97 protein-coding genes and 2 tRNA genes (1 of these 99 running past the window's edge) are annotated in these 115,343 nt (G+C 68.1%); 44 read left to right on the top strand and 55 right to left on the bottom strand.

Annotation, left to right across the window (positions count from 1 at the left end):
- Positions 1–77: 77 nt before the first annotated feature.
- The 4 genes from H570_RS0107170 (at position 78) to H570_RS0107185 (ending at position 7,047) form a co-directional block, all read left to right on the top strand.
- On the top strand, positions 78–1,586 hold the full coding sequence (locus H570_RS0107170; protein ID WP_425411550.1) for a transglutaminase-like domain-containing protein: 1,509 nt from the start codon (positions 78–80) through the stop codon (positions 1,584–1,586).
- Between the two features lie 106 nt (positions 1,587–1,692).
- Positions 1,693–4,635, top strand: coding sequence for a TonB-dependent receptor (locus H570_RS0107175; RefSeq protein ID WP_245559559.1), 2,943 nt, complete (start codon positions 1,693–1,695; stop codon positions 4,633–4,635).
- Between the two features lie 94 nt (positions 4,636–4,729).
- The gene (locus H570_RS0107180) at positions 4,730–6,334 is read left to right on the top strand and encodes a serine hydrolase domain-containing protein (protein ID WP_051176209.1); all 1,605 of its coding nucleotides are present in this window, start codon (positions 4,730–4,732) and stop codon (positions 6,332–6,334) included.
- A complete protein-coding gene (locus H570_RS0107185) occupies positions 6,334–7,047 on the top strand; it encodes a M15 family metallopeptidase (protein ID WP_036135514.1) in 714 nt (237 codons plus the stop codon). The genes H570_RS0107180 and H570_RS0107185 overlap by 1 nt, the downstream gene beginning before the upstream one ends.
- A 413-nt stretch (positions 7,048–7,460) precedes the next feature.
- On the opposite strand, the gene H570_RS0107190 is transcribed toward H570_RS0107185, so the two are convergent.
- A tRNA-Ala gene (locus tag H570_RS0107190) sits at positions 7,461–7,536 on the bottom strand.
- A gap of 13 nt (positions 7,537–7,549) precedes the next feature.
- Entirely contained in the window at positions 7,550–8,677 is a 1,128-nt protein-coding gene (rnd, locus tag H570_RS16780; RefSeq protein WP_051176210.1) for a ribonuclease D, read from the bottom strand.
- Positions 8,678–8,814: 137 nt separating this feature from the next.
- Here rnd and H570_RS0107200 point away from each other — a divergent pair, with 137 nt between their 5' ends.
- Positions 8,815–10,665 (top strand): formylglycine-generating enzyme family protein, encoded by a 1,851-nt coding sequence (locus H570_RS0107200; protein ID WP_051176211.1) that lies wholly within the window; start codon positions 8,815–8,817, stop codon positions 10,663–10,665.
- A gap of 41 nt (positions 10,666–10,706) precedes the next feature.
- Positions 10,707–11,618, top strand: coding sequence for a M48 family metallopeptidase (locus H570_RS0107205; protein ID WP_027080144.1), 912 nt, complete (start codon positions 10,707–10,709; stop codon positions 11,616–11,618).
- Positions 11,619–11,717: 99 nt separating this feature from the next.
- On the opposite strand, the gene phbB (H570_RS0107210) is transcribed toward H570_RS0107205, so the two are convergent.
- The 6 genes from phbB (H570_RS0107210) to epmB all read right to left on the bottom strand — a co-directional run bounded on the left by phbB (H570_RS0107210) (position 11,718) and on the right by epmB (position 18,126).
- Entirely contained in the window at positions 11,718–12,458 is a 741-nt protein-coding gene (gene phbB / locus H570_RS0107210) for an acetoacetyl-CoA reductase (RefSeq protein WP_027080145.1), read from the bottom strand.
- A gap of 13 nt (positions 12,459–12,471) precedes the next feature.
- Entirely contained in the window at positions 12,472–12,963 is a 492-nt protein-coding gene (phaR, locus tag H570_RS0107215) for a polyhydroxyalkanoate synthesis repressor PhaR (protein WP_027080146.1), read from the bottom strand.
- Between the two features lie 190 nt (positions 12,964–13,153).
- The gene (gene phbB, locus H570_RS0107220) at positions 13,154–13,894 is read right to left on the bottom strand and encodes a beta-ketoacyl-ACP reductase (protein WP_027080147.1); all 741 of its coding nucleotides are present in this window, start codon (positions 13,892–13,894) and stop codon (positions 13,154–13,156) included.
- Between the two features lie 52 nt (positions 13,895–13,946).
- Complete coding sequence (gluQRS, locus tag H570_RS0107225) at positions 13,947–14,852, bottom strand: tRNA glutamyl-Q(34) synthetase GluQRS (protein ID WP_027080148.1); 906 nt, start codon at positions 14,850–14,852, stop codon at positions 13,947–13,949.
- Between the two features lie 106 nt (positions 14,853–14,958).
- On the bottom strand, positions 14,959–17,043 hold the full coding sequence (locus H570_RS0107230) for an EAL domain-containing response regulator (RefSeq protein ID WP_027080149.1): 2,085 nt from the start codon (positions 17,041–17,043) through the stop codon (positions 14,959–14,961).
- Between the two features lie 48 nt (positions 17,044–17,091).
- A complete protein-coding gene (gene epmB, locus H570_RS0107235; protein WP_027080150.1) occupies positions 17,092–18,126 on the bottom strand; it encodes an EF-P beta-lysylation protein EpmB in 1,035 nt (344 codons plus the stop codon).
- Positions 18,127–18,231: 105 nt separating this feature from the next.
- Here epmB and efp point away from each other — a divergent pair, with 105 nt between their 5' ends.
- The 6 genes from efp to folE2 all read left to right on the top strand — a co-directional run bounded on the left by efp (position 18,232) and on the right by folE2 (position 23,587).
- Entirely contained in the window at positions 18,232–18,798 is a 567-nt protein-coding gene (efp, locus tag H570_RS0107240) for an elongation factor P (protein WP_027080151.1), read from the top strand.
- 3 nt (positions 18,799–18,801) lie between these two features.
- Positions 18,802–20,139 (top strand): TRZ/ATZ family hydrolase, encoded by a 1,338-nt coding sequence (locus H570_RS0107245; protein ID WP_027080152.1) that lies wholly within the window; start codon positions 18,802–18,804, stop codon positions 20,137–20,139.
- A gap of 80 nt (positions 20,140–20,219) precedes the next feature.
- The gene (gene ubiG, locus H570_RS0107250; RefSeq protein WP_027080153.1) at positions 20,220–20,969 is read left to right on the top strand and encodes a bifunctional 2-polyprenyl-6-hydroxyphenol methylase/3-demethylubiquinol 3-O-methyltransferase UbiG; all 750 of its coding nucleotides are present in this window, start codon (positions 20,220–20,222) and stop codon (positions 20,967–20,969) included.
- A 93-nt stretch (positions 20,970–21,062) separates the two neighbouring features.
- A complete protein-coding gene (gph, locus tag H570_RS0107255) occupies positions 21,063–21,728 on the top strand; it encodes a phosphoglycolate phosphatase (protein ID WP_036135517.1) in 666 nt (221 codons plus the stop codon).
- Positions 21,716–22,480, top strand: coding sequence for an isoprenoid biosynthesis enzyme family protein (locus H570_RS0107260; protein WP_156899886.1), 765 nt, complete (start codon positions 21,716–21,718; stop codon positions 22,478–22,480). Before gph ends, H570_RS0107260 begins: the two co-directional genes overlap by 13 nt.
- 183 nt (positions 22,481–22,663) lie before the next feature.
- The gene (gene folE2, locus H570_RS0107265) at positions 22,664–23,587 is read left to right on the top strand and encodes a GTP cyclohydrolase FolE2 (RefSeq protein ID WP_245559560.1); all 924 of its coding nucleotides are present in this window, start codon (positions 22,664–22,666) and stop codon (positions 23,585–23,587) included.
- A 346-nt stretch (positions 23,588–23,933) separates the two neighbouring features.
- Here the strand turns inward: folE2 and H570_RS0107270 are convergent, their stop codons facing one another.
- From H570_RS0107270 to yidD, 3 genes are read right to left on the bottom strand one after another with little or no spacing between them, the layout of a single operon-like run.
- The gene (locus H570_RS0107270; protein ID WP_027080157.1) at positions 23,934–24,767 is read right to left on the bottom strand and encodes a M23 family metallopeptidase; all 834 of its coding nucleotides are present in this window, start codon (positions 24,765–24,767) and stop codon (positions 23,934–23,936) included.
- Positions 24,767–26,113, bottom strand: coding sequence for a dihydroorotase (locus H570_RS0107275; RefSeq protein WP_027080158.1), 1,347 nt, complete (start codon positions 26,111–26,113; stop codon positions 24,767–24,769). Before H570_RS0107275 ends, H570_RS0107270 begins: the two co-directional genes overlap by 1 nt.
- A 9-nt stretch (positions 26,114–26,122) precedes the next feature.
- Positions 26,123–26,350 carry a membrane protein insertion efficiency factor YidD gene (yidD, locus tag H570_RS0107280; protein WP_027080159.1) on the bottom strand — a complete coding sequence of 76 codons (228 nt, stop codon included), beginning with the start codon at positions 26,348–26,350 and terminating at the stop codon, positions 26,123–26,125.
- Positions 26,351–26,482: 132 nt separating this feature from the next.
- On the opposite strand from yidD, the gene dksA reads away from it, so the two are divergent.
- Positions 26,483–27,496 carry an RNA polymerase-binding protein DksA gene (gene dksA, locus H570_RS0107285; RefSeq protein ID WP_027080160.1) on the top strand — a complete coding sequence of 338 codons (1,014 nt, stop codon included), beginning with the start codon at positions 26,483–26,485 and terminating at the stop codon, positions 27,494–27,496.
- A gap of 210 nt (positions 27,497–27,706) precedes the next feature.
- Here the strand turns inward: dksA and H570_RS0107290 are convergent, their stop codons facing one another.
- The 3 genes from H570_RS0107290 to cysS form a co-directional block, all read right to left on the bottom strand.
- Positions 27,707–28,954 carry an MFS transporter gene (locus H570_RS0107290; RefSeq protein WP_027080161.1) on the bottom strand — a complete coding sequence of 416 codons (1,248 nt, stop codon included), beginning with the start codon at positions 28,952–28,954 and terminating at the stop codon, positions 27,707–27,709.
- 2 nt (positions 28,955–28,956) lie between these two features.
- A complete protein-coding gene (locus H570_RS0107295; RefSeq protein ID WP_027080162.1) occupies positions 28,957–29,394 on the bottom strand; it encodes a SufE family protein in 438 nt (145 codons plus the stop codon).
- A 255-nt stretch (positions 29,395–29,649) separates the two neighbouring features.
- Entirely contained in the window at positions 29,650–31,020 is a 1,371-nt protein-coding gene (gene cysS / locus H570_RS0107300; RefSeq protein WP_027080163.1) for a cysteine--tRNA ligase, read from the bottom strand.
- Between the two features lie 155 nt (positions 31,021–31,175).
- Between cysS and H570_RS0107305 the strand changes: the two genes are divergently transcribed.
- The 8 genes from H570_RS0107305 (at position 31,176) to argH (ending at position 40,079) form a co-directional block, all read left to right on the top strand.
- A complete protein-coding gene (locus H570_RS0107305; RefSeq protein WP_051176212.1) occupies positions 31,176–31,631 on the top strand; it encodes a hypothetical protein in 456 nt (151 codons plus the stop codon).
- A 262-nt stretch (positions 31,632–31,893) separates the two neighbouring features.
- A complete protein-coding gene (locus tag H570_RS0107315) occupies positions 31,894–32,940 on the top strand; it encodes an N-acetylornithine carbamoyltransferase (protein WP_027080165.1) in 1,047 nt (348 codons plus the stop codon).
- A 52-nt stretch (positions 32,941–32,992) separates the two neighbouring features.
- Complete coding sequence (locus H570_RS0107320) at positions 32,993–34,237, top strand: argininosuccinate synthase (RefSeq protein WP_027080166.1); 1,245 nt, start codon at positions 32,993–32,995, stop codon at positions 34,235–34,237.
- A gap of 174 nt (positions 34,238–34,411) precedes the next feature.
- Positions 34,412–35,515 carry an acetylornithine deacetylase gene (locus H570_RS0107325; RefSeq protein ID WP_027080167.1) on the top strand — a complete coding sequence of 368 codons (1,104 nt, stop codon included), beginning with the start codon at positions 34,412–34,414 and terminating at the stop codon, positions 35,513–35,515.
- 182 nt (positions 35,516–35,697) lie between these two features.
- The gene (locus tag H570_RS0107335) at positions 35,698–37,005 is read left to right on the top strand and encodes an acetylglutamate kinase (RefSeq protein WP_036135522.1); all 1,308 of its coding nucleotides are present in this window, start codon (positions 35,698–35,700) and stop codon (positions 37,003–37,005) included.
- Between the two features lie 3 nt (positions 37,006–37,008).
- The gene (locus H570_RS0107340) at positions 37,009–37,626 is read left to right on the top strand and encodes a GNAT family N-acetyltransferase (RefSeq protein ID WP_027080169.1); all 618 of its coding nucleotides are present in this window, start codon (positions 37,009–37,011) and stop codon (positions 37,624–37,626) included.
- A complete protein-coding gene (gene argC, locus H570_RS0107345) occupies positions 37,619–38,584 on the top strand; it encodes an N-acetyl-gamma-glutamyl-phosphate reductase (RefSeq protein ID WP_027080170.1) in 966 nt (321 codons plus the stop codon). The genes H570_RS0107340 and argC overlap by 8 nt, the downstream gene beginning before the upstream one ends.
- A 187-nt stretch (positions 38,585–38,771) precedes the next feature.
- Complete coding sequence (gene argH, locus H570_RS0107350) at positions 38,772–40,079, top strand: argininosuccinate lyase (RefSeq protein WP_027080171.1); 1,308 nt, start codon at positions 38,772–38,774, stop codon at positions 40,077–40,079.
- A gap of 597 nt (positions 40,080–40,676) precedes the next feature.
- Here the strand turns inward: argH and H570_RS0107360 are convergent.
- Together H570_RS0107360 and H570_RS0107365 are read right to left on the bottom strand one after the other, a co-directional pair.
- On the bottom strand, positions 40,677–41,939 hold the full coding sequence (locus tag H570_RS0107360; RefSeq protein WP_027080172.1) for an MFS transporter: 1,263 nt from the start codon (positions 41,937–41,939) through the stop codon (positions 40,677–40,679).
- A gap of 113 nt (positions 41,940–42,052) precedes the next feature.
- A tRNA-Pro gene (locus H570_RS0107365) sits at positions 42,053–42,129 on the bottom strand.
- A 158-nt stretch (positions 42,130–42,287) separates the two neighbouring features.
- Between H570_RS0107365 and hisS the strand changes: the two genes are divergently transcribed.
- From hisS to H570_RS0107380, 3 genes are all read left to right on the top strand, one after another.
- Complete coding sequence (gene hisS / locus H570_RS0107370; protein ID WP_027080173.1) at positions 42,288–43,664, top strand: histidine--tRNA ligase; 1,377 nt, start codon at positions 42,288–42,290, stop codon at positions 43,662–43,664.
- A gap of 176 nt (positions 43,665–43,840) precedes the next feature.
- Positions 43,841–45,739, top strand: coding sequence for an HAL/PAL/TAL family ammonia-lyase (locus H570_RS0107375; protein ID WP_027080174.1), 1,899 nt, complete (start codon positions 43,841–43,843; stop codon positions 45,737–45,739).
- On the top strand, positions 45,736–46,110 hold the full coding sequence (locus tag H570_RS0107380) for a hypothetical protein (protein ID WP_027080175.1): 375 nt from the start codon (positions 45,736–45,738) through the stop codon (positions 46,108–46,110). The genes H570_RS0107375 and H570_RS0107380 overlap by 4 nt, the downstream gene beginning before the upstream one ends.
- A 35-nt stretch (positions 46,111–46,145) precedes the next feature.
- Here the strand turns inward: H570_RS0107380 and H570_RS16785 are convergent, their stop codons facing one another.
- Both H570_RS16785 and H570_RS0107390 read right to left on the bottom strand, forming a co-directional pair.
- Positions 46,146–47,390: a hypothetical protein gene (locus H570_RS16785; RefSeq protein WP_156899887.1), complete on the bottom strand. Its 1,245-nt coding sequence runs from the start codon at positions 47,388–47,390 to the stop codon at positions 46,146–46,148.
- A 290-nt stretch (positions 47,391–47,680) separates the two neighbouring features.
- The gene (locus H570_RS0107390; RefSeq protein WP_169447745.1) at positions 47,681–49,504 is read right to left on the bottom strand and encodes a sensor domain-containing diguanylate cyclase; all 1,824 of its coding nucleotides are present in this window, start codon (positions 49,502–49,504) and stop codon (positions 47,681–47,683) included.
- 154 nt (positions 49,505–49,658) lie between these two features.
- Here H570_RS0107390 and H570_RS0107395 point away from each other — a divergent pair, with 154 nt between their 5' ends.
- Positions 49,659–51,245 (top strand): calcineurin-like phosphoesterase C-terminal domain-containing protein, encoded by a 1,587-nt coding sequence (locus H570_RS0107395; protein WP_027080177.1) that lies wholly within the window; start codon positions 49,659–49,661, stop codon positions 51,243–51,245.
- Between the two features lie 220 nt (positions 51,246–51,465).
- Here the strand turns inward: H570_RS0107395 and H570_RS16790 are convergent, their stop codons facing one another.
- From H570_RS16790 to H570_RS0107425, 6 genes are all read right to left on the bottom strand, one after another.
- Positions 51,466–52,404, bottom strand: coding sequence for a C13 family peptidase (locus H570_RS16790; protein WP_051176214.1), 939 nt, complete (start codon positions 52,402–52,404; stop codon positions 51,466–51,468).
- A complete protein-coding gene (mtnC, locus tag H570_RS0107405; RefSeq protein WP_027080178.1) occupies positions 52,401–53,102 on the bottom strand; it encodes an acireductone synthase in 702 nt (233 codons plus the stop codon). Before mtnC ends, H570_RS16790 begins: the two co-directional genes overlap by 4 nt.
- Positions 53,103–53,195: 93 nt before the next feature.
- On the bottom strand, positions 53,196–53,741 hold the full coding sequence (locus H570_RS0107410; protein WP_027080179.1) for a 1,2-dihydroxy-3-keto-5-methylthiopentene dioxygenase: 546 nt from the start codon (positions 53,739–53,741) through the stop codon (positions 53,196–53,198).
- A 203-nt stretch (positions 53,742–53,944) separates the two neighbouring features.
- Complete coding sequence (locus H570_RS0107415; protein WP_027080180.1) at positions 53,945–54,586, bottom strand: methylthioribulose 1-phosphate dehydratase; 642 nt, start codon at positions 54,584–54,586, stop codon at positions 53,945–53,947.
- Positions 54,587–54,643: 57 nt separating this feature from the next.
- Positions 54,644–55,939, bottom strand: a complete 1,296-nt coding sequence (locus tag H570_RS16795; RefSeq protein ID WP_051176215.1) for an amino acid permease — start codon at positions 55,937–55,939, stop codon at positions 54,644–54,646.
- Between the two features lie 116 nt (positions 55,940–56,055).
- Complete coding sequence (locus tag H570_RS0107425) at positions 56,056–57,624, bottom strand: amino acid permease (RefSeq protein WP_027080181.1); 1,569 nt, start codon at positions 57,622–57,624, stop codon at positions 56,056–56,058.
- Between the two features lie 137 nt (positions 57,625–57,761).
- Here H570_RS0107425 and H570_RS0107430 point away from each other — a divergent pair, with 137 nt between their 5' ends.
- Positions 57,762–58,364, top strand: coding sequence for an NUDIX hydrolase (locus H570_RS0107430; protein WP_051176216.1), 603 nt, complete (start codon positions 57,762–57,764; stop codon positions 58,362–58,364).
- A 212-nt stretch (positions 58,365–58,576) separates the two neighbouring features.
- On the opposite strand, the gene serA is transcribed toward H570_RS0107430, so the two are convergent.
- On the bottom strand, positions 58,577–59,812 hold the full coding sequence (gene serA, locus H570_RS0107435; RefSeq protein WP_027080183.1) for a phosphoglycerate dehydrogenase: 1,236 nt from the start codon (positions 59,810–59,812) through the stop codon (positions 58,577–58,579).
- Between the two features lie 122 nt (positions 59,813–59,934).
- Between serA and H570_RS0107440 the strand changes: the two genes are divergently transcribed.
- The gene (locus H570_RS0107440) at positions 59,935–61,323 is read left to right on the top strand and encodes an FAD-binding oxidoreductase (RefSeq protein ID WP_027080184.1); all 1,389 of its coding nucleotides are present in this window, start codon (positions 59,935–59,937) and stop codon (positions 61,321–61,323) included.
- Positions 61,324–61,456: 133 nt separating this feature from the next.
- Here the strand turns inward: H570_RS0107440 and yeiP are convergent, their stop codons facing one another.
- The 8 genes from yeiP to H570_RS0107480 all read right to left on the bottom strand — a co-directional run bounded on the left by yeiP (position 61,457) and on the right by H570_RS0107480 (position 70,344).
- Complete coding sequence (yeiP, locus tag H570_RS0107445) at positions 61,457–62,023, bottom strand: elongation factor P-like protein YeiP (RefSeq protein ID WP_027080185.1); 567 nt, start codon at positions 62,021–62,023, stop codon at positions 61,457–61,459.
- A gap of 118 nt (positions 62,024–62,141) precedes the next feature.
- On the bottom strand, positions 62,142–62,912 hold the full coding sequence (locus H570_RS0107450; RefSeq protein WP_027080186.1) for an SDR family NAD(P)-dependent oxidoreductase: 771 nt from the start codon (positions 62,910–62,912) through the stop codon (positions 62,142–62,144).
- A 137-nt stretch (positions 62,913–63,049) separates the two neighbouring features.
- Complete coding sequence (locus H570_RS0107455; RefSeq protein WP_027080187.1) at positions 63,050–63,538, bottom strand: GNAT family N-acetyltransferase; 489 nt, start codon at positions 63,536–63,538, stop codon at positions 63,050–63,052.
- Positions 63,531–66,113: a sensor domain-containing protein gene (locus tag H570_RS18170; RefSeq protein ID WP_051176217.1), complete on the bottom strand. Its 2,583-nt coding sequence runs from the start codon at positions 66,111–66,113 to the stop codon at positions 63,531–63,533. Before H570_RS18170 ends, H570_RS0107455 begins: the two co-directional genes overlap by 8 nt.
- Positions 66,110–67,003 (bottom strand): hydroxymethylglutaryl-CoA lyase, encoded by an 894-nt coding sequence (locus H570_RS0107465; protein ID WP_027080188.1) that lies wholly within the window; start codon positions 67,001–67,003, stop codon positions 66,110–66,112. Before H570_RS0107465 ends, H570_RS18170 begins: the two co-directional genes overlap by 4 nt.
- Positions 67,004–67,011: 8 nt before the next feature.
- A complete protein-coding gene (locus H570_RS0107470; RefSeq protein ID WP_027080189.1) occupies positions 67,012–69,036 on the bottom strand; it encodes an acetyl/propionyl/methylcrotonyl-CoA carboxylase subunit alpha in 2,025 nt (674 codons plus the stop codon).
- Between the two features lie 32 nt (positions 69,037–69,068).
- A complete protein-coding gene (locus H570_RS0107475) occupies positions 69,069–69,458 on the bottom strand; it encodes an endonuclease domain-containing protein (protein WP_036135525.1) in 390 nt (129 codons plus the stop codon).
- A gap of 97 nt (positions 69,459–69,555) precedes the next feature.
- Positions 69,556–70,344, bottom strand: a complete 789-nt coding sequence (locus tag H570_RS0107480; protein WP_027080191.1) for an enoyl-CoA hydratase-related protein — start codon at positions 70,342–70,344, stop codon at positions 69,556–69,558.
- A gap of 130 nt (positions 70,345–70,474) precedes the next feature.
- On the opposite strand from H570_RS0107480, the gene H570_RS0107485 reads away from it, so the two are divergent.
- Entirely contained in the window at positions 70,475–72,406 is a 1,932-nt protein-coding gene (locus H570_RS0107485) for a cytochrome c/FTR1 family iron permease (RefSeq protein WP_027080192.1), read from the top strand.
- A gap of 135 nt (positions 72,407–72,541) precedes the next feature.
- On the opposite strand, the gene H570_RS0107490 is transcribed toward H570_RS0107485, so the two are convergent.
- From H570_RS0107490 to H570_RS0107530, 9 genes are all read right to left on the bottom strand, one after another.
- On the bottom strand, positions 72,542–72,913 hold the full coding sequence (locus tag H570_RS0107490) for a hypothetical protein (RefSeq protein ID WP_027080193.1): 372 nt from the start codon (positions 72,911–72,913) through the stop codon (positions 72,542–72,544).
- Positions 72,910–73,461 carry a bactofilin family protein gene (locus H570_RS0107495; protein WP_027080194.1) on the bottom strand — a complete coding sequence of 184 codons (552 nt, stop codon included), beginning with the start codon at positions 73,459–73,461 and terminating at the stop codon, positions 72,910–72,912. Before H570_RS0107495 ends, H570_RS0107490 begins: the two co-directional genes overlap by 4 nt.
- Before the next feature lie 173 nt (positions 73,462–73,634).
- Complete coding sequence (locus H570_RS0107500; RefSeq protein WP_027080195.1) at positions 73,635–75,242, bottom strand: carboxyl transferase domain-containing protein; 1,608 nt, start codon at positions 75,240–75,242, stop codon at positions 73,635–73,637.
- A gap of 126 nt (positions 75,243–75,368) precedes the next feature.
- Entirely contained in the window at positions 75,369–75,761 is a 393-nt protein-coding gene (locus H570_RS0107505; protein ID WP_027080196.1) for a hypothetical protein, read from the bottom strand.
- Positions 75,762–75,896: 135 nt separating this feature from the next.
- Positions 75,897–76,238 (bottom strand): hypothetical protein, encoded by a 342-nt coding sequence (locus tag H570_RS0107510; protein ID WP_027080197.1) that lies wholly within the window; start codon positions 76,236–76,238, stop codon positions 75,897–75,899.
- Between the two features lie 125 nt (positions 76,239–76,363).
- The gene (locus H570_RS0107515; RefSeq protein WP_027080198.1) at positions 76,364–77,539 is read right to left on the bottom strand and encodes a thiolase family protein; all 1,176 of its coding nucleotides are present in this window, start codon (positions 77,537–77,539) and stop codon (positions 76,364–76,366) included.
- A gap of 244 nt (positions 77,540–77,783) precedes the next feature.
- Positions 77,784–78,941, bottom strand: coding sequence for an isovaleryl-CoA dehydrogenase (locus H570_RS0107520; protein ID WP_027080199.1), 1,158 nt, complete (start codon positions 78,939–78,941; stop codon positions 77,784–77,786).
- Between the two features lie 92 nt (positions 78,942–79,033).
- Positions 79,034–80,137: a Glu/Leu/Phe/Val dehydrogenase dimerization domain-containing protein gene (locus H570_RS0107525; protein WP_027080200.1), complete on the bottom strand. Its 1,104-nt coding sequence runs from the start codon at positions 80,135–80,137 to the stop codon at positions 79,034–79,036.
- Positions 80,138–80,557: 420 nt separating this feature from the next.
- Complete coding sequence (locus H570_RS0107530; protein ID WP_027080201.1) at positions 80,558–82,117, bottom strand: phospholipase D family protein; 1,560 nt, start codon at positions 82,115–82,117, stop codon at positions 80,558–80,560.
- Positions 82,118–82,370: 253 nt separating this feature from the next.
- On the opposite strand from H570_RS0107530, the gene H570_RS16805 reads away from it, so the two are divergent.
- From H570_RS16805 to H570_RS18880, 3 genes are all read left to right on the top strand, one after another.
- Complete coding sequence (locus tag H570_RS16805) at positions 82,371–84,476, top strand: C1 family peptidase (RefSeq protein ID WP_084499930.1); 2,106 nt, start codon at positions 82,371–82,373, stop codon at positions 84,474–84,476.
- A gap of 270 nt (positions 84,477–84,746) precedes the next feature.
- Positions 84,747–88,571, top strand: a complete 3,825-nt coding sequence (locus H570_RS0107540; protein WP_027080202.1) for a methylmalonyl-CoA mutase family protein — start codon at positions 84,747–84,749, stop codon at positions 88,569–88,571.
- A 44-nt stretch (positions 88,572–88,615) separates the two neighbouring features.
- A complete protein-coding gene (locus H570_RS18880) occupies positions 88,616–90,313 on the top strand; it encodes a P-loop NTPase fold protein (protein WP_169447746.1) in 1,698 nt (565 codons plus the stop codon).
- A gap of 57 nt (positions 90,314–90,370) precedes the next feature.
- Here the strand turns inward: H570_RS18880 and H570_RS0107550 are convergent, their stop codons facing one another.
- Both H570_RS0107550 and H570_RS18540 read right to left on the bottom strand, forming a co-directional pair.
- Positions 90,371–91,027, bottom strand: a complete 657-nt coding sequence (locus tag H570_RS0107550) for a transposase (protein ID WP_027080204.1) — start codon at positions 91,025–91,027, stop codon at positions 90,371–90,373.
- Positions 91,028–91,067: 40 nt separating this feature from the next.
- Positions 91,068–91,535 (bottom strand): transposase, encoded by a 468-nt coding sequence (locus H570_RS18540; RefSeq protein WP_245559561.1) that lies wholly within the window; start codon positions 91,533–91,535, stop codon positions 91,068–91,070.
- Between the two features lie 245 nt (positions 91,536–91,780).
- Here H570_RS18540 and H570_RS0107560 point away from each other — a divergent pair, with 245 nt between their 5' ends.
- Positions 91,781–92,482, top strand: coding sequence for a transposase (locus H570_RS0107560; protein ID WP_027080206.1), 702 nt, complete (start codon positions 91,781–91,783; stop codon positions 92,480–92,482).
- A 44-nt stretch (positions 92,483–92,526) separates the two neighbouring features.
- Here H570_RS0107560 and H570_RS0107565 read toward each other — a convergent pair whose 3' ends face one another.
- Positions 92,527–93,228: a VIT1/CCC1 transporter family protein gene (locus H570_RS0107565; RefSeq protein ID WP_027080207.1), complete on the bottom strand. Its 702-nt coding sequence runs from the start codon at positions 93,226–93,228 to the stop codon at positions 92,527–92,529.
- 282 nt (positions 93,229–93,510) lie between these two features.
- Positions 93,511–94,191 carry a transposase gene (locus H570_RS16810; protein ID WP_245559569.1) on the bottom strand — a complete coding sequence of 227 codons (681 nt, stop codon included), beginning with the start codon at positions 94,189–94,191 and terminating at the stop codon, positions 93,511–93,513.
- Between the two features lie 54 nt (positions 94,192–94,245).
- On the opposite strand from H570_RS16810, the gene H570_RS0107575 reads away from it, so the two are divergent.
- Positions 94,246–94,713 carry a MarR family winged helix-turn-helix transcriptional regulator gene (locus H570_RS0107575; RefSeq protein ID WP_027080208.1) on the top strand — a complete coding sequence of 156 codons (468 nt, stop codon included), beginning with the start codon at positions 94,246–94,248 and terminating at the stop codon, positions 94,711–94,713.
- Positions 94,714–94,754: 41 nt separating this feature from the next.
- Positions 94,755–95,150 carry a DUF1398 domain-containing protein gene (locus H570_RS0107580; protein WP_027080209.1) on the top strand — a complete coding sequence of 132 codons (396 nt, stop codon included), beginning with the start codon at positions 94,755–94,757 and terminating at the stop codon, positions 95,148–95,150.
- Between the two features lie 526 nt (positions 95,151–95,676).
- Here the strand turns inward: H570_RS0107580 and H570_RS0107585 are convergent.
- Positions 95,677–96,165: a MarR family winged helix-turn-helix transcriptional regulator gene (locus tag H570_RS0107585; RefSeq protein WP_027080210.1), complete on the bottom strand. Its 489-nt coding sequence runs from the start codon at positions 96,163–96,165 to the stop codon at positions 95,677–95,679.
- A 44-nt stretch (positions 96,166–96,209) separates the two neighbouring features.
- Between H570_RS0107585 and H570_RS0107590 the strand changes: the two genes are divergently transcribed.
- The 3 genes from H570_RS0107590 (at position 96,210) to H570_RS0107600 (ending at position 99,513) form a co-directional block, all read left to right on the top strand.
- Positions 96,210–97,703: an FAD-dependent oxidoreductase gene (locus H570_RS0107590; protein WP_027080211.1), complete on the top strand. Its 1,494-nt coding sequence runs from the start codon at positions 96,210–96,212 to the stop codon at positions 97,701–97,703.
- An 849-nt stretch (positions 97,704–98,552) separates the two neighbouring features.
- Positions 98,553–98,816, top strand: coding sequence for a membrane protein (locus tag H570_RS0107595; protein WP_027080212.1), 264 nt, complete (start codon positions 98,553–98,555; stop codon positions 98,814–98,816).
- A 43-nt stretch (positions 98,817–98,859) separates the two neighbouring features.
- Complete coding sequence (locus H570_RS0107600; protein WP_027080213.1) at positions 98,860–99,513, top strand: L,D-transpeptidase family protein; 654 nt, start codon at positions 98,860–98,862, stop codon at positions 99,511–99,513.
- Positions 99,514–99,796: 283 nt separating this feature from the next.
- Here H570_RS0107600 and H570_RS0107605 read toward each other — a convergent pair whose 3' ends face one another.
- From H570_RS0107605 to H570_RS0107620, 4 genes are all read right to left on the bottom strand, one after another.
- Positions 99,797–100,222: a hypothetical protein gene (locus tag H570_RS0107605; protein ID WP_027080214.1), complete on the bottom strand. Its 426-nt coding sequence runs from the start codon at positions 100,220–100,222 to the stop codon at positions 99,797–99,799.
- Between the two features lie 203 nt (positions 100,223–100,425).
- Positions 100,426–101,373 carry a tetratricopeptide repeat protein gene (locus H570_RS16815; protein WP_036135530.1) on the bottom strand — a complete coding sequence of 316 codons (948 nt, stop codon included), beginning with the start codon at positions 101,371–101,373 and terminating at the stop codon, positions 100,426–100,428.
- Between the two features lie 13 nt (positions 101,374–101,386).
- Positions 101,387–101,620, bottom strand: coding sequence for a hypothetical protein (locus tag H570_RS0107615; protein ID WP_027080215.1), 234 nt, complete (start codon positions 101,618–101,620; stop codon positions 101,387–101,389).
- Positions 101,617–102,660: a nuclease-related domain-containing protein gene (locus H570_RS0107620; protein WP_027080216.1), complete on the bottom strand. Its 1,044-nt coding sequence runs from the start codon at positions 102,658–102,660 to the stop codon at positions 101,617–101,619. The genes H570_RS0107615 and H570_RS0107620 overlap by 4 nt, the downstream gene beginning before the upstream one ends.
- 212 nt (positions 102,661–102,872) lie before the next feature.
- Here H570_RS0107620 and H570_RS0107625 point away from each other — a divergent pair, with 212 nt between their 5' ends.
- Complete coding sequence (locus H570_RS0107625; RefSeq protein WP_027080217.1) at positions 102,873–103,355, top strand: hypothetical protein; 483 nt, start codon at positions 102,873–102,875, stop codon at positions 103,353–103,355.
- A gap of 386 nt (positions 103,356–103,741) precedes the next feature.
- On the opposite strand, the gene H570_RS0107630 is transcribed toward H570_RS0107625, so the two are convergent.
- Positions 103,742–104,119, bottom strand: coding sequence for a VOC family protein (locus tag H570_RS0107630; RefSeq protein WP_027080218.1), 378 nt, complete (start codon positions 104,117–104,119; stop codon positions 103,742–103,744).
- A 642-nt stretch (positions 104,120–104,761) separates the two neighbouring features.
- Between H570_RS0107630 and H570_RS0107635 the strand changes: the two genes are divergently transcribed.
- Both H570_RS0107635 and H570_RS0107645 read left to right on the top strand, forming a co-directional pair.
- On the top strand, positions 104,762–105,910 hold the full coding sequence (locus tag H570_RS0107635) for a ScyD/ScyE family protein (RefSeq protein ID WP_027080219.1): 1,149 nt from the start codon (positions 104,762–104,764) through the stop codon (positions 105,908–105,910).
- A 346-nt stretch (positions 105,911–106,256) separates the two neighbouring features.
- Positions 106,257–108,023, top strand: coding sequence for a hypothetical protein (locus tag H570_RS0107645; protein WP_156899891.1), 1,767 nt, complete (start codon positions 106,257–106,259; stop codon positions 108,021–108,023).
- A gap of 257 nt (positions 108,024–108,280) precedes the next feature.
- Here the strand turns inward: H570_RS0107645 and H570_RS0107650 are convergent, their stop codons facing one another.
- Together H570_RS0107650 and H570_RS0107655 are read right to left on the bottom strand one after the other, a co-directional pair.
- Entirely contained in the window at positions 108,281–108,721 is a 441-nt protein-coding gene (locus tag H570_RS0107650) for a VOC family protein (RefSeq protein ID WP_027080221.1), read from the bottom strand.
- Between the two features lie 542 nt (positions 108,722–109,263).
- A complete protein-coding gene (locus H570_RS0107655; protein WP_156899892.1) occupies positions 109,264–110,127 on the bottom strand; it encodes a hypothetical protein in 864 nt (287 codons plus the stop codon).
- Positions 110,128–110,363: 236 nt separating this feature from the next.
- On the opposite strand from H570_RS0107655, the gene scpC reads away from it, so the two are divergent.
- The 3 genes from scpC to H570_RS0107670 all read left to right on the top strand — a co-directional run bounded on the left by scpC (position 110,364) and on the right by H570_RS0107670 (position 114,142).
- Positions 110,364–111,878 carry a succinyl-CoA:acetate CoA-transferase ScpC gene (scpC, locus tag H570_RS0107660; protein ID WP_027080223.1) on the top strand — a complete coding sequence of 505 codons (1,515 nt, stop codon included), beginning with the start codon at positions 110,364–110,366 and terminating at the stop codon, positions 111,876–111,878.
- 342 nt (positions 111,879–112,220) lie between these two features.
- Positions 112,221–113,573, top strand: coding sequence for a D-serine ammonia-lyase (gene dsdA, locus H570_RS0107665; RefSeq protein ID WP_027080224.1), 1,353 nt, complete (start codon positions 112,221–112,223; stop codon positions 113,571–113,573).
- 137 nt (positions 113,574–113,710) lie between these two features.
- Positions 113,711–114,142, top strand: a complete 432-nt coding sequence (locus tag H570_RS0107670) for a YciI family protein (RefSeq protein WP_027080225.1) — start codon at positions 113,711–113,713, stop codon at positions 114,140–114,142.
- Positions 114,143–114,247: 105 nt separating this feature from the next.
- Here H570_RS0107670 and H570_RS0107675 read toward each other — a convergent pair whose 3' ends face one another.
- Entirely contained in the window at positions 114,248–114,811 is a 564-nt protein-coding gene (locus tag H570_RS0107675) for a DUF6630 family protein (RefSeq protein ID WP_027080226.1), read from the bottom strand.
- Positions 114,812–114,963: 152 nt separating this feature from the next.
- Here H570_RS0107675 and H570_RS0107680 point away from each other — a divergent pair, with 152 nt between their 5' ends.
- Positions 114,964–115,343 carry the start of an MFS transporter gene (locus tag H570_RS0107680; RefSeq protein WP_245559562.1) on the top strand. The gene runs 913 nt beyond the window's last position, so 380 of the gene's 1,293 nt are visible here — the first part of the coding sequence; its start codon is at positions 114,964–114,966; its stop codon lies off the right edge, out of view.

Consider the following 115,343-nt stretch of genomic DNA (forward strand, 5'->3'; position numbering starts at 1 on the left):
GGGGCACATGCAGCGGGGCAGGGCACGGCGTGTATTTCACCTGGATCCATCCGGTTCGCACACCGTCGACCACGTTGGTGGCGGCAGGCCTGCGCTCGCGCCGCTGGCTGGCCGGCTGCCTGCTGTGCGCAGCGCTCGCCTGTGGCGTGACCGCCGCGCAGGCCGTACCTGCACCGCCTTCGGTGCAACAGGTGTCGGCGCTGGTGGATGCGGGTGACTTCAAGGCGGCCGAAGCCGGCATCGCCGAAGCGCTGGACCAGCCCGGCATGGCTGCGGTGCAGCAGCGGGCCTACGCTTTCCAGCGCGAGCGCATGCGCCGCATCCTGCTGGACTTCACCCTCGAGCAAGCCGATGTCGAGGCACGCGTGCGCAAGCAGATCCCCGACCTGACCGATGCCGAGTTCGCGAAGTGGAACGCGGCCGGATTGTTCGAACACCAGGTCATCGACGGCCGCACGCTCTACTTCAACCGTTCGCCGTCCAACCTGTTCCGGCTGAGCGAGGAGGCGCTGTCGCGCCGCGATCCCGGGCTGTCGCCGATCAGCGACGGCCCGATGGAATCGCTCAACGCGCACCAGCGCGCGATCCGCGACGCGGCGCTGGCGGGGCACCAGGCCAACGTGCTTCCGCTGCGGCTGCGCATGACCCAGAAGCTGTCGGTGGATGCCGATGCGGTGCCTGCCGGCGAAACCGTGCGCGCCTGGATTCCGTATCCGCAGTCGCTGCCGGGGCACCAGGAAGACATCGTGTTCGTGGCCAGCGTGCCGGCCGCGCACGAGATCGCACCGGAAACCGCGCCGCAGCGCACGGTGTACCTGGAAAAGCCGGCAAAGGCTGGCGCCCCGACCGAGTTCTCGGTGACCTACGAACTGACGATCTTCGGCCAGTACCACGCCATCGATCCCGGCAAGGTGGTCGCGACCACGATCACGCCGGAACTCGCGCCCCATGTGGCCGAACGCGCCCCGCACGTGGTCTTCACGGATGCGATGCGCGAGTTCTCGCGGCGCGTGGTGGGCGACGAGACCAATCCGTACCGCATCGTGCGGAAGCTGTTCGCCGCGGTCGACGAGATTCCGTGGGCCGGGGCGCGCGAGTATTCGACCATCAGCAACATCAGCGACTACGCCCTGCACGCCGGCCACGCCGACTGCGGCCAGCAGACGCTGCTGCTGATCACCCTGCTGCGGATGAACGGCATCCCGGCGCGCTGGCAGTCCGGCATGGTGTTCAGCGACGGCGACTACAGCAACATCCACGACTGGGGGCAGGTGTACCTCGCTCCCTACGGCTGGGTGCCGATGGACGTGACCACCGGCCGGCTTGCCGCCGACAAGGGCACCGGCAACGACCCGTCGATGGAATGGTTCTACCTCGGCGGCCTGGACAACTGGCGGATCGCCTTCAACCAGGACTGGGACCAGCCGTTCCAGCCGCCGAAGAAGCACTTCCGTTCCGACAACATCGACTCGCAGCGCGGCGAGGCCGAATGGGACGGCGGCAACCTGTATTTCAACCAGACCGGTTACGACTTCGAATGGCAGATCCTGCCGGCGAAGCAGGGACGCGCCACGCTAGACCACTGATTTCAACAATGCCATCCACAGCATCGACGGGGAGAGGGAAATGAGCAACGAGCGGAATCTGCGCAGACGCGCGCTTTGCATGGCGATGGGGATCTGCCTTGCATCCATGGCATCTGCGCCGGTGTTTGCGCAGAGCGTGACCGGCGCGGTGGCAGGCCGCGCGGAGGCGGGCCAACAGGTGACGATCACCAATCCGTCGACGGGGTTGACGCGTTCGGCGACGGTGGCCGGCGACGGCAGCTATCGCATCGCCCAGTTGCCGCCGGGCGACTACACCCTGACCACGGGGTCGGGTGAGGCGGTTCCGGTCAGCGTTTCCATTGGCGGCACCACGACCGTCAACCTGACCGGCGCCGGTGCGGTGGACCTGGCCACGGTGCAGGTGATCGGCTCCAGGGTCATCAATCGCGTGGACGTGCGTTCCACCGAGTCGGCGACCAACATCAGGCGCGAGGAGATCGCGCGGATGCCGGTCGACCAGAACCTTGCCTCGGTCGCGCTGCTGGCGCCGGGCGTGCAGGCTTCCGCGGCCAGCTTCGGTGGCCTGAACTTCGGCGGCTCCTCAGTGGCCGAGAACGTGATCTACATCAACGGCCTGAACGTCACCGATCCGTATCGCCGGCAGGGCTATTCTTCGGTGCCCTTCGGGTTCTACGAGGAATTCCAGGTCAAGACCGGTGGCTACTCGGCCGAGTTCGGCCGCAGCACCGGCGGCGTGATCAACGCCGTGACGCGCTCGGGCACCAACGATTTCAAGGCGGGCGTCGAGTTCACGATGGAGCCCAAGGCCTGGTCGATGTCCCCGAGGGACCAGTTCTACGACAACGGCGATATCGTCGAGCGCGATCGCAGCAGCCGTGATGGTGGATCGTTCTACAAGGCCAATGTCTGGGCATCGGGTGCCCTCATCCAGGATCGCCTGTTCTTCTTCGGCATGTACGAGCAGCGCGACAGCAATCCGCGGGACATCGACACGGTGGAGGCCTGGTACACCGAGAGCAACAACGACTTCTGGGGTGGCAAGCTCGACTGGCAGATCAATGACAACCACCTGTTGTCGCTGCTGGCCTTCTCCGACAAGGCCGAATCGGACACGCTCAAGTACGACTACGACTGGGATGCCGCCACGCGGGGTGCCGCGCAGGGAGGAAGCGTCGCCGGCTCCGGCGGCGACAACTGGTCGTTGACCTATACCGGCAACTTCACCCAGAACTTCGTCGCCAAGGCGATGTATGGCGTGAACAAGCGCAGTTCCGACAGTTTCAGCCAGTGGGACCCCTACTGCAGCATTCTGGATCGCGACACCACCTACACGACCATTTTCGGCCCGAAGACCATTCGGGAGGGGTGTGCCCCGAGCACCAGCGGCATCAGTTACCGGGACGACGAGCGGGAGGCCGCGCGCCTCGACTTCGAATGGACGCTGGGTGACCACCTGCTGCGTTTCGGCGCCGACCATGAGGTCATGGACTCCACGACTTCTGCACTTTTCCCGGGCGACGGCATGCGCTACAGGTTGATGGGCGTTGTTCCCGACCCGGATGATCCAGGTGCGCCACAGGTGCTCCCCAACGGTACGGTCATCCCCGCTGGCGTAACCGCATACCTCGACGGCCGCTACAAGGTCACCGGTGCCCCCGTCAGCACCAAGGCGCAGGCGATCTACATCGAGGACAACTGGAACGTCACCCCCGACCTGCTGCTGAACATCGGCGTGCGCGCGGACAAGTTCGAGAACACGCTCGCGTCGGGCGTCACCTTCGCCAAGGCCGATTTCAGCGACATGATCTCGCCGCGCGTGGGCTTCAGCTGGGACATCAAGGGCGACGGCACCACCAAGCTGTTCGGCAACGCCGGCCGCTACTACATCCCGCTGACCAACAAGCTCACCGACTATTTCGGCGGCGGCACCATCGACGAGCACACGTACTACGTGCTGGATGGCTGGGAAGAACGGATCGACCCGATCCTCGGCACGCCGTACCTGTACCCGATCATCGGCGACCAGCTCGGCCCGGTGAATACGGAAGGCAACGCCCCCGCACCCGATGACGTCCGTACAGCGGTCGCGCGCGACCTGAAGCAGGTGTTCCAGGACGAGTTCATCCTGGGCTTCCAGCAGGCGCTCAACCAGGCCTGGTCATGGGGCGTGAATGCGACCTACCGCAAGATGACGCGCGCAGTGGAAGACGTCAGCATCCGCCACGTGGAAGGATGCCCCTGGTATTCCGGTGACTGGCCGATCCTCAACCCCGGCGAGACGAACACCCTGTGGTGCCCCGACACCAATGACTGGGTGACGTTCGACAACTCCAAGGACGGTTACAAGGCGCTGGGCAGCGGCCTGATCATGGGCTACAAGAAGCCCAGGCGCACCTACAAGGCGGTCGAATTCCAGCTCGATCGCGCGTGGGACGACAAGTGGGCGCTGAACATCAGCTACCTGTGGTCGAAGTCGGACGGCAACATCGAAGGCCCGGTGAACTCGGATACCGGCTACAACGACACCAGCCTGGTGCAGTACTACGACCACCCTGCCGTGAACGAACGCTTCGGCCCGACGTTCAACGATTACCGCCACCAGATCAAGATCCGCGGCAGCTACAAGTTCAACGACATGTGGACCGTGGGCGGTACGCTCAGCACGCGGTCCGGCGGCCCGATCACCGCGTTCGGCGTGCGCTGGCCCGACGACAACCGCAGCGCCGGCGGGCCGAGCGAATACAGCGGCGGCGGATCGGGCTGGCTGTGCGAGTCCGGCTGCGACGACTGGACCACGCGGCAACTGGTCTACACCGCAAAGGGTGCGTTCGGTCGCATGCCGTGGGTCACCGACCTGGGCGCCAGCGTGATGTGGACGCTGCCTTCGGACAGGATCGACCTGAAGGCGCGCTTCTCGGTCTACAACCTGCTCAACAAGCAGACCGAGATCAACGTGCACTCCCGCTACGAAAGCCTGCCCGGCACACAGATGCCGCACTTCGGCGAAGCCAAGGCCTGGCAGTCGCCGCGCTACATGCAGCTGGTCGTGACCTGGAACTTCTTCTGATCTCCTCCCATGGGCGGCCCGCACGTCGGGCCGCCCTTCTTTTTGCCCGCGTCAGGCGGCAGGATGGCCGCGGCCGGGCGAGGGATGCCATGCCATGAAGCTTGCACGCCTGATTTTTCCCGCCCTGGCCTGCGGCCTGCTCTGCGTGCCGGCGATGGCACGCGCTGCGGAGCCGGTGCGGGCAAAGGTCGACACGCAGGCTGTCGACCGCGCGTTCGACGAGACCGTCGCCCGCTACCAGCTGCCGGGGCTGGCGGTCGGGATCGTCGAGGACGGCAAGGTCGTCTACGCGCGCACCACCGGCGAGCTGGCGGCAGGTGGCGGCGTGAAGATCGACGCCGACACGCTGTTCAAGATCGCCTCCAACAGCAAGGCGATGACCACCGGCCTGCTGGCGCGGCTGGTCGATGCCGGAAAGCTCGAGTGGGACGATCCGGTGACGAAGTACCTGCCGGACTTCCGCATGTACGACCCGTGGGTCACGCGCGAAATGCAGGTGCGCGACCTGCTGATCCACAACAGCGGCCTGGGCGCCGGTGCCGGCGACCTGATGCTGTGGCCCGGGCCCAATCATTTCAGCCGCGCGGACGTGATCCACGGCCTGCGCTACCTCAAGCCGGTCTACAGCTTCCGTTCGCGCTACGCCTACGACAACACGCTGTACATCGTGGCAGGCGAGGTGGCGGCCGCCGCCGGAGGGGCGCCGTACGAAACGCTGGTGCGGCGGGAACTGTTCGGCCCGCTGGGCATGACGCGCTGCCAGGTGGGCGAATGGAACCGCGATGCGGTGGGCAACGTCGCCCAGCCGCACGCGCGCCGCGACGGCCGCAACGTGGTTGCCGGTGAAGACGATGCGGTGGTTCCGAACGTGCCGATGATGGCTGCCGGAGGCATCCGCTGCAGCCTGCGCGACATGCTCGCCTGGGTGACGATGTGGCTGGAGCCGGAAACCTCGGGACTGGTCGACGGCAAGCCATGGCTGTCGCCGGCGCAGCGCGAGGCCGTGTGGTCGCCGCAGACGATCATGCCGCTGTCGCGGCGGATGCGTGACTGGGACGACAGCCACTACTCGGCGTACGGTTACGGCTGGCGCCTGGCCGACGTGGACGGGACCCAGAAGGTGTCGCATACCGGCACGCTTTCTGGCATGTATTCGGCGGTCACGCTGCTGCCACAGGCGCACGTCGGCTTCGTGATCCTGATCAACACCGACGCAGACGACGCGCGCACCGTGCTCAACCAGGTGCTGGTGAAACATTTCACCGCGCCCGCGCAGCGGCGCACGGTGGCCGAGTACGCCGACGAGCTGGATCGCGATGCGCGCACGGCGAAGGTGGAGCGGCCGCTGCCCGATACCTCGTCGCGGCAACCGGCCACGGCGGCCGCCCTGGGCGACCGGATCGGGGTGTACCGCGACCCGTGGTTCGGCGACGTGGCGATCTGCCCGGCCGGCGACGGTGTGCGATTCGCTTCGGACAAGTCGCCCTTGATGGTCGGCGACGTGATGCGGTCAGGCGACCGTCTGCTCGTGCAATGGCGGGGCAGCGGCGCGGATACCGAGCCATGGCTGGAGTTCGGGCCGGCGACGTCGACGCCGGTGACGCTGAAGATGTCGAAGATCGACCCGGACGCCGACTTCAGCAGCGATTTCGAAGATCTTTCTTTCGTGCGCGTCGGCGATTGCCGCGGAGGTGGCTGATGTCCGGGATTCGCGTCCTGCTGTGCCCGCTGCTGTTTGCCGTCGCCGGCTGCGCGACGACGCCGCCACCGACGGTGTCGCCTGCAACCGATGCCGAGTCCGCCGGCATGGTGGACATCCAGTCGCTGGTGCCGGACATCCGCCTCGACATCCGCTACGCCGGCCACCACAACTTCGTCGGCGTGCCCATCGATGGCTATGACGCGCCGCGCTGCTACCTGCTGCGCCCGGTGGCCGAGGCGCTGCAGCGCGTGGAGAAGAGCCTGCGCACGCGCCATCGGCGCCTGCAGGTCTTCGATTGCTATCGCCCGGTGCGGGCCGTGCAGCACTTCACGCGCTGGGTGCACGACGCGCAGGATCAACGCAACAAGGCGGAGTTCTATCCGACGCTGGACAAGCGCCAGCTGATGCCCGGGTACATCGCAGAGCATTCCGGCCACAGCCGCGGGGCGACCATCGACCTGACCGTGATGCAGTGCGACGCCAGCGGCAACGACTGCGTGCCGCTCGACATGGGCACCGGCTTCGACTACTTCGGCGAACTGGCGCATACCGACTCGCCGAACGCGACCGCCGCGCAGCGCCACAACCGCCACCTGCTGCGCGACGCGATGCAGGCGCAGGGCTTCGGCAACTACGCCGACGAGTGGTGGCACTACACGCTGCGCCCGGAACCCGACCCGCGGACGGCGTACGACTTCCCGCTGCGCTGAGCGGGCGCCGGTTGCGGGAGGCGATGCCCGGCTCGCCGCGACCTGTTCAAGCTTCTCGCATCCTGCTCCGGTGGGAGCGACGAGAGCAGCGAGCTTCCCGGGCCGCCCGCGGGCAAGCCTGGGAAGCTCGCGGCTTCCGCCGCTCCTGCGCCGCTCCCGTCGTGGCTTGCAGGGCGGGGAATCAACTCTGCGACTGTTCCGATGCCTGTTGTCGTGCCCACGGGATCGCTTGTTGCGACCGGGGCGGCATGTCCAGCATTGCCGCCGGAAATGATGCCATGCGTATCCATGCCGCCACCCATGGAAACGGGCGCATTCTTCCGGTTCTTTTCCGGCAGGCACAAAAAAGGCCGGAAGCCCTGGACTTCAGGGTTTGCCGGCCTTCGTTGTACGTCCAGGGACGTTTACGTGAGTGGTGGAGCGGAGGGGGATCGAACCCCTGACCTCCACGATGCGAACGTGGCGCTCTCCCAGCTGAGCTACCGCCCCACGAGGTTGCGGATTATACGGAGGTGTCCGCCGCTAGGCCAGAACCCCCTTCGCCTGGCGACAGGATCGGGCCAAGCGCCGGTTCGAGTTCGGCTCGGCGCCAGCCCGAGAGCGGGCCCGGCCAGCGATTGCCGCTCTCGGCGGCAGCGAGCAGCTGTTCGAGCCAGCGTCGCGAGGCCAGCACGCCATCGGGAAGCCCGAGGTCGGCGCTGCGCGACGCCGTGGCTTCCTGCAGCCGACGCAGCGCCTGCTTGTCGCGATCCTCGTTGCGCGGCTCCGGCGCCTGCGCCTCGTCGTCGAGCGGGGTCTGCAGGGCCTGCCAGATCGCGTCGGCCAGCTTGCGCGGCGCCTTGGGGTGGGCGTCGAGCTGGCGCTGCAGCTGAGCGAGGCTGCCAGCCGGTTCGCGAGCCAGCAGCACGGCCAGTTCGTTGTCCAGGATCCAGCTGCGCGGACGGTCGGCGCGGCGCGCGTGCGCTTCGCGCCAGCGCAGCAGCCGCAGCAGGCGATGGCGTGCGGCTTCGTCGAGGAACTGGGCGGCGCGCAGCGACAGGTGCGGCCAGCGATCGCCGTCGTCGCGCTCGGCGTTGGCCACCATGCGCGCGCAATCCTCCTGCAGCCAGGCTTCGCGCCCCAGCCCGAGCAGGCGCGCGTCGAGCGCGTCGTGCAGGGCGAACAGGTGGCGGACGTCATCGGCGGCGTACTCGAGTTGCGACGGCGACAGCGGCCTGCGCAGCCAGTCCGATCGGGTCTCGCCCTTGGCGAGCGCGACTCCCAGCGCGTCCTGCACCAGTCGCTGGTAACCCATGCCGGCGGCGATGCCGGCCAGCGCCGCCGCGGCCTGGGTATCGAACAGCGGCTGCGGCACCACGCCGCAGGCATGCCTGAACGCGACCAGGTCCTCGCTGGGGCTGTGCATCACCTTGAGCACAGCTGCGTCGGCAAGCAGCGGCCGCAGTGAGTCGGTGATGCCGGGGGCGAGCGTGTCGACCAGCAGGATGTCGTCGTCCAGCGCGATCTGCACCAGCGCCAACTGCGGCCAGTAGGTGCGTTCGCGGATGAATTCGGTATCCAGCCCGACGCGATGGGGGCGGCGCGCGATGCGGTGGTCCAGTTCCCTGGGGTCGGTGATCCAGTGCGGCACGGTATCTGGGTTCAAGGGTGATGCACGCAGCCTAACGGTCGCGAGCGGCCAGCGGCAAATGCGCGGCAAGCCGGGCGCCGCGCCCCGGCATGCCAGGAGCCGGGGTGATGGCGTAATCTGGCGGCCCATCCCGCCGGGTGCAGGGTTTGCGCGAAGTTTTCAGGATCGTGGTGGTGGCATTGCTGCTCGCGGGTTGCACGCGCAATCCGGGAGACGCGGCGCGTGACGATCCGGCCGAGCAGGCGGCGCAGGCGCGCGAAGGCATCGTCACCATCAGCGGCGACGATGCGATCTCCGAGTCACTGACCTGGCGCCCGCCGGAGGTCGACGTCCCGGCCGACGGCGTCGAGGATGCCCGCAAGCGCGCCGAGGCGGCGCTGGAGGCGGGGAACCTGGCAGAGGACGCGAATTCGGCGATCCCGTTGCTGCTGGTGCTGTCGAAGCAGGTGCCGGACGACAAGCGCGTGCGGGCCGACCTGCGGCGCGCGCTGCTGGCGGTGATTGCCCGGGGCGACGCCGCGCTGGCGCGTGCGGACGACGACATCGCGGCGCTGCGCGAGGCGCACGAGATGGCGGCCGTGGCGCGGGCCACGGACGGCGACGACGAGGCGGTTGTCGATTATCTCGAGAGGATCGACCAGGCCGACACGCTCTGGGAACTCAATCGCGACGGCGAACGCGCGCTGGCCGGCGGTCGCCTTGGCGAGGACGGCGCCGGAGCGTTGGCCCGGTTCCGCGAGGCACTGGCGCTGCGGCCCGGGCAGGCGCGGGCGATGCAGGGCCTGGCGGCGACGGAAAGCGCAATGATCCGCAACGCGGAGGTCGCGGCGGAGCAGGGCGACTTCGACGCGGCGAAGCGCTGGCTGGACGTGGCGGCAAAAGTCCGCCCGGACATGCCCACCGTGCCCGACGCGGTCGCCCGCATCGAGCGCATGCGCGGTGCCCGCATCGCGCGCCTGCGCGACCTGGGCATCGCCGCGCTGGCGCAGCCGGATGGCATTGCGACCGCGCGACGCCACCTTGCCGCGATCCTGCTGGTCGCCAGGCCCGGCGACCCGATGGCGGCGGAGTTGCGCGAGCGCATCGACCTGGCCGAGCACTACGGCCAGTTCCGCCCCGGCCAGCAGTTCACCGACGGCCTGAAGCACGGCGCGCGCGGGCCGCAGATGGTGGTGGTGCCGCACGGCGGCTACCGCATGGGCGCCGAGCCCGGCGACGTGCACGCCGAGGACAGCGAGAGTCCGCAGCACGCCATCCGCTTCGACCGCGGTTTTGCGATGTCGATCACCGAGGTCACGGTGGGCGACTATCGCCGCTTCATCAATGCCACCGGCCGCAAGACGCGCGCGCAACGGCGCGGCTATTCGATGGCATATGACGAACGCAGCGGCAATTTCGCGCGCGTCAGCGGCGTCGACTGGCGCAGTGATTACGCCGGCAACCCGGCCGACGAGGACCTGCCGGTGCTGCACGTCAGCGCCCAGGATGCCGAGGCATACGCGACCTGGTTGTCGGAGCAGAGCGGAAATCGCTACCGCCTGCCCAGCGAGGCCGAGTTCGAGTACGCGCTGCGCGCGGGCAGCCGATCGGTCTATCCGTGGGGCGACGGCGTACCGCCCCGGGATGCAGGCAACTTCACCGGTGAACGCGACCGCTCGCCCACCGGTCGGCACTGGAACAATGCCTTCAAGGGCTATGGCGACGGGTACTGGGGTCCGGCTCCGGCCGGGCGTTTCGCCGCCAATCCCTGGGGCGTGCGCGGGCTGGCAGGAAACGTGAGCGAGTGGGTTGCCGACTGCTGGCATGATGGCTATCGGCGGGCGCCGGTGGACGGCTCGGCCTGGCTCAACCCCGGTTGCCGGACACGCGTGGTCCGCGGCGGTTCCTGGGCCAGTGCGCCGGAACAGACACGCTCGTCGTGGCGGGCCCCGGCGGGGGTGGACAGCACCAACGGACGCATCGGCTTCCGCGTGGTGCGCGAGATCTAGATCGTCGGCAGCGACAGCGGCAACAGCAGGGAGAAAGGCAGATGCGTCAGAATCCATTTGGTGAAGGGCAGGCACGGGGCGGGCGGCGCGGGTTCGGTTTCAGCCCGCGGCTGCTGATCCTCGTGGCGTTCATCGCCTACGGTGCCTATTACTATTTCTCCAATCGTTCGACCGACCCGCTGACCGGCGAGACCGTGCTGATCGACAAGGGCATCTCGCCGCAGGACGAGAAGGCGCTGGGCCTGCAGGCCTACCAGGAAATCCTCGCGCAGGAGAGCCCCGTCGACCCGGACTCGCAGATCTCGCGGCAGGTGCGCGAGATCGCGCAGCGGCTGATCGTGAAGATCCCGGAGGTCGAGGATGCGCTGGCGGCCGAGCACGGCATGAAGGCCCAGCACATCGAGGATTCGTTCGACTGGGACGTGACCGTGCTGCAGTCCGACCAGGCCAATGCGTTCTGCCTGCCCGGCGGCAAGATGGCCGTTTACACCGGCCTGGTGCCGGTGGCGCAGAACGCCGACGCGATGGCGATCGTGATGGGCCACGAGATCACCCACGCCCTGCTGCGCCACGGCGCGCAGCGCATGACCGAGCAGAAGCTGGCGCAGCTCGGGCAGATGGCCGGGGCGATGAGCGGCATGGACCAGCAGCAGCTGCAGATGGCGATGGCGGTGTACGGGTACGGGCGCTCGTTGCCGTATGCGCGCAAGCAGGAGTCGCAGGCCGACGAGATGGGCCTGATGCTCGCCGCCGCGGCCTGCTACAACCCGGAAGAGGCGATCCCCCTGTGGGAGCGCATGGGCCAGGCCAGTGGCGGACAGGCGCCGCCAGAGTTTTCGTCGACGCACCCGAGTTCGGCCACCCGCATCCAGAACCTCAGGGCGCTGATGCCCAAGGCGCAGGAGTACCGCAAGCGGTTCTGCACCGGCGGAGGTGCCGTAGGCGCGCGGTAGGTTGGGGTTACATCCCCGACGGTTCTTGTATCAGCCACGGCGTATGCGTCCGGGACAACAGCCATCGGGGCGTAGCCCCGACCCGCGGTTGCCGCGCCTTCAGAACGACATGAACATCCCGCCGTTGACCGGGATGTTGGCGCCGGTGATGAAACCGGCGTCGTCGGCGGCCAGGAAGGCCACGGTGCGTGCGATTTCGTCCGGCTGGCCGAGCCGCCCGACCGGCACGTCGTCGATGATGCGCGCGCGGATTTCCTCCGGCATCGCCATCACCAGCGCGGTTTCGCAATAACCCGGCGACACCGAGTTGACGGTCACGCCCTTGCGCGCGACTTCGCGCGCCAGTGCCATGGTGAAGCCGTGCATCCCGGCCTTGGCCGCGGCGTAGTTGGTCTGCCCGAACTGGCCGGTCTGCCCGTTCACCGAACTGATGTTGACGATCCGGCCGAAGCCGCGCGCGGCCATGTCGTCGATGGCGTGGCGGCACAGGTTGAACACGCCGTCCAGGTTGACCCGCAGCACCGCGTCCCACTGCGCCCGCTGCATCTTGCGCAGGGTGGTGTCGCGGGTGATGCCGGCGGCGTTGACCAGGATGTCGAGCGAGCCGTGCGCGGCGACGATGCCTTCGACCAGCCGGCCGCAGGCGTCGAAATCGGAGACGTCGCCGGCGATGAAATGGATGTCGAGGCCGGCGGTTTCCCGGGCGAAGGCTTCGATGCGCTCCTCGCGGTCGCCCAGGTCGATGGCGACCACGGTGCGGCCCTGCGCCGCCAGTGATTTGCAGATCGCGGTGCCGAGACCGCCGATGCCGCCGGTGACGGCAGCGATGCGCTTGTTCAACTGGAGTCCCCCGCTACTTGCCGCGCTTGGCGTCCTTGTCCCGGGCCGCGCCGGGGGCGGTGCGGCCCATCCCGGCGACCAGGTTTTCCTGGAAGTCCTTCCACAATTCCATGTTGCGCTCGGTGAGCTGGTTCATCATCGACCACGGGGTCTGCCCGAGCACGCCGCCCATCTGCTGGCGGAACTGCGCCTGCTGCTCCATGAAGGTCTGCATCGAGCGGTCGAGGTAGGTGCCCATGAAGCCCTGCAGCGAATCGCCGTACAGGCGGATGATCTGGCTCAGCATCTGCGTCGACAGCATCGGCTGCCCGTTCTGTTCGTGCTCGGCGATGATCTGCAGCAGCACCTGCCGGGTGAGGTCTTCGCCGCTCTTGGCATCCCGGACTTCGAAGTCTTCGCCGTCGACGATCAGCTGACGGACGTCCTCGATGGTGATGTAGCTCGAAATATCGGTGTCGTAGAGGCGACGGTTCGGATATTTCTTGATGACGCGCGTCTTGGTCATGGAGCAACGGCTCTAAACAATGCGTTCCTGCAGCATGGCGCAGTGCAGCACGGGTTGCAAGGAGCCGGGATTCGGCGGGGATTCGGGCCTTGCGAGTGCGTCGCGGCCCGCGAAGGCCGGAACGGAGCAGCTGCCTGCCTTCAATGGCTGTCCGCTTTCCTGAACCCCCAATCCTCAATCCCGGCCTCCCTCACCACCCCATGTACTGGCCGCCGTTCGCCGACAGGTTCGCCCCGGTGATCCAGCTCGCCTCGTCGGGGATGAAGAAACTCACTGCGTAGGCGATCTCGTCCGGATTGCCCAAGCGGCCGGTCGGGATCTGCGCGATGATCTTGTTGCGGACATCCTCGGGCACGGCCATCACCATGTCGGTGCCGATGTAGCCCGGCGAGACGGTGTTGACGGTGATGCCGAAGCGCGCGTTTTCCTGCGCCAGCGAGATGGTGAAGCCGTGCATGCCGGCCTTGGCCGCGGCGTAGTTGGCCTGGCCGTACTGGCCCTTCTGGCCGTTGATCGAGCTGATCTGGATGATCCGGCCCCACTTGCGCTCGCGCATCCCCTCGATCACCGGCCGGGTGACGTTGAACACCGAGTTGAGGTTGGTGTTGATGACCTCCTGCCACTGCTGCGCGGTCATCTTGTGGAACGTGCCGTCGCGGGTGATGCCGGCGTTGTTGACCAGGATGTCGATCGGGCCGAGTTGGCGCTCCACCTCGCGCACCATTGCCTCGGCCTCCTCCGGCGTCGAGACATCACCCTTGGCCAGCGCCACCTCGAAACCGTCGGCCTGCATCCGCGCCTGCCACTCGCGCGCCCTTTCCTCGTTGCGGTAGTTGGTCGCGACCCGGAGGCCGTTGGCGGCCAGCCGCCTGCAGATCGCCGTGCCGATCCCGCCCGTCCCACCGGTCACCAAAGCCACGCGTGTGCCCATGTCGCCATCTCCTGATCCGGCATGGAGAGCCAGTTCCCCATTGCGGGTGATTCTATGCGGCGTCGATGGCGGCGGCGTTGTGCAATGCGGCGAGCGCCGTCGGCGGAGTGCGCGGGATGCGGTCGGACTCGAATGCGCGAACCGCGGCGTCGAGCGCCATGGGCAGGGAATCGCAAGCCGGCCATGCCTGCTGCTGGCCCAGCGCCAGCCATGCGGCGCGAAGCGCGGGCAGCGGATCGTTGCCGTCCACCGGCATCGCCGCCAGCGATTTCGACAGCTTGCGGCCGTCGGCATCGAGCACCAGCGGCAGGTGCGCATGGCGCGGTGTCGGCAAGCCGAGCCTGCGCTGCAGGAAGATCTGGCGCGGCGTGGAGTCGAGCAGGTCCGCGCCGCGCACCACTTCGGTGATGCCCTGCGCGGCGTCGTCGACGACCACGGCCAGCTGGTAGGCCCAGGGGCCATCCGCGCGCCGGAGCACGAAGTCGCCGACGTCGCGTGCAACATCCTGCGTCACCGCGCCCTGCACGCGATCGTCGAAGCCGATGCGGGTGCCGTCGGGCACGCGCAGCCGGATTGCCGGGTCCGCGCGCCGCGCGCCGGCGACGCAGGCGCGATGGACGCCGCCGCTGCCGGCCAGGTCGCTGCGGCTGCAGTGGCACTCGAAGGCGTCACCGCTGGCGAGCAGGCGGTCGAGCGCCTGCCGGTAGTGCGCATCGCGTTCGCCCTGGCGCAGCACGGGTTCGTCGGAGACCAGTCCGAAGCGCTCCAGCGTGCGCAGCTGTTCGCCGGATGCACCGCGGACCTCGCGAGGCGGGTCCAGGTCCTCGATTCGTACCAGCCACTTTCCGCCGGCCTGGCGTGCGATCAGCCAGCTGCCGAATGCGGCCAGCAGCGAGCCGAAATGCAGCGGCCCGGTGGGCGAGGGTGCGAAACGGCCGCGGTAGGAAGGAAGATGCATGGAACGGTGGGAGCGGCCCATGGCCGCGAGTTTTTCGTCGAATCATCCGCCGCAGCCCGAAAGCCCGCGGCCATGGACCGCTCCTACCCGGGCAGGAACCTGGCGGTCACTCGAAGTCGTAACTCATGTCCGGCCCGGCGCCGGCGAGGAACAGGCCTTCGACGTAATCCACGCCGGCCGAGAACAGGATCGACATGCTGGCCGCGTCGCTGACGAACTCGGCGATGGTGCCGATGCCCAGTTCGCGCGCCTTGCCGGCGATCTCGCGGATGCGTTCCTGGTTGGCGGCATTCTTCGGCAGGTCCTCGACGAAGCTGCGGTCGATCTTGATCAGGTTCGGCTTGAGGTGCGCGAGCAGCTGGAACGAGTCCAGGCCCGCGCCGAACTGTTCCAGCGCGATCCGGCAGTCGAGCTTGCCGATGGCCGCCGCGAACTCCTGCGCGGCCTTCAGGTGGGTGAACACCTTCGCCTCCGGCAGCTGCACCACCAGGTACTCGCCGGGCACGCCGTGCGCGGTCAGCTGTTCGCCGATGTAGCGCACCAGGCTGTCGTCGTCGAGCGAAGCCTGGCTGACCTTGACCAGCAGGGTGGTCGGTTTGCCGGCGCTGATGCGCTGGCCGATCGCAGCGATGGTGTGGCCGATGACATAGCGGTCGATCTCCCACAGCAGGCCGTGCTCCTCGGCGATCTGCAGGAAGCTCAGCGGCTTGACCAGTTCGCCGTCGCCGGCGTCCAGGCGCAGGAAGGTCTCGTAGACCGCGCCGGTATCGCCCTGCAGGCTGATCACCGGCTGGTAGTGCAGCACGAAGCCTTCCTGGTCGAGCGCGTCGCGCAGACGCGTGACCCAGGCCTGGACGTGTTCTTCCTCGGCGCGTTCGACCGCACTGGGATCGAAGATCTCGAAGCGGTTGCCGCCCACGCCGATCGACGACTGCACGCCCTGGTTGGCCTTCGCCAGCACCTGGGTGACGCTGGCGATCTTCTCGCCGATCTGCACGCCGCCGATGCTGGCTGTGATCACGCTGGAGCGGTTGCCGATCGGGAACACGTGCGAGGCGAACGCCTCGCGGATGCGCTCGGCCAGCGCGGTGGTCCGGGCGTAGTCGCTGCCGCGGATCAGCACCGCGAGGCTGTGTTCGGAGAAGCGCGCGGCCACGGCATCCTCGCCGATCGCGGTCTGCAGGCGCTCGGCCATGGCCGCCAGCATGGCGTCGGCGGCGTCCAGGCCGATCTCGTGCAGCAGGCGCTGGTGGTGGTCCGGCTCGAGCAGCAGCAGCCCGTGCTGGCCCTTGTCCTGTGCGGCATCGGCGACCGCGTCCTCCAGCAGGTGCAGGAAGGTGGGACGGTTGAGCAGGCCGGTCACCTGGTCGCGCTGGCGCAGTTCCTCGAGCTCCTGCGCCAGGCCCGGGTCGATCTCCTGCTCGTGGCGGCGGAAGATCACCTGCTGGCAGGCTTCGCCTTCGTAAAGCGCAGAGGCGAACTCCATCGAGGCGGGGAAACCGTTGCCATCCAGGTCGCGGGCCTCCAGCTCATAGCGCGGCGGTGGCGGCTCGCCCCTGGACAGGTCCTTGAGCAGCTGCTTGAAGTCCTCGACGTGCTGCGGCGCGACCAGGTCGAGCAGCGATATGCCTTCGAGATCTTCGAACGAGTCGTAGCCGAACATCTCCAGGTAGGCGCTGTTGGCGCGGATGTGCATGCCCTGGTGAACGTAGGCGATGGGGTCGCGCGAGGATTCGATGAGGGTGTCGCAGCGGCGCTCGGTTTCCCGCACGCGCGCCTCCAGCCGGCGCAGTGCGCGGCGGCCTTCGAGGTCGTCCCACTCGCTGCGCACCGTTGCCAGCAGCTGCTGCGGCTTTTCGCGCAGGGCGATGTTGCGGGCGCCGGCGCTCTGCGCCTCGTGGAAGCTGGCGTCGTCGATGCCGTTGCTCACCGCCACCACCGGGATGTCCTTGCCGCTGGCGGCAACCGCCTGCATCACGTTCGCGAACGGGATGTCCTTGCCCTGCTGCGCGGCCAGGACCAGGTCGATCTGCTGGGTGGCGAGCGTGGTGGCCAGTTCCTGGTCCGACGCCGGCCGCAGCGGCCGCACCGCGATCCCGGAGTTGCGCAGGGCGCTGACGATGGCCTCGGCGTCCTCGACGCTGTCGTCGACGATCATCAGGCGCAGGGCTTGGTCCGGGTTCTTCGACATGCGGGCGTTTATGCCACGGGGCGACCGGCCTAGTCTACGTCGACGCTGTCACAGTGCGCGCTTGGAGGCATCTCCCGCAACCTCGCGCACCAGCCTGGGCACGAGGTAGCCCGACAGCCGGGCGACGAGCGCGGCGTGCAGTTCCAGCGCACGGGCATCGGGCACCTCGAAGTGCGCGGCGCCGGCGACGCGGTCGAGCTGGTGCAGGTAGTAGGGCAGCACGCCGGCGGCGAAGCTGCGCTCGGACAGGTCCGCCAGCGCGTCGACCGAGTCGTTGACGCCGCGCAGCAGCACCGCCTGGTTGAGCACGCTGGCGCCGGTGCCGCGCAGCCGCGCCATGGCCGCGTCCACGCTGGCGTCGAACTCGAACGCGTGGTTGGCGTGCACCACCACCGCGACCGGCCACGGCAGCGAGCGCAGCCAGGCTTCGAACTCGTCATCGACGCGTTCGGGCAGCACCACCGGCAGGCGGGTATGGATGCGCAGGCGACGCAGCTGCGGCAGGTCGCGCAGCAGTTCGGCCAGTTCGGCCAGCTTCGGGGTTGCCAGCGACAGCGGGTCGCCGCCGGACAGGATCACCTCGTGGATCGAGGCATCCATGCGGATCGCCGCAACCGCCTCGCGCCAGCCGCCCGCGGCCGCGGTTTCCTCGGCGTAGGGGAAGTGGCGGCGGAAGCAGTAGCGGCAGTGCACCGCGCAACTGCCGGTGGCGACCAGCAGCGCGCGGCCCCGGTATTTGTGGATTACGCCGTGGCCGGCACGCGCCGCGGCGTCGCCCACCGCATCCAGCGTGAACCCGGGCACCGGCCGCATTTCCTCGTCCAGCGGCAGCACCTGGCGCAGCAGCGGGTCGTGCGGATCGCCGGGGCGCATGCGGGCGACGAAACCGCGTGGCACCCGCAGCGGGAACTGCGCCGCAGCGGCGTCGGACAGGCCCGGCACGCGGCCCTCGAGGCCGAGCAGGGCCAGCAGTTCGCGCGGGTCGCGCACCGCCTCGCGCCACAGGCGCTTCCAGCCGATGGCGTCGCGGGTGCCCGCGCCGGCCGGGGCGGGCTGCAGGGCAGGGGAGGCTGCAGGTATCATTCGGGGTCTGTTCCGGGGCTGTTCCAGCCGCGCCGGAGCCCAATCCCCACATTCTAGCCGCTGCCGCGGCTCGACCCGACCCGCCACGATTTCCCAGGAGTACCGATGGCCAGCTACGGCATGAACGACGTCAAGAACGGAATGAAGATCCTGATCAACAACGATCCCGCGATCATCACCGACACCGAGTACGTCAAGCCGGGCAAGGGCCAGGCGTTCACCCGCGTCAAGTACCGCCTGATCAAGTCCGGGCGGGTGCAGGAAGTCACCATGAAGAGCACCGACTCGGTCGATGCCGCCGACGTGGTCGACACCGACATGCAGTACCTGTACGCCGACGGCGAGTACTGGCACTTCATGAACCCGGAATCCTTCGAGCAGGTCCAGGCCGACAAGGCAGGCATGGGCGGCGCCGAAAAGTGGCTCAAGGGCGAGGAAGACTGCGTGGTGACGCTGTGGAACGGCACCCCGATCCAGGTCACCCCGCCCAATTTCGTCGAACTCAAGATCACCGAGACCGATCCGGGTGTGCGCGGCGACACCTCCGGCGGCGGCGGCAAGCCGGCCACGCTGGAGACCGGCGCCGTGGTCCGCGTGCCGCTGTTCGTGGGCCAGGACGAAGTGATCAAGGTCGACACGCGTTCGGGCGAGTACGTCTCGCGCGTGAAGTAAGCGATGTCCGAAGGCCAGCGCGAGACGTGTGACCTGCTGATCGAAGCAGGCTTCGTGGTTCCGGTCGAACCGCACGGCGTGGTGCTCGAGGACCATGCCGTGGCCGTCCGCGATGGCGCCATCGTCGCCGTGCTGCCGCGCGCCGAGGCACGGGCGCGGTTCGACGCCGCCGAAACCGTGTCGCGCCCGGACGGCGCGCTGGTCCCCGGCTTCGTCAACAGCCACGCCCACAACCCGATGACCCTGCTGCGCGGGGTCGCCGACGACCTGCCGCTCAAGGTCTGGCTGCAGCAGCACATCTGGCCGATCGAAGGCGCGGTGATCGGTCCTGACTTCGTCGCCGATGGCGTCACCCTGGCGATCGCCGAGATGCTCCGCGGCGGCACCACCTGCGTCAACGAGAACTATTTCTTTCCCGACGTGCAGGCCGCGGTCTACAAGCGCCACGGTTTCCGCGCGCGCGTGGGCCTGCCGGTGATCGACTTCCCCACCGCGTGGGCGAAGAACGACGACGAGTATTTCGACAAGGCCGGCGAAGTCCACGACCAGTGGCGTGACGACCCGCTGGTCGCCACCGCATTCGCGCCGCACGCGCCGTACACGGTCAACGACGCGAATTTCGAGCGCGTGCGCATGCTGTCCGACCAGCTCGACGTCCCGGTGCACCTGCACCTGCACGAGACCGCGCAGGAAGTGCAGCAGTCGCAGGACAAGCACGGCCAGCGCCCGATCGCGCGGCTGGACCGCCTCGGCCTGTTCAACGACCGCCTGATCGCGGTGCACATGACCCAGCTGACCGATGCCGAAGTGCACCTGTGCGTCGAGCGCGGCGTGAGCGTGGTGCACTGCCCGGAATCCAACCTCAAGCTGGCATCCGGGTTCTGTCCGGCCTGCGCGCTGGAACGCGCGGGCGTGAACCTGGCCATCGGCACCGATGGTTGCGCCAGCAACAACGACCTGGACATGGTCGGCGAGACGCGCACCGCGGCGATCCTGGCCAAGGCGGTGGCGGAAGACGCCGCGGCGTTCGACGCCTTCACCGCGCTGCGCGCGGCCACGCTGGGCGGCGCGAAGGCGATCGGCTTCGACCATCTGGTCGGCTCGATCGAGCCGGGCAAGCAGGCCGACCTGGCCTGCTTCGACCTGTCGGCGCTGGAAACGCAGCCGCTGCACCATGTCGTCTCGCAGCTGGTCTACGCGGCCGGTCGCCACCAGGTCAGCGACGTATGGATCGCGGGCCGGCACAAGCTGCGCGAACGCGAACTGCCGGGCATGGATGTCGACGCGATCGTCGCCAACGCAAGGCAGTGGCGCGCCCGCATCGCCGCGATCTCCCTGTAGGAGCGCCCCATGGGCGCGATGGCCTTCCCGGCAAGAGCCCTCACGTACAGCGGCGCTCCCGCCACCGCCACGAGGTACGCATGAACGCTTCGACCGCACCTGCTCGCGATCCGCAGGGGAGCAACTTCCGCCAGTCCGAGCTCGACAAGTTCGCCGCGCTCGCCAACCGTTGGTGGGACCCGAAAGGTCCGCAGAAGGCGCTGCATGCGCTGAATCCGGTGCGGCTTGCCTATGTCGCGGATCGTGTCGCGCTGCGCGGCGCGAAAGTGCTCGACGTCGGCTGTGGCGGCGGCCTGCTCAGCGAGGCGCTGGCGCGCGCGGGCGCGGACGTCACCGCGATCGACCTGGCCGCCGACCTGATCAAGGTCGCGAAGCTGCACGGACTCGAATCCGGGGTGAAGGTCGATTACCGCGTGCAGCCGGTGGAGACCCTGGCCGCGGAGCAGCCGGGTGCGTTCGACGCGGTGACCTGCATGGAAATGCTCGAGCACGTGCCCGATCCCGGCGCGATCCTTTCGGCCTGCGCGTCCTTGCTCAAGCCTGGCGGGCGCCTGTTCGTGTCCACGCTCAACCGCACCCCGGCAGCGTTCGCGCTGGCAATCGTCGGCGCCGAGTATGTCGCGCGCCTGCTGCCGAAGGGCACGCACCAGTATCGCGACTTCATCAAGCCGTCCGAACTTGGCGCATGGCTGCGCGAGTCGGGGCTGCAGCTGGAAGACGTCAGCGGGCTGGTGTACGAGCCGTGGCGCGACGCCGCGCGGATTTCGCGGCGCACCGAGGTGAACTACCTCGCTTGCGCGCTGAAACCGGGGGCTGGCGATGCCGGGTGACCCGGCCTGCATGCGCCTCCTTGCGGAGGGATGCGATGCGCTGGCTCCGTCGTTATCGCCGATTCACGGCGGCAGCAGGCGGTGGACAGCCCGATGACCGGATTCCCGCGGCTGGTGCTGTTCGACCTCGACGGCACGCTGCTCGACAGCGCGCCGGACATGCTGGCGGCGATCAACGTGCTGCGCGCAGCGCGCGGGGAAACCCCAGCAGCGCTGGCCGAACTGCGCCCGCACGTGTCGCGCGGCGCGCGCGCGATGCTTGCGGCCAGCTTTCCCCTGCTCGACGACGCTGCGCGCGAGGCGCTGGTGCAGCCTTTCCTCGACGCCTACGAGCGCGAGATCGGCCTGCACGGCAGGCCGTTCGATGGCATCGAGGCCATGCTTGCGGCGATCGAGGCCGATGGCGCGCGCTGGGGGATCGTCACCAACAAGCCCGAGTACCTCGCGCGGCAAGTGCTGCCTGCCTTCGACTGGGACGCGCGCAGCGCGATCCTGGTCGGCGGTGACACCCTGGCCGAGCGCAAGCCGCACCCGCTGCCGCTGCAGCATTCGGCGCGCGTGCTCGGGATCGAGCCGGCACGATGCGTCTATGTCGGCGACGACGAGCGCGACATCGTTGCCGCGCGCGCGGCGGGCATGCCGTCCGTCGTCGCGCTGTGGGGCTATCGTCGGGGCGATGACGATCCGGCGGCCTGGCAGGGCGACGTGATGGCCGAAACGCCGCACGACCTGCTCAACCCCGCGCAGTGGCCCCGGTAGGAGCGCCCCATGGGCGCGATGGCTTTGCCGCCAAAACGCTCGCGCCCATGGGGCGCTCCTACAATGACGCCGTGAAAGCCGCCGACGAATTCATTGCCAAGTGGCACGCGCGCTGGCCCGAGTGGGGCATCGGCGCGGTATTCCTGCCCGAGGCCGAGCGCGAGACCGCATTTGCGTGGTTTGCGCTTGTGCAGGAGCTGACCGACGCCGCCTGGGGCGGCGCCGACGCGACGCCCGGCCTGGCCAAGCTGGCGTGGTGGAACGAGGAGCTGCAAGGCTGGGCGAAAGGCGCGCGCCGGCATCCGCTGGGCGAGATCCTGCAGCCGCGGCCCGCGCCGTGGCGGGAGCTGGCTGCCAGCCTGCTGTCGCTGCAGGCCAGTCGGGAACTGCCGCCGGCGAGCGATCCGGTGACCGCGGGCCTGGCACCGTTCGCGCACGCCGTGGACGGTTGCGAGCAAGGCCTGTTCGGTGAAGCAGCCAATGTCTCGCCGGATGAGGACCGCGCCGTGGCGATCGGGTTCGACCTGCTTGCGCAACGCCAGCTGCTGCAGGGCGAAGCCGCCGATGCCCGCAACCTGCTGGTCGCCGCCCCCACGGCCGGCAACAACACGCGACCCAGGCGCGTGCAATCGGCACTGCTGCGCCAGCGCCTGCGGGCCATGGCGACAGGCGGGCAGGCACGCCCACCCGGAGCCTGGCGCAGCCTGTGGCGTGCCTGGCGCGCCGCGCGGGCCACGGCGCGGCCCCGGTAGGCGCGGCTTCAGCCGCGAGTTCCCGATTTCCTGGCAGCCATCCGGAAAGGCTTGCGCGCGAAGCCGCTCCTGCAAGCGCCATCCCAAGGGGCACACCGGCGCAAATCCGGGAAACGCAGCGTTGCGCGGGCATTCTGGCGATAGCCGGTAAACTGCGCGCCTGTCCTGCTCCCCCGAATCGCCGTGAATCCTCCCCGCTCCAATCCCCTGCCGGACGTCGCCGGCGACCTCGCCATCGCCGCGCGCCCGCTCGACTGGGTGGGCATGGAGCGCATCGCGCTGCCGCTGTCGATCCCCGGCGCGAACGGCGCGCCGCTGCAGGTGGCGGCGTCCGCCGACGTCTTCGTCGACCTGGTCGAACCCGACGCGCGCGGCATCCACATGTCGCGACTGTACCTGCGGCTGCAGGATGCACTGGTGGCCGAGGCGATCACGCCAGCCGGCCTGCGCCGGGTGCTGCAGGACTGCATCGATTCGCAGGGCGGGCTGTCGACGCGCGCGCGCATCGTGCTGCGCTACGAACAGCTGCTCAAGCGCCAGGCGCTGGCCAGCGACAACGCCGGCTGGAAGCGCTACCCGGTCGAGATCGACGCGACGCTCGCCAGTGGCCACCTCGCGCTGACGCTGGCGTTCGCGGTCGAATATTCCAGCACCTGCCCGGCCTCGGCTGCACTGTCGCGGCAGCTCAATGCCGAGCGCTTCGCGGACGATTTCGCGGCGGCAAGGCCGCTGTCCACGGGCGTGGTGCGCGACTGGCTGGCCTCCGAACGCGGCCTGGCTGCAACGCCGCATGCGCAACGCAGCCGCGCCGACGTGCGCGTGCAGCTCAAGCCATCGTTCGGCCAGCTGTCGATCGAAAGCCTGGTTGACGGGATCGAAGCTGCGCTCGGCACGCCCGTGCAGACCGCGGTCAAGCGCGAGGACGAACAGGCCTTCGCGCGGTTGAACGCCGATAACCTGATGTTCTGCGAAGACGCCGCGCGCCGCGTCGCGGCCGCGCTGTCGGCCGACGCGCGCATCGAACGTTTCGACGCCACCGTCTCGCACTTCGAGAGCCTGCACGCCCATGACGCGGTGGCACGGGTAAGCGGCGGCAGCGCGACGTAGCGCGGGTTTTGTTTGGTTGTTGGCGACAAGCTCGGAGCTGAATCGCCCCTGCAGAATCCAATGTGTCCGTAGGAGCGGCTTCAGCCGCGAGCTCTTGAGGGTTTGCTGCTGCGCTCTCCAGCACCAGCAGCGGATCCACGCGCACGTCGAACCGCGCCCCGTGATCCACGGGGGGCAGTGATGATGAACGCGCCGCAGCGCGCCGTGAAACGAACCGCCGTTGCCTACTGCGTGCGCTCCAGCACCAGCAGCGGATCCACGCGCACGTCGAACCGCGCCCCCGTGACCCACGGGTGGCAGTGATGATGAACGCGCCGCAGCGCGCCGCGAAACGAACCGCCGTCGCCTACTGCGTCCGCTCCAGCACCAGCAGCGGATCCACGCGAATGTCGAACCAGTTCATCCCCCAATGCAGATGCGGCCCCGTCGCCCGCCCGGTCGCGCCGACCGCCCCGACCACCTGCCCCTGCGCCACCCGGTCGCCGACCTTCACGTCGATCCGCGACAGGTGCAGGAAATTCGAACTCACCCCATGGCCGTGGTCGATCAGCAGGGTGCCGCCGGTGAGGTAGAGGTCCGGGTCGGCGAACGTCACCACGCCCGCGGCCGGTGCCTGCACCGGCGTCCCGGTCGGCACCGCGATGTCCATGCCCGAATGTCCCGCGCCGGGCTGGCCGTTGTAAACGCGGCCGCTGCCGAAGCGGCCGCTGATGCGTCCGCGCACCGGCCAGGTGAACGGCGCTGCGAAATCGGCGCGGTCGTCGTCGCGGGCGCGCGCTGCCGTCACCCGGGCCTGCTCGCGGCGGATGCGCTCGGCGATCGCCGGCGGCGGATTCACGGTCTTCGGCGGCACGCCGTCGACGCGCTCAAGCGGCCAGTCGCGCGCGTTCACCGCGATGCTTTCGGCTGTCCTCGTGCCATCTGCGCGAAGTACCTCCAGTCGCAGCGGCCCGGCTTCCTGCCGATCCACGCCGAAGACAACGGTGCCGTAGGACGTCGGCCGCAATTCGCGGCCCGCGTAGCGCACCACGCTGCCGGCCGGCACCTTGCCGAATACCAGCGCGCCTTGCGACACACTGGCGGGAAACACGATGCGGTCGCCGCCAGCGGCGCCCTGCGCGGATGCGCTGCCGGCCGCGCCAAGCGCAAGGACGCATGCCAGCGTTTGCAGCAAGCGCATCAACGATCGAACTCCATCCGCCGGCCCTGCGGCTCGCCGACGATGCGTTCGCCATCCCAGACCAGCTGGCCGTTGACCCAGGTGGCGGCGATCCGCGAGTGGAACGTAGTGCCTTCGAACGGAGACCAGGCGCACTTCGACAGCACGTCCTCGTTGCGCACCGTGAACGGCGTGTCGTCGATAAGCGCCAGGTCCGCCCAGTAGCCTTCGCGCAGGAAGCCGCGCTGCTTCACGTCGAACAGCTGCGCTGGCGCGTGCGCGAGCTTCTGCACCACTTGGGTGTTGCTCAGCCGGCCCTCGCGCACCAGCTCCAGCGCCGCGACCAGCGCGTACTGCACCAGTGGCAGGCCGCTGGGCGCGCGCACATAGGGATTGTGCTTTTCCTCCCAGGTGTGCGGCGCGTGGTCGGTTGCGAGCACGTCGATCACGTCGGAGGCCAGCGCGTTGATCAGCGCTTCGCGGTCGCTCGCGTCCTTGATCGCCGGGTTGCATTTGATGAGGTGCCCGAGGCGCGCGTAGTCGCCACGGTCGAAGCGCAGGAAGTGGATGCAGGTCTCGGCGGTAATGCGCTTGCGAACGCCGTTGCCGTCGATCAGCGGGCCGGGCGTGAACAGCGCCAGTTCGTCGGCGGTGGAGATGTGCAGCACGTGCAGGCGGGTACCGTGGGTGCGTGCCAGTTCCAGCGCCAGCCGCGTCGACTTGATGCAGGCCTCGCGCGAGCGGATGTCGGGATGGCAGGCGGCCGGGATGTCGTCGCCGTACTCGGCGCGGTACTTCGCCAGCATCGCGTCGATCATCGGCGTGTCTTCGCAGTGGGTGATGATCGGCACCGGCGTTTCGCGGAAGATGCCAGCCAGCGTTTCCGGATCGTCGACCAGCATGTTGCCCGTCGACGCGCCCATGAACACCTTCACTCCCGGGGTTGCGAGCGGATCGATGACGCGGATCGCCGCGAGGTTGTCGTTGCTAGCGCCCATGTAGAAACCGTAGTTGGCGCGGGCGCGGCCGGCTGCGCGCTGATACTTGTTTTCCAGCGCCTCGGCCGACAGCGTCGGCGGGCTGGTGTTGGGCATGTCCATGAAGCTGGTCACGCCGCCGGCGACCGCGGCGGTGGATTCGGTGGCCATGTCGGCCTTGTATTCCATGCCCGGTTCGCGGAAATGCACCTGATCGTCGATCATCCCCGGCAGCAGCCGTCGGCCGTTGGCGTCGACCACCGTTTCGCCGTCGCGCGCGGCCAGGCCGCTGCCGATGGCGTCGATGCGCCCGTGCGAAATGCGCAGGTCGGCGTCGAACTCGCGCCCCTCGTTGACCAGGCGGGCGTTGACGATCAGCGTGTCGGACATGAACGGTTCCTAGGGGTTGGGTGCGGGCGGGACCGGGTCGTGGCCGCCCGGATGCAGGGGATGGCAGCGGCCGATGCGTCGCAGCGCCAGCCAGCCGCCACGCAGGGCGCCGTGGCGTGCGATCGCCTGCATGGCGTATTCGGAGCAGGTCGGCACGAACCGGCAGCGCGGCCCGAGCAGCGGGCTCAGCCAGCGTTTGTAGGCGCGCAGGAGGGCGATGAGGAGACGATCGATCACGTCGGGTTTTGCAAGAACGCTCGGAAAAGGCCCGCGCGGTTGCCGCTGTAGTCAGGGCAGGGTATAACAGCGCGCTTTCCCATCCAAGGGAATCACATCCCCGGCAAGGGGATCAGGAAGGATTGCAACAACGTGGCTGTCAAGAAAACCGTGAAAAAGGCCGCCAAGGCCGCCAAGAAGCCCGCCGGGCCCGCCGCCAGGAAGCCCGCCGCGAAATCCGCCGCCAAGAAATCCAGCGTGAAGCCGGCCGCGAAGAAGGCCGTTGCCAGGAAACCCGCGCCGAAGAAGGCGCCGGTGAAGAAGGCCGCCCCGAAGGCCGCGCCGAAGAAGGTCGTAGCCAAGCCGGCGAAGAAGGCCGTGAAGGTTGCGAAGACGGCAAAGCCCGCGCCGGCCAAGGCCGTGAAGAAGTCGCCGTTGAAAAAGACGCCCGGGAAGAAGCCCGCCAAGCCGGTCGCCAAGGCCGCGCCGGTCGCGAAGAAGGTTGCCAAGGCCGCTCCGAAGAAGACGCCTGCGCCCAAGCCGGTTGCCGAAAAGAAGCGCACGCTGCCGGCCAAGCAGGCCGCGTCCGCCTCGAAGCAGCAGAAGCATGACACCGCGAGGCCCGCGGTCGTGCGTTCGCCGTTCGCGCCGCGCCCGGTGGGCAAGGTGGCGGTCGCGGTGATCTCGCGCACGCCGACGCCCGCACCAAAGACCAAATACAAGGTCGTGCCCTACAAGACCGACGGGACGACCGGCCGCCCGATCCTGCCGAAGGACTACCGGCCGAGCGCGGAAGAGGAGTACATGAGTCCGCTGCAGACCGAGTACTTCCGCCAGCGCCTGATCAGCTGGCGCGAGGACCTGGTCGAAGAGTCCAAGCAGACCATCGAGAACCTCAAGGACGAAGTGCGCGACGTCGGCGACGAGGCCGAGCGCGCCACCCGCGAAACCGAGAACTCGCTGGAACTGCGCACCCGCGACCGCTACCGCAAGCTGATCGGCAAGATCGAAAGCACGCTCAAGCGGCTGGATTCGGGCGAGTACGGCTACAGCGTCGATTCGGGCGAAGAGATCGGCCTGGACCGCCTCGAAGCCCGCCTCACCGCCGAACGCACCATCGACGAGCAGGAGCGCTGGGAGCATCTGCAGAAGCAGATCGGCGACTGATCGGGCACGCGTTCGATCCGCGAATCGTGTTTCCACGAAAACCCGGCTTCGGCCGGGTTTTTCGTGCGCGGCCATCAGGCGCCCGCCGCCGTCCTGCGTGGTGTGCAGCGGCCTGGGTGGCCGAGACGCTGGTGGCGCGCCGCAGCCGGCGCAGCGAATTGGATTGACCTCCCGGGAAACCTCGATTCCGGCCCAACCCGGGCCACCGTTTCACTGCAGTTCGCGCAAGTCCAGCCGCCGTAGCTTCGGCGCTTTCCAGCCGGTGATGCCGACCACGCCCAGGGTCACGCAGCCGCCCACCACCACGGCCGGCACCAGGCCCAGCAAGCGCGCCATCACGCCGTCGTAGAACGCGCCCAGTTCGTTCGACGAGCCGATGAAGATGCCGTTGATCGACGACACCCGGCCGCGCATCTCGTCGGGCGTGACCAGCTGCATGATCGTCGAGCGCATCACCACCGAGACGCCGTCGCACATGCCATAGGCGACCAGGATCGCCGCCGACAGCCAGAAGTGCCGCGACAGGCCGAATGCAATCGTGCACAGGCCGAAGCACGCCACCGCGATCATCAGCACCCCCCCGGCGTGCTTCTGCAGCGGATGCCGCGCGAGCCACAGCGCCACGCAGATCGAACCCAGCGCCGGCGCGGCGCGCAGGATGCCGAGCCCCTCAGGGCCGTAGTGCAGGATGTCCTTGATGAAGGCCGGCAGCATCGACACCGCGCCGCCGAGCAGCACGCAGAACATGTCCAGCGCCATCGCACCGAGCATGATCTGGTTGCCGAACACGAACTGCAGCCCTTCGCGGATGCTGGAGAACACCGGCGCACGTTGCAGCAGTTGCGGAGGCTCGGTGACGCGCAGGGTGCCGATCGCGATCGCCGCGACCACCACGATGCAACCGGCGGCACCGTAGGCGATGCTCTTGCCGGCCCAGCCAACCAGCACGCCGCCCAGTGCCGGCCCGATCACCATGCCGCTCTGGAATACCACGCTGCCCAGGCTCGCGCCTTTCACGAACTGTTGGCGCGGCAGCACCCGTGCAAACAGCGCGTTGTAGACCGGGCCGAGGAAGCTGCGCGCCACGCCGGTGAAAGCGATCGCCGCGTAGATCGGCCACACGTGGCTGGTCGGCAACCAGTCCTGCGTCACGGCGACCAGGGCCACCGCCGTGAGCAACAGCCCGCAGCAGGCGGCGACGCCGAGCTTGCGCCGCGGCAGGTGGTCGACCAGGTAGCCGGCAAACGGCGCCACGCAGAAGTACGGCAGCACCTCGGCCAGGCCGATCAGGCCGAGCGCGAACGGGCTGCGGGTGATTTCGTAGACGTGCCAGCCGACGGTGACCGCAACGACCTGGTAGGAGAGGATCGTGCAGATCCGGTATGCCATCAGCGCGCGGAACCCCGGGTTGCGCAGCGGCGAGGAGGGCGCCTCGTCGGCCGACGGCGACCCGGCGATGCTCACGCGGTGCGCTGGGCCGTGTCGTGGATGAAGGCGAGCAGCGAGGCCAGGCCGTTGCTGCGCGTTGGCGACAGATGTTTTGCCAAACCGATGTCGGCGATGTAGTCCGCCGGCGTGTCGATGATCTCGCGGGCGCTGCGGCCCGAGTAGACCCGCAGCGCAAGGTAGACCAGGCCCGAGACGATGGCCGAGTCGCTGATCGCGGCGAAGTCCAGCCGCTGCGCGTTACCGGACGGCACGATCCACACCATCGACTGGCAGCCGAGCAGGCGGTGTTCCTCGGTCTTCCATTCCTCCGGGAACGCCGGCAGCTTGCGGCCGAGGTCGATCAGGTACTGGTAGCGCTCGGACCAGTCGCCGAAGAAGCCGAACTCCTCCTTGATGGCCTGCTGGGCCTGGGTGGCGGAGGGTTCGAGCGGGAAGGGGGTATCGGTCACGTGCGGGTTGCCGAGGGGCGTCCAGGGGCGGGCCGCCTATTGTCGCAAAGGCTGCCCCCTGTGCCGAACTGCCGTAGGAGCGGCTTCAGCCGCGAGCTTTCGAACAGGAACACACTCTCTCGCAGGATCGGCGGAAGCCGCGAACGCTTTCCAGGAAGGCATCGCGGCTTCCACCGCTCCTGCAAACGAACAACTCGCAGCTTCCGACGTTGCTGCCAAGACAGAGCTCGCGGCTGAAGCCGCTCCTACGGGTGGCTAGCTGCCGCGCTTCCAGCGCACGCCCTGCGGCGTGTCCTCGAGCACGATGGCTTCGGCGGCCAGCTGGTCGCGGATGGCGTCGGCGCGGGCGAAGTCGCGGGCCTGCTTGGCCGCCGCCCGCTCGTCGATGAGCGCCTGGATGCGCGCATCGTCGTCGCCTGAGGCGCCGCGGCCGAACCAGTCGGCCGGCGCCTGTTGCAGCAGGCCAAGTGCCAGTCCCGCACCAAGCAGCTGCGACTTCAGCCGCCGGCGCTCGTCGTCGCTCGCGGCCTTGCGCGCAGCCGCGGCGATCGCGGCGATTTCCGCCAGCGCCTGCGGGGTGTTGAGGTCGTCGTCGAGCGCCGATTCGACCGCGTCGGGAATCATTGGCGGCGCATCGATATCGGCGAGGTCGCGCAGCGTGCCGTACAGCCTGTCCAGGGTCCGCACCGATTGTTCGATCAGTGCCGGCGACCAGTCCAGCGGCTGCCGGTAATGCGCCGAAAGCAGGGCGTAGCGCAGCGCTTCGGGCGGATGCGCGCGGACCAGGTCGTGGATCTTCTCGATGTTGCCCAGCGACTTGCTCATCTTCGCGCCGCCGAAGTTGAGCATGCCGTTGTGCAGCCAGAACCGCGCGAACGTGCGGCCGCCGTGCGCGCATTCGCTCTGCGCGATCTCGTTCTCGTGGTGAGGGAACTGCAGGTCGACGCCGCCGGCGTGGATGTCGATGGTTTCGCCCAGGTGCGCGGCGGCCATCGCCGAGCATTCGATGTGCCAGCCCGGGCGACCGCGGCCCCAGGGGGAATCCCAGCCCGGCAACTCGGGCGTGGACGGCTTCCACAGCACGAAGTCACCCGGATCGCGCTTGTAAGGCGCCACGTCGACGCGCGCGCCGGCCAGCATCTCCTCCGGGTCGCGGCGCGACAGCTTGCCGTAGCCGGGGAAGCTGGCGACCGAAAACAGCACGTGGCCCTCGGCGGCATACGCATTCCCGGAGGCGACGAGCGCTTCGATCATGGCGATGATCTGCGCGATGTGGCCGGTTGCCTCCGGCTCGACGTCCGGCGGCGCGACGCCGAGTGCCGCCATGTCCTCGCGGTAGGCGGCGGCGAAACGGTCGGTGATCGTCGCGATCGGCACGCCCTGTTCGGCGGCGGCGGCGTTGATCTTGTCGTCCACGTCGGTGATGTTGCGCGCGTATTTCAATGCACCGTGGCGCCGCCGCAGCAGGTCGGCCAGCACGCCGAAGACCACCGGCCCGCGCGCGTTGCCGATGTGCACGTAGTTGTAGACCGTCGGCCCGCAGACGTAGAGGGTGGGGCACGCCGGATCGAGCGGTGCGAATGCTTCGATGCGCCGGGTCAGGTTGTTGTGGAGGCGCAGGCTCATCGCGTTCGGTCACGGGGGCGACCCACGATTCTACCGGCCGGGCCCGGAGCACGACAGCCGCTATTCAGCCCTTTCCGTCGGGCTGCCCCTAAACTGAAGTCCGGTCCGGATGGTCCCTGCCTGTCGAGATGCTTCGAATCCGCATGCTTTCCCCAATGCTGGTGGCGATCCTGCTTGCGGCGTCGGCCGCCTTGCCGGTGCATGCGCAGCAGACGGTGATCCAGATCGAGAACGTGCGCACCGAGTATGCCCGCGTGCTGCGCGCCCAGCCGGTCTACCAGACCCTGCGCGCAACGGCGATGGTGGAGCAGTGCGAAGACGATGCGACGGTCGATGGCGCCGAGCCCAGGCGTGGCCTCGCGCGGGTGGTGGGTGCGGTCAAGGATGCCCTGACGCCCAATTCCGATGACAAGGACAAGCCGGCCGACCCGGAACCCCCGGCGAAAGGCTGCGAGCTGGTCCCGACCGAGCGCGAGTTCCGCCGGCCGATCGCCTACGACGTCGATTACGTCCACCACGGGGTGAAGTACCGCTCGCGCCTGCCCTACGACCCGGGCAACCGGCTGCGGGTGCGGGTGTCGATCACCCCGATCGTTTCCGGCAGCCGCTAGGATGCTTGCGGCCCGCGCCGTCGCATGCGAGCATTCCCGCCCGATGCAGACCCAGCACGCCAGCGCCGACATCCTGACCTCCGCCCGCATGGCGGCGGGCATGACCTCGCGCGCGCGCCGACCGGAAACCCGACTCGCTGGGTAGCCGGACCTGCCGCCATTTGCAGTTCCAGGAACAGACCCGGCCTTCGCGCTGGGTTTTTTCGTTTCCAGAGCGGCGAAAAGCAGGCCAACCCCCTCACCCCGACTCCAGACCCCGACCATGACCAGGCACTTCCTCAACACCCAGGACTGGACCCGCGCCGAACTCGACGCGGTCCTCGCGCAGGCAGCACGGTTCAAGCGCAGCCCCGCGGGCGACGCGCTCAAGGGGAAGTCCATCGCGCTGGTGTTCTTCAACCCTTCGCTGCGCACCCGCACCAGCTTCGAACTCGGCGCCTTCCAGCTCGGCGGGCACGCGGTGGTGCTGCAGCCGGGCAAGGACGCCTGGCCGATCGAGTTCGACCTGGGCACGGTCATGGACGGTGAAACCGAGGAGCACATTGCCGAAGTGGCGAAGGTGCTCAGCCGCTACGTCGACATGATCGGCGTGCGCGCATTCCCGAAGTTCGTCGACTGGTCGGTCGACCGCCAGGACCGCGTGCTGCAGGGCTTCGCGAAGTACGCCACGGTGCCGGTGGTCAACATGGAGACCATCACCCATCCATGCCAGGAACTGGCCCACGTGCTGGCCCTGCAGGAGCGCTTCGGCACCACCGACCTGCGCGGCAAAAAGTACGTCCTCACCTGGACCTACCATCCCAAGGCGCTCAATACCGCGGTCGCGAACTCCGCGCTGACCATCGCCACCCGCATGGGCATGGACGTGACCCTGCTGTGCCCCACGCCGGAGTACGTGCTCGACGAGCGCTACATGGGCTGGGCCGCGGCGAACGTGGCCGAAAGCGGCGGTTCGCTGCGGGTCAGCCACGACATCGACAGCGCTTACGCCGGTGCCGACGTCGTCTACGCCAAGAGCTGGGGCGCGCTGCCGTACTTCGGTGACTGGGCGCGCGAAAAGCCGATCCGCGACGAATACCGGCACTTCATCGTCGACGAGGCCAAGATGGCGAGGACCAACCACGGCGTCTTCAGCCACTGCCTGCCGCTGCGCCGCAACGTCAAGGCCACCGACGCGGTGATGGATTCGCCGGACTGCATTGCGATCGAGGAAGCGGAGAACCGCTTGCACGTGCAGAAGGCCGTCATGGTGGCGCTGGCGCGCCACCACGACGGCCGGGATTCGGGATTGGGGATCGGGGATTCGTAAAAGCCTCCGGCCCCTTCTTTCGCCTTCGAAACAACTTTCCATGGATATCCCCATGTCGCCGCAATCCGCTTCATCCAATCCCCAATCCCCGACCCCCAATCCCGGCTCCACCGACATCGTCCTCGCCTTCTCCGGCGGCCTCGACACGAGTTTCTGCGTGCCGTGGCTGCAGGAGCGCGGCTGGAAAGTGCATACCGTGTTCGCCGACACCGGCGGCGTCGATGCGGAGGAACGCCGCACGATCGAGGCGCGCGCCGCGGAACTGGGCGTGGCCAGCCACGTCACCATCGACGGCGGTCCGGCGATCTGGGACGGCTTCGTCAAGCCCTTCGTGTGGGCGGGTGAGGGCTACCAGGGACAGTATCCGCTGCTGGTGTCCGACCGTTACCTGATCGTCGACGCCGCGCTGGCGCGCGCGCACGACCTGGGTACGAATGCGATCGCGCACGGCTGCACCGGCATGGGCAACGACCAGGTGCGCTTCGACCTTGCGGTGAAGTCCAGCGGCGACTACCGGATCGTCGCGCCGATCCGCGAAATCCAGAAGGAACACACCCAGACCCGCGCCTACGAGCAGCAATACCTCGAGGAGCGCGGCTTCGGCGTGCGGGCGAAGCAGAAGGCCTACACGATCAACGAGAACCTGCTGGGCCTGACCATGTCCGGCGGCGAGATCGACCGCTGGGAGGCACCCGGCGACGGCGCACGCGGCTGGTGCGCGCCGCGCAATGCCTGGCCGGCGGAGCCGCTGCGCGCAACGCTGCAATTCGTCGGGGGCGAGGCGGTGGCGCTGGACGGCAACGAGATGCCGGGGCACAAGTTGCTGGCAAAGCTCAATACGCTGTTCGCGCAGTACGGCGTGGGGCGCGGGCTGTACACCGGCGACACCACCATCGGCCTGAAGGGGCGGATCGTGTTCGAAGCCCCGGGATTGACGGCGTTGCTGGTGGCGCATCGCGCGCTGGAGGAAACGGTGCTGAGCAAGCAGCAGAACCGCTTCAAGCCCGACGTGGCGCGCAAGTGGGTCGAACTGGTGTACGAGGGCTTCTTCCACGATCCGCTGAAGACCGACCTGGAGGCCTTCCTCGCCTCGTCGCAGCAGATGGTCAATGGCGAGGTGGTGCTGGAAACCCGCGGCGGCCGTGCCGATGCCGTCGCCGTGGCGTCGCCGCACATCCTCAACAGCAGCGGCGCGACCTATGCGCAGTCCGCGGACTGGGGCGTGGAGGAAGCCGAGGGTTTCATCAAGCTGTTCGGGATGAGCAGCACGCTGTGGGCGGGGGTCAATCGCGGGTGAAATCAGCTCCCTCCCCTGCGAAGGCAGGGGAGGGTTGGGGAGGGGTGCCCTTGGCAACGCCGCGAACCGTGGGCACCCACTCCAAACCTCCCCTGCCTTCGCAGGGAGAGGGACAAGACAAGAGCTCGCGGCTGAAGCCGCTCCTACCGGCAATCGGGAATCCAGACAGACGACATGCTTGACCAGGTCCTCCAACACCTCACCGCACTGGTGTCCTTCGATACCCGCAACCCGCCGCGCCGGATCGGGGTCGGCGGCATCTTCGACTACCTGCGCGCGCAGTTGCCCGGATTCCGCGTGGAAGTCACCGACCACGGCGATGGCGCGGTGTCGCTGTTCGCCGTGCGCGGTGCGCCCGAGGTGCTGTTCAACGTGCACCTGGACACGGTGCCGTCGTCGCCGGCCTGGACCGGCGATCCGCTGGCGCTGCGGGTGACCCGCAGCCGTGCGATCGGCCTGGGGGCCTGCGACATCAAGGGCGCGGCGGCCTGCCTGGTGGCCGCGGCACAGGCGTCGCGCGGGGATGCGGCGTTCCTGTTCGGCAGTGACGAGGAGGCCAACGACGCGCGCTGCATCGAGGCCTTCCTCAAGCGCCCGCACGAGTTCGCGCATGTCGTCGTCGCCGAGCCGACCAGCGGCGAAGCCGTGCTGGCGCATCGGGGCATCAGTTCGGTGCTGCTGCGCTTCAAGGGCCAGGCCGGCCATGCTTCCGGTGCCGATGCGATCGACTCCAGTGCGCTGCACCAGGCAATGCGCTGGGGCGCCGACGCGCTGGCCTTCGTCGAAGGCGAGTCGCACCGTCGCTTCGGCGGCCTGACAGGCCTGCGCTTCAACATCGGCCGCGTCGAGGGCGGGATCAAGGCCAACGTGATCGCGCCCTCGGCGGAGGTGCGCTTCGGTTTCCGGCCGCTGCCGTCGCACGACATCGACGAGCTCCATGCGCGCCTTGGCGGGTTGGCCGACGTCGGCGCGCTGGAACGCTACGAAGAGACCTTCCGCGGCCCGTCGCTGCCGGCCGGGGACGTCGCCGAAGCCGAGGAGCGCCGGTTGGCCGCGCGTGACCTGGCCGACGCCCTCGGGTTTCCGATCGGCAACGCGGTCGACTTCTGGACCGAGGCCTCGCTGTTTTCCGCCGCCGGGCTCAATGCGCTGGTGTGCGGCCCGGGCAACATCGCCCAGGCGCACACCGCCGACGAATGGGTGTCGCTGTCGGAGCTGCGTGACTACGCCGAGGCCGTGCGGCGGATCATCGCCCGCAACAGCAGGGCCGGCCCCTGACGCTCGACCTGCGCAGCGCAGCCGCGCATGCGCCCTGACACCTGCCTCGTATCCGCAACATCTATCCCCTGGAGACCTGACCATGTTCATGCACGCCGTCGAACCCGACATCGTCGCCTCGACCGCCCTGGCCGGCGATCGGGGGGCGCTTCCGGCCCCGCGCTGACGGACGGCTGCTGACGATGAAAGACCTGCGCACCACGATCGTCCGCCTGCTGTCCAACATGGGCAGCACGAAGGAAATCAACCAGTACCTCAAGCGCTTCTCGCAGCTCGACGCGGCGCGCTTCGCCGTGGTCAAGGTCGGCGGCGCCGTGCTGCGCGACGAACTCGACGCGCTGGTGTCGTCGCTGGCCTTCCTGCAGCAGGTCGGGCTGACGCCGATCGTCGTGCACGGGGCCGGTCCCCAGCTCGACGAGGCGATGCAGGCGGCCGGTATCGAGAAGAAGACCGTCGACAACCTGCGCCACACCGATGCCGCCGTGCTGGCCGTGGTGCGCCGGGTGCTGCGCCGCGAGAACCTGCGGCTGGTCGAGGCACTGCAGGCCGAAGGCGTGCGCGCGACGTCGATCCAGTCGGGCGTGTTCGAGTCGGCCTTCCTCGACCGCGACCGCTACGGGCTCGTGGGCAGGGTGAGCCGGGTCGACACCGATGGCATCCAGGCCGCGATCAGGGTCGGCTCGATCCCGGTGATCGCCTCGCTGGGGGAAACCGCCGACGGCCAGATCGTCAACGTCAACGCCGACTGGGCGGCCAACGAACTGATCAAGACGCTGCAGCCGTACAAGATCGTCTTCCTCACCGCCACCGGCGGCCTGCTGGACGGCGCGGGCAGGGTGATCGACTCGATCAACCTGAGCACAGAGTATGACGAGCTGCTGGCGCAGCCGTGGCTGCATTCGGGCATGCGGGTGAAGATCGAGCAGATCCACGACCTGCTGATGGCGCTGCCGCCGTCATCGTCGGTGTCGATCACCCGGCCGGCGGAGCTGGCCAACGAGCTGTTCACGCACAAGGGCTCGGGCACGCTGGTGCGCCGCGGCGAGCGGGTGCTGCGCGCGCAGCGCTGGGACCAGCTCGACCTGCCGCGCCTGCGCGAGCTGATCGAGTCGGCTTTCGGCCGCCGCCTGGTCGATGACTACTTCGAGCGCACGCCGCTGCTGCGCGCATACGTCAGCGAGCACTACCGCACCGCGGTGATCCTCACCGAAGTCGATGGCGTGCCGTACCTGGACAAGTTCGCGGTGCTCGACGACGCCCAGGGCGAAGGCCTCGGGCGCGCGGTGTGGCAGGTGATGCGGGAAGAAACGCCAAGCCTGTTCTGGCGCTCGCGCCACCACAACGCGGTCAACATCTTCTACTACGCCGAGTCCGACGGCTGCTACCGGCAGGAGAAGTGGAAGGCGTTCTGGTACGGGCTGGATGGCTTCGCGGAAATCGAACGCGCGGTGGCGCACTGTGCCGTGCGCGAACCCACCTTGCGGGACTGAGCGATGGATGCACGCGAACACGCCTGGAACACCCAGCCGCGCCTTGCCGGCCGCAACGTCGTGCTCGAACCGCTGTCGCACGCGCACGCCGACGGCCTTCGCGCGGCGCTTGGCGACGGCGAACTCTCGCGCTGCTGGTACATCAGCGTGCCGCCACCGCAGGATGCCGGCGCGTACATCGCCGCTGCGCTGGAGAAACAGGCGCGCGGTGATTCGTGGGCGTTCGCCGTGCTCGATGCCGCGGGCGAGGTGGTCGGCAGCACCCGCTGCTACGACATGGATGCTGCCGTCCCGCGGCTGCAGCTGGGCTACACCTTCTACGCGCCGCGCGTGCAGCGCACCGGCGTCAACACCGAAGCCAAGCTGCTGCTGCTCGGGCATGCGTTCGAAGTGCTGGGCTGCATTTGCGTGGGCTTCGAAACCAGCTGGTTCAACCAGCGCTCGCGCGCCTCGATCGCACGGCTGGGCGCGAAGCAGGACGGCATCCTGCGCAGCCACCGCCGCCACGCCGATGGCAGTGTGCGCGACACGGTGGCGTTCTCGATCATCGAAGCGGAGTGGCCGGCGGTGAAGCGCAACCTGCAGGATCGACTCGAGCGCGGAGGGCGCGACAATGGCTGAGAACACGCTGATGGATGCGAGGACCGTCGGCATCGTCGGTGCGCGCGGCCACACCGGCGCCGAGCTGATCCGGCTGATCGCGGGGCATCCGCGCTTCGAGCTGGCATTCGTGTCCTCGCGCGAGCTCGACGGCCAGCCGGTGTCGGCGCACGTACCGGAGTACCGGGGCACGCTGCACTACGCCAACATCGCCCACGAGTCGCTCGGCGACTTCGCCGTAGACGCCTGCGTGCTCGCGCTGCCCAACGGCAAGTCGGGCGCCTGCATCGCCGGCCTGCTCGCGCACGGCGGGGATCCGGTGATCGTCGACCTGTCGGCCGACCACCGCTTCGACGACAACTGGTACTACGGCCTGCCGGAGCTCACCCGCGGCCGCTACGCCGGGCAGAACCACATCGCCAACCCCGGCTGCTACGCCAGCGCGATGCAGTTCGCGATCGCGCCGGTGCGCGACCTGGTCGAGGGACCGGTGCAGTGCTTCGGCGTGTCGGGCTACTCGGGCGCTGGCACCACGCCGTCGGACCGCAACGATGTCGACAAGCTGCGCGACAACCTGATGCCGTATGCGCTGGTCGACCACCTGCACGAGCGCGAGGTCAGCCGCCAGTCCGGGCTGGCGATCGAGTTCATGCCGCACGTGGCCCCGCATTTCCGCGGCCTCACGGTCACCGCCAACCTGCACCTGCGCGAACCGGCGACGCTCGACGCCGTGCGCGCGCGGTACGCGGAGCGCTATGGCGACGAACCGCTGCTGCGCGTCGACGACGAGGCGCCGTGGGTCAGCCAGGTCGCCGGCCGCCACGGCGCCGAGGTCGGCGGCTTCACGCTCAGCGACGATGGTCGGCGGCTGGTGGTGGTGGCCACGCTCGACAACCTGCTCAAGGGCGCCGCGACCCAGGCGCTGCAGAACCTCAACCTGGCCTTCGGCTTCCCGGAAACCGAGGGCATCCCGGTGTAGACGCCGGGATTGGGGATTGGGGATTGGGGATTGGGAAGAGCCAGGGCAGAACAGCATTCCCAGAATCTCTTATCCCTTATCCCTTATCCCTTATCCCTATATCCCTATATCCCTATATCCCTATATCCCGAATCCCGAATCCCGAATCCCGAATCCCGAATCCCGAATCCCGAATCCCGAGAAAGCCATGTCCGATTTGCTCTGGCAGAAACCCGGCGTCGCCGTCGACACGCAGATCCAGGCCTTCCTGGCCGGCGACGACGTGATCCTGGACCGCGAGTTCTTCCTCCACGACATCGCGGCCAGCCGCGCGCATGCCGAAGGGCTGCAGCATCTCGGCATCCTCGACACCGGCGCGCTGGATGACATCGCGCGCGAGCTCGCGGTGCTCGCCGATGACTTCCGCAGCGGCACCTTCGTGCTCGACGAACGCTTCGAGGACGGGCACTCGGCGATCGAGGCGCGCCTGGTCGAACGCCTCGGCGACACCGGCCGGCGCATCCACACCGGCCGCAGCCGCAACGACCAGGTGCTGGTCGCCACGCGACTTTGGCTGAAGGAGAAGCTGGCCCGCACGCAGGCGATGTGCATCGAAACCGCGGACGTCGCCCTGCGGCGCGCGCGCGCCGAGGCCGACGTGCCGCTGCCCGGCTACACCCACCTGCAGCGCGCCGTGGTGTCGTCGCTGGGGATGTGGTGGGGCGCGTGGGCCGAGGCGTTCATCGACAACGCGACGCGCGCCCGGGACACCGCGGCCTGGATCGACGCCAACCCGCTCGGCAGCGCCGCCGGCTACGGCGTCAACCTGGCGCTGGACCGCGACCACACCACCGCCGCGCTCGGCTTCGCGCGCATGCAGGTCTCGCCGCCGTACGCGCAGCTTTCGCGCGGCAAGTTCGAGCTGGCCGCGCTCGAAGCACTCGGCAGCGCGATGCTCGACCTGCGCCGCGTGGCCTGGGACCTGAGCCTGTTCACCAGCGCCGAGTTCGGCTTCGTCGCGCTTCCCGCGCAGTACACCACCGGCAGCTCGATCATGCCCAACAAGCGCAACCCCGACGTGATCGAACTGATGCGCGCGACCTACGCCAGCGTTGCCGCCGCGCGCTGCGAGATCGAGCAGCTGCTGTCGCTGCCATCGGGTTACCACCGCGACCTGCAGGTGTCGAAGGGCGCGCTGTTCCACGGCTTCGGCAAGGGCCTGCAGGCGCTGGCGCTGCTGCCCGACCTGCTGCGCAACCTGGAATGGAAGCCCGAGCGCATGCGCGCCGCGCTGGAGCCGTCGATGTATGCCACCGATCTTGCGGTGGAGATGGCGAAGGACGGCGTGCCGTTCCGCGACGCCTATCGCCAGGCCGCCGACCCTGCGCGCTGGGCGGCGGGCGATCCCGCCGCGAGCCTCGCCATGCGCACCTCACCCGGCGCGGCAGGCGACCTGCGGCTGGACGAACTGGGTGCCCGGCTGGCAGCCCTGAGTACCGGCGAAACCGCCGCGTAGGAGCGCCCCACGGGCGCGACCGGGCTTCACCGGAAAGCCATCGCCCGGTTCAAGCCGCGCTGCAAGGCAGCGTCGGCTTGAATGAATTGCCGGGACGTGGCGTGGACCGGAACCGGCGCCGGGTGGAACGGCACGAGGGCCACCGGCCGGCCGCGCGAAACCCGGGCGGATGAGACTCTGGAACGCACCGGCCGGGGAAGAAGACTCATGGATGAGTCCCCAGGCGTCGCCGCCGAGCCAGAAAGTCTCACGCATGAGGCTCCGGGACTCACGCACGAGGCAAAAAGTCTCGCGCATTAGGAGAAAAGTCTCAGGCATGAGGTAAAAAGTCTCACGCGTGAGACTTCAAGGCTCACGGATGAGGAAAAAAGTCTCGCGCATGAGGAGAAAAGTCTCACGCATGAGGAAAAAAGCCTCGCGCATGAGGAAAAAAGCCTCGCGCGTGAGGGAAGAAGCCTCACGCACCAGGCTCCGTGGCTCATCGCCGGCTTGGAACCGTCAGCACAAGAGGCTGGAAAGCCCGGAACCGGAGGCCCGGGCGCCGAAACACCCCATCAAGCGTCCTGGCGCGCCAAGGCGGCGCTCCTGCGCCGGGCATCACCACGCGTCTTCCAGCACCCGCGGCTTGCACGCCTGCCAGCCGCCGACCACCATCACCACCACGCTTGCCGCGAGCATCGCGAACGGCCATGCCCAGCCGCCGGTGGCTTCGTGCAGCACGCCGAACAGCACCGGCCCCAGGCTCGCCAGCGCGTAGCCCACGCCCTGCATGAAGCCCGACAGCGACGCCGAGCCGCCCGGCGTGCGCGTGCGCAGGTTGATCAGGGTCAGGCCGAGCGGAAACGTGCTGGGGCCAAGCCCGACCAGCGGCACCCACAGTAGCGGCGCGGCCATCGGTGCGAGCAGCAGGCCGGCAAAGCCGCCGAAGTGGCAGGCGGCGCAGGCCAGCACCAGCGGAAACGGATTCGCCACGCGCACCGCCAGCGCCGGGATCGTCAGCGCACTCACCAGCCCCAGCGCCGAATACAGCGCCACCATCGCGCCGCCGAACGCAGGCGTGGCGCCGGCTTCGGTGAGGATCTTCGGCAGCCAGGTGAACATCGAATACGTCGCCAGCGACGTCATGCCGAACATCAACGCCATGCCCCAGCCCAGCGAGGTGCGCCAGACCTTGCCGCGCGGCGCGGGCGCGGCCAGCTCCGGGGCCTCGTCACCGGCCGCGACGGCGGCATCGTGGCAGCGGGCCAGGCCGGACTCCTTGCGGCGCTCGATCCACAGCACACCGATCCACGGCAGCGCCGCGGCGATCGCCACCAGTGCCCAGGCGCCCATCGAGATGCGCCAGCCCACCGCCGCGGCCACCGGAACCGCGACCAGTGCCGGCAGGATCGTGCCCATCTGCAGCACGGTGATGTAGAGCGTGCTGAGCGTGCCGACGCGATCGGCGAAGTAGCGCTTGACCAGCGGCGGCAGCACCACGTTGCCGATGCCCATGCCGGCCAGCGCGACGATCGAGCCCAGCAGCAGCCCGCCGGTGCCGCCGGCGAGCGAGCGCAGCACCAGGCCCAGCGCGGCCAGCGCCATCGACAGCAGCGCGGCGCGTTCGAGCCCGATGCGGTGGGCGATGGCGGGCGTGGCGACGCCGAACACCGCGAACGCAGCGCTCGGCAGCATCCCCAGCACACCGGCCATGGTGCCGCCGAAGTCGAACACCCGGCCGAGCTCGTCGAGCAGCGGCGTGATCGAGGTGACCGCGGTGCGCAGGTTCAGCGCCGACAGCACGATGCCGGCCAGCACCAGCGCGCGGCCTTCCACCAGCCCGGGCCGGGCGGAGGAGGGCTGGGGTGCCTGCGTGCTCATGCGGTCGGAATCCAGGGACGGCGCGGCGGAGTGCGCGGCGGAAATACCGGGAGAAAGTGGCCGGAAACGAAAAAACCGGCGCGGGCCGGTTTCGTCTAAACCATTGATTCAATTGGTCGGGGAGACAGGATTCGAACCTGCGACCTCTACGTCCCGAACGTAGCGCTCTACCAGACTGAGCTACACCCCGACTGGGTGAGCCGCGCATTGTAAAGAGCCGGGCAGGGTCGCGGCAATAGGTCGGCGTGCAATCGTCGCGTCGTCGTTCGCGCGCTGGCGCCGTTGCGCGGGTCGAGCGGGGCGCAGCGGCTAAACTGTGCGGCTAGCGAATCCGCCCGGAGTCCTGCCTTGATCAAGCCCCGCACCCCGCCCGGGGTCATGGAGCTGCTGCCCCGTGACCAGATCGCGTTCCAGCGCATGCTGGACACGATCCGCCTGACGTTCGAGCGCTTCGGTTTCCTGCCGGTGGAAACACCGGTCTTCGAGCTGTCCGAGGTGCTGCTGACCAAGTCCGGCGGCGAGACCGAGCGGCAGGTGTACTTCGTGCAGTCGACCGGGGCGCTGGAGAAGCAGGGCGAGGGCCTGCCCGAACTTGCCCTGCGCTTCGACCTGACCGTGCCCTTGGCTCGCTACGTGGCCGAACACGAGCACGAACTCGCGTTCCCGTTCCGCCGCTACCAGATGCAGCGCGTCTATCGCGGCGAACGCGCCCAGCGCGGCCGCTTCCGCGAGTTCTACCAGTGCGACATCGACGTGATCGGCAAGGACGCGCTGTCGCCGCGCCATGACGCCGAGATTCCCGCGGTCATCGCGTCGGTGTTCGAGGCGCTGGATATCGGGCAGTTCACCATCTGGCTCAACCACCGCAAGCTGCTGCGCGGGTTCTTCGAGGGGCAGGGCATCGAAGGTGAACGCCAGCTCGCGGTGCTGCGCGAGCTCGACAAGCTCGACAAGCGCGGCGAGGACGCGGTGCGTTCGACGCTGGTCGGCGAGGATTTCGGCCTTGCCGCGGACGTTGCCGACAGGCTGCTGGCGTTCTCGCGCGTGCGCTCGGCCGGGCACGACGACGCGCTGGCGAAGCTCGACGCGCTCGGCGCGGGCACCCCACTGTTCGAGGAAGGCCGCGCCGAACTGCGCGAGCTGCTCGGCCGGTTGAAGGCGATGGGCGTGCCCGAGTCGCGCTACGCGATCAACCTGTCGATCGCGCGCGGCCTGGACTACTACACCGGCATGGTCTACGAGACCACGCTCGACGCCTACCCGCAGATCGGTTCGATCTGCTCGGGCGGCCGCTACGACAACCTCGCCAGCCACTACACCAAGTCGAAGCTGCCGGGCGTGGGCATTTCGATCGGCCTGACGCGCCTGTTCTTCCAGCTGCGCGACGCCGGCCTGGTCGCGGGCGCCGACAGCTCGGTCGACGCGCTGGTGACCCTGCTCGACGATGCCGGCCTCGACCACGCTTTGGCGCTGTCGCAGCAGCTGCGCGCGGCCGGGCTCAACGTCGAAACCCAGCTGGAACCGCGCAAGCTGGCGAAGCAGCTGCAGTACGCCGACCGCGCCGGGATTCGCTTCGTGGTGATCCGTGGCGGCGACGAGGCGGCCAGGGGCGCGGTGGCGGTCAAGGACCTGCGGCGCGGGGAACAGTTTGAAGTGGCCGATGCCGGGCTGGCGCACAGGCTGCTTGTCGAGCGCGGGCAATCGAGCGTCGCAGGCAACCCGTGACCTTCCGCAGGAGCGGCTTCAGGCGCGAGCTCCTGGCCTGGCATGGCAGGCTGTTTGCAGGAGCGAGCTCCTGGCCTGGCATGGCAGGCTGTTTGCAGGAGCGAGGGAAGCCGCTCCTGCAGCAATCCGGACGGCCGGACGTCACCCGAGTTGAATACAACCCACAGGATCGCAGCATGAAATCCATTCACCTCGACGGCCAGTCGCTGACCGGCCGGCAACTGCTCGCAGTCGCCCACGGCGCCACAGTCGAACTCGACGACGGCGCGCTGCGCAAGGTCGCGCGCGCGGCCGAGTTCCTCGCCGAACAGGTGCGCCGCGAGGAGCCGATCTACGGCGTCTCCACCGGCTTCGGCAGCAACGCCGACAAGCTGCTCGGCGCGCACCCGCTGCGCGACGAATTGCCGGGCGCACGGCCCAGCGGCCGTTCGCTGCACGAAGAGCTGCAGACCAACCTGATCGTCACCCACGCGGTGTGCGTGGGCGAGCCGTTCGCGCCCGAAGTCGTCCGCGCGATGCTCTGCATCCGCGTCAACACGCTGCTCAAGGGCCATTCGGGCATCCGGGTGCAGACCCTGCAGGCGCTGGCGGCGATGCTCAACGCCGGCGTGGTGCCGGTGGTGCCGCAGCTGGGTTCGGTGGGCGCGTCGGGCGACCTCGCCCCGCTGTCGCACCTGGCCATCGTCCTGCTGGGCGGCGGCGAGGCATTCTTCGAAGGCCAGCGCATGCCGGGCGCGGACGCGCTGCGGCGCGCCGGCCTGCAGCCGGTGTCGCTGTCGTACAAGGAAGGCCTGGCGCTGAACAACGGCACCGCGCAGATGCTCGCCACCGGCATGCTGGCCGTGCAGAAGCTCGAAGACCTGCTCGACACCGCCGACCTTGCCGCGGCGATGACCATCGACGCCTTCGCCGGTCGCCTGGGCGCGTTCGCCGAGGAAGTACACGCGCTGCGCCCGCACCCGGGCCAGGTGCAGGTGGCGGCCGGACTGCGCTCGCTGCTGGACGGTTCCACGCTCGCCGACATCCCGTACCACCTGGTGCCCAGGTTCCGTTCGTGGCAGCCGTCGAGCTGGGAGTCGGATTCGCCGCAGCAGCCCAACTTCGACATCGGCTGGGAGTGGGTGCCGTTCTCGCAGCGCCACGGCCGCGAAAAGTTCTACCAGCGCTTCAAGCCCTTCCGCGGCGGCAAGAAGCACCAGCCGCAGGACAGCTATTCGCTGCGCTGCATCCCGCAGGTGCACGGTGCGGTGCGCGACGCGGTGGCACAGGCGCGGCGCGTGCTCGACATCGAGCTCAACGCGGTCACCGACAACCCGCTGGTATTCCCCGACAGGCAGGCCGAGCACGTCGAGCAACAGGTGATTTCCGCCGGCCATTTCCACGGCATGCCGCTGGCGCTGGCGATGAGCTACGTCAAGGCCGCGATCCCGGTGCTGGCCTCGATCTCCGAGCGCCGCCTCAACAAGCTGGTCGACCCGGCCACCAACGACGGCCTGCCGGCGTTCCTGATCGGCAACGAGGACGGCACCGAGTCGGGCTTCATGATCGTGCAGTACACGGCGGCCGCGATCGTCAACGACCTCACCAGCCGCGCGATGCCGGCGTCGGTGTATTCGATCCCGACCAGCGCCAACGCCGAGGACCACGTGTCGATGGGCGCCAACGAGGCGCGCCACGTGCTGGCGATGGCCGACGACCTGGGCAAGGTGCTGGCGCTGGAGTTGTACACCGCCGCGCAGGCGCTGGACCTGCGCCGCCGGATGATCAGCGCCGCGCGCGATCTTGCCGGGCGCGCCGATGCCCGAGCGCTGGCGGCGAAGATCCATGGCGCACCGGCGACCGACGCCGCCGAGCACGCCGGGTTCCTCGACGAGGTGGAGGCGCTGCGCGTCGAGCTCGCCTCGGGCGACGACTACCACCCGGGCGCCGCGGTCGCCGCCGCGCACGCCGCCCTGCGCGACGCCATCGCCTTCCTCGACCGCGACCGCGCGCTCGACGGCGAAGTCGCCACCGCCGTGCGCCTGGTCGCCGACGGCAGCCTGCTCGCCGCCGCACGCGGCGTCGGCCCGGCATGAACCTCGCGCTGCACAGCGGCTGGCTGGGCGCGCTGGAAGCGGGCGCGATCGCCTTCGCAATCGGCCTGCTGGCCTACCTGCTGAGCCACGTCATCGCCCGCGCGCTGCGCTGGCCGGAGGGCCATGCCATCGGCTGGGCCGCGTTCGCCGGGGTCGCGATCGGTGGCGGCATCGACCTTTGGCACCTGTTCTCGCTGTTCTTCGTCAATCCCGGCTCGCCGGCGCGGGTGCAACTGGCGCTGGCTGGCATCAACGACCCGGGCGGCTTGGGCATGCGCGTGGTGATGGAAATCGTGGGTGCCTGCAGCGGCGCGCTGGTCGGGTGGATGGCGTTCGAGTCGCGTCGCGCGGATGACGCGCCGCCGCCGTAGGAACTCCCGGGACGGCACCCTCGCAGGGCTGCGAGTCAGGAGGCGGGTTCGAGCAACCCGGCGCGACGCAGCGCGTCGATCAGCAACTGCCGGTTCGCCGTTGGCGAGCTTGACCAGCCGGTCACGCTCTCGACGACCTTGCCTTGGCGCACGATGTGGAATTTCGGCATCGACCAGGTCGGAAGGAGCGACCATTCGTCGCGGTCGTGGATCATCTCCGCCCGTGCGGTGGGGAAGCGCCGGTTCCATTCGCGGACCGCGTCGATGGACTCCACGCCCGGCGTGCCGACCAGCCAGTGCGCGTGTCGGGCGAAGATGGGGCCCAGTACCGGGTCGGCGGAGATGTCTTTGGCGGCGTCGGTCGAGAAATGGCAGCCGGCGGTGACCAGGATCTGCGTGGGCCCGAGGTCGATGGCAGTGCGCGTGACGCGGCTGCTATCAGCATTCATGCGCCACACCGTGGCGGCGCGCGTGTCGCGCGCCAATGGATCATCAAAGGCGGGCAGTGCGGGGAGGTCGGCATCCGGGTGGGTGGCGGTGAAGCGACGGGCCTGCCCGAAGCGACGCCCCGAGAGCAGGATGCTGCGCATCTGGCGCAAGTCATGCAGGTCCACGATGCCGCGACCTTCGCATTCCTTGAAGACGGACGAAGCCTTGCCGGCATTCGTGGACGATGGCGCAGCCAGCGCCACCTGTGCGGCGGCGCGCCAGAGCAGGCGCAGGTCGTGGTCGGCCAGGCGGTGCAGGTCTTCGGGCTGATCCGCTTCGGGGAAGAGCACTTTGAAGCGCGAGGCGGTGATGCCCGCGATCGCGAGGTCGTCGTGCGCCCGGCCCGCGGCATTGAGCTGCTGCTGGTACAGCGCGTAGCGTCGTTCCAGGTCGCTGATGTGATCCCGGTCGCCGGGATCGCGATGCAGCCCAATTGCGGCCGCGCGGCTGGCAGGCGCATAGGCAATCATGTTGCTGCCAAAGAGTGCGAGCACCGCGTGGATCCGTGCGTCGTCGAGTTCCTCGGCAAGGTCGGCCGGATCGAAGCCACCGAGGCCGTGGCTGCTCCATTCCAGGCTGGACAGGAATCGCGCGCGGGCGCCTGCCGAGAACGCATCCAGCGGCGTCGATTCGCCCGCGGCTGCATGCCGGCGCAGGTAGTCGTCGAGCTGCGCCTGGCTGCGGAGCACGAGGTCGCGGTGCTCTGCCGGTGGTTCTGTGCCCACCACGGTCTGCGCATTTGCGTGCCGCCCGGGCACGCCGAGCAGCAGGATCAGGAGCGCCAGCAGCACGGTGCAGTGGCTTGGCGATGTCATTTTCATTCGACATCCTGAAACAGCAGACCCGCAGGGTAGCAGCCGACAGTCCATTGCCCACGCAAGCCTTGTGGGAGCGGCTTCAGCCGCGAGCGCCAACGGAGGTACGCGGGCATTGCCCTCGCAGGAGCGCGCCTGGGCACCACCGCCTTATCGGGGAAAGCAGGCTGCGCCCAAGCGCGCTCCTGCAACAATGCATCGCTGCAACATCGAAGAGCTCGCGGCTGAAGCCGCTCCTACAAGGGCAGGTGCAGGATTCCCCGGGATCAGGCGGCGCTGATCGACGTCTTCACGCAATCACGCCCGTTGGCCTTGGCGGCGTAGAGCGCGCGGTCGGCGATCTCGATCGCGGCGTCGATGTCATCGACCGACCCGGGCGCGATCGTATGCACGCCGACGCTGGCGGAGATCCGGATGCTGTGGCCCTGGGCGCCGCACGGGCTCTCGACCAGCGCACGGCGCAGGCCTTCGGCCACTTCCACGGCTTCGTGCAGGCCGTGCCTGGGCAACCCGACCACGAACTCCTCGCCGCCGAAGCGGGCCAGCAGCGCATCGTGCGCGCGCAGCACCTTGCCGATCCGCTGTGCGGTGAAACGCAGGCAGTCGTCGCCGACCAGGTGGCCGTGGCGATCGTTGATGGCCTTGAAATGGTCGAGGTCGATCATCAGCAGCGACACCGCCTGGTGCGACTGCTGGCCATCGACCAGCATCTTCTCGAACGCCTCGTGGAAGTACGTGCGGTTGTACAGCCCGGTCAGGCCGTCGCGCCGGCTGGAGTCGCGCAGGCGACCGTGTGCTTCTTCCAGCTGCACCAGCGCGGCGCGGACTTCCTGGGTGCGCTGCGCCACCTTGCGTTCAAGCTTCTGGTTGGCGTCGCTGACGATGCGCTCGTTCTCCCTGCGCAGCGAGGCATAACGATTGCCCAGCGCGATCGACAGCAGCAGCATTTCGGTGGCCGAACCGATCTGCACACCGTACTCGGTGTAGAAGGTCTTGGGCAGGACGCCGAAGGCGACCAGGGTGAACATCGTGGTGCCCAGCAGGAACATCGACCAGGCCAGCATGAACAGCCTGGCGGGCACGTAACCGCGCCGGACCACGACGATGCCGGCCACGGCGATCCACAGCACGCCCACCAGCACCGCGCGCGCCGCGATCGGGGTGGACATGCGGTACGGCAGCCACAGCGAGGCGATGCCCAGCAGCAGGAAAAAGCCGATCAGTGCGAGGCTGACCAGGTTGCCGCGCGGGAAGCGCTCCTTCAGCTCAAGGAAGGTACGGGCAAACTGCTGCATGCCGATCAGCGCCAGGCAGATCGACAGCGGCACCGATTTGTCGGTCATCCACGCCGAGTTCGGCCACAGGTACTCGAAGCCCAGGCCGTTGAGAGTGAACAGCACCATGCCGAACGCGCTGAGGTGGAACAGGTACCAGAAATAGCTGGCATCGCGCAGCATCAGCCAAAGCACGAGGTTGTAGAAGAACAGCGCCAGCAGGATCCCGTAATAGATGCCGATCGCGAACTGCGCGTCGCGGGCGAGCGACGCGAACGCGGTGGTGGTGAACAGCGCCAGCGGCACCTGCATCGAGCTTTCGCTCTGCACCCGCACCAGCAACTCGACCGGTTGCCCGGTCGGCAGGTCGAACTGGAAGTTGGGGTGGCGGTCGTGGATGCTGCGCGAACCGAACGGGCGGTGGTCGCCGCTGGCCTGGTGGACGACGCGGCCGTCGGCGTAGCGCACGTACAGGTCGATGTAGTCGCTCAGCGCGTACTGCTGCACGAGGATCCAGCGGGTCTCGACGGCGTCGTGGTTCACCACGTTGGCGTGGAACCAGTAGGCGCCCGGCTGGAAGCCGAATTCCGACTGTCCCCCCGGCAGCGGCGAGAACTCGCCGGCCGCATAACGACGGAACGCGTCCGTGGCATCGTCGATGCCGCCGCTGTCGTGGCGATAGGCGAGGTAGGACGACAGCTGGATATCGCCGTGCCCCGGTTCGAGCTGCAGCACCTGCTGTGCCGAGGCGACGCCCGGAAGCCATGCCGCGACGAGGATCGCGAACAGACATGCGAGCATCCGTACGTTGCGCATTCCCGTGCCCCCGTATCGTCCCCGGGGCGCCGCAGCGACCCCTGCCGGCATTCTACGTCAGCTGGATGCCGGGGTAACCGGGGCCCGCTTCGCGCACGGCCGGGTGCCTGCGCGGCGGCATAATGGAAGCGGTTTCGACAACGGGAGGTCCACGATGCGGCGTGGGCTGGCGGCGGTACTCTGGCTGGCGTGCGGTGTCGCTTCCGCGCAGCCGCAGGGCGGGGTGGTGTTCGACGACGGCAACGGCAACGGCGTTCGCGATGCCGGGGAGGCGGGCATTGCCGGCGTCGCGGTGTCGAACGGGCACAGGGTTGTGCGCACCGACGGGCAGGGCCGCTACGCCTTGCAGATGGCTGCTGGCGAGACGATCTTCGTGGTCAAGCCGGCCGGCTGGAAGGTACCTGCGGGCGCGGAGGGGCTGCCGGCGTTCTGGCGGCAGCAGCCGCTGCGCGCGCCCTCGGCGCTGCATTACGGCGGATTGCCGGCGGGGCCGCTGCAGGAACGCATCGATTTCGCGCTGCGCCGCGCACCTGGGCCGGACACTGACCTCGACGTGCTCGTCTTCGCTGATCCGCAGCCGAAATCGCGCACCGACATCGACTATTACCGCCGCGACATCGTCGCCCCGCTGCTCGGCAACACGCCCGCGACGCTGGGCCTGGGCCTGGGCGACATCGTCGACGACGACCTGTCGCTGTACCCGGCCATCAATGCCGTCACCACCTCGCTGCACGTGCCTTGGCTGCACTTGGCCGGCAACCACGACATGGACACCGATGCGGCGACCGACGCCGATGCACTGCAGACCTTCCGCCGCCATTTCGGCCCCGACACCTTCGCCTGGGAAGAGTCGCGCGCCACCTTCGTGATGCTCGACGACGTGATCCACCAGCCGGGGCAGAAGCCGGCGTACGTCGGCGGCTTCCGCGACGACCAGTTCGCCTTCCTCGAAGCCTACCTGCCGACCGTCCCTAAGGACCACCTGCTGGTCCTGGGCATGCACATCCCGCTGTTCGAGGCCGCGGGCCGGGAGACGTTCCGTGATGCCGACCGCGAGCGCCTGTTCGCGCTGCTGCGCGACTTCCCGCACGTGCTGGTTCTCAGCGCGCACAGCCACACCCAGCAGCACTGGTTCCATGACGCAGGCACCGGCTGGCACGGCGCGCAGCCGCTGCACGAGTACAACGTCGGCGCCAACTGCGGTGCGTTCTGGTCGGGAGTGAAGGATGCCGACGGGATTCCCGACGCGACCATGGCCGACGGCACGCCCAACGGTTACGCCACGCTGCGGGTTTCGCGCGACGGGGAGTACGCGCTGGCCTGGCATCCGGCGCGGCTGCGTGGCGGCGACCCGGCCTTCACCGCGGCGATGGCGCTGCATGCGCCAAAGGTGCTGCGCGAAGGCGCCTATCCTGCCTGGGGCGTGTACGCCAACGTGTTCATGGGCCGCGACGACACGCGCGTGGAATACCGGGTTGATGGCGGCGACTGGACGCCGATGGCGAAGGTGGCGCAGACCGATCCGCGGCTGCTGGTGGAGAACGTCCGTGACGATCTTGCCGATGCGCTGCGCGGCTACGACCGTTCGCCGGAGGCCAAGCCATCCGCGCACCTGTGGCGCGGCGCGTTGCCGACCGGCCTGGGCATTGGCGAGCACCGCGTCGAAGTGCGGGCATTCGATGCATCGTTGAGTGAACAGCGGGCGACCATCACCTACCGGCTGCAGGGGGCCGTGGAATAGGGCGGGCGATGGCCATCGAAGCGCCCATCGACTTGCCCGACAGGCATTTCCGCAACGCGTCGGCTTGGAAGACGTGGCGGTCGTCGCACGCCGGAGACCGCGGGCCGTGGCGATGCTCGCGAGGAGCGAGAAGATCCACGGTTGACGCCGCGTAGGAGCGGCCCATGGCCGCGAGCTCCTGCTTCTCCGGACGGGAAAGCCTCGCGGCCATGGGCCGCTCCTACGGGGGCGGCGGCAGGGGCATCGATGGTTCGCCGCGTTCCGCTGGTTCCTGCGGCGCGGCAACCGCATCGTAGGGATACGGCACGACCGGCCCCGGCTCGAGTTGCGACCGCCACCGCTGCAGCATCGGGATGATCGCATCGCCCACGTCGATCTGCGGCAGTGATGGCGTCTCGCCATCCTCGTCTTCCCACTGCGAGATTTCATCGGCGGCGATGCCATAGGCGTCGATGAAGCTGGTGGTGCGATTGAGCCCGTCCACCAGCCAGGCGCGGCCGAAATAGGTGGCGTCGGATTCGCTGCCGCAGCCGAACGAGCTGCGGTCGGCGCGGGCGGCGGTCACCACCAGCGTGCGTGCGTCGCGCAGCGCGGGGATGAAGCCGCCCGAGTAGCAGGCCGAGATCGCCACCACCCGATTGCGGATGCCGGCGTCGTCGAGCGCCGCACGCAGTTCGCGCGGCGTGATCCACTGTTCCAGGACCGGCGGCAGCTGCACGGCCAGTTCGTGCTCCTCGGTGCCGTGCAGGGTCAGGTAGAGCAGCAGCACGTCCTCGTCGCGGTCCATCGCCTTGCCCACGCCGGCCAGCGCGATGCGCAGGTTCTCCAGGGTCGCGAGCGGCCGCGGCGCGGTGGTCAGGCTGTCGAGGTGGTTGACCAGGGTCACCACGCGGCCGTGCGCGCCGAATCGCGTCGACATCAGCGCGTCGAGGTAGGCGACCTCGTTGCGGAACACGTCCTCGGTGCTGTCGCCGGCAAAGCCGACGACGTAGAGATCGACCTGGCCGGGGCGCTGCGGCGTGAGCGCCGCGATGTCGGCGGCAAGCAGGCGCTGGTCGCGCGCGGTGATGCTCTCGTCCTCGGCGCATGCCGGCAGCAGCAACAGGGCAGCGACCCCCAACACGGCGGCGACGATGCCCGGGCGCCGCCACCGGGTCATGTCGCGACGGGGTCGATGTCGGTGAAGCGCTCCACCCGCGCGTGGCCGTTCGTCGCGGCGCCGGTGCGCGGTTGCGGGTAATCATCGCGGCGGTCGACCAGCACCGTGCGCATGCCGGCGTCGCGCGCGGCGTCCAGCTCCTCGACCACGTCGGACAGGAACAGCACGTCGGCCGGTTCGCGGCCGAGCGAGCGGGCGATGCCGCGGTAGCTGTCCGCCTCGCGCTTGTGGCCGACCGCGGTGTCGAAGAAGGCATGGAACAGCGGCAGCAGGTCGCCGGCGTCGGAGTTGCCGAACAGCAGCCGCTGCGCCGGCACCGAGCCGGAGGAATACACGGCCAGCGTGTAACCGGCCTCGTCCCAGCGACGCAGCGCCTCGACGGCATCGGGATACACCGGCGCGGTGAAATCGCGGCTGCGGTAGCCGGCCTCCCAGACCATGCCCTGCAGCGCCTTGAGCGCAGTGTGCTTGCGGTCCTGGTCGATCCAGCCCTGCAGCGTTTCGACGATCATCGAGTCCTGGCACATGCCGCCGTTTTCCATGGCGACCTGGTCCAGCCAGTGGCGCACCTGCGGCTCGCTTCCGCGTGCGCGCACGAAGCCGGGCAGGGCCTGGCGGGCATAGGGGAACAGCACGTCCTTGACGAAGGAAATGCTGCTGGTGGTGCCTTCGATGTCGGTGAGGATGACGGGTTTCATTGGGAGCCGGGATTGGGATTCGTGATTCGGGATTCGGAACGAGAGGCCGGGCGGGATGGGGATGTCGCGTTTCCGGATCCCCGTTGCCGGTTCCTACTCCCTGTAGCGCGGGAAGCGCCGGGCGATGTCGGTGCCGGTGAAGTGGCCGACCCAGCCGTCCGGCTCGGTGAAGAAGCGGATCGCCACGAAGCTCGGTTCCGGCCCCATGTCGAACCAGTGGGTGGTGCCGTCGGGCACCGCGATCAGGTCGTCCTTCACGCACTCGATCTCGTAGACCCTGTCGCCCACGTGCAGGGTGAACAGACCGGAGCCGGCGACGAAGAAGCGCACCTCGTCTTCCTTGTGGAAGTGCTCGTCGAGAAACTTGGCGCGCATTTCCTCGCGCTTGGGATTGTCAGGCGCAATGCTGACCACATCCACCGACTTGAAGCCGCGCTCGGCGACGAGCCGGTCGATGTCCGCGCGATAGGCGGCCATTACATCCTCCGCACTGGCGCCGGGCGCGATCGGCTGCGCGGCCTGCCAGCGTTCGAAGGTGACGCCGATCTCCTGCAGCTCGCGGGCGATCGCGTCGCCGTCGCTGCTGTCGAACTCGGGAGTGTCGGGGGCGTTCTCGGCAAAGATGCGCAGGCGGCTCATGGCAATGACTCGGGTGGGGAGGCCAGCCTACCGAGGCTGGCCTGCGCGGGCACGGGGGAGCTGTGGCCCGTAGGTCGGGGCTATGCCCCCGACGCTCGATCGATCGGTGGCGGCGCATGTATCGGATGGCGCGGGGCGTCGGGGGCGTAGCCCCGACCTACGGCCGGTGATCGATCGTGACATGGGTTTTGGGTGGCGCGAGGCTACCTGCAGCCGAGCTTGCGCAGCTCCAGTTCGCAGCCGAGCAGGAATTCGAACGCTTCGAGGTGGCGCCGCGCCTCGGCCATGTCGCGGCCCCAGGCGTACAGGCCGTGGCCGTCGATCAGGTAGCCCCACATGCGGCCCTGGTCGAGCAGGGCGTCGACCTGCGCCGCCAGCACCGCCATGTCCTGGGTGTTGGGCAGCACCGGCAGGTCGAGTTCGGTCTCGTGCGTGGTGTTGCCGCTGAAGGCCTTGAGCAGTTCGTAGCCTTCCAGGTGCACGTGGCCGTTGCCGGCGTACAGCCGCGAAGCCACGGTCTGCACCTGCGAGTGGGTGTGCAGCACGCAGCCGATATCCGGGAAGCGGCGGTACAGCTGCGTGTGCAGCCCGGTTTCCGCGGACGGGCGGTGGTCGCTGCCGACGGCGCGGCCGTCGAAGTCGACGACCATGATGTCGGCCTCGCGCAGCTTGCCCTTGTCGCGGCCGGAGACGGTGATCGCGGCGTGGCGGTCGTCGAGGCGGCGCGAGAAATTGCTGCTGGTCGCGGGGGTCCAGCCGAGCGCTGACAGTTCGCGCACGTTGACGATGATTTCGCCGGCCAGCTCGTACAGGCGGTGGGTGTCGTAGGGGAGGGCGTTGCTCATGCCTGCGAGTTTACCGCCGCGGCAGCGGCGATGGCTGCTCGGCGAGGGCGTTGCGGATCAGGCCCGCTTCGCGCCCCGCCCGAACCCGCGCCACGCCGCCCACGCCAGCAGCGCGACGATCAGCGCGCCCACCAGCGTTTTCACCGGGCTGGAGTACACCAGCAGGCCGCAGGCGGCCAGCGCGCCCATGCCGAGCAGGCGCTCGCGCGTGCCCGAGGGCTTGCCGGGCGCGCCCAGCAGCAGGCTCAGGCCGGCGGCGATGTAGGCCATCACCACCAGCATCACCACCATGTCGATCAGGGTCCGGAACTGGTCGCCGACCGTGGGCGCCGAGGTGATCACGACGATCGCCGACATCGCCGCCGCGACGATAAGCAATCCCCACCCGGCCGAGCCGTTGGCGCGCAGGCGGCCGAAGATCGACGGCAGCATCCCGCGCTGGGCGGCGCGCGCGCCGGATTCGCCGGTGACCAGCATCCAGCCGCCCAGCGTGCCGGTGGCCTTGAGCGCCGCCGCGGCCGCAATGAGCGGGATCGCCCAGGCGCCGAACATCTTGCCGGCGACCAGCGCGAACGGCGCGCTCGACGCGGCCATCTCGGGCGCCGGCACGATGCCCATCATCAGCACCGACGACACCAGGTACACCACGCCGGCGATGAGGATGCCGCCGATGGTCGCGCGCGGCACATTGCGGTCGGGGTCGTCGACCACGCCGGCGATCATCGCGCCGGTTTCCAGGCCGACGAAGGCCCAGAAGATCGGCGCCAGCGAGCTGAACACCACCGAGGCGTCGGAATGCCCGGTGACGTTCCACGCCGCGCGGTAGATGTCGCCGTCGAAACTCGCCCATCCGGCGGTCAGCACCGCAACGACCGGGAGCAGGCCGAAGACCACGCACATCGACTGGAACCGCGCGATCCCGCGCGGTCCGAGCAGGTTGAGCGCGAACATCAGCCAGATCAGCACGACCTGCCCGACCAGCCGCACCGCCGGGCTGTCGTCGATCGGCAGCAGGATCACCAGGTAGCCGAACGCGGCCACCGCGATTGCGTTGTTGCCGACCCACGACGAGATCCAGTACAGCGTGGTGGCGAGGAAGCCCATGTCGCGGCCCAGCGCCGGGCGCACGTAGTCATCGGGCGACTGCATGTCCGGGTACTGCCGCGCCAGCCGCGCGAACGCGCCGCCCAGCACCACCGCCAGCACCGTGCCCAGCAGCCAGGCCAGCGCGGTGACGCCGCCCGACTGCGCCAGCGTCGCCGGGAGCAGGAAGAAACCGGAGCCGATCATGTTGTTGGCGACCACGAAGGTCGCGAGCACCGGCCCGATCTTGCGCGCGGAAGAAGCATTCATCGCCGGTCCCCTCGTGGCCGATGGTTTCGCCCGCGACCTCCGGGCGGCAGATGGAAGAATGGCGCGGTCATCCGCGCCATTCTTCCCTGTAGCAAGTGTTCCATCCCGCCTCGCCGTCAGGCCTGCGGGCCCTCGTGGAACGGCGGCTCCGGCGGCGGCACGTTGCCGTCCTCGGCGTCGCGGATGCCGCGGCCCAGGTCGCTGTGGCGATAGCCGTAGAAGCGATAGACGATGATGCCGATGATCGCCCAGCCGAAGAACAGGCTGATGGTGTACAGCGACAGGTTCACGAACAGCAGCAGGCAGCCGGCGATCGCGAGCGGGCAGACGATCCACACCAGCGGCGTGCGGAACGGGCGGTGGCGGTTGGGCTGCTGCTTGCGCAGGATCATCACTCCGATCGACACCATGATGAAGGCGAACAGCGTGCCCGAATTGGAGATGTCGGCCAGCACGCCGACCGGGAACATCGCCGCGAACATCGCCACGAACACGCCGGTGATGACCGTGATCACGTGCGGGGTGTGGTACTTCGGGTGCACCTTCGACAGGAACTCGGGCAGCAGGCCGTCGCGCGACATGGTGAAGAAGATGCGGGTCTGGCCGTAGATCATCATCAGGATCACCGACGGCAGCGCCAGCGCCGCGGCCAGGCCGATCATGTTGCCAACGCCGCCGAATCCGATCATGCGCATCACGTGTGCCAGCGGCTCCTTGCTGCAGACCAGCGCCTCGGTGTGGCTGAGGCAGGCCGCGGCCATTTCCGGCGTGCCGGGCTGCAGGAAGCTGCCATCGGCGCCGACCATTGGCGCCGAACCCGCGGCGCCCACCGCGCCGTAGCCGACCAGCAGGTAGAAGATGGTGCAGATCAGCAGCGAACCGAGCAGTCCGATCGGGATGTTGCGGTTGGGATTCTTGGTTTCTTCCGATGCGGTCGACACCGCATCGAAACCGACATAGGCGAAGAAGATCGAAGCCGCGGCGCCGAGCACGCCGATACCGCCCATCGGGCTGCCCCAGCCGGTCGGGAAGAAGGGTTCGAAGTTGGCGCTCTGCACCGCCGGCAGCGAGATCGCGATGAAGGCGATCAGGGCCGCGACCTTGATCGAAACAAGTACCGCGTTGACCTTGGCCGACTTGGAGGTGCCGATCACCAGCAGCCAGGTCACCAGCAGGGCGATGCCGCAGGCCAGGATGTTGAACGTGCCGCCGTCGTAAGGACCCGAGCGCAGCGCGCGGGGCAGTGCCAGCGACCCTTCCTCTACCAGGCCGAACAGGTTGGTGTGCATCAGCAGGCCATTCATGTAGCCCGACCAGCCGACCGAGACCGCGCCGGCCGCCACCGCGTACTCGAGCACCAGCGCCCAGCCGACCACCCAGGCCAGCCCTTCGCCGAGCACGCCGTAGGTGTAGGTGTAGGCGGAGCCGGCGACCGGCACCATCGAGGCAAGTTCGGCATATGCCAGCGCGGCCAGCGCGCAGACCACCGCGGCAATGACGAACGCGAGCATCATCGCCGGACCGGCCTTCTGCCCGGCCTCGGCGGTGAGCACGAAGATGCCGGTGCCGATGACCGCACCGATGCCGAGCATGGTCAGCTGGAATGCCCCCAATTGCCTGGTCAGCGCCTTCTTGCCGGCGGTTTCGAGAATCTTGTCGAGCGGCTTGACGCGCCAAAAAAGCATTGAGTGACTCCCCGGGACTGATGTTGCTGGATGGACGGCATACCGGCCGCTGTGCGGCCGGGACTGCGCGACCATAACCGCCGCGGCACCGCGCGCACAAGCGCCATCGGCGCCCGCTGCATCGCTAGAATTGCGCCATGGAGAACGGGAACCCCTTGCCGCACCGCAACATCGACGCCTCCCCCGCGGCGTCCGATTGCGCGCTGCAGGCGGCGCTGCATGACTACGCCCGGCGCTGGCCCGCCGAGGCCGGCTGCGTCGACGATTTCCTCGTCCTGCTGGCCGATCACGACGATCCGTTCATGCGCGAACGGCTTGCCGGGCACTTCACCGCATCGGCGTGGCTGGTCGACCGCGGCGGCACGCGCATCCTGCTTACCCACCATCGCAAGCTCGGCCTGTGGCTGCAGTTGGGCGGGCATGCCGATGGCGACCGGGACCTTGCGCGTGCCGCGCTGCGCGAGGCGGAAGAAGAGTCCGGCCTGGCCGGCCTGAGGGTGGTGCCCGGCATCTTCGACCTCGACCGCCACCGGATTCCCGAGCACAAGGGAGTGCCCGCGCACTGGCACCATGATGTGCGCTACGTCGTACGCGCAGGCGACGATGAGAACTTCGTGGTCAGCCACGAATCCCATACGCTGGCGTGGCGCGACATCGCATCTCTGGCACGCGACGAGGGCGCCGACGCGTCGCTGCGGCGCATGGCCGTGAAGTGGCTCGAACATCCCGCAAGTGCGTAGGTCGGGGCTACGCCCCCGACGCTTCGGGATCTGTGGCGTCCGGGACGTAGCCCCGACCTACTGTTGTGCGACGCCACAAGATATCAATCGGCACGGCAGGCGACGCGCGATCCGATTGTCCGCAGGAGCGCCCCATGGGCGATGGCTCCGCGGGCGATGACGGTCGCGCCCATGGGGCGCTCCTGCAAGGCGCAGGATCCGGCCTGCCTCGATCAGTACAGCACCCGCGTGCGCAGCGTGCCCGGGATGCCCGCCAGCGCGGCGCGCAGCTCCGCCGCCTGGCCCTCGCTGGCGCTCACGTCGATCACCACGTAGCCCACCTTCGCATCGGTGCGCAGGTACTGGCCGTCGATGTTGACGCCGTGCCGGCCGAACACTTCGTTGACCTGCGACAGCACGCCCGGCACGTTGCGGTGGATGTGCAGCAGGCGGCGGCTGCCGGCGTGGCCGGGCAGGGTGACCTCGGGGAAATTCACCGCCGACAGCGTGCTGCCGTTGTCGCTGTAGCGCACCAGCTTGGCCGCGACCTCGACGCCGATGTTGTCCTGCGCCTCCAGCGTGCTGCCGCCGACGTGCGGGGTGAGGATGACGTTGTCCAGCCCCAGCAGTGGCGATTCGAACGGGTCGTCGTTGCCCTTGGGCTCGCTCGGGAACACGTCCACTGCCGCGCCGGCAAGGTGTCCGGAGCGCAGCGCGCCGGCCAGCGCGTCGATGTCCACCACGCTGCCGCGCGAGGCATTGATCAGGTGGGTGCCCGGCCGCATACGCGCGATCTGCGCTGCGCCGAACATCAGCTTCGTGGCCGGTGTTTCCGGCACGTGCAGGGTCACCACGTCGCTGCGCGCGAGCAGGTCGTCGAGGTCGACCGCCGCGCGCGCGTTGCCCAGCGAGAGCTTGGTTTCGATGTCGTGGAACAGCACGTGCATGCCCAGCGCCTCGGCCAGCACGCCGACCTGGGTGCCGATGTGGCCGTAGCCGACGATGCCGACGGTCTTGCCGCGCGCCTCGTGGCTGCCGGCGGCCGACTTCGACCAGCCGCCGCGGTGGCACTGCGCGTTCTTCTGCGGCACGCCGCGCAGCAGCATGATCGCCTGCGCGAGCACCAGCTCGGCGACGGAGCGGGTGTTGGAGTAGGGCGCGTTGAAGACCGGGATGCCGGCCAGCTGCGCGGCATCGGTGTCGACCTGGTTGGTGCCGATGCAGAAACAGCCGATCGCCAGCAGGCGCCGTGCGTCCGCCAGCACCTCGGCGGTCAGGTGGGTGCGCGAGCGGATGCCGACGAAGTGCGCCTCGGCGATGCGCTGGCGCAGTTCGTCCTCCGGCAGCGACTTGGCGTGCAGGTCGATGTTGGTGTAGCCGGCGGCGCGGAAGGTATCCACGGCGGTCTGGCTGACACCTTCCAGCAGCAGGATGCGGATGTCCTGCTTGGGATACGAGGTTTTGGTCATCGTCGGCGGGGGGAGGGGGACGAAATCAGTTTGCCAGCAACCGGGCGCATTTGCTGCACTGCCGCACTGGACGCACGAAAGTCCGGCTGGCACGCTGGGCGCCCGCCTGCCGCCGCCACGCCATGACCGATCCGCGCCTCGAGTCGTTGTTGCAGGCAGTCCCCGGACTGCGCCTGGAAACCGCCCAGGCGGAGCTTGAGCACTACGGCCGCGACTGGACCCGGCGCTGGACGCCGGCGCCGCTGGCGATCGCGCTGCCGGCGGACGCGGTGCAGGTGCAGTCCATCGTCCGCTGGGCCGGCGTGAACGGGGTCGCGATCGTGCCCTCCGGCGGCCGCACCGGCCTGTCCGGCGGCGCGGTGGCGGCCAACGGCGAACTGGTGCTGAGCCTGGCGCGCATGAACCGGGTGCTCGGCTTCGACGCCATCGATCGCACGCTCACCGTGCAGGCCGGGATCACGCTGCAGGCGGTGCACGAGGCCGCGGCGGAACACGGGCTGGCCTATCCGGTCGATTTCGCCGCGCGCGGCTCGTGCAGCATCGGCGGCAACATCGCCACCAATGCCGGTGGCATCCGCGTCCTGCGCCACGGCAACACCCGCGAATGGATCGCCGGGCTGAAGCTGGTGGCCGGCACCGGTGAATCGCTCGACCTCGGCCGCGGCCTGGTCAAGAACTCCAGCGGCTACGACCTGCGCCACCTGGCGATCGGTTCGGAGGGCACGCTGGGAATCGTGGTGGAAGCCACGCTGAAGCTCACCGATCCACCGCCGCCGACCCAGGTGATGCTGCTGGCGCTGCCCTCGTTCGAGGTGCTGATGGAAGTGTTCGCGCAGCTGCGCAGCCGCCTGCGGCTGGAAGCGTTCGAATTCTTCACCGACCGCGCGCTGCACCACGTGCTCGCGCACGGCGGACAGGCACCGTTCGATGAGGTGCATCCGTATTACGTGGTCACCGAATTCGCGATGCAGGGTGACACGGACGAAGCGGCGATGCTGGCCGCGTTCGAGCATTGCACGGAGCGCGGCTGGGTCAGCGACGGCGTCATCGCCCAGGGTGAATCGCAGGCGGCGCAGCTGTGGCGGCTGCGCGAAGGCATCACCGAGAGCCTGGCGCGGTACACGCCGTACAAGAATGACGTGTCGGTGCGGGTGTCGGCGATGCCGGCGTTCCTCGCCGAGGCGCAGGCGCTGCTGGCGCGCGGGTATCCGCAGTTCGACGTGGTCTGGTTCGGCCACATAGGCGACGGCAACCTGCACATCAACGTGCTCAAGCCCGAAGGCATGGTCGATGCGGAATTCGTCGGCCAGTGCGAGCAGGTCACCAGGGTGCTCGCCGAAACGCTGCAGCGCCATGGCGGCAGCATCTCCGCAGAGCACGGGATCGGGCTGGTGAAGAAGCCTTACCTCGGGTCGACGCGCAGCGCGGCGGAGATCGAAGTGATGCGCGGGATCCGGCGGGTGCTGGACCCGCACGGGATCATGAATCCGGGGAAGCTGTTCGATCCTTGACCGCAATACTGTAGGAGCGGCCCATGGCCGCGAGCTCTTGATTCTGCGCCGGCCACCAGTTCGCGGGAATCAGAAGCTCGCGGCCACGGGCCGCTCCTGCAAAGGCAGGGGCAGGGAGCCGGAGTGCGGGACGTCAGTCCGCGCGGCCGCCGAATTCGCCGGTCGTGGTATTCACCCACACCCGCTCGCCGTTGCCGATGTACTCGGGCACCTGGATCTCGATCCCGGTGCTGAGCTTCGCCGGCTTGGGGCGCTTGGTCGCGGTGCCGCCCTTGAGTTCGGGCGGCGTCTCGACCACTTCCAGCACCACGCTCTGCGGCAACTGCAGCGCCACCGGCTGTTCGTCGATGATCTGCACGTAGCACTCGGCCAGGCCGTCGCTGATGTAGCCCGCGTCGTCGCCGACGACGTCCGCGTCGAGCGTGTACGGCGTGTAGTCCTCGTCGTCCATGAACACGAACGCGTCGCCGTCCTTGTACGAGAACGTCACCTGCCGGCGTGACAGCTCGACTTCCTTGAGCTCGTCGTCGCCGCCGAGGCTCAGGTCGAACTTGTTGCCGCCGGGCACCGAGTACATGGTGAAACGGAACTTGACGTTGCCGCCGCGGCCCTGCGGCGAACTGCGCTCGATGTCGCGCACCTGGTACACGGTACCGTTGTGCTCGACCACGTTTCCTTTCTTGACGTCGTAGGCTTTCATTGGATTCGGGATTCGGGATTCGGGATTCGGGATTCGGGATTGGAAGAAGCCGGGTCGGGGCGGGTTGGCGGTCTCTTTCGCGAATCCCCAATCCCCAATCCCCAATCCCGGCTTCACCTCACTTGGGCGCCAGCCGCACCGCGCCGTCGAGGCGGATGGTTTCGCCGTTGAGGTAGCGGTTGCCGAGGATGTACGCGACCAGGTCGGCGAACTCCTCCGGCTTGCCCAGGCGCGACGGGAATGGGATCGAGGCGGAGAGCGACTGCTGCACGTCGTCGGGCATGCCGTCGACCATCGGCGTCCAGAAGATGCCCGGCGCGATGGTGTTGACGCGGATGCCGAAGCGGGCCAGTTCGCGCGCCATCGGCAGGGTCATGCCGACCACGCCGCCTTTCGATGCGGAATACGCGGCCTGGCCGATCTGGCCCTCGTAGGCGGCCACCGAGGCGGTGTTGACGATCGCGCCGCGCTCGCCGTCGTCGCCGGCGTCGTTGTGCTGCATCTGCGCGGCAGCGGCCTTGGCGACGTTGAAGCTGCCGACCAGGTTGACCATCACCGTGGCGGCGAAATTCTTCAGCGGCATCGGCGCCTCGCGGCCGAGCACGCGGCCGGCACCGAGGATGCCGGCGCAGTTGATCGCGGCGTTGAGCCCGCCGAGGAACTCCTTCGCCGCGGCAACGTTGGCGGCCACGCCGTCCTCGTCGGTGACGTCGGTGCGGAAGTAGTGCGCGTTGGCGTCGCCGAGCGCCGCGACCGCCGCCGCGCCCTTGTCGTCGTTGACGTCGAACAGGGCGGCCTTGCCGCCGTCGGCGACGATGCGCGTGGCCACGGCCAGGCCCAGGCCGGAAACGCCGCCGGTGACGACGGCGCGGATTGAATCGGATTGCATGGGGATATCCGGGAAGGCGGAAACCGGCGATTTTAACCGCGATGGCGCAGGTCCGGGCCAATCCTCCGGGTCGATGCAGGAGCGCGTCGAGGGCGCGTTGGGTTTCGCCAGTGAGGCATCGCGCCCATGGGGCGCTCCTACAGGTCCCGCAGGTAGAAGGTGTTGCAGCCGCCGTGGCCGGTGGCGCCCAGCGGGCCGTCGATGCGCCGGAAGCCGCTGCGCTCGTAGAGCTTCATCGCCGCGTCCATGCCGCACAGGCTCTCGAGGTAGCACTGGCGGAACCCGAAGCCGCGGGCGGCGTCCAGGCAGCGCGCCATCATGGCCGCGCCCACGCCGCGGCCGCGCAGTTCCGGCAGGAAGTACATCTTGCGCAGTTCGCAGGTGTCGTCGCTGCCGCCGAGCAGGGGTGCGATGCCGCAGCCACCCTTGACCTCGCCGGCGTCGACGACGACGAAGTACGCCGCGCGCTCGATGGCATACGCGCGGTGCATCCAGTCGACTTCCGGATCGTTGATCGCGAAGCCGTCGCCGACCGCGCCGAACTCCGGCATGACCGCGCGGATGACAGCGGCCATCGCGGCGTCGTCGCCGGCTTCGATCGGGCGGATGCGCGGCGCGTCAGGCATCGGTTTGGGTCGCCTGGTTGCCCAGGCGTCGCGCGAACTCGTCCGGCCGCAGGCCCGGCGCGAACAGGAAGCCCTGGCCGATCGGCACGCCCATCTCGAGCAGGAACTGGCGCTGCTGCTCGGACTCCACGCCCTCCGCGACCAGTCCCAGGCCGAGGCTTCGGGCAATGCCGGCAACCGCCTGGCAGACCGCGACGTCGGACTTGTTGCCCGGCACGCCCTCGACGAACAGCTGGCTCAGCTTCAGGCCGTGGATCGGCAGCCGCCGCAGGTAGTTGAGCGCGCTGTAGCCCTCGCCGAAGTCGTCGATGGTCAGCACCACGCCCTGTTCGCGCAGCCGGGCGAAGGTGCGCAGCGTGTCCGGGGCATCCTCGATCAGCACGCGTTCGGTGAATTCCAGTTCCAGTGCCGTGCCCGGCAGGTCGAATTCGGCCAGCACCCCGCGCACGTTGTCGGCCAGGTCGTCGCCGAGGAACTGGCGGTAGGACACGTTGACCGCGACGCGCACGATGCCCAGCCCGGCATCGCGCCACTGGGCGACCTGGCGGCAGGCTTCGCGCAGCACCCAGCTGCCGATGCGGACGATGTCGCCGGTGGTCTCGGCGTGGCCGATGAAGTGGTCCGGGCGCATCTCGCCGAGCTGGCGGTTCTGCCAGCGGATCAGGGCCTCGGCCGCGACGATGCGGCCGCCCTTGAGGGCGACCTGGGGCTGGTAGACCAGATGGAACTCGTTGTTGTCGGTGGCGCGGCGCAGGTGCGTCTCCACGCGCAGGCGGTCCTGCTGGCTCTGCGCCAGGGCGGGCGTGAACACCTGCCAGCCGTTGCGGATGCGCCGCTTGCTGTCGTACATCGCCGCGTCGGCGTTGTGGATCAGCGTCTGCGGCCGGTCGCCGTGCTCGGGCGCGCGCGCGATGCCGATGCTGGCGGTGATCGCGAACTCTTCCTTTTCGAAGCGGAAACTGTCGCCGAACGCATCGAGGATCGCATCGGCGACGCGTTCGGGTCGGCCGGGATCGTCGTCGGTGCTGCACACCACCAGGAACTCGTCGCCGCCGAAGCGGGCGATCAGGCCCTCGGTGCCCACCGCGCGCAGGATCCGGCGCGCGGCGCTGGTCAGCAACTCGTCGCCGGCGTTGTGGCCGAGCACATCGTTGACCACCTTGAAGCGGTCCAGGTCGATGTAGAGCACCGCGACGCCGGACTGCGTCGGGTCGGCCAGGCGCGCACTGATCTCGCCGAGGATCGCATCGCGGTTCATCAGCCCGGTGAGCGGGTCGCTGCGCGCCTGCACGCGCAGGGTTTCCTCGCCGTGCTTGAGTTCGGTGATGTCCTGCAGGGTGCCGGTCAGGTGCGAAGTGGCCGGGTCGCCCGGCACGCCGCCGCCGATGACCCGCACCCAGAACGCGTGGCCGTCGGCGCGTGCGCCCTGCAGCTCGAGGTCGAAGTCGCGCCCTTCGCTGATCGCCAGGTCCAGCGCCGCGTGCAGGCGCAGGCGGTCGCTGGCGGCGAGGCAGTCGATCATCTGCAGCATCGTCGCCGGCGGCGCCTGCTGCGCGAGGATGCGCACCGACTCGTCGGTGAGGTAGAGCTCGTCGCTGGTGCAGTCCCATTCCCAGCCGCCGATGTGCGCCAGCGCCTGCACGCGATCGAACAGGGCGCTGTCGCGCTTGAGTTCGGTGACGTCGCTGAACATCGACAGCACCTGGTGCGGCTTGTCGGCGTCGGCTGCGAACTGCGGCACCACCGTGACCGACAGCCAGCTCAGCTGGCGCCGCTGGCGATGGTAGAGGCCGATCAGGGTGCTCTCGATGATCCTGCCTTCCTGCATCGCGCGCACCGCCGGATACTCTGCTTCCGGCATCACCGTGCCGTCCTCGCGCACCAGCATCCAGTGCTCGAGCCGCATCGCTTCGTCGAGCGATTCGCTGCCGTCGATGCCCAGCAGGCGCAGTGCCGCCGAGTTGCCGTAGGTGAAGTTGAGGAACTCGTCCTGGACGACGATGCCCTTGTCGATCACCTCCATCAGCTCGCGGTAGCGCAGCTCGGCCTCGTGGCGGCTGCTCAGGTCGCGCGCCACCGCGACCAGGCACTTGCGGCCGTCATGCGTGAAGCCGGCCGAATGCACCTCGACCGGGAACCGGGTGCCGTCGGCGCGCATGTTGGTCACTTCGATGACGTAGGTGCGTCCGCGGTTGATCGTGTCCCAGACCGGGCCGAGGTGGCCCTTGGGCAGGTCCGGGTTCAGCACTTCGATCGGCTGGCCGATGATCTCCTCGCGCGGCCGCCGGTAGGCGCTCATGCCGGCCTTGTTGAGGTCGAGCACGATGCCGCGCTCGTCGAGGATGCTGACCGGGTCGGGCACGGCGTCGAACAGGGCGTGATAGCGCAGGCGCGCGGTCTCGGCGTCATTGCTGGCCGAGTGCAAGGCGTCGCGCGCAGCGGCCAGCAGCAGGCGCACGTCGGCGGGGATCGCCAGGTCGCGGCAGGCCGCGTCCAGCGCCAGCGCGATCTGCGCGGTGCCGTCGTTGGCCGACAGCCTCGAAGTCTCCTCCGGCAGCTGGCGGCCCGTGCTCATGCGGCCATCGAGGCCCGGGTGACCTTGCTGCCGGTATCGCGCCCGAGCAGCGCCGCGAGCCAGCGACCGGTGTCGCTGAGCGCGGCGAGGTCGATGCCGGTCGCGATGCCCATGCCATGCAGCATGTACGCGACGTCTTCGCTGGCGACGTTGCCGGTCGCGCCCTTGGCATAGGGGCAGCCGCCGGTGCCGGAGACGGCGGCGTCGACCACCGCCACGCCTTCTTCCAGGCAGGCCAGGATGTTGGCCAGCGCCTGGCCGTAGGTGTCGTGGAAATGCACCGCCAGCGCCGGCATCGGCACCGCTTCGGCCACCGCGCGCAGCATCGCGCGTGCCTTGCCGGGGGTGCCGACGCCGATGGTGTCCCCCAGCGAAACCTCGTAGCAGCCCATGTCGTGCAGGGCGCGCGCCACGCGCACCACGTCGGCGACCGGCACTTCGCCCTGGTACGGGCAGCCGAGCACGGTGGAGACATAGCCGCGCACGGGGATGCCGTCGGCCTTCGCACGCGCCAGCACCGGGGCGAAGCGGGCCAGCGATTCGTCGATGGTCGCGTTGATGTTGGCCTTGTTGAACGCTTCCGACGCGGCGGTGAACACCGCGATCTCGTCGGCACCGGCGGCGCGCGCACGTTCGTAGCCCTGTTCGTTGGGCACCAGCACCGGGTACCGCACGCCGGGCCTGCGGCGGATACCGGCGTAGACCTCGGCGGCGTCGGCCAGCTGCGGCACCCACTTCGGGCTGACGAAGCTGGTCGCCTCGATGGTCTGCAGCCCCGTGGCCGAAAGCCGGTCGACCAGTTCGATCTTGGCCGCGGTCGGGATGATCGTTTTTTCGTTCTGCAGCCCGTCGCGCGGGCCGACCTCGACGATGCGCACGGACGCGGGCAGGGCCACGGTCAGGTCTCCAGCACGACGAGGCTGGCATCGGCATCGACGAACTCGCCTTGCGTCGCCCGCACCTGCGCGACCACGCCGTCGCGCGGTGCCTTCAGGGAAAGCTCCATTTTCATCGCTTCCATCACCAGCAGTTCCTGACCTTGTACAACGCTGTCGCCACCGGCAACCCGGACCAGCACGATGCGCCCGGGCATCGGCGCGACGACCTGGTCGCCGCTGCCGTCGGCGCCGGTGTGCTCCGCCTGGTAGGCCGGTACGCGCTCGTAGCGCCAACGCCGCTCCCCGTCGTGCAGCAAGATCCGGCTTGCGTCGGCTTCGATGCGATAACGCCGGCCCCGTTCGTCAAAACGCGCAGTGAGGCTCGATTCGGCCAGAGGCGAATCGGTGAGCACGGGGCCGTCGAGGCGGGCGCCGGAAACTGAAGTGGTGATGCCGTCGCGTTCGATGCGGTACTCGCCGTTGGCGCCATGCGCGGTGACCTCGTGCCGGACGTCGCCCAGGCGCAGTACGAGCCGGCGGTGGCCCGCGCGGCCCAGGCGCCAGCCGTCGGCGATCGCCCAGGGCGAAGACGGGTCGCCGCTTCGCCTTGCACCGGCCCGCGTCGCCGCTTCGTCCCGCAGCAGCGCGACGGTGGCGGCAGCGGCGACCGGCCCGGCATCGCCTGCATCGATGGCGGTGAAATCGTCGAGGTGGCGGTCGAGGTAGCCGGTGTCGATGCTGGCATCGACGATCGCCGGGTGCCTCACGAGCCGTTCGAGGAAGGCGATGTTGGACTTCGGCCCTTCGATCCCGCATTGCGCCAGCGCCTCGCGCAGGCGGGCGAGGGCGCGCGGCCGGTCTTCGTCCCACACGATCAGCTTGGCGATCATCGGATCGTAGAAGATCGTCACCGTGTCGCCTTCGACCACGCCGGAGTCGATGCGCACGTGCGGCGATGGCGCGGGCAGGCGCAGGCGTTCGAGCCTGCCGGAACCGGGCAGGAAACCGGCGGCGGGATCCTCCGCGTACAGCCGCACCTCGATCGCGTGGCCGTGCTGGACGATGTCGCCTTGCGCCAGCGGCAGCGGTTCGCCGCCGGCGATGCGCAACTGCCATTCGACCAGGTCCAGGCCGGTCACCAGTTCGGTCACCGGATGCTCGACCTGCAACCGGGTGTTGATCTCCATGAAGAAGAACTCGCCCGACGGCGCGACGATGAATTCCACCGTGCCGGCGTTGGCGTAGTCGATCGCGTGCGCGGCCTGTACCGCGGCCGCGCCCATCGCCGCGCGCAGTTCCGGCGTGACGAAGGGCGAGGGCGACTCCTCCAGGACCTTCTGGTAGCGACGCTGCGCCGAACATTCGCGTTCGCCCAGGTGGATAGCGTTGCCGTGCGCGTCGCCGAAGACCTGGATCTCGATGTGGCGCGGGGATTCGATGTAGCGCTCCAGCAGTACGCGGTCGCGCCCGAAGGCGCTCTTCGCCTCGCGCTGGCAGCTTTCCAGATTGGGCAGGAACTCGTCGGCCCCGCGCACGATGCGCATGCCCTTGCCGCCGCCGCCGTGCGCGGCCTTGATCATCAGCGGGAAGCCGATGCGGGCGGCCTCGCGCGCCAGCAGGTCGGGCGACTGGTCCTCGCCGGTATAGCCCGGCACCACCGGCACGCCGGCCGCCTGCATCAGGTCCTTGGCGCCGGCCTTGCTGCCCATGCGCCGCATCGAATCGCCGGACGGGCCGATGAACGCAAGCCCCGCGGCCTTGACCGCGTCGGCGAAGTCGGCGTTCTCGCTGAGGAAGCCGTAGCCCGGGTGGACCGCCTGCGCGCCGGACCGGCGCGCGACTTCGAGGATCGCGTCACCGCGCAGGTAGCTGTCCTGCGGCCTTGGCCCGCCGATCGGCCAGGCCTCGTCGGCCAGGCGCACGTGCTGCGCGTCGGCATCGGCCTCCGAGTACACCGCCACCGTGGCGATGCCGAGGCGCCGCGCGGTACGGATCACGCGGCAGGCGATTTCGCCGCGGTTGGCGATGAGGATCTTGTCGAACATGCGGTGTCGCTCTTGTTCTTGAGCCGCCCCCTTCAAGGGGAGGGTTGGGTGGGGATGGGTTTCGTACGGTCTCGCAGCGCAGCCAGGATCATTTCCCGTACTCCTTCCCGGTTCTCTAAGACATCGTGGTCCCAGAAGCGCAATACGGCAAAGCCTGCCTGTTCCAGCTGCCGCGTCTGCCAGCCATCGTACTTCGTCGACTCGGCATGCTGTCCTCCGTCCAGTTCGACTACGAGCTTTCGTTCGACGCAGGCGAAATCGAGCATGCAATCGCCGAAGGGGTGTTGTCTGCGGAACTTGGCGCCGTCGAGCTGCCTGCCTCGCAAATGTCGCCAAAGTTCGCGTTCGGAGTCGGTCGAATTGCGGCGCAGTGTACGTTGGCGTTGTTCGGTGTGGATTCGCTCGCTGGTTTGGCCTTCCATGGCACTCGATCCCTTGTTGTAGTGATGCCTGTTCGTTGGGGAAACCCATCCCCACCCAACCCTCCCCTTGAAGGGGAGGGCTTTGATCGGTTGTCCTTCAGGATTTCTCCGTCCACGCCGGCGCGCCTTTGTCGAGGAATGCGCGGAGGCCTTCCTGTCCTTCCGGTGAAACGCGCAGTCGTGCGATCAGGTCGGCGTTGGCCGCATCGACGGCATCGCGATCGCGCCGCCAGGCCACGTCGCGCACCAGCGATTTCGCCTGTGCCGAGGCCACCGGCCCGGCCCTGAGCAGCAGCGCGACCTGGCGGTCGACCGCGGCGTCCAGTGCATCCGCTGCGACGACCTCGTGCAGCAATCCGATCCTCTGCGCCTGCGCCGCATCGAAGACTTCCGCGGTGGCGAACCAGCGTCGCGCCTGGCGCACGCCGATCGCGGCGATCACGTAGGGCGAGATCACCGCCGGCAGCAGCCCGAGCCGGCTTTCGGTCAGGCCGAACTTCGCGCCCTCGGCGCCGATGGCGATGTCGCAGCAGGCCACCAGGCCGACGCCGCCACCGAAAGCGGCGCCGTGGACGCGGGCGATGGTGGGCTTGGGCAGCTCGTCCAGGACCCGCATCAGGCGGGCGAGGGCGAGGGCGTCTTCGCGGTTCTCCTGTTCGCCGGCCGCGGCCATGCCGCGCATCCAGTTGAGGTCGGCGCCGGCGGAGAACGAGGCGCCGGCGCCCTCAAGGACGACCACGCGCACGCTGTCGTCGCGCGCCAGTTGTTCCAGGGCATCGGTCAGGCCTGCGATCAGGGCGGCATCAAAGGCATTGTGCAGCTCGGGACGGTGCAGGCGGATGCGCGCCAGCGGGCCTTGGCGATGGGTCAGCAGGGCGTCGGTCACTCACGCGTGCTCCGGGGACGTGGACGGCCATCATAAGTGGCGCCGGGGCCGCGCATGGCAGCGCAGGATCTAAATGCGATTCATTCTCGTTGCCTGTAGAATGCGCTGATTCTCCTCCCGGGTAACGCCCATGCGCGTGTTCCGCCTGTTTTCGCTGCTGATCCTGCTCGCCACGGCCGGCAGCGCCTTCGCCACCCCGCAGGTGCAGACCCTGTGGCGATTGCTGGATTACATCGCCGTCGACTATCCGGGCGCTGTCAGCGACGGCGCGGTGATCAGCGACGTCGAGTACGGCGAGATGACCGAATTCTCGGCGACCGTTCGCGAGGGGCTCGCGGGCCTGCCCGAGCATCCATCCAGGCAGGCGCTCGAAGCGCAGGCCGGCAGCCTGCAGGACGCGATCGCGAACAAGGCGGCGCCGGCCGAAGTCGAGCGGCAGGCGCGGGCGCTGGCCGAGGCCCTGTTGAGCGCGTATCCGGTGCCGCGTGCGCCCGGCAGCGTGCCCGACCTGGCACGTGCCGCGGCGCTGTACCAGGCCAACTGCGCGAGTTGCCATGGCGCGACTGGCGCCGGCGACGGCCCCGCCGGTGCCGGCCTGGATCCGCCGCCGATCGACTTCACCGATGCGACGCGCGCGCGCCAGCGCAGCGTGTTCGCGCTGCAGCAGGTGATCGACCAGGGGCTGGAAGGCACCTCGATGGTCAGCTATGCGCATCTGCCGGAAGACCAGCGCTGGGCATTGGCGTTCTACGTCGGCCAGCTCGCATTCCCGGCCGAAGCCGCGGCGCGGGGCGAGGCGCTTTTGCGCGAACACCCCGAAGCGCGGGCGGTGGTGCCGGACCTCGCGGCGCTGGTGCATGCACTGCCTGCGGGCCTGGCCGGACTACCGCAGGACGCGGCGGACGACGTCACCGCCTACCTGCGCCGCGAGCCGAAGGCCGCCCTGGCCCTGGTCGAGGCAGAGCAGAAGGACGGGGCGCTGGTGCTGGCGCGCACGCGCCTGAGGGAAGGCGTCGAAGCCTACGCGGCCGGCGACGTCGCCGACGCCCGCGCCAAGGTGCTGTCGGCCTATCTCGATGGCGTGGAACCGATCGAACCGCTGCTTGGCACCCGCAACGCGGACCTGCTGCGTGAGCTGGAAACCGCGATGGCAAGCGTTCGCGCGAGTATCAGCCAAGGCGCGGGCGCGACCGAGGTGCGGGCCAGCGCCGACGCGGCCGAGGCCCTGCTGGACCGCGCCGAGGCCACGCTTGAGGACAACGACAGCGCAGGCGCCACCACGGCCTTCGTCGGCGCGCTCACCATCCTGCTGCGCGAGGGCCTCGAGGCCCTGCTGATCGTCATCGCCATGGTGGCGTTCCTGCGCAAGGCAGGGCGCGTGGAGGCCATGCGTTACGTGCACGCCGGATGGGTCGGTGCGCTGGTCGCCGGCGGCGCCACCTGGTTGGCCGCCACCTACCTGGTGGACATCAGCGGTGCCAGTCGCGAGCTCACCGAAGGCTTTGCCGCGCTGTTCGCGGCGGTGGTGCTGGTCTCGATCGGGATCTGGATGCACGGCAAGAGCAATGCCGACGCCTGGCAGCGCTACATCCGGGAAAAGCTGTCGCATGCGCTCTCGCGCGGTTCGGCCTGGTTCCTGTTCCTGCTGGCCTTCGTCGTGGTGTATCGCGAAGCGTTCGAGACGGTGCTGTTCTATGCCGCGCTGTGGAGCCAAGGGCACCATGGCGCCATCATGGCCGGCGCGACGGCCGCGGTGGTCGCGCTCGCGGTGATCGCCTGGCTGATGCTGCGCTACAGCCGCAAGCTGCCGTTCGGGAAGTTCTTCGCGGCGAGCGCGGCGCTGGTCGCGGTGCTTGCGGTGGTGCTGGCGGGCAAGGGCGTCGCGGCGCTGCAGGAGGCCGGCTGGCTGCCGATGTCGATGTTCGACGGGCCGCGGCTGGACCTCCTCGGGATCCATCCGACCGTCCAGGGCGTCACCGCCCAGGTCGTGGTGCTGCTGGCGCTGCTGCTCGGGTTCGCCTGGAACGTCCGCAGCGCGCGAGCGGCCGCCGCCACGCGCTGAGGAGCCAGCCGGCGGCAATGGTGGCTCGCGCGGTCGTGTCCGCGCAGTGCGGTCAGCACGAATGAAGAAGGCGCCCTCGGGCGCCTTCGTTCTGCCTGCGGCCGGGCTGTTCCGGCGCGAGCCTCCTTTCCTTGCTCAGTGCTTCATGCCGCGCTTCGGGGGGCGTCGCATGTCGTTGGTCGGCATCACTTCCACCGCCAGGCTGAAGGTGCGCTCCTCGCCCGGGTGCATCGCGCCGACGCCGACCACCTGGTGGGCGATCTCGTTGCCTTCGTCATCGCGGATGGTCAGCACCACCGAGTACTCCCAGGCACCACCCTCGGAAGGATGGCGGATCTTGCCTTCGACGTTGAGCGGGGTGATGGTCGTCGAGGCCCGCGCGTTCGGGGAATCGAAGCGCAGGTAATGCCGGCACGACGGACAGATGCTCGAGCTTTCGAGGATCGTCGTCTTGCAGTGCGGGCAGGTGCGCGTGGCACCTGCCGTGCCCGGACGGGCGTTGCTCACGAGGCGAGGTCGCGTTCCGGCTTGCCGTCGGCCTTGCCGCCGTTCGACTTCGGTGCATCCTTGTCACCCCAGCCGCATTCGACGTGGCCGCGGATGCGCGAGCCGGCGGCGACGGTGAGCGAACCGGCCTTGATGTCGCCGGTGAGCGCGCCCGAATCGAGCAGCTCGACCCGCGAGGCGGATTCGATGTTGCCTTCCAGTTCGCCGGCCACGATGACCTTCTTGGCACGCACGCCGCCGCTGAGCTTGGCGCCCTTCTCGATGGTCAGGTCGCCCTGGACGTTGACGTCGCCCTTGAACTTGCCGGCGATGCGGACGTGGCCGGCGCCTTCGATCTTGCCTTCGATGGTCAGGTCGGCGGCGATCAGGGATTCCTTCGCCTCGGGCTGCGCGACGGCGCGCGGCGGCGCGGACTGGGTCGGATTGAAGTCGGCCACGGCGGGCGTCTCGCGGATCGGGGTCGGGGCCGCCTGCGGGCTGGGTGCGGCGTCGCTGGCGAACGACGGCACGTCTTTCTTGGCGGGGCTTTGCTGGTTGAAGATGGCCATGGAGCAACTTCCTCGGACAGGGCTGGAACGGCTTGGGGGAACCCCGAGACTAGCATGCAGCCGCCTTCACATGGCTGTGACGCGGCTCACCAAATCCATCTTCCGACAAGGGCTTGCAGCGCCAATGGGAGGTCTTGCGCGAACAACGCGACCGCCAGGCGTCGCCCCGCGGATTACATCCGGAAGACCCCGAACCTGGCCGGCTCGACCGGCGCGTTGAGCGACGCCGAGATCCCCAGCCCCAGCACCCGGCGGGTGTCGGCGGGGTCGATGATGCCGTCATCCCACAGCCGCGCGCTGGCGTACCAGGGGCTGCCCTGCGACTCGTACTGCTCCAGGATCGGCGCCTTGAAGGCGGCCTCGTCCTCCGCCGGCCAACTGCCGCCGCGCGCCTCGATGCCGTCGCGCCGCACCGTGGCCAGCACCCCGGCCGCCTGCTCGCCGCCCATCACGCTGATCCGCGCGTTGGGCCACATCCACAGGAAGCGGGCGCCGTAGGCGCGGCCGCACATCGCGTAGTTGCCGGCGCCGAAGCTGCCGCCGATCACCACGGTGAACTTCGGCACGCTCGAACAGGCCACCGCGGTGACCATCTTCGCCCCGTCCTTGGCGATGCCCGCGTTCTCGTACTTGCGCCCGACCATGAAGCCGGTGATGTTCTGCAGGAACACCAGCGGGATGCCGCGCTGGTTGCACAGCTCGATGAAGTGCGCGCCCTTGAGCGCGCTCTCGGAAAACAGGATGCCGTTGTTGGCGACGATGCCGACCGGGTAGCCGTGCAGGTGGGCGAAGCCGGTGACCAGGGTCTTGCCGTAGCGCGCCTTGAACTCGTCGAACTCGCTGCCGTCGACGATGCGCGCGATCACCTCGCGGATGTCGAACGGCCGGCGCGTGTCCTTCGGCACGATGCCGTAGAGCTCGCTTGCCGGGTACAGCGGCTCGCACGAGTCGCGCGTGGCCAGCGGCACCACCTTGCGGCGGTTGAGGTTACCGACGAGGCTGCGCGCGATCTGCAGCGCATGACGATCGTCCTCGGCGAAGTGGTCGGCCACGCCGGATACGGAGGTGTGCACGTCGGCGCCGCCGAGCGCCTCGGCGTCGACGACCTCGCCGGTCGCGGCCTTCACCAGCGGCGGGCCGCCGAGGAAGATCGTGCCCTGTCCCTTGACGATGATGCTTTCGTCGCTCATCGCCGGCACGTAGGCGCCGCCGGCGGTGCAGCTGCCCATCACCACGGCCAGTTGGGGGATGTTCTGCGCGCTCATCCGCGCCTGGTTGTAGAAGATCCGGCCGAAGTGCTCCTTGTCCGGGAACACCTCGTCCTGCAGCGGCAGGAAGGCGCCACCGGAGTCGACCAGGTACACGCACGGCAGGTGGTTCTCTCGCGCGATCTCCTGCGCGCGCAGGTGCTTCTTCACCGTCATCGGGAAGTAGGTGCCGCCCTTGACCGTGGCGTCGTTGGCGACCACCACGACCTCATGGCCCATCACCCGGCCGATGCCGCAGACCATGCCGGCGGCGGGCGCGGCGCCGTCGTACATGTCCTCGGCGGCGAGCGGCGCGATTTCGAGGAACGGCGAGCCGGGGTCGAGCAGGGCGGTGATGCGGTCGCGCACCGGCAGCTTGCCGCGCGCGACGTGCTTCTCATGGGCCTTGGCGCCACCACCTGCGGCCGCGCGCGCCAGGCGCCGGTCGAGTTCGCGCGACAATTCGTCGTGGTAGGCGACGTTCTCGGTGAACGACTGCGCGCGTATATCCAGGGCGGAGCGGAGGACGGGCATGGCGGACCGGTGCAGGACGGGGAAGGCAAAGGATAACCGCAGCCTCCACGCGCCGGCGTCCCGGGGGCCCCGGAAACACGAAGACCCGCCGAAGCGGGTCCCGTGTGGACTACCTTGAAGCGTGGATCAGTTCTTGGCTTCGTCGGCAGCGGCCTTGGCCTTGTCGGCGACATCCTGCGCGGCGCTCTTGGTGGCGTCGGCGGCATCGGAGACAGCCTGGCTGGTGGCGTCGGCAGCATCGCTGGCGGCAGCCTGCGTTGCATCGGCGGCATTGCTGGCGGCAGCCTGCGTCGCGTCGGCGGCTTCCGAAGCGGCCTCGCCGGTGGCGGCGGCAGCGGCGTCGGCGCCTTCGGCGATCGCGTCACCGGCGTCGGACGCGGCGGCAGCGGCGGAGTCGCCGGCCTGTTCCATCGCTGCCTGTGCTTCGGCGGCCTGTTCCTGCGCGGTAGGGGTTTCGTTCTTGCAGGCGGACAGCGCCAGCACGCTGGCGGCCAGCAGGACAACAATACGGGTGTTCATGGGTGTGATGCTCCTAAAAGGTGTCTGTTTCCAGAATCGGAAGCGCGCCTTTGCGACGACGCTCCCCCCCCTGACGAAAAAAGTCGCTGGCGAACCAGCGACTTTTCCCTTGTTGCAACGTAGCGTGGAACCCGATTACTGCTTGGCTTCTTCCGCGGCGTCCTTGGCCTGTTCCGCGGCATCGGCAGCGGCGTCGGCGGAGTCGGCAGCAGCGTCGGCAGCGGCATCGGTCGTCGAAGCAGCAGCGTCGGCAGCGGAATCGCTGGCGGCAGCGGCGGCATCGGCGGCGGTGTCGGCGGCGTCCTGCGCAACGTCGGCGGTCGCGTCACCGGCAGCGGTGGCTTCGTCGGCGGCGGTCTGCGCGGCGGCAGCAGCGTCGGCTGCGTCGGCGGCCGAGTCTTCGGCCTGCTTCTGGTTGCTGCAGGCGGCCAGGGCAAAACCCAGGGCCAGTGCGAGCAGCGCCTTGTTGATCGTCATGTCAATCTTCCTCGTCGTTTATATGGTTGGCAACGCGCGGCAGCGCGCCCACTAACATGATGACAAGCCCGTTTCGGCTGTCAAGCGTTTGCTTGCTTTTTTTTGTAAATAAGCCATTAAAACCTTCACGCCATCTCGACGGCAATTGCAGTTGCCTCGCCGCCGCCGATGCACAGCGAGGCGACGCCACGCTTGCCGCCACGGGCCTTGAGCGCGTTCAACAGCGTCACCACCAGGCGGGCTCCGCTGGCACCGATCGGGTGGCCAAGCGCACACGCGCCGCCGTGGACATTCAGCTTGTCGTGGGGAATGCCGAGGTCCTTCATCGGCGCCATGGCGACGCATGCGAACGCCTCGTTGACTTCGAACAGGTCGACGTCGCCGACCGCCCAGCCCGCCTTGTCGAGCACGTTTGAAATCGCTTTCACCGGCGCGGTGGTGAACCACTCCGGGGCCTGCGAGTGGGTGGCGTGGGCCACGATCCGCGCCAGCGGCTTGAGCCCGCGGCGGGCGGCTTCGTCCGCGGACATCAGCACGGTCGCGGCGGCGCCGTCGGAGATCGACGACGATGAGGCAGCCGTGAGCACGCCGTCCTTGCCGAACGACGGGCGCAGGGTCGGGATCTTGGCAGTGTCGATCCGGCCGGGCTGCTCGTCGGTGTCGACGACCACGTCGCCCTTGCGGGTCTTGACCGTCACCGGGACGATCTCGTCCTTGAAGCCCCCGTCGGCGATCGCCTGCTTGGCGCGATTGGCGCTTTCGGCCGAATAGGCGTCGACGTCCTCGCGGCCGAAGCCGTACTTGGCGCAGGCCGCGTCGCCGAACACGCCCATGGCCTTGCCATCGTAGGGGTTGGTCAGGCCGTCCCAGGCCATGTGGTCGAGCATCTCGGTGCTGCCGTACTTGATGCCGGTGCGCGAACCGTTGAGCAGGTGCGGCGCATTGGTCATCGACTCCATGCCGCCGGCGACCACGACGCTGGCCGAGCCGGCCTTGATCAGGTCATGGCCGAACATGATCGCCTTCATGCCCGAACCGCAGACCTTGTTGATGGTGGTGCAACCGGCGCCGTCCGGAATGCCGGCGGCGCGCGAGGCCTGTCGCGCCGGCGCCTGGCCGAGGCCGGCAGGCAGCACGCAGCCCATGATCACCTCGTCGACCTGGTCGGCGGCGAGGGCGGCATGAGCGAGCGCGCCCTCGATGGCGACGGCGCCGAGGGTCGGGGTGGGGACGCCGGTGAACTGGCCGAGGAAGGAACCGATGGCGGTGCGCTTGGCACCGACGATGACGATGTCGGACATGGGACTCTCCGGATGGCGGGCCGGCAGTGGGGGCCGGGGACCGCCCGATTATGGCGCTTTACGGCGCTCGATGCTGCAGCGCCGCAAACGGGCAGCCCGGAGACCCGGGGGGGCAGCGATGGCCGCGATTTCCGCTGATTCTGGCGTTCGTTCCTTCAGCAGCGGCGGAAGCCGCGAACTGTGCGGCATCGAGGAGGCATCGCGGCTTGCGCCGCTCCTGCCGGTGCAAGGACGGCGCGTTTCCTCAGCTGTTGCCTTCGAACAGCTCGCGCCCGATCAGCATGCGGCGGATTTCGTTGGTGCCGGCGCCGATCGCGTAGAGCTTCGCGTCGCGGAGGATCCGCCCGGTCGGGTATTCGTTGATGTAGCCGTTGCCGCCCAGCGCCTGGATGCCTTCCAGCGCGACCTGCACGGCCGCTTCGGAAGCGTGCAGCAGGCAGCTTGCCGCGTCGATGCGCGACTTGTGCCCTGCGTCGTAGTCGCGCGCGACCTGGTAGGCGAACGCGCGCGACGACTGCAGCGCGGTGTACATGTCGGCGATCTTGCCCTGCATCAGGCCGAACGTGCCGATCGCGCGGTCGAACTGCCTGCGCTCGCGCACGTAGGGCAGGGTTGCGTCGAGCGCGGCCTGCATCAGGCCCAGCGGGCCGCCACTGAGCACCAGGCGCTCGGTGTTGAGGCCGGACATCAGCACGCGCACGCCCTGGTGCACTTCGCCCAGCACGTTCCCGACGGGGATCGCGCAGTCCTCGAACACCAGTTCGCAGGTGTTGGAGCCGCGCATGCCGAGCTTGTCGAGCTTCTGCGCGGTGGAAAACCCCGGCATGCCCTTTTCGACTATGAAGGCGGTCATGCAGCGGCTGCCCGCGTCCTTGCCGGCGGTGCGCATGTAGACGACCAGCACGTCGGCCTCGGGGCCGTTGGTGATCCACATCTTGTTGCCGTTGGCGATCCACGCGTCGCCACGCAGTTCCGCGCGGCAGCTCATCGAGCCGACCACGTCGGAACCGGCGCCCGGCTCGCTCATCGCCAGCGCGCCCTTCCACTCCCCGCTGCACAGCTTCGGCAGGTACTTCGCGCGCTGGGCGGCGTTGCCGTTGGCGTACAGGTTGTTGACGCACAGGTTGGAATGCGCGCCGTAGCTCAGCCCCACCGAGCCCGACGCGCGCGAGATTTCCTCCATCGCCACCAGGTGGGCGAGGTAGCCCATTTCGCTGCCGCCGAATTCGCCCGGTACCGTCATTCCCAGCAGGCCCAGTTCGCCAAGCGCCGGCCACAGGTCCTGCGGGAAGGCGTTGTCGTGGTCGATGGCTTCGGCGCGCGGCGCGATCTGCGCCTCCGCGAAGCGGCGCACGGCGTCGCGCAGCGCGTCGATGTCTTCACCCAGCGGGAAAGGGCGCATGCATGCTCCTGTCTTGTTCCTGGCTTTTCTCGATCCTGCAAAAGACAACGGGGCACGCAGCCCCGTCATCCATTACCGCACTGCCGCGCAGTTTACGCGCCGCCGCGGATGCGGCCCTGGAAGCGCGGGGTAGTCCGGCCCAGCGGCAGCTTGAGCTTGCCCATCACCGCGATCCGCTCCTCGGCCATGCGGTCGGCGGCCTTGTAGGTCGGGATGCCGTCGCGATCGGAGATCTCGTAGATGCGCGCGAGGTTGTGGTAGATCGTGCGCATCATCCGCATCGCGCGCTCGCGGTTGTAGCCGGTGATCTCCAGCGCCACGTTCATCACGCCGCCGGCGTTGACCGCGTAGTCGGGCGCGTAGAGGATGCCGCGCTTCTCCAGCTCGTCGCCGATCGCATTGGTGGTCAGCTGGTTGTTGGCCGGGCCGCAGATGATCTTGAACTTGAACCGCGGCAGGGTCTGCTCGTTGAGCGTGCCGCCCAGCGCGCACGGCGAGTACACGTCGGCGTTGACGTCGTAGATCTCGTCGGTGCCGACGGCTTCGGCGCCGTATTCGCTGACGGCCTTGTCGACCAGGGTCTTGTTGATGTCGGTGACGAAGATCTTGGCGCCGCGTTCCTTGAGCAGCTTCACGTACTCCATGCCGACGTGGCCCAGGCCCTGCACGGCGTAGCTGTACTTGCCCAGTTCCTCGTCGCCGAACTTCTTGTTGAGCGTGGCCATCAGGCCCTGCAGGGCGCCGTAGGCGGTGAACGGCGACGGGTCGCCCGAGCCGCCGTGGACCTGGTGCACGCCGGTGACGTACTCGGTCTCGCGGTAGACCAGCTCCATGTCGTTGACGTCGATGCCGACGTCCTCGGCGGTGATGTAGCGGCCGCCCAGCGACTGCACGAACTGGCCGAACGCGCGGAACAGCGCCTCGGACTTGTCGGTCGAGGGGTCGCCGATGATCACGGCCTTGCCGCCGCCGATGTCCAGTCCGGCGACCGCGTTCTTGTAGGTCATGCCGCGCGACAGGCGGAGCACGTCGTTGAGCGCTTCGGCCTCGGACTTGTACGGCCACATGCGGGTGCCGCCCAGCGCCGGGCCGAGCACGGTGTTGTGGATCGCGATGATGGCCTTCAGGCCCGCGTCCTTGTTGTGGCAGAAGACGACCTGCTCATGGCCGAAAGTGTCCAGTTGTTCGAAGATCATCGACAAACTCCGTTGCATGGCGCCGATCCGCTCGCGCGGGACGCCGGCAATGTGTGGGTAGATTGGGTGGGCGCGGGCGGGCAGCGGCCGGATTGGCCGGAGCCGTCTTGGCGGCGCCGCATTTTACGCGTCCGGCGCGACAAAAGCCCGTCCGAGCCGGTATGGCGCCAGGAAACGCTGTTTGCCGTGAATCTGAATGCGGCTGCAAAAGTTCTGCAGGAGCGGGTTCAGCCGCGAGGATTTCGCTCCCTTCCCTGCCAGGGCGGGGGGGCGGGGAGGGGTGCCTTCAGCAGCACCGCGAACCGTGGGCACCCCTTCCCAATCTCCCTCTGCGTTCCAGGGGGAGAGGCCAAAGCCGAAGCTCGCGAACATGGGCCGCGCCTGCAAGGGCCTGCACGACGTCGCGGTACCGGCGGCAGGCTACAGCTGCGACTCGATCGGCAGCCAGCCGATCACCCGTGCCGTCGCGCGCTGCAGGAAGTTCGTCTGCGGTTCCTTGTGCAGCACCAGCGGCGGTTCGAGGCTCCGGTCGAGCCAGCACAGCGCGCCGTCCTTGTCGCGGCAGACCTGGTAGCTCAGCGCCGGGCCGGACAGGTGCCGGTACTCCTCGCGCAGCGCCGCGGCGATGTCGCGGTCCTTGAACAGCACGCCCATCTCGGTGTTGAGGTAGGCCGAGCGCGGATCGAGGTTGAACGACCCGATGAAGCCGTGCTCGCCGTCGATCACGAAGGCCTTGGTATGCAGGCTGGCGCCGCTGCTGCCGAACATGCCGTGGGTCTCGCTGCTGCCCTGCGCGCGCAGCTCGTAAAGCGCAACGCCGCCGTCAAGCAGTTGCCCGCGATAGGCCGAGTACCCGGCGTGCACCGCGGGCACGTCGTTGGCGGCCAGCGAGTTGGTGATGACGCCCACCTTCACGTGCCTGCGCCGGACGAGGTCCACCAGCTGCGCGGTGAAGCCGTCGCCGGGAACGAAGTACGGCGAGATCAGCAGTGCCTCGCGCCTGGCGTCGAAGACCTGCGCGGCCAGCTTGTTGACCAGCCAGCCGCTGCGGTCGTCCTGCTTCCATTTCAGCGGCGGATCGGAGGCCACCTCGATGTGGTCGCTCCAGTGCGGCGCGAGCTCGCCGCGGAAATAGCCGTTCACCGTCGACGAGGCGTTCATGCGCTGCAGGTAGGCCTTGGCCGAATCGCTTTTCGCCTCGGCCTGCACCCGCGCCACGGCCGCGTCGAGCTGCCGCCGCGAGCGATTGTTCAGCGCCGAGATCGGCACCGCCGCCTCGCTGTTCCAGAATCCGTCGAAGATCTTGCTGGCCTGCGCCACCTTCGGCCCGAACAGCACCACGTCCAGGTCACGGAAGTTGGTCGCGGTGGACGCGTCGAAATACTCCTGGCCGATGTTGCGCCCGCCGAGCACCGCGGCCCGGCCGTCGGCGATCCAGGCCTTGTTGTGCATCCGGTGGTTGACGCTGAAGAAGCGCTGCACCAGCTCCAGCACGCGCATCGCGCCGTCGCGGTTGCGGAACGGGTTGTAGACGCGGATCTCGATGTTGGGATGGGCGTCGAATGACAGCAGGCCGGTGTCGTCGCCCTTGGTGTTCATGTCGTCGAGCAGGATGCGCACGCGCACGCCGCGCTCGGCGGCCTGCCAGGCTTCGCGGGCGAGCAGGCGGCCGGTGGGATCGTTGTGCCAGATGTAGTACTGCAGGTCGAGGCTGCGCCCGGCCTTGCGCGCCGACAGCGCACGCGCGGCGAAGGCGTCGAGCCCGTCGGGCAGCAGGATGATCCCGGTCTTGCCGCCGTGCTTCGCCACGAGCGGCACGATCTCGCGGTCCAGCGCGGTCTGCGCCGGTTGCAGCGGCAGCGTCTCGCTGTGCGCGCCAACCGCGCGCGGGGTCAGGTAGTCGGCCAGCAGCCAGCCGCTGAGCAGCATCAGCACCAGCGCGAACAGCCCCCAGGCGAAGATGCGTTGGATTCGTGACATCGAGCCGGATCCTTGGTGTGTTCCCGCGCATTGTAGGAGCGCCCCGCGGGCGCGATGGCTTTACCGGGCAGGCCCATCGCGCCCATGGGGCGCTCCTACGACTGTTCCGGAGTATCGGGGGGCCATTGCCACCGGGCAAGCCGCTTTGCCGCGCCGGTCGCGGTTCCCGCGACCTGGGGCGTGCATGCTCGCTGCATCGCTTTGGTGTCCGCGCCGGCGCGGTGCCGGCGTTCCCGCTGTCGGAGGAAATCAAATGGCCACGACGAAGACCAAGCCGGCACGGCCCGGCGCGAAGCAGCCGGAGTCGCTGCAGGGCAGGCGCCTGCTTGATGCCCGCCCCGACACCGCGGATTTCCGCGACCGCATGTTCGAACCCACCCTGGTCGACGTGCCCACCCACGTGCCGCTGTCGCGCTTCACCGCGCTCAAGGTGCCGGTGCTCGACCAGGGCGACGAGGGCGCCTGCACCGCATTCGGCCTGGCCTCGGTCGCCCACACCCTGCTGCGCACGCGCGGCTCGGGCGCCGACACCACCCGCGTCAGCACGCGCATGTTCTACGACATGGCGCGCCGCTACGACGAATGGCGCGGCGAGAGTTATTCCGGCTCCAGCTGCCGCGGCGCGATGAAGGGCTGGCACAAGCACGGCGTGTGTTCCGAAGCCGTCTGGCCGTACCGGCCGGGCAACGCGCTGGAGCCGTACACCGACGAGCGGGCGAAGGACGCCCTGCGCAACCCGCTCGGCGCGTACTTCCGCGTCAACCACAAGGATCTCGTCGCGATGCACGCGGCGTTCGCCGAAGTTGGCGTGCTGTATGCGTCGAGCGCGGTGCACGAAGGCTGGATCGCGCCGCCGTCGAGCGGAAGGATCGCGTGGGAACAGCAGCCGGCGATCGGCTACCACGCCTTCGCCATCGTCGCCTACGACGGCGAGGGATTCTGGTTCCAGAACTCCTGGGGCGCGAAGTGGGGCCGCCGCGGCATCGGCTGGATCAGCTACGACGAGTGGCTCGAGCGCGGCAGCGACGTCTGGGTCGCGCGGCTTGCGGTACCGGTGCAGCTGCTGCGCGCGCAGTCCGCCGCGGTGAGCAATTCGTCGATCGGCCGGCAGTCGGTCGGCTACTCGCAGGCCGACCTGCGCCCGCACGTGATCAGCCTGGGCAACGACGGCCGCCTGCGCGACAGCGGTCGCTTCGGCACCACCGCCGACGACGTGCGCAACATCATCCGCAAGGACATGCGCGAGGCCACGAAGGGCTGGAAGAAGAAGCGCATCCTGCTCTACGCCCACGGCGGCCTGGTGCCGGAGGACAGCGCGATCCAGCGCGTCGCCGACTACCGCGAAACCATGCTCGCGCAGGAAATCTATCCGCTGTGCTTCATCTGGAAGACCGACTTCTGGACCACCCTGGGCAACATCCTCAAGGACGCGGCGCGCCCGCGCAGCGAGGGCCTGATCGAGAAAGCCAAGGACCTGCTGCTCGACCGCCTCGACGACACCCTCGAACCGCTCGCCCGCGCCATCGGCGGCAAGGCGCTGTGGGACGAGATGAAGGAGAACGCGCTGCTCGCCACCACCGCGGTCGCGCGCGACTTCGACGGCAGGCTGGTCGAGTGCGGCGGCGCGGCGCAGGTCGCGCGGCTGCTCAACGAGTGGGTGGGGCAGGATCCTTCGGTGGAACTGCACGTGGCCGGCCACAGCGCCGGTTCGATCCTGATGGCGCCGCTGGTGCAGCTGCTCACCTCCAGCGGACAGATCGTCGGCGGCCCCGCCAACGGCATGCTCGGCATGGGCGCGCAGCTGGCCAGCGTCAACCTGTGGGCGCCGGCGATCAGCATGGAGATGTTCCTGATGAGCTACGTGCCGGCGATCGAAGCGGGCAAGGTCGACCGCAGCTGCCTGTTCACCCTCACCGACAAGGCCGAGCAGGACGACAGCTGCGCCGGCATCTACCACAAGTCGCTGCTGTACATGGTCGCGCACGCGTTCGAGAAGCAGGCGCGCAGCTGGATCGACCGGCGCCTGTCGCAGGGCACGCCCATCGCCGGCATGGCCCGCTTCATCGCCGCAAAGACCGCGGCCGACCAGGCCTTTGGCTACGAGCGCGTGCACAAGCTGCTCAGGGCCGGACGCCTGGACTGGGTGCAGTCGCCCGCCGCCGGCGAGCCGGCCGGTTCGCCCAACGGCGCCGACGCCACCACCCACGGCGGCTTCGACGACGACCGCGCCACCCTGGACGCCACCGTCGCCCGCATCCTCGGCAAGGGCAGCAGCATCCCGGTGCGATTCGAGATCCACCGCTCCGAAGCCGGCCTGCGCGACCGCCGCAACGCCCTGCGCCGCGCGCTGGAAGCCTGAAGCCGGGGACCTTTGCACGAGCGGCTTCAGCCGCGAGCTTTGCCTTGGCCCCTCCCCCTGCGATGGCAAGGGAGCTGGGAGGGGGTGCCCACGGCTCACGGTGCTGCTGAAGACACGCCTCCCCAACCCTCCCCTGCCTTCGCAGGGGAGGGGGCAAAAGCTCGCGGCTGAAGCCGCTCCTACACGGACGACACGCCACCAGCGCCGCCAGGAGGTGCGCACGGCCCCACGGTACAATCGCGCCATCCGTTTCTCTCGTTGGAGCGCGCCATGAGCACGCCAGCCGCCACCGCCGTCGAAGGCACCCATCTGTCCGCCCGGCCCGACGCCACGCCGCTGCGCTTCGTCACCGCCGCCAGCCTGTTCGACGGCCACGACGCCGCGATCAACATCATGCGGCGCCTGATCCAGTCCCAGGGCGCCGAGGTCATCCACCTCGGCCACAACCGCTCGGTCGAGGACGTGGTCCGTGCCGCCCTGCAGGAAGACGCCGACGCCATCGCCCTGTCCAGCTACCAGGGCGGCCACGTCGAGTACATGAAGTACATGGTCGACATGCTCCGCGAGCGCGGCGCCGCCCACATCCGCGTGGTCGGCGGCGGCGGCGGCACCATCACCCCCGAGGAGATCCGCGAGCTCGAGGCCTACGGCGTCGAGCGCATCTACCACCCCAACGACGGCATGAAGCTGGGCCTGGTGGAGATGATCGAGGACGTGATCGCGCGCGTGGGCAAGGCCCGCGACGCCCGCGCCGGCGAGGCCCGCGAGCCTGCCACCACCCGCCCGGCGCTGGAGGACGAGATCGCCATCGGCCGCGTGCTCTCGGCGATCGAGGACGGGGCGTACTCCGAGTCCGAGCTGGCGCTGCTGCGCAAGCAGTGGGCCGCGGGCGCGGCCGGCCATGACGGCCCGACGCCGGTGATCGGCATCACCGGCACCGGCGGCGCCGGCAAGAGCTCGGTGACCGACGAACTGCTCAACCGCTTCCTCGCCAGCTTCCCGCAGATGCGCATGGCGGTGATCTCGGTCGACCCCACGCGCCGCCGCACCGGCGGCGCGCTGCTGGGCGACCGCATCCGCATGAACTCGCTGCGGTCCCACCGCGTCTACATGCGCTCGATGGCCACCCGCCGCCAGAACGTGGCGACCAACGCCGTGCTCAAGGACTGCATCGCCTTCCTCAAGGGCCTGGGCTACGACCTGGTGATCGTGGAGACCGCCGGCATCGGCCAGTCGGACTCGGAGATCGTCGACCTGGTCGACTTCCCGATGTACGTCATGACCAGCGACTACGGCGCGGCCAGCCAGCTCGAGAAGATCGACATGATCGACTTCGCCGAGCTGATCGTGCTCAACAAGTACGACCGTCGCGGCGCCGAGGACGCGCTGCGCGACGTGCGCAAGCAGTGGAAGCGCAACCGCGTCGCCTTCAAGACCGCCGACGAAGACGTCCCCGTCTACCCGACGATCGCCAGCCAGTTCAACGATCCTGGCATCAGCTGGATGTTCGTCAACCTGTGCCGCCTGCTGCGCGAGAAGCTGCACCTCGGTCCGGACGCCCCCGACAACGCCCCCGTAGGAGCGGCTTCAGCCGCGAGCTCTTCGGCAGGCACCCACCAGGATCAAAAGCTCGCGGCTGAAGCCGCTCCTACACGAGCTGGGGGCATCAACTGGATGCCCATGCTCGACACCACCCTCAAGGAGCCCCGCGCCACCGTCCTCATCCCCGGCGCCCGCGTCCGCTACCTCGCCGAAATCGCCGAACAGGGCAGGGCGATCAACGCCTCCATCGAAAGGCAGGCCGAAGCCGCCGACCGCGCCCAGGCCTGCTGGCAGGCCCTGCAGGAACTCGAAGACCCCAGGCTGCCAAGACAGCTTGACCTCTACCACGCAAATCTCCTTCTCCCTCCGGGAGAAGGTGCCCGAAGGGCGGATGAGGGAAAGAACGACCAAGTCGCGACGAACGATCCGCACGACGGAACGAACGTTCCCTCATCCGTCGCTTCGCGCCATTCCCGATCAGAAGCACTTCGAGGGCAGGCTCTTCTCCCGGAGGGAGAAGGAAAAGCCCCCGACCGCTCGCTGCTCACCCTCCGCCAGCGCTACAACGACGCGCTCCAGTCCCTCGCCTCCGAGTCGCTGAAGCTTCTCCGCGACTGGCCCCAGCGCCTCAAGTCGATCACCGACGACACCACCGCCTACGAAGTCCGCGGCAAGCAGATCAAGGTCGAGAACTACCGCGAATCGCTCAGCCACCAGAAAGTCCCCAAGATCGCCGCGCCCACGTACAAGTCGTGGGGCGAACTGCTCACCTTCCTCGGCAAGGAAAACCTGCCCGGCAGCTATCCCTACACCGGCGGCGTCTACCCCTACCGCCGCACCGGCGAAGACCCGATCCGCATGTTCGCCGGCGAGGGCACGCCCGAGCGCACCAACCGCCGCTTCCATTACCTGTCCGTCGGCCAGCCCGCCGCGCGCCTGTCCACCGCATTCGACTCCGTCACCCTGTACGGCGAGGACCCTGCGCCGCGCCCGGACATCTACGGCAAGATCGGCAACTCCGGCGTCAACATCCCCACGCTGGACGACATGAAGAAGCTGTACTCCGGCTTCGACCTCTGCGCCCCCACCACCAGCGTGTCGATGACCATCAACGGCCCCGCGCCGATGATCCTGGCGATGTTCATGAACACCGCCGTCGACCAGCAGGTGGAGAAATACCTGAAGGAAGACGACGCCCGCTGGGCCGCCGCGCAGAAGAAGATCGACGCCTTCTTCGAAGGCCGCCAGCGCCCGCAGTACCACGGTGACCTCCCGCCCACCAACGACGGCCTCGGCCTGGGCCTGCTCGGCATCACCGGCAACCAGCTGGTCGACGCCGACACCTACGCCCGCATCAAGGCGCAGACCCTCAAGACCGTGCGCGGCACCGTGCAGGCCGACATCCTCAAGGAAGACCAGGCCCAGAACACCTGCATCTTCAGCACCGAGTTCGCGCTGCGGATGATGGGCGACATCCAGCAGTACTTCGTCGACCACGGCGTGCGCAACTTCTATTCGGTGTCGATCTCCGGGTACCACATCGCCGAGGCCGGGGCGAACCCGATCAGCCAGCTCGCCTTCACCCTCAGCAACGGCTTCACCATCGTCGAGTACTACCTCGCGCGCGGGATGAAGATCGACGACTTCGCGCCCAACCTGTCGTTCTTCTTCTCCAACGGCATGGACCCCGAGTACACCGTCATCGGCCGCGTCGCCCGCCGCATCTGGGCCCGCGCCATGCGCGAGCGCTACGGCGCCAACGAACGCAGCCAGATGATGAAGTACCACATCCAGACCAGCGGCCGCTCCCTGCATGCGCAGGAGATCCAGTTCAACGACATCCGCACCACGCTGCAGGCCCTGTACGCCCTGTTCGACAACTGCAACAGCCTGCACACCAACGCCTACGACGAAGCCATCACCACGCCCACCGAAGAAAGCGTGCGCCGCGCCGTGGCCATCCAGATGATCATCAACAAGGAGCTGGGGCTGAACTTCAACGAGAACCCCTGGCAGGGCAGCTTCGCCGTCGAGTACCTCACCGACATCGTCGAGGAAGCCGTCTACAAGGAGTTCGAAGCCATCAGCGAGCGCGGCGGCGTGCTCGGGGCGATGGACACCATGTACCAGCGCGGGAAGATCCAGGAAGAGTCGCTCTATTACGAGCACAAGAAGCACGACGGGTCGCTGCCGCTGGTGGGGGTCAATACCTTCCTGCCGAAGGAGCACGCCGGGGAGATCGCGACCGAGATCGAGCTGATCCGGAGCACGGAAGGGGAGAAGGGGCAGCAGATCGAGAACGTGCGGGGGTGGCAGGCCTCACGGAATCCGTTGGCGCCGCGGGGGGAAACCGATCATCACCATGTCATCGAGGACGATGCCGCCGCGGCGACCGAGCCGCATGATGGGCATGGGTTGGCTTACCTGCAGAACGCGGCGCGGGAGCGGAAGAATGTGTTTGCGGCGTTGATGGAGGCGGTTAAGACGCATTCGCTGGGGCAGATCAGCCATGCGTTGTATGACGTGGGTGGGGAGTATCGGAGAAACATGTGATGCGCCGAGCAGATCGGGAATGCGTCGGAAATCCGATTGCGCTGATGTTGTCCCGATTCCTTCAAAGCCAAGAGCAAAATACGATTCTGATTCGCGGCCCGTGGGGAGTCGGCAAGACGTATGCAGTAACAGCGTTTGTCGACAGCTTCAACTTTGACCAATCCCCAAGTTTGGTAGCTCGTTCATACGTTTCTTTGTTCGGCAAGCAGACCATTTCTGCAGTTCAGCGCGAAATATTCTCGGCAGCGCAACAAGTTGGGCCTGACGATGGCATTCGAACAAGGCTTGGCTTGGCCGCACACAAGTTGATCCAGCTAGAGAAGTACGTAGCGCAATCGAAGCTTCAAAGAACGTGGAGATGGCTGGGTTCAAAGCTTGGTCAGGTTCAGGCTCCGTGGGTCGGTGAACTAGGTGCAATGATGAGCCAAGGAAATTATGGGCTTGTCGATGGATTTCTAGTCACCATTGACGATCTGGAGAGAAGATCAGCATCAGTATCTTTGAGGGATACTCTGGGGCTTGCCGACGAACTGGCTTCCCATCGAAATTGTAAGGTCATCGTCATCTGCAATGAAGACGCGTTAGACGAGCACGACCAGAGGGTTCTTGCCGAGTACAAAGAGAAGGTCTTTGATCTTGAGATTCTTTTTGCGCGAAGTCCGAAAGACATCGCAAGTATCGGCTTGCCAAATAAATGCTCGCATAGAGATGTTTCCGAAAGCATTCTTGAAAAACTTGGTATCTCAAACATCAGAGTTGCAAAGCGATACGCATTCCTGGTTGATCAAGTTTGGCCGGACCTGGAACGTGCCGATCCCAGAATATCGCAAGAAGTTCTTGGGCACATTGCGATCCTGACTTGGGCCCGCTATGACTCGACAGCAAAGATTCCTCAGGAGAGATTGGGTTATCTCGCATCTGAGTCGTCGTGGATGGCATCAGCTATGCGAGATCGGGAGGAAGAAAAGGCGGAATGGGAGATCAACTGGGAGGCGGCGGCGGAGGCGTTAGAGTTTTCGCCTGAGGCATACGATGCAGCGTTAGTTGAGTACCTGCGCACCGGAATCTGGATTCCAGGTGCTATTTCGCTAGAGCTCAAGAGTAAGGGCGAGAATCTTCAGAAGCTGGAGGCTGCCGAGTCCATGAGGGCTGCTTGGCGCCTCTACTCCGACAGTTTCAATCCGGATCACGCAGATTTCGTTGCGGCGCTTATCGGTGCAGTCGACAGGCACCTAATACAAATCTCGCCTAGAGATGTGGATAGCGCATTTCATGCGCTGGAGGATCTCGGTGTTGATTTCAGTGACCTTGCGCAAAGGTACGTTGCGGCTGCCCGAGAACAGATTGAGGCAGCGGCGCGAGAGGATTGGCCCTTTGAAGATTTTAAGTCAAACGCACTTCGCCCCTTGATTCAGGCGGCGAGGAATGTCGACAAGGTGCTTCCTACCATCGATGCTGCGCTGGAACGTATTTCGATTGATCGTTCTTGGTCAGAAGAGGACATTCTGGCCCTGGATGCATGCACTGAGGATGACCTGTTTGAGTGGATGAAGTCCGCGCCAGAGAATCTGCCTACCAAGATTCGTAGAGGTTTGTTGTTTCTTGGTTCGCAGAAATCGGATGCTCGCTATCCGAATATTGGAGAGAAAGCGAAGAAGGCATTGGAGAGAATGGCGGGAACGAGCGAGTTGAATCGAATTCGTATTGAGAACATGTTCAATATCAAGCTTGAAAGGGAGTGAGCAGAGGATATCTGGCCGCGAAGAACGGGGGTAAGAACGGTAAGAACGGGGTCAGGTTCACTTATCAGATGAAATGACTCTGCGCGGCCGATGCGCGGGCCGGGTGCCGGCGAAGCGTTGGGTCTTGGCTTCAACCATGGCGCGGAAGTCGTCGCGGCCCCAGGCGCGTTGCTGCTGCAGGTAGTGACGGACCTCGGCGAGCAGGTCGTCCGGGAGGGCCTCGTCCAGTAGGCAGCGGTACGCGGCGGTGCGCTCGGCCTCCGTGGTGCCGAGGGCGCGCCACGCCGGATGGGGTGAAAGGCCCGAGTGCGGACGCCGCCCGAGGTTGGCGGCGCAGCTGGACCAGCGATACGCGGCAGGATCATCCGTCATGCGTGCCCGGACCGGATTGAGCTCGATGTAGCGGTAGCAGGCAAGAACGTAGCGTTCGCTATCCACGAGGCACGCCTTGTAGCGCCCCTCCCACAGAGTGCCGCTGCGCCCGTGCCTGGCATTGAACAGGCCGACGTACCGGCGCCCGAGTCGCTGCATCATCCGACCGATGTCGCCGGTGGCCGCTGGCGTCGCCAGCAGGTGCACGTGGTTGTCCATCAGGACATAGGCATGGAGGCGCACGCCGCTGGCCGGGAGCAGTTCGCGCAACAGTTGCAGGTAGCGCAGCCGGTCGCCGTCATTGAGGAAGCAGGGCAGGCGGTTGTTGCCGCGCTGCACGATGTGCTGCGGGATCCCGGCCAAAGAACGGGGCCAGGTGTACTTACTTCGCCTCGTTCGGCCTCTGGCGTGGGCGATGCGCAGGGCGGGCAGAAGCGAAGCGTCGGGTCTTTGCTTCGACCATGGCCTTGAAGGCATCACGGCCCAGTGCGCGTTGTTGTTGGAGATAAAGGCGAATCTCTGCCAATTGCTCCGGCGGCAGGGCTTCTTCGAGGATCCGGCGCCAAGCTTCCTGGCGTTCGGCCTGGTTGCCGCCGAGGCCTTGCCAGGCCGGATGTTCGCAGAGGCTGGAAGCGGGGCGTTGGCCCAAGTAGGCCGGGCAGCTGGACCAGCGATAGGTTGCCGGATCGTCGGTCAAGCGGGCGCGGACGGGGTTGAGCTCGATGTAGCGATGGCAGCGCAACACGTAGTCCTCGCTGTCGACAAGGCAAGCCTTGTATCGGCCCTCCCACAGGCTTCCGGTGCGGCCATGCCGCGCATTGAACAGGCCTACATAGTTCGTTCCGAGCAATCAAAGGGGACGGAGGTAATTAAGCGGCAGTTCCCTACGCGGACTTGAGTGGTTGCCCGAGGGTCAAGACGTTGGCAAGCGGGCAGGGTGTGGTACACCCGATCCGGAACTTGTCGATGCCCCGCCGAAATCAAAGGGGACGGAGGTAATTAAGCGGCAGTTCCCTACGCGGACTTGAGTGGTTGCCCGAGGGTCAAGGCGTTGGCAAGCGGGCAGGGTGGGTACACCCGATCCGGAACTTGTCGATGCCCCGCCAACCCCGCCTTGAGCTTCCCGGCGTGCCGATGCACGTCACCCAGCGCGGTGTGAATCGCTGCGCGATCTTCCTGGACGACACCGACCGCCATCACTACCGTCGCCTGCTGCGCGCAGCCTGTCATGCCTATGACGTCCGGGTGCACGCCTTCGTGCTCATGGACAATCATGTGCATCTTCTGGTGTCGTCGTGTGTGGCGGGCGCGGTTTCGAACATGATGCGAGGCGCGGGCCAGGCGTATGTGCAAGCGTTCAACGCCCGGCATGGGCGATGTGGCACCTTGTGGCAGGGCCGATTCAAGTCGTGCCTGGTCGATAGCGAGCGGTATCTGCTCACCGTGCTGCGCTATATCGAGTTGAACCCGGTGCGCGCGGCGATGGTGGCGTTGCCGGAGGACTACCGCTGGTCGAGCGTGCACACGCATCTGGGCATGGCGAACGATCCGCTTCTGACGCCGCATCCGGTCTACATGGGGCTGGGTGACGATCCGGACTCCCGTGCAGCCGTTTATCGATCCTGGCTGCGGAGCGCAATGGATGACGAGGCGCTGGCGAGCGTGAGGCGACATCTCGCGCAGGAGCGGGTTCTGGGCGACCTGCGGTTCCAGGCGATGGTGGAGAAGGCGCTCAATCGCCCGGTCATCTGCCGTCCGCGAGGACGTCCTGCGATCGCGAAGAACCAGATGGATTAATTACCCCGTCCCCGCTTGCGGTCCCCGTTTGCCCGCCTTTGCGCTCACACCACCGCACCGAACAGCTTGCCGATGCCGGCGGTCAATGCTAGCGCGAGCGCGCCCCAGAAGGTCACGCGCAGTGTCGCCTTCAGCACGTCCGCGCCACCCGCGCGAGCGCCGATCGCGCCGAGCAGGGCCAGGAACAGGAGGGAGGCGACGGACACGCCGAGCACCAGCGCCGGGCGCGGCACCAGCGTCACCATCGCCAACGGCATCGCGGCCCCCACGGCGAAGGTCGCGGCCGAGGTCATCGCTGCCTGGATGGGCCGCGCCTTGGTCACTTCGGAGATCCCGAGTTCGTCGCGAGCGTGGGCCTCCAGCGCATCCTTCGCCATCAGCTGGTCGGCGACCTGCAGCGCCAGGTCGGGGGCGACCCCGCGGGCGACGTAGATCTTCGCCAGTTCCTCCCGCTCGAACGCGGGCTGGGAGGCGAGCTCGGCCCGCTCGCGGGCGAGATCCGCCCGCTCGGTGTCGGACTGCGAGCTGACCGACACGTACTCGCCTGCCGCCATCGACATGGCGCCGGCGACCAGGCCCGCCACGCCAGCCACGAGCACCTCGGAGGTGGCGGCCGAGGCCGCCGCCACGCCGACGATCAGGCTGGCGGTCGAAACGATGCCGTCGTTGGCGCCCAGCACGGCGGCACGCAGCCAGCCAATGCGCGACACCAGATGGGATTCGGGATGTGTGCGGATGCGCGACATGACGGTTCCTGGTCGGTTTCCGTGGCGATGTTACGCCCCGGTCGGTGTCGGGAAACAGCGGAAAGCTGCCAGGGACAATGGCCGATCCGCGCCCGCCCAGAACCAAAACAGGGGTCAGAGTGCACTTTCTCCGACTCGGGTGAGCCACTAGCCCTCGTTGCGAGGCCTGCCGATCTTTCTCGGGCCGACCGTGCGGCTTAGCTGGGCTTCGATGGCTCGGCGGAACCGGTCTGGTCCGTAGAGGTGCTGTCGTTGCAGGTGCAGGCGGATGGCGTCGGTTTCTTAAGGATCCACGGTCTCCATCACCAGTGTTCGCCATGCGCGGCGACGCGCGGCCTGATCATGTCCCAACTCAAGCCAGGCGCGGTGGGGATGCAAGAGCGGATCGTGGGCTGGCGAAGCGTTGCCGGTATGGCTTGACCAGCGGTAGTGGGCCGGGTCTGACACCATGCGGGCGCGCACCGGGTTGAGTTCGATGTAGCGCTGGCAGCGCAGGAAATATTGTTCGTCCGCCACCGGGCAAGCCTTGTAGCGGCCTTCCCACAACGTGCCGGTGCGGTGGTAGCGGTCGTTGACGTAACGCACGTAGCGCCGACCGAGCGCCTGCATCATCTTCCCAATCTGGCCCGCGGCCATTGGCGTCACCAGCAGATGGACATGGTTGGTCATCAGCATGTAGGCGTGCACGCTGCAGTGTTCACGACTGGCGATTTCCCGCAGGTCCTGCAGGTAGCGGATGTAGTCGATCGCGTTGAAGAAGCACGGGTTCCGGTCGTTGCCGCGTTGGACGATGTGTTGCGGAATTCCGGGCAGGTCGATGCGTGGTTGGCGGGGCATGGTCGCGTCCTTGCGATGGTGTTTCCATAGCATGGCCGCCACGCGTTGCCGACGCGACCAGGCAATGCCGTTGCGGATTGTAGGGAAAGTCCACTCTGACCCCGGTTTCTGCCCGCGGATTTCCATTGACAACTGGTTTCCTGGGAAACTAACATCATTCATGTTTCCATGGAAACCAGAATGCGCAAATCCCAAGAACCCGCTCCCAGCCAGCTCGACGATCATTTCGGCTACTGGCTGCGCTTCGTTTCCAACCACGTCTCCCGCCGCTTCCAGCAGTTGCTGGCAGCCGAGGGGACTTCGGTGGCGGAGTGGGTCGCCTTGCGCGTGCTGTTCGAGCAAGTCGAGACCAGCCATGCAGATCTGATCCAGCGTCTCGGGACGACCAAGGGGGCCGCTTCCAAGATCGTCAGTCGTCTGGAGGAAGGGGGATTGGCGAAGCGACGGACCGTCGGGAACGCCCAGCGCGGGCAAGTGCTCAGCCTCACGCGCAAGGGGAAGGCGCTGGTGCCGCGCCTGGCCACATTGGCCGACCAGAACGACGCGCATTTCTTCGGGCATCTGTCGGTGACGCAACGCAAGGCGCTCCGCGACATCTTGAAGACCCTGGTCACGCTTCATCAGCTCCGGGAAGTTCCCGTGACCTGAGTATCCCCTGTGTCTTTCCTTCTTCCTTCCTGGAAACACCAATGAACGAATCCACTCAATCGATCATCCGCGAAACGGCAAGGGCTTCTGCAGAAGGTCGCATCCATTTCGGTCAAGTCATCGCCCAGCTCGTGTCTGCGGGCGTCGAGTCCTACTCGGCCGATTTCCGCGCCCACCGCACTGCCTACTACCTGCCGGACGGGCAGATACTGGACGTTCCGCTGGACATGCCGAAGGTCGCCATCGCCAACGACTTCGACGCACAGGCGCTGCAGGCCGCGATCCGCGGCGCGCAGCGAGGCGAGGTGATGTACCCGGAGTTCAAGCGCTTGAGCTGCGCGGCGGGCTGCGTCGGCTATATGGTCTGGATCGCGGGACGGCACGTCACCTACTTCGGTCGCCGTGGCGAAACCCACATCGAGAAGTTTCCCGACTGAGCTTCGTGGAAAAGAGCGTCAGGACAACGCCTGGCTCGGATGCGCGGGGCGGGCGAAACGAAGCGCCGGATCGTTGGGTCGACCATGCAGGAGCGAGGCCGGATTCACAACCGTGCCGTCTGGTGCACCCGGTGCCCCTCCCGCCGACGAACCTGCCTGGCCGCAAGCCGTCCGCAATGCGCTGAAGGGACCGGCACAGGAAGCGCGTATCGACAAGGCGCTTTCGGACGCGGGGATCGAGGGAAACCGGAGCTCATGCTACGAGGTGCGGGAGGGCGCGGACCTGTCGTGCCCGGATGGCAACCTGTACCGCACACGGCATACGGTCGACCACGGCGACGGAACGTCCGACACTTGGTACACGGACTGGAGTTGCTACCGACCCGATTATTCGAGGTGCAACTGACGCGGCGATCCGCGGCGGCGCCACAGCCCAACGATAACAGCGTCAGGCCCTGGTCGGATGACGTGGCCTTTTCGCTGGCGACCCTGTGCCCGCCAGCGCGACGCGGCGGTTCGCCTCCGGTCAGGCGTCCGCTGGGGGCTCCAGTTCCAGGGCGTCGGCGAACCTGCGCATGAGCGTTACGAAGACATCGAGCTCGTCCCGGCTCCAGTCCTTGAACACGCCCTGCGCCATCTTTTCGCGCGCAACGTCGATGCGGTTGGTCATCGCCTTTCCCTTCGCGGAAATGACGGCTTCGCGCACGCGGCGATCGAGCGCGCCCTCGCGGCGCTTCACCAGCCCGAGGCTTTCGAGCCTGGCCACCTGACGGCTGACGGTGGTGTGATCGCGCCCTGACCGTTCGGCCAGTTCCACCACGCCGATCGGGCCCAGCCGCTCGATGCTGACCAGGATGGAAAACAGCGCACGATCCAGGCGAATGCCGGCGGCCTTGATCATCCTGTCGTCGTTCCGCGGGCGATTCATCGTGCTGACGATGCTGATCAGCGCCCCGTGCAACTCCTTCATGCGTTCGGACATGTGTGCATCTTGCACATTCTTTTTCGCCGGCATACCATGCTTCCCATTGCGTGCATGTTGCACATATTGGAGCAAGCATGGCCCGTCATACAACCATCGACGTGCTGGTCTGCGGGGCCGGCGCGGCCGGCCTCACCGTCGCCATCGAGCTCGCCCGCCGCGGCGTTTCGTTCCGGCTGATCGAGAAGCTGGAAACGCCATTCCCGGGTTCGCGCGGCAAGGGCATCCAGCCGCGGACGCAGGAGGTCTTCGAGGACCTGGGGATCCTGGATCGGGTGATGGCGGCCGGCGGGCTCTATCCGCCGCAGCGCGTCTACCGCGAAGACGGCAGCCATGTCGACTCTGACATGGCCGGTCGGATCGAGCCGACCCCGGCCGAGCCCTACCACCTGCCGCTGATGCTTCCGCAGTTCCTCACCGAACGCATCCTGCGCGAGCGCCTGGGCGAGCTTGGCCACCGGGTGGCGTTCGGTTGCGAGTTGCTGGACTTCGAGCAGGATTTGGATGGCGTCACCGCGTGCGTTGCGGGACCGGCGGGCGAAGAGACCGTGTCGGCGCGATACCTGGTCGGCGCGGACGGGGGACGCAGCAGCATCCGGAAAGCACTTGGCGTCGACTTTCCCGGCAAGACGCTGGGCGTGCGCGCCATCGTGGCGGATGTCGAGCTTGCGGGGCTGGACCGCGATGCATGGCACCAGTTCAACCAGGGCGACATGGCGCGCATGCTCGCGATCTGCCCGCTCGCCGGCACCTCTCTGTTCCAGATCCAGGCCCCGGTGGCGCTGGAGGCACCGACGGATCTGTCGGTCGAGGGGTTGACTGCCCTGGCCGCCGCGCGCACAGGCCGCACCGACATCCTCGTGCGCTCGGTGTCGTGGGCGTCGGATTACCGGATGAACGCGAGGTTGGCCGATCGCTATCGCGTGGGCAGGGTGTTCCTGGCCGGCGATGCCGCGCATGCGCACCCGCCCACCGGCGGACAAGGACTGAACACCAGCGTGCAGGATGCCTACAACCTGGGCTGGAAGCTCGCCGCCGCCCTGAAGGGAACCGGTGAACATCTTCTCGACAGTTACGAGGCCGAGCGCCGGCCGGTGGCCGAGGCCGTGTTGGGCCTTTCGACCCGGCTGCTCGACGCGCAGCAGCAGGGCGGGATGCGTCGCGGGCGCGAGGTGCACCAGCTCGACACCGGCTACCCGGACTCACCGCTCGCCCGGGAACTGCGCGCGCGCACCGGCGGCATCCGGGCGGGGGATCGTGCACCCGATGCGCCGTTCCAAGGGGCGGCGGGCCAGCCGTCGCGGCTGTTCCAGCTGTTCCGGGGCCCGCACTGGGTGCTGCTCGCGCAGGAAGCCAGTCTTCCGGAGTTCAAGCCGCGGGCAGGGTTGCATGTTCACCATGTTGGGCCGAAGGGCGATGTCGTTGACGTCGCGGGACACATCCAGGCCGCATATGGTCTGGCGCGTGGCGAATGCGTGCTGGTCCGCCCGGATGGCTATGTGGGCGCTACCTTCGATGCCGAGCAAGCCGCGAAGCTGGGCGCCTATCTGGACAGCGTGGGCCTGCAGTGAACGGCGTGGACCCAAGAAGGGGCCAAGAAGGCGCCAAGAAGGGGCCAGGTGTAGTTATTTCCTGGTTCGGCTTGTCGGGCTGCGATTACAGGGTCAGAGTCAAACTAGGGAGCCAGGTTCACTTATTTGGGCGAGACCTTGCATGGGCATACGGCTGATGCCGACGAAGAGGCGTGGATGGCGCACGATGGGCATGGGTTGGATCAGGAATGGAGCAGGTGTAGTAACTTCTGAGAACGTGCGGATTACTTCGCCTCGCTCGGCCTCACAACGGGGCCAGGTGTCCTTACTTCGCTTCGGTCAGCCTTTGGCGGCGGCGATGCGTAGGGCGGGCGGAGGCGAAGCGTCGGGTCTTTGCTTCGGATGGAACCTGGTCAGGTCTACTGGCGTGGGCGATGCGCAGGCTGGGGGAAGCGGAAGCGTCAGGTCTTTGCTTCGACCATGGCCTTGAAGGCAACGTGGCCCAGTGCGCGTTGTTGTTGGAAAACAGGGAATACAGGGGTCAGAGTCGACTTTCCTGACGATCGCCTCGGCTTCCGCAGACTTTCGCGGCCTGCCGATCCGGGGGAGCGGGGCATGGGGGCATCCGTGCACTGGAGTCATATCGAGCGTGGCACGGCAGCGGATGCTCATGAAATCGGGGATTTGCCACATTGCGCCTGGGCAAAGCCCACTCCGACCCCTGCTCTCCGGCCTTCTACCCCACGAAAGAAGCGTCCCACTGGTGGATTCACGCTCGGTTTACACATTCCGCCGTCAACTGCGAGCGGCCAACGTCATCCGCGCACGCGCCATGACGCCGGCAACAAGCCGCTACATCCCCGTTTCCCCCGACGAAGGAGCAGTGCAATGTCCCTGACCAAACCACTTCGGACGATCGCGCTCGGCGCGACGATCGTCGCCACCCTGGGCCTTGGTGCCTGTGCGACCTACGACGACGACTTCGCGCGGGTCAACTCGCGCCTCGACCAGCTCGACACGAAGGTGCAGGGCGCGGCCCAGAGCGCGGAATCCGCCAATCAGTCCGCGCAGCAAGCCAACCAGCGGCTGGATCAACTGGAAGGCCGTGTGCAGCAGCTCGAAACGGCGCCCGGCAGAAAGCCGCGCGGTTAGTCGCTTGCACGCAAACCCTGCGATCCGGGCCGTCCTTGGGGCGCTGGCGCTGGCGTTCACGAGCTTTGGCGTGGCCAGCGCCACGGAGGCCGCTGCGCCGGCCTCCGCCGTCGACCAGCTTCCGCAAGACCAGGAGGTTTCCCGCACGGTGATCGAGCTTGCGGGTTGGGTGGTCGCCGCCAAGGACAGCCAGGGCTATCCATTCGCGGTCATCGACAAGGCGGCCGCACAGATCCTGGTGTTCGGCGGCGACGGCCGGCTTCGCGGCGCGGCCCCCGCGCTGATTGGCTCGGCGGTCGGCGATCATTCCGCGCCCGGCATCGCCGGGCTCGCGCTGCGCGAGATTCCGGGCCGCGATCGCACGACGCCGGCCGGTCGCTTCGTGGGCGGTTTCGGCCCGTCGGTCGACGCCGGGCGCGTGCTGTGGGTGGACTACGATTCCGCTGTCTCCCTCCACCCGACCGCGACCGGGGTCCCGGCCGAGCGACGCGTCCAGCGACTGGCATCCCCATCGCCCGACGACAACCGCATCACCCACGGTTGCATCAACGTCTCCCCCGAGTTCTACGAGCAGGTCGTCAGTCCGACGTTCGAGCGGGGCGGGGTGTTCTACATCCTGCCGGACAAGGCGCCGATGGCCGAGACCTTCCCGGATTTCGCGCAACATGGCGCGACTGCGCAACGCAAGGGTGGGTAGGGCGCGATTAACAGAGTTAATTAACGGGGTAGGGTTCACTTACCCCGCGGGATCCGGTCTTCTCCGCGGGCGATGGGCCGGCCGCGCGGAGGCGAAGCGCTTGGTCTTTGCGGCCATGGCCGCGCGGCGAGCGAGGCAGTCAGTGCGCGCCCCGGCAGCGCATCGGGCTTTGCCATCGAACAATGTCAGGAAGTGAACCTCAGCCCGTTACCCGGTATGCGTCCCCGGTGCGGCGGGAACACAACCCCCTTCCGACGCACAACGTCCAGATTCGTGCCGCGTCTCAGTCTGAGGTGAGCGGAAGTTCCTGCCAGACCACGGTTGTGTCCGGGATGGCGCCGAGGACGGCTCCTGAGAACCACTGGATTCCGTAGTCGAGGGACTCTGCCACGTCCTGACCCCCGGACCCGAACAGCAGCACCAACTGGCCAGCGTCCACCTGCACTCGCTGACAGAACCAGCCGCCGTGCACAAACCTGTCCTCATCATCAGGACCATGCAGGTACTCGGTCCACGCGTCAAAGCGGCCTTTGAGCTGGTCCATCGCGGAAGTCGACACCGTGGCCAGCACCGTCGCCTGTTTGGTGAGCCCGCGGTTGTTTTCCGTCGACCAAACCCAGTCCATGTTCATCTGGTAGCGACGCGGATCACCCTCGGCGAGCTCGGGAAGAGTGTGGGGCGTGGGCCTAACCCTGTTGTTCATGCTCATGCAAGAAGAACGGGGTCAGGTTCACTTACCCGTTGCCGGGCACGTCGAGATGGGGAGGCGGGCCATGTTCGTGAGCATGGCCGCGACGCCTGCGCGGCGCATTCGGTGCAATGGCCGCTGCGTATCGGGCTTTGCCGTCGAACAATGTCAGAAAGTGAGCCTGGCCCCGTTACTGATCGCCTCCAATGAACCGCCTTTCCGGCTCAGCCGGCAGACGCTTCCTCGTCTTCATCGGGCCCGCGCCACCACGCCTCTCCATCCTCACGCCGCGGCACTTCGGCTTCGCGCGTTTCGATGCCTTCGACGTAGCGATCCCGGCCGGATGCAGCCCAGTCGCTCAGCAACTTTTCCACGGACTTCCGGCTCTGGGCCGCGATGCCCAGGTTACGGTCGGCTTGCCAGTCGCCCTCGTCGTCACTGTCGTGCTGGTGCGGGGCGCCATAACTGCAGCGCAGGCAGTAGTAGCGCACGCTTTCGGTCCAGTCTTCCGCGTAGCCGATGCCGGGTGCGGTGGCGTCCAGTAGTGGTTGCAGGCCCTCGCTGCTACCGCAACTGACAAACACAATGAATGTCTTGAAGTCCGATGGAGCGAGCCGGACCAGCTCATTGAACACCGACACCTGTCGCTCACCATCCAGGCGGGAGCCGGTGGCCGCGCCGTCGTGCAGCACGATGTCGCCGAAGCGGTGGCCGCTTTCCGGCAGCGGAACATTGAGTAGCCGCGCGCGGACCGGGTCGATGCGACGCATGAACACGGTTTCGCCGCCATGCCAGGGGTTGAGGCGCACCACGGCGACGCCGTAGTCGCCCTCGATGGATCCATCGCCTTCGGGAACACGAACGCCGCAGGCGGACCAGAGCCTTCGCACCTGCGGCCAGTCACCGAGCGCCGTGGCGGCGATGGCTGCGTTCCAGTGCTCGGCCTCGCCCATCTGGTCGGATAGTTCGATGGCGCGCAGGTTGTGCCGGAGCGAGACTGGCCAGTCCAGCATGTACTTGTGCGCCAGCCCGCGCATGTAGTGGTAGTAGCGATTGTCGGGATCGCGCTGGAGCAGGGCATCGAAGTCACGAGATGCTTCCGTCAATGCTCCTCGATCCATGGCGGCGTAGGCGCGTTCGTGCAGCGCCTTGAATTCGTCCTCGTCGGTCATGCGTCGATGTTTCTCAGCTGGACAGCCCGGGAGGGGTGTTGCGGAAGCGGCGGCGGAAGACGGCATGGCTTCCGAGGATGACGATGGTCTGCAATACGGCCAGTGGCACCAGGAACAGATGCGTGGCGGTCCACAACAGACACAGGACCGTGGCGATATTGAGTGCAGTCTTTCCGAAGCGACTGGCGACGTACAGGACCAGCACGAAGAAGAGCTGGTACAGGAGAACGGGAATCGTCAGGATCACGGGGTGACTCCGCTGGGGGCATTGCGATGGAAAAGCTCGCTGCTGCCGCAGTCCGCGCATTCGCGATAGAAGCGGTCACGATCCTTGCGCAGCCGGGGCTGGTGGCCAGGTCGGCAGTTGAAGCGGATGGCCGTGTTCTTGCCGCAGCCGTCGCACTTGAAGTAGTAGCCGAATTTTCCGTAAAGGATTGATCCGGCGCGGCCGGAACACTCTTTGCATGCCGGGCCTGTGGGGGACGGCGCAGGATCGGGAGCGGGTACGGTAAAGGTGGGTTCGATGCGCGTTGGCCGCCCGCGCGCAGCGGTGGCTGCCCCCGGGTAAGGCGCCGGTTTCATGGCCGGCGCCCCGGCTTTCGGCTGATGGCGCGCAGCCAACTGCCGTGCGACGAACTCGACTGTTTCACCCGAGACGATCTTGGCTGCTGTTCGCAGCATGCCGATCAGGACATTCTCGCTGTCGATATCGCGCCAGATCGCTTTCTTGAGCTGGTCCGCCTTCACGACCCGGGAAGCATCGAATCGCCTTGGCCGGTAGATCTTCGCTTCGGGACCGACCAGGACGAACGACTGGAACGCGGGTGGAATGCGGACGCCAAGCCGGGTCGGGAGTTCGATTTGCGCCATCACGTCCTTGATGACCTGGATGTGGCGCTCGTTCTGCTCAAGAGGGGAGGCCATGCCCTCGTAGGTCTTCTGGTAGTTGTTCCAGCGCAGGAACTCGCCGTCTTCGGTGATCTTGATGCCGGCGTGGAAGTGCTTGGTTTCCAGCACGTACACGTCCATCCAGCGGTTGATCAGGAGGTGGTCGATCTGGGCGGTGCGGTTGCCGTGTTCGAGCCTCAGGTCGTGGATCACGGCCCAGTTGGGTGAGGCGGCGTAGTCGAAGTCGATCATATATGCCGAATCCCGCTCGCCCCTGAGGCCCGCTTTGCGGATGCGCAGTTCCTTGGTTGCCCGCTTCGCATCGGGACCATTGCCCCCCGCGCGCTGTTCGAGCAATTGCAGCTCGGTGCCCTGGTCGTCCGCGGCCTTGATGAGCATCGCTTTCCTCCCCCTTTCCCCGCTTCTGCCCGGGGAGGATAGCCGTTTGCATCTGCTGCAACGGCGGGCATCAGGAAAATTCCTACAAGCACGTCCGGAAGTCCTGACACGACAGCGCGGACTCTCCCGATACCTCCGGCCGTGCTTCCCACCGCATAGTGCAATCCGTCCGCGGCAATTCCGCCGCGGCATCCACGCAGAAGGAGTTGCACATGTCGCAAAACATGGTGTCGCTGACGGTCAGCGAAGAACAGGCGAGCTCGGCCATGGCCGGGATCGCGCAGGTCGGCCAGGCGCTGCCTGGCCTGGTGTCGCTCACGCCCGACGACCGCAAGGGGCTGCTGTACATGGGGCCGCGGTCGCAGGTGTTCTGCGAGCAGGTGGTCCGGGTGCTGGCGCAGAACCCCCAGATCGTCCCGCCGCGGATGGACCTGGCCGAGGCGGAGGCCGACATGGCCGCGCTCAACCAGCTGCGGCCGATCCAGGACCAGCTGCGCCAGCTGCTGTCGCGCGTGGACGACACGGTCACGGCGCTGGGCAGCGACCTGATGGACTTTTCGCTGGAGGGCTACGGGCAGCTCAAGCTGTCCGGCGCGGCGGAAGGACTGGAGGAGTTGCGCCGCGAGATCGGCGGCCGTTTCTCCCGCCGCCGCCGCAAGGCCGCCACGCCGGAGTCCGCGCCGGAGGCCGCATAGCCGCGGCGTCCGCCACGGTGCACCACGAAGCCGCCCGCGAGGGCGGCTTCTTTTTGGGCTGGCGCCGGGCGAGGCGCGGCGGGGATGGGGTCCGCGGCCCCATCGATGGAGTCCCGGAGGTCAACGATCGGGTTCCAGAGGTCAACGATGGGGTCGCGAAGGCCATCGATGGGGTCGCGAAGGCCATCGATGGGGTTCCGGACCCCATCACATGGGGTTCCGGACCCCATCACATGGGGTTCCGGAGGTGATCGATGGGGTCGCGAAGGCCATCGATGGGGTTCCGGACCCCATCACATGGGGTTCCGGAGGCGAACGATGGGGTCGCGGAGTCCAACGATGGGGTTCCAGGCCCCATCGTCCTGTTCCCGGTTCCATGGCGGGGATTACATGCCGTGGACATGCAGGATGTTGCCGTCGGGATCCTTGAACCAGATGGCCGCGAAGCCTTCGCTCCTGTGCACGCCGTGGTCGATGTCCATGCCCAGTTCGGGGTACTCCTCCAGGGCCAGGCCCTTCGCCCGCAGGTCTTCGGCGATGGCCTCGACGTCTTCCCCGCCGCTCCAGGCCACGGCGTTGCCCGTTCCCGGCCGCACGCCCTCGGACCGGTAGACCACGAGCCGCGTGTCGCCGGTCCGGTATTCCAGCACGCCTTCCATGCCGTCGTCGCCTAGTTCGAGGCCCAGCGTGTTGCCGTAGAACTCCCGTGCACGCCCGACGTCGCTGACCGCGACGATGGCGCTCGAAGTCTTGTCCTTCAACATGGGTCCTCCGTATCACCAATGCGCCACACGCCCGGTGGCGGCAGGTGCGACGACCCTGCGTGGATTGGCGTTGCAAGCATGTCAAGCCGGCGTTAACGCGATGGCTGGCGCCCGGAGGCGGCTGACGGCCCCGGAAGGCAACGACGAGTACCGGGAACACGGCGTTGCCGGCGGCTATCTGCCGGTGCGATGGGCGTCGGCCGCGTTCGATGCGCACCTCGTGGGGCGGGACTCGTCGTGGCATGGGAACACGTCGCCGAACCGGGCCCGGATCTGCGCCGCGTGCCAGCCGGACTGCCTCGCACGCGCGCCGGCAATCGAAGCCGGCACTTTTTTTGTTTTCGGGTGGCCGATGCTGAATCGCACCTTCGTTGGCTACGCCAGCGGCGGCGCCCTCAGGGCGTGCGATCGCACTGGAAGCCTGTGTGAGGGGGGGACAGACCACCAGCCGGTCTTGCCGCGGCGCGCACCTCGCGTGCGCTTTCTCTCATCCTGATCAGGAGAATGTCCGTGAAGACGATTGATGGGCTTGCCGGGAATGTCCCGGCCTATCGAGTCCTGGAGCAGGCGGCAGGAAAGCGGCCGGCAGCAGGCAGGGGCGGAGCGCGCGTAGGTTGGCGATCCCGCCACCGATCACTCGCATTGGCGCTGGCGTTGGCCGCGGCGGCGGCCGTGCCCGGCCTGGCCGCGGCGCAGTCGCAGTGCACACCGGTGCTCGACGGCCTCAAGACGCCGGTCGGCAGCCTGTTGAGTCACCAGGGCAACCTGCTGGTGGCCGAATCCGGGGATGGCAGCGCCGGCTCCGGGCGCATCTCCGTCGTGGACCGGCACGGCAAGCGCCGCACCCTGATCGATGGCCTGCCGTCCGCACCGTCGGACGTGGGCACGCCCTCCGGCCCTTCCGGCCTCTACCTCGACGGCGTGACGCTGTTCGTGGCGATCGGGACCGGCGACACCGGCATCCTGGGCCCGCGGCCCGGCACCACGGTGCCCAATCCGAACGGCGCGTCGTCGCCGATCTTCAGTTCCGTGCTCGCCCTGACCTACAGCGGCGCGGCGGAGCGCAAGACCACGGGCTTCACGATGACGCCGGCCCAGCAGGCGTCGCTGGCGAAGGGTCGGGTGGTGGTGCTGCACGACGGGCACGGGCACCTGATGCTCGCGCGCATGGTGACCAACTTCCCCGAGTACGTCCCGTCGCCGATCCCCGGGGTGCCGGACAACATCAGCCTCTCCAATCCGTTCGGCATCGTCGGCCGGGGCGCGTCGCTCTACGTCACCGATGGCGGCCGGAACCTGGCGTGGAGGGTCGGCCGCTGGACCGGTTCCCGCTCCGAGTTCGTGCAGTTCCCCAACGTTCCCAACCCGCTGTTCCCGCAGGTGGGCGGCCCGATGATCCAAGCCGTGCCGACCGGGATCAACGTGTCGAAGAACGGCAAGCTGCTGGTCTCTCTGATCCGCGGCGCGCCGTTCCCGACCGGCGTGTCGAGCATCGAGCAGATCGATCCGGTGACCGCGAAGGACGTGCCGCTGATCTCCGGCCTCACCACGGCAATCGACACCGCGCCCATGCGGGGTGCGCACGGACCGCTGCTGGTGCTGGAGATGGCGGCCAGCGGACCGTTCTTCAGCGGGCCGGGCACGGTGCTGCGGTTCGATGCTCCTGACGTTGCGCCGCAACCGGTTGCGGACTGCCTGGTCCGGCCCACGTCGATGACGCTCGACGAGTCCGGACGCTCGCTCTACGTCACCGAGGAAGAGGGCAGCCTGATCCGTATTGCCTATCCGTGACTTGCCCGGCGCGCAGGACGGCTTCCTGCGCCATCACCGCCGCTTGCCAGGCCTGGCAGGCGGCGGATCGGGCCTCCACGAGGATCCTCGCGCCGCGGCTGCCGCATTCATGCAGCCTGCGGCGCTTTTTTTCGCGCCACCGTGGGCGCACCGCAGGGCATTCGCGGCCGCTGCGGCCGCGTGCGCGCGGCGCTGGTCGCGCTGCGTCGAAGCGCGGGCACGACGCGCCGTTTCCATTCGTAAATGCGGGCGTAACGCCGTGGCCAGGTCTCGGGTTCACCCCAGCTTTCAACGCGTCCGATGGTGGCTACCTTGGAAATTGGCATTCCCCCACGGAAGCACCGCGATGACCATCACCCTCCAGAGCCCCGCGAACATCCTGCCGGCCAACCATGGCCTCGAGAATCGGGGAGGAAGCGCAACCGAGGTTGCCGCCCCGCAGTCACCTTCCGCAGACGCCCCGGCGACCTTTGATGACGGCTTGAGGCTCGATGAAGACTCTCGCGCGGTGTTCAACGCCGGAAATTATGCGATGGGTGACACGGGTGCTTCCGGTCAAGATGCTGCGGCGTCGCTGATCCACGAGCAGCGCTGGGGTTCCGGCGACCAGGCGGTACAGGCCCAGTACTTCAAGGACCAGATCGAAGCCCACAAGAACGATGCGCAATGGTTGAACGAATACTTCTCCGCGCTTGGGGATGACAGGGTCGCCGACCTGATGCGGCTGTCGATCACCCAAACCGCCAACCCCGAATCCGTGGGGGCCTTGGGAGGCAGCGGAAGCGACGATGCCGTTGCCTACTACGACGAAACCGTCGGCGATCTTCGAACGGCCCTGGATACCCTCGCGGAGGGCGGCTACCTGAACCAGGCCGACATGGACGCCCTGTACAAGGACATGGACCTGGACACGAGCGACAAGAACATGTTCGGGCCGACCCTCGTGACCGATCTTTTTGCCAGGAGCTCCGCGGACGTCCAGGAGATGTTCTTCAACTCGGCCCTTGCCGAGGGCAACGACAACTCCGCTGCGATTGCTTCGCACGTCCTGGCGCGGATGCCCGTCTCCGACCAGGTGCGGATCCTGAGTGCCATGAGCCAGGGCGAACTCGACAGCTTCGTCGAAAAGGCCATGAAGGGGCAGTTCGACGGCATGGACATTCGCGCGTATTACGGCGAGGGCGATACGCATTCCACCGTGACCATCGGCGGCATCACCGAGATCCTCGGCAATGCCAACGACGTCACCGTCTACTACCACGCCCGGACCGTCGTCCCGGATTACCCGCCGCAGCTGCAGAAGGCGCTGTTCGATGCGACCGCAAGCGCCCTCACGAACGAAGACGTGTTCGACAAGTTCAAGGATGACATGCAGTTCAAGGACGAGCTGGGTACGTTGACGCTCAAGGAACACGACGATTTCCTTGACCGGGCGCTGGATGCGGACGGCGGCGCCAGTGGCGAGGATCTCGGCAGCACGACTCGTGACGAGTATTCGAAGATCCTGGAGATGACCCTGTTCACGCCGCCGCTTGCCGACAGTGCCGACAGCCTGGCGAGGCACATCGACGACCGGTACAAGTCGATCGGTGACGACCTCGAGAACATGGGCGATGCCGCGTTCGAGACGAAGTACGGCCGGAATCGCGCGGCCATGGCCGCCGCTTTCGGTCAGATGACCGGCGTGTTCTTCAAGACGCTCGATGATGGCCTGACGCGCGTCAAGGGCGACGCCGCCAAGGCCGCCGAAATCATGGATCCGCTGTTCAAGCTCGTTGATTTCGGAGTCGGCAAGGGCTTGGACAAGGCCGGCCCGATCGGAGCCATCGTTTCGAAGGCCCTTGACCTGACGGGTGCTTCTGATGCCGTGAAAGACGGGATCAAGGAAAAGATCGAGAGTGGGAAGATAAAGGAAGCGATCGAGGACATGAAGGATCATGGCGTCGACCTGACGAAGCTGGGCGAGGAGCTCTACGAAAACATGAGTGACAACGTGCTGCCGAACAGGACGGATCCCAACGGCACCTACCAGGGCCAGCATGGAGATGTCTCCATCAAGGATGCCTGGCAGAACGGCTACGACTTTGTCGAGGGAGCTCCGACGACGAGTTGAATGATGCCCGGCAGGAAACCGAATAGCCGGTAAAGGCGATCGATCCCGGCTGCGGACCGGGATCCCGCCTGTTCGTTCCGGCTGGCGTGCAACGGCGTGGACGGGCGTGACGCGATGGTCTTCACCACGGTCAGGGGCTCAGGGGTTCGCCGCCGCTTTCTTCGAAGGACTGCAGGTCGTGGCTCGGCAATCGCCCTGCGTGCCCGCGACCTGTTCCGCCCGGCCGCGCAGCGTTGCCGCACTCGGCCGGTTGCAGCCTAGGCCGGCTTCCCGTCGCCTGCGGGCACCGTGTTCACCATCCACGGCACGCCGAATTTGTCGACCAGCGCGCCGTATCCGGGCGACCAGAAGGTTTCCGCGAACGGCATCACCTGCCTGCCGCCGTCCGACAGCTGCTCGAACCAGCGCCTGGCCTCGGCGACGTCATCGGTGTGCAGGGTGACGTCGAAGCCGTTCTTGGGCTTGTCGACGTTGGGGGCCCAGGCAACATCCATGTCGGCGCCCATCAGCGCCTGGTCGCCGACGTCGAGCCAGCAGTGCATCAGCCAGGTCTTGTACTTGTCGTCGGTGATCGGCATGTCCGGCGGCGCGTCGCCGTAGGGGATGGCGGCGGTGACGGTGCCGCCCAGGACCCTGGCGTAGAACTCGAACGCTTCCTTGCACTGTCCCTGGAAGCTCAGGCTGGTGACGATCTTCATGGGATTCTCCAGTGGTCCGTAGCTGGGTGGAGGGAGTGGACGGTCTACGCCGCCGCGCGTTAGCCGGGTGTCGATGGATCGGGGCGCGGAATCGACGCCAGGCACGGTCGCCTGCTTTCCCGGTTCGACGAACGACGGGCGCGCGGATCGACACCGTCGCTGCGGCAAAGGCAGGCCGGAACGGGTGAATGCACAATCAACACGTGAATGCGCCAACCGGCCGGGCAGACCGGTGTGCCGCCCGTGTTCGCGGGCGCGCGCAGCGCCGTTCGAAGCCGAGCTGCCCGACCGGCGGTGGCCGTGTTTCCGATTGCGCCGCGTTGGCATCGACGCGCATCGCCTACCCGATGGGCTGGCCATGACGGGCGCGGACGGGGTCTTTGCCGGTTCGATTCCGGAGCCCTGCGACACGCACCTCGTGCCGCTCATCTTCGAGCCTTGCGCGGCGGACCTGGTGGGGCGGATCGGGTCGAACGGATCGGGTCGAACGATGTCACGCGGCGCCTGCAAATCACGGCCGCATGGCGCTCGGGATGCGGCGGCTACTCGGTATCGTCGCGCGCCTGCGCGGCGGCGCGCTGCCGGCGCAGCGCATCGAGCTGTGCAAGCTGTCGCTCCGAGGGGTCGAGCACGTCGAGGTGCAGCATGTTCACGCCGGTTCTCCCGTGGAACCTGGCGACGAACAGGCCGTCGAAGCGCGCGAACGTCCCGTACTCGCCGGCGCGGTACTGGGGGTTGTCGAGATGCCGCCATCGCGGCAGGAAGATTTCGTGGACGACGGCCCAGCCGGGAACGTCCGCTTCCAGCAGCACGCCTTCGAGGAACATGCGGGCGCCGCCCCAGCCGTCGCCCGCGAACCCGTCGCGGCGGGTGTCCGCGTCGCCGGTATCGATGGCCAGGGTGCCGGCAAAGCCATCGTCGCGGTCGTCGCTGATGTCGCCCGCATCGCCGTCGTCGCGCGCCTGCGTCCTCGGGCAGCCGCAGGCGGCGCATGCCTGTTGGATCCGCACGCCGACGTAGACCACCCGGTCCTGGTGTTCCTCCACGAACGCCACGAAATCGGCGAGTGCCTGGCGTTCCGGCGCGGACAGGCGGAAGGGGTCCGGTGCATCCGCTTCGCCGCAGCTGAGGGTCAGGTCGAATGCGGGCAGCGCGTTCGCGGCATTGAGGCCGCAGGCGTTGCCGGCGCCGCCGCGCTTGCCTCCCGCACGTGACGCTTGCAGCGCCGTCAGGCCTGGCTGTCCCGCATGCGCGGCGGGCATGGCCGTGCAGGCGCCAGCATCATCGAACGCTGCGGCATCGCGGGCGAGGGAACCGGCCTCTGCGCGGCATGCGCCGGCACAGGCGGCCAGCACGAGCGGGGCGATCAGCAGCGCATGGCGCCACGGCAGGATTCTGGTCGACATGATCATGCTCCCTGGCTACGTTCGTCGAAGCGTTGCCGGCTGCAGGTGCGGCGCATCCCGTCTCCCCCGGCACGGATTGGAACGGCCCCCTTTGTCACGGGCGCGGCGCGCAGCCGTGCGCGATCATAGCCCAGCGGCCTGGCGCCACGGCTGCGGCGGTGGCAGGCGCGCGCGCCTTGACTTTCCTTGCCGCCGCTTCGTTCCATGGCGAACAGGATCTGTTGCGGAGAATTGCGATGAGCGACCGAGTTGCCCACCCCGGCCTTGCGGCCAGGCGGATGGATGCCGACGCGGCGGCGGCCCTGGTGCGGCCGGGCATGACCGTGGGCATGAGCGGCTTCACCGGCGCCGGCTATCCAAAGGGCGTGCCGCTGGAGTTGGCCGCGCGGATCACCGCCGCCCACGAGCGCGGCGATGCCTTCCGGCTGCGCGTGCTGACCGGCGCTTCCACAGCGCCGGAGCTGGACGGCGCCCTGGCCCGCGCCGGCGGGATCGACTTCCGGCTGCCGTACCAGTCCGATCCCGAGCTGCGCGAGCGCATCAACCGCGGCGAGATCGAATACATGGACATCCACCTGGGCCACGTCGCGCAGTACGCGTGGTCCGGGTTCCTCGGCAAGCTCGACATGGCCATCATCGAGGCCACCGCGATCCTGCCCGACGGCCGGCTGTTGCCATCCACCTCGGTGGGCAACAACAAGACCTGGCTCGACCTGGCCGACCAGGTGATCGTCGAGGTCAACCATCGCCAGCCGATGGGCCTGGACGGGATGCACGACATCTACTACGGCACCGCGCTGCCGCCGCACCGCAGGCCGATCCCGCTGCAGAAACCGGGCGACCGCATTGGCGAACCCTACCTGCGCGTGGACCCGGCGAAGGTCGTCGCGGTCGTGCACACCGACGCGCCTGACCGCATCGGCCGGTTCAGCCCGCCGGACGAAGTGTCCCGGCGGATCGCCGGGCACCTGGTGGAGTTCTTCCGCCACGAGATCAAGGCCGGCCGCCTGTCCGAGCGGCTGCTGCCGCTGCAGTCGGGCGTGGGCAACATCGCCAACGCGGTGCTGGCGGGGCTGCGCGAAGGCGGCTTCCACGGGCTCACCGCGTTCACCGAGGTGATCCAGGACGGCATGCTCGACCTGCTCGGCGACGGCACCATCGACATGGCCTCTGCCACCTCGTTTTCGCTCAGCCCGGAAGGCGTCGAGGAGTTCGTCCGCCACATCGACCGCTACCGCGAGCGCATCGTGCTGCGTCCGCAGGAGATGTCCAACCACGGCGAGCTGATCCGGCGCCTGGGCGTCATCGCCATGAATGGCATGGTCGAGGCTGATCTGTACGGCAACGTCAATTCCACCCACGTCGCCGGCAGCCGCATCATCAACGGCATCGGTGGCAGCGGCGACTTCGCCCGCAACGGCTTCCTGTCGTGCTTCGTCACGCCGAGCACGGCGAAGGGCGGCGCGATCTCGGCCATCGTGCCGATGGTCAGCCACGTCGACCACACCGAGCACGACGTCGCGGTGGTGGTGACCGAGCAGGGCCTGGCCGACCTGCGCGGGCTGTCGCCCAAGCAGCGCGCCCGCGCGATCATCGCCAACTGCGCGCATCCCGATTACCGGCCGCTGCTGCAGGACTACTTCGACCGCGCCTGCCGCGACAGCCACGGCAAGCACACACCGCACCTGCTCCCCGAAGCGCTGGCCTGGCACCAGCGGTTCCTGGACACCGGCAGCATGCGCGGCGGCTGAGCCGAGGCTTCCGCCCCGCCAATCCCCGCAGGAGCGCCCCATGGGCGCGATCGTGTTTCGCCGCGCACGCTGCAGCATTCCCGGCGCGCGACGTTGCGCGGGTCCTTGCAGGTAGCGGCTGTGATCCGACTCGGTGAAGAAGCGGGGCTGGCGAGCCATGATCGCGCGCTTTTGATGACGGGCACCCCGTGTGCAACGGGCAGGGCGCCGAAGCGAGCAGGAAGCAGCGCGCTGGCGCAGGGAAAGTCCACCCTGGCCCCGGATCTCGAATTGCTCCCGCCGCCGTTCTTGCCCCACTATTGACGTTCCCAGGGCTTTCGACCGTCCAGGGAGGCAAAGCCCATGATCTCCGGGAGAACCCTCGAAAGCTGGTGCGCCAGCCATCCGTTGATCCGCGAGCTGGTCGCGCTGCAGGAAACCACCTGGTTCAATCCCGCCGTGGCGCCGGTTGCGGAATCACTCGGTGACGTGGGGCTGACGGCGGCGGACGTCGCCGATGCCAGTGCGCGTTTGACGCGCTTTGCTTCCTGGATCAGGCGTGCGTTTCCGGAGACGGAGGGCAGCGGCGGCATCATCGAGTCGGACGTCCGGCCCTTGCCGACGCTGCATGCCTTGCTGGGCGAGCGCTACGGCCTGGCCCTGGGCGGATCGCTATGGCTCAAGCGGGACAGCCATCTGCCGATCTCCGGGTCGATCAAGGCGCGCGGCGGCATTTACGAAGTGCTCAAGCACGCCGAGGATCTGGCGCTGGCGGGAAAGTTGCTGGCGCTCGACGACGACTACGCGGTGCTGGACAGCGACCAGGCCCGGGCCTTCTTCGGCCAGTACAGCATGGCGGTCGGCTCGACCGGCAACCTTGGCTTGTCCATCGGCATCATGGGTGCCGCGCTGGGTTTCCGGGTGACGGTGCACATGTCCGCGGATGCGCGGCAATGGAAGAAGGACATGTTGCGCTCGCGGGGCGTGACGGTCATCGAATACGCCTCCGATTACGGCGTGGCGATCGCCGAAGGCCGCAAGCAGGCGGAGCGCGATCCCGCCTGCCATTTCGTTGACGATGAAAACTCGGTCAACCTGTTCCTGGGCTACGCGGTCGCCGCCGAACGGTTGCAGGAGCAGCTGGCGCAAGCCGGTGTTGCCGTCGATGCGCAGCATCCACTTTTCGTCTATCTGCCCTGCGGCATCGGCGGCGCGCCCGGTGGCGTGGCCTTCGGCCTGAAGCTGGTCTACGGCGACGCAGTCCACTGCATCTTCGCCGAACCCACGCATTCGCCGTGCATGTTGCTGGGCGTTCATACCGGGCTGCACGACGCGGTATGCGTGCAGGACTTCGGCATCGACAACGTGACGGCTGCCGATGGCCTGGCGGTCGGACGGGCATCGGGCTTCGTCGGAAAGGCGATGCAGCGCCTGGTGGACGGCTACTACACCGTCAGCGACGAGGAGATGTATCGTTTGCTTGCGCTGATGGAGCGCAGCGAAGGCGTGCGCCTGGAACCGTCCGCGCTCGCAGGCGTGCCGGGCATCGCCAGGGTCCAGGGCGACCAGCACGGCTACCTGGCGCGTGCCGGCCTCGACAGCCGGGCCATGGCGCAGGCCACCCATCTGGTCTGGGCAACCGGTGGCAGCATGGTGCCGGCGGACGAGATGCAGGCCTACCTGGACAAGGGGCGCAGCTTGCTTGCGAAGGATTGAGAAGACGCGCTCGCGAGGCGGGATCTGGCGTCGATCCGCGGCGGGCGGATGGACTTCGCGCCCATGTCGATGTCGGGGACGCTGGTTCGTCATCCATGCACAAGGCCATGCCGGCCTCGATGACGAGGGAGAAGATCATGCGCGTGATGGTGTTCGTGAAGGCAACCGAAGACAGCGAGCGGGGCCTGCCGCCCACTGCCGAGATGACCGCGATGTTCGAGGCGATGGGGAAGTTCAACGAGGAGCTGGTGAAGGCCGGGGTGATGATCGACGGCGACGGGCTCAAGCCCTCGTCCGCAGGCAAGCGGATCGCCTTCGACGGCGCGGGCAGGACGGTAATCGACGGCCCCTTCGCCGAGGCGCGCGAACTGGTTGCGGGTTACTGGGTGTGGGAAGTCAAGAACATGGACGAGGCGGTAGCGTGGGCGAAGCGCTGTCCCAACCCGATGCCGGGCCCGAGCGAACTGGAGATCCGCCCCTTCTATGAAATGGCGGATTTCGGCGACGCGGTGACGCCGGAGATCGCCGAGCGCGAGCAGCGGCTGCGCGACCGGCTCGGCGGTGGATGAAACCGGGCAACGGCAGCAGGCAGGTTCGCCTGTCGCGCGGGATCCATCCCCGGTGCGTGCGGTGATGCCGGTAGCGGACGGCGCGGAACGCCTGCCGGAGCGGGTCTAGCCTGCTCCCGTACGCACCTCGATCCCCAGCGCCGGCGCAATCGCGCGCATGGCCTCGTCGTCGCGGCCCAGGGTGATCCAGCCGGCAGTGGTGTCGGTGCCGGTCTCCCACAGCCACAGCGTGTAGCCGTGGGTGCGCAGTGCGTCATGGGCGATGCGCACGAGCGCGACGGTGTCGGCATCGGCCAGGAATTCGTCGTCGGTCGGATCCTCCACGCCCCAGTCGATGTCGAGGTTCCAGCGCGACACCAGTTCGGTGATGCTCTCCACGAAGGCGGCCGCGTCGTCGTCCTGCACCTGGAAACCCGACTTCCAGTCGATGATGTCCTTGAGCAGCCACGCCGGCTCGATCTCGTCCTCACCTGCGTCCGCGGTCGCGTCCTGGTACTGGCCGAACTGCTGCAGCGCGGTCTCCTCGTCGCCCGGATTGACCAGCAGCAACAGCTGCCACACCAGCTGCTCGGTGCCGGCGTCCTCGTCGATCCCGTCCTCGGCGCCAAGGCCGTCGGCGAAATTGGCGAAGTTGTCGTCGGCGTCGTACTCGGTGTCGGGTGCGTGCATGTGCGGGGCAGGGGCGGGGCTGGGCGCCAAGGATAGACCCTGCGCGGCGAGTCCACGCGTGCAGCGAGTGCGTTCGCGGCTGCCGCGTTAGCATGGCCGCTCCGGTCGCCTCGGCGGCAACGTTTGGCGAGGCGCGGCACCTCTTGAGCAGCATGTTCCACTCACTCAGGAGCCATAACTACCGGCTGTGGGCCGGGGGCGCGCTGGTGTCCAACGTGGGCACGTGGATGCAGCGCATCGGGCAGGACTGGCTGGTGCTGACCGTGCTCACCGACCACAGCGCCACGGCGGTGGGCACGGTGATGGCGCTGCAGTTCGGGCCGCCGCTGCTGCTGTTGCCGCTGACCGGGTTTGCCGCCGACCACCTGGATCGCCGCAAGCTGCTGCTGTTCACCCAGGCCGCCGCCGGATTGCTGGCGCTGGGCCTTGGCTTGCTGACGCTGACCGGCGCGGTGCAGCTTTGGCACGTCTACGGGTTTGCCTCGTTGCTCGGCTGCGTGACCGCGTTCGACGCGCCGGCGCGGCAGGCGTT

This window comes from Luteimonas mephitis DSM 12574, from assembly GCF_000422305.1.
Lineage (GTDB): Bacteria > Pseudomonadota > Gammaproteobacteria > Xanthomonadales > Xanthomonadaceae > Luteimonas > Luteimonas mephitis.

Bases quoted from the DNA above. Each gene is read 5' to 3' on its own strand.
- H570_RS0107495 (WP_027080194.1), bottom strand. From the start codon at position 73,461: ATGGCCATCTTCAACCAGCAAAGCCCCGCCAAGAAAGACGTGCCGTCG.
- H570_RS0107470 (WP_027080189.1), bottom strand. From the start codon at position 69,036: ATGTTCGACAAGATCCTCATCGCCAACCGCGGCGAAATCGCCTGCCGC.
- H570_RS0107595 (WP_027080212.1), top strand. From the start codon at position 98,553: ATGTCCCTGACCAAACCACTTCGGACGATCGCGCTCGGCGCGACGATC.
- H570_RS0107325 (WP_027080167.1), top strand. From the start codon at position 34,412: ATGCTTGACCAGGTCCTCCAACACCTCACCGCACTGGTGTCCTTCGAT.
- H570_RS0107515 (WP_027080198.1), bottom strand. From the start codon at position 77,539: ATGTCCGACATCGTCATCGTCGGTGCCAAGCGCACCGCCATCGGTTCC.
- H570_RS0107565 (WP_027080207.1), bottom strand. From the start codon at position 93,228: ATGTCGCGCATCCGCACACATCCCGAATCCCATCTGGTGTCGCGCATT.
- H570_RS16810 (WP_245559569.1), bottom strand. From the start codon at position 94,191: ATGGAAATCCGCGGGCAGAAACCGGGGTCAGAGTGGACTTTCCCTACA.
- H570_RS0107575 (WP_027080208.1), top strand. From the start codon at position 94,246: ATGCGCAAATCCCAAGAACCCGCTCCCAGCCAGCTCGACGATCATTTC.
- H570_RS0107205 (WP_027080144.1), top strand. From the start codon at position 10,707: ATGCGTCAGAATCCATTTGGTGAAGGGCAGGCACGGGGCGGGCGGCGC.
- phaR (WP_027080146.1), bottom strand. From the start codon at position 12,963: ATGACCAAGACGCGCGTCATCAAGAAATATCCGAACCGTCGCCTCTAC.
- H570_RS0107455 (WP_027080187.1), bottom strand. From the start codon at position 63,538: ATGCCTGACGCGCCGCGCATCCGCCCGATCGAAGCCGGCGACGACGCC.
- phbB (WP_027080147.1), bottom strand. From the start codon at position 13,894: ATGGGCACACGCGTGGCTTTGGTGACCGGTGGGACGGGCGGGATCGGC.
- H570_RS0107375 (WP_027080174.1), top strand. From the start codon at position 43,841: ATGAAATCCATTCACCTCGACGGCCAGTCGCTGACCGGCCGGCAACTG.
- dsdA (WP_027080224.1), top strand. From the start codon at position 112,221: ATGATCTCCGGGAGAACCCTCGAAAGCTGGTGCGCCAGCCATCCGTTG.
- H570_RS0107530 (WP_027080201.1), bottom strand. From the start codon at position 82,117: ATGTCACGAATCCAACGCATCTTCGCCTGGGGGCTGTTCGCGCTGGTG.
- H570_RS0107510 (WP_027080197.1), bottom strand. From the start codon at position 76,238: ATGACGATCAACAAGGCGCTGCTCGCACTGGCCCTGGGTTTTGCCCTG.
- H570_RS0107270 (WP_027080157.1), bottom strand. From the start codon at position 24,767: ATGCGCTTGCTGCAAACGCTGGCATGCGTCCTTGCGCTTGGCGCGGCC.
- H570_RS0107605 (WP_027080214.1), bottom strand. From the start codon at position 100,222: ATGAGCATGAACAACAGGGTTAGGCCCACGCCCCACACTCTTCCCGAG.
- H570_RS0107335 (WP_036135522.1), top strand. From the start codon at position 35,698: ATGAAAGACCTGCGCACCACGATCGTCCGCCTGCTGTCCAACATGGGC.
- H570_RS0107520 (WP_027080199.1), bottom strand. From the start codon at position 78,941: ATGCGCCCTTTCCCGCTGGGTGAAGACATCGACGCGCTGCGCGACGCC.
- cysS (WP_027080163.1), bottom strand. From the start codon at position 31,020: ATGAGCCTGCGCCTCCACAACAACCTGACCCGGCGCATCGAAGCATTC.
- H570_RS0107395 (WP_027080177.1), top strand. From the start codon at position 49,659: ATGCGGCGTGGGCTGGCGGCGGTACTCTGGCTGGCGTGCGGTGTCGCT.
- H570_RS0107430 (WP_051176216.1), top strand. From the start codon at position 57,762: ATGGAGAACGGGAACCCCTTGCCGCACCGCAACATCGACGCCTCCCCC.
- H570_RS0107315 (WP_027080165.1), top strand. From the start codon at position 31,894: ATGACCAGGCACTTCCTCAACACCCAGGACTGGACCCGCGCCGAACTC.
- H570_RS0107440 (WP_027080184.1), top strand. From the start codon at position 59,935: ATGACCGATCCGCGCCTCGAGTCGTTGTTGCAGGCAGTCCCCGGACTG.
- H570_RS0107380 (WP_027080175.1), top strand. From the start codon at position 45,736: ATGAACCTCGCGCTGCACAGCGGCTGGCTGGGCGCGCTGGAAGCGGGC.
- H570_RS0107230 (WP_027080149.1), bottom strand. From the start codon at position 17,043: ATGTCGAAGAACCCGGACCAAGCCCTGCGCCTGATGATCGTCGACGAC.
- H570_RS0107525 (WP_027080200.1), bottom strand. From the start codon at position 80,137: ATGATCTTCGAACAACTGGACACTTTCGGCCATGAGCAGGTCGTCTTC.
- H570_RS0107320 (WP_027080166.1), top strand. From the start codon at position 32,993: ATGTCGCCGCAATCCGCTTCATCCAATCCCCAATCCCCGACCCCCAAT.
- H570_RS0107410 (WP_027080179.1), bottom strand. From the start codon at position 53,741: ATGAGCCGCCTGCGCATCTTTGCCGAGAACGCCCCCGACACTCCCGAG.
- H570_RS0107175 (WP_245559559.1), top strand. From the start codon at position 1,693: ATGGCATCTGCGCCGGTGTTTGCGCAGAGCGTGACCGGCGCGGTGGCA.
- H570_RS0107620 (WP_027080216.1), bottom strand. From the start codon at position 102,660: ATGCTCATCAAGGCCGCGGACGACCAGGGCACCGAGCTGCAATTGCTC.
- H570_RS0107360 (WP_027080172.1), bottom strand. From the start codon at position 41,939: ATGAGCACGCAGGCACCCCAGCCCTCCTCCGCCCGGCCCGGGCTGGTG.
- H570_RS0107540 (WP_027080202.1), top strand. From the start codon at position 84,747: ATGAGCACGCCAGCCGCCACCGCCGTCGAAGGCACCCATCTGTCCGCC.
- H570_RS0107500 (WP_027080195.1), bottom strand. From the start codon at position 75,242: ATGCCCGTCCTCCGCTCCGCCCTGGATATACGCGCGCAGTCGTTCACC.
- H570_RS0107630 (WP_027080218.1), bottom strand. From the start codon at position 104,119: ATGTTGAAGGACAAGACTTCGAGCGCCATCGTCGCGGTCAGCGACGTC.
- H570_RS0107670 (WP_027080225.1), top strand. From the start codon at position 113,711: ATGCGCGTGATGGTGTTCGTGAAGGCAACCGAAGACAGCGAGCGGGGC.
- argH (WP_027080171.1), top strand. From the start codon at position 38,772: ATGTCCGATTTGCTCTGGCAGAAACCCGGCGTCGCCGTCGACACGCAG.
- mtnC (WP_027080178.1), bottom strand. From the start codon at position 53,102: ATGAAACCCGTCATCCTCACCGACATCGAAGGCACCACCAGCAGCATT.
- argC (WP_027080170.1), top strand. From the start codon at position 37,619: ATGGCTGAGAACACGCTGATGGATGCGAGGACCGTCGGCATCGTCGGT.
- H570_RS0107180 (WP_051176209.1), top strand. From the start codon at position 4,730: ATGAAGCTTGCACGCCTGATTTTTCCCGCCCTGGCCTGCGGCCTGCTC.
- ubiG (WP_027080153.1), top strand. From the start codon at position 20,220: ATGAACGCTTCGACCGCACCTGCTCGCGATCCGCAGGGGAGCAACTTC.
- gluQRS (WP_027080148.1), bottom strand. From the start codon at position 14,852: ATGCATCTTCCTTCCTACCGCGGCCGTTTCGCACCCTCGCCCACCGGG.
- scpC (WP_027080223.1), top strand. From the start codon at position 110,364: ATGAGCGACCGAGTTGCCCACCCCGGCCTTGCGGCCAGGCGGATGGAT.
- H570_RS0107650 (WP_027080221.1), bottom strand. From the start codon at position 108,721: ATGAAGATCGTCACCAGCCTGAGCTTCCAGGGACAGTGCAAGGAAGCG.
- H570_RS0107585 (WP_027080210.1), bottom strand. From the start codon at position 96,165: ATGCCGGCGAAAAAGAATGTGCAAGATGCACACATGTCCGAACGCATG.
- H570_RS0107425 (WP_027080181.1), bottom strand. From the start codon at position 57,624: ATGCTTTTTTGGCGCGTCAAGCCGCTCGACAAGATTCTCGAAACCGCC.
- H570_RS0107560 (WP_027080206.1), top strand. From the start codon at position 91,781: ATGCCCCGCCAACCCCGCCTTGAGCTTCCCGGCGTGCCGATGCACGTC.
- H570_RS0107450 (WP_027080186.1), bottom strand. From the start codon at position 62,912: ATGCAATCCGATTCAATCCGCGCCGTCGTCACCGGCGGCGTTTCCGGC.
- H570_RS0107505 (WP_027080196.1), bottom strand. From the start codon at position 75,761: ATGAACACCCGTATTGTTGTCCTGCTGGCCGCCAGCGTGCTGGCGCTG.
- H570_RS18880 (WP_169447746.1), top strand. From the start codon at position 88,616: ATGTTGTCCCGATTCCTTCAAAGCCAAGAGCAAAATACGATTCTGATT.
- H570_RS0107305 (WP_051176212.1), top strand. From the start codon at position 31,176: ATGCTGGTGGCGATCCTGCTTGCGGCGTCGGCCGCCTTGCCGGTGCAT.
- H570_RS0107475 (WP_036135525.1), bottom strand. From the start codon at position 69,458: ATGGAAGGCCAAACCAGCGAGCGAATCCACACCGAACAACGCCAACGT.
- serA (WP_027080183.1), bottom strand. From the start codon at position 59,812: ATGACCAAAACCTCGTATCCCAAGCAGGACATCCGCATCCTGCTGCTG.
- H570_RS0107590 (WP_027080211.1), top strand. From the start codon at position 96,210: ATGGCCCGTCATACAACCATCGACGTGCTGGTCTGCGGGGCCGGCGCG.
- H570_RS16805 (WP_084499930.1), top strand. From the start codon at position 82,371: ATGGCCACGACGAAGACCAAGCCGGCACGGCCCGGCGCGAAGCAGCCG.
- H570_RS0107275 (WP_027080158.1), bottom strand. From the start codon at position 26,113: ATGTCCGACACGCTGATCGTCAACGCCCGCCTGGTCAACGAGGGGCGC.
- yeiP (WP_027080185.1), bottom strand. From the start codon at position 62,023: ATGAAAGCCTACGACGTCAAGAAAGGAAACGTGGTCGAGCACAACGGT.
- epmB (WP_027080150.1), bottom strand. From the start codon at position 18,126: ATGATACCTGCAGCCTCCCCTGCCCTGCAGCCCGCCCCGGCCGGCGCG.
- H570_RS16815 (WP_036135530.1), bottom strand. From the start codon at position 101,373: ATGACCGACGAGGACGAATTCAAGGCGCTGCACGAACGCGCCTACGCC.
- H570_RS0107340 (WP_027080169.1), top strand. From the start codon at position 37,009: ATGGATGCACGCGAACACGCCTGGAACACCCAGCCGCGCCTTGCCGGC.
- H570_RS0107645 (WP_156899891.1), top strand. From the start codon at position 106,257: ATGACCATCACCCTCCAGAGCCCCGCGAACATCCTGCCGGCCAACCAT.
- H570_RS0107185 (WP_036135514.1), top strand. From the start codon at position 6,334: ATGTCCGGGATTCGCGTCCTGCTGTGCCCGCTGCTGTTTGCCGTCGCC.
- H570_RS0107625 (WP_027080217.1), top strand. From the start codon at position 102,873: ATGTCGCAAAACATGGTGTCGCTGACGGTCAGCGAAGAACAGGCGAGC.
- H570_RS16790 (WP_051176214.1), bottom strand. From the start codon at position 52,404: ATGACCCGGTGGCGGCGCCCGGGCATCGTCGCCGCCGTGTTGGGGGTC.
- H570_RS16795 (WP_051176215.1), bottom strand. From the start codon at position 55,939: ATGAATGCTTCTTCCGCGCGCAAGATCGGGCCGGTGCTCGCGACCTTC.
- H570_RS0107580 (WP_027080209.1), top strand. From the start codon at position 94,755: ATGAACGAATCCACTCAATCGATCATCCGCGAAACGGCAAGGGCTTCT.
- H570_RS0107415 (WP_027080180.1), bottom strand. From the start codon at position 54,586: ATGAGCAACGCCCTCCCCTACGACACCCACCGCCTGTACGAGCTGGCC.
- H570_RS0107675 (WP_027080226.1), bottom strand. From the start codon at position 114,811: ATGCACGCACCCGACACCGAGTACGACGCCGACGACAACTTCGCCAAT.
- H570_RS0107655 (WP_156899892.1), bottom strand. From the start codon at position 110,127: ATGTCGACCAGAATCCTGCCGTGGCGCCATGCGCTGCTGATCGCCCCG.
- H570_RS18170 (WP_051176217.1), bottom strand. From the start codon at position 66,113: ATGAGCACGGGCCGCCAGCTGCCGGAGGAGACTTCGAGGCTGTCGGCC.
- H570_RS0107485 (WP_027080192.1), top strand. From the start codon at position 70,475: ATGCGCGTGTTCCGCCTGTTTTCGCTGCTGATCCTGCTCGCCACGGCC.
- efp (WP_027080151.1), top strand. From the start codon at position 18,232: ATGGCCAGCTACGGCATGAACGACGTCAAGAACGGAATGAAGATCCTG.
- gph (WP_036135517.1), top strand. From the start codon at position 21,063: ATGACCGGATTCCCGCGGCTGGTGCTGTTCGACCTCGACGGCACGCTG.
- H570_RS0107390 (WP_169447745.1), bottom strand. From the start codon at position 49,504: ATGCGCAACGTACGGATGCTCGCATGTCTGTTCGCGATCCTCGTCGCG.
- H570_RS0107245 (WP_027080152.1), top strand. From the start codon at position 18,802: ATGTCCGAAGGCCAGCGCGAGACGTGTGACCTGCTGATCGAAGCAGGC.